Here is a 98,135-nt window from a genome sequence, read left to right on the forward strand (position 1 = left end):
AGTTCATCGTCGCCATCGGCGCCGCGCCGACCGAGCCGAAGGCCGAGCGCAGCCGGTCGAGCGCGGCCGAGCGCAACGCCGAGCTCTCCTCGACCAGCGCCGTCTTCGCCGAGGCATGGACCTCGCCCGACAGCGAGTTGAGGGCGGTGCCGAGTTGCGCCGCGCTCAGGCCGTAGAGACCGTCCAGGGTTGAGGAGATGGCATTGCCGGCGATGGCCGTGGCGCCGCTATTGAACGCTGCGTCCATCGCGCCGCCCACGGCGGACTGGTTCGATGACAGGCCGGCCTGCTGAGCCATCTGCGAGGTCAGGTTCAGCGTCACATTTGTGCCGGAATAGGCCAGCGCCGCGGCTACAAAAGTGGGCAGGCCCGAGGTGGCCAGCGTGGAGAAGGTGCCGGTCATGCCGCCAGTGGCGGCGAACAGGTCGTAGCTGTTCAGCAGCGTCGAGGTCTGGAAGGGAACCGCCAGCGTGCCGGCGAGCCGGGCCACGCCCGTCACCGCCAGGGCGTCGTTGCCACTGTCGCCCACCCGCAGGGAGAGGGTGCCGGCCGCGGTCTGCACATAGGTGCCGCTGATGAGATGGGTGACCGGGATCCCGGTGCCGGTGACGCCGATCCAGCCGCTGTTCTCGAACCGCTTCTGCGGTCCCGCCGTCGCGGCGATGCGACCATCGATGATGCCGGTGTTGACGATCACCGTGCCAAAGCTGTCAGCGCCGGTGCGCAGGGCATCGGCCACCGCGGGCGCCTGCAAGGTGCCGTAATTCAGCAGGGTGCCGTAGAGACCGTGCAATTCCACCGCCGCGCCGACCACACCGGTTGCCGTTACGGAGCCGGTATTGGTCAAGACGCCATAGGTCTCGCCGCGCATGCCGATGCCGCCGGTGCCGGTGACCTGGACGGTGCCGCTGTTGACGATGTCGTCGCCCTTGCGGCCGGACAAAGCGGCCGCATTGGTGGCGCTGGAGGCCAAGGTGCCGGTGTTGCGGATCGGGTTGTAGATGCCCGCAATGGTGGCGACATAGCCATTGGGCACGGTGGAGCCGGGCGTCAGATAGATGCCCACCACCTGATCGCCATAGGCCGAGTTCGAGGACACCAGCGACGCGCCTGGAATGTTGATCTCGTGCCAGGTGGGGATGCCGAGGGCATCCACATGCAGCACGCCGGCATGCACGACGCCGTCCGCCGTCACCCAGTCGGCCACCATGTTGTACTCACCGGAGCGCCCGGCGCCGGTGATGCCTTCCAGATGGGTGACGATGGCGCCGGGATGGTCGTAGGTGGCCCAAGTGCCGGTGGTCTGGTTGTAGAGATAGCCGTGTTCGAAGCCGATGCCGCCACCCGGCCCCACATTGGCATAGCCGCCGGCGATCATGTCGCCATAGACGCCATAGGCGGTGGTGCTGACCGCGCCGGGCTTGTTGTTGGTCGCGTAGGTGCCCGTGGAGATGGTGTAGACCATCGCATTGCCGGTCGCGAGGCGCGTGTCGTAGTCGCCCACCACCTGATCGCCGAACGTGCTGTGAGCGATGGTGAAGAGGGTCGGGTTGCCGGTGGCGCTCGGATAGGCCAGCGGCGTGAGCTGCTGGTTCGGTGCCGCTGCGGCGTCGTAGAGATAGCTGAGATCATAGGGCGTCGAAGCGGGCGTGATGTAGCTGCCGACCGTGCGCAGGACACCGCCCTGGTTGCCGAAGCTCGGCCCATAAGGGGACGAGCCGATGGCGCCGGGATAGTTTACGCCGCTGGCGGTGGCCACCGGCATGGCCGACCACTGGGCCGTGCTCGTGTTGTAGAGCAAGCCGCCGGTGCTGCCGTTCACCACATAATTGCCGACGATGGTGTTTCCGCGAATGCCGGTGAGGAAGGTGCCGGTGGTGCCGAAATTTAACGTCGTGTAGGGCGTCGCTGCCGACGCCAGCGGCGTGCTGCCAGGGAAGACGGCAATTGTGCTCTTGGCGCCGTCGAACCCGATGGTGCCTGCAGTAGCGGCGGTCGGCGCCAGCTTCAGCGCGCCGCTGCTGAGGAACGTGTCGACGGCGTCGAAATTGAACGTCGGGTAGGGCGCCGCCGTCTGCGCCTGCGCCGCAGCGCTAAACACGCAGAGCGCGGTGCCGGCGATGGCAAAATAAGCGCAAGAAGATAGTGGATGCCCGCGAATTTCAACTTTCGTCATCACGATCGCCTCGCCCAGGCCACAATAATGAAAAGGCTAGCAGAACCGTAGATGGAAGATAGACATATGATTTGAATCTACGTCAACTTGCATTACCGATAGTAAAATACAGCATAACGTGATCTTTTTAACACGGAATCGATCGAAAAACCTACGATATGGCCAGTTTTCCGCTGCGTCCAATCTCAGAATATGTGTGATATGGCCTGTTTTACCATTCACGGCCATTCGGCACCTAAGTCAGCCTCCACCGACGCGGCCCACACAACTGGTGATAAGATTACTTTGGGCTGGGCTTTGGTTTCGGCGCTGGTTCTGGTTTGGGCTGATCCGGTACGGGAGCCACGCTCGTCGGCGCAGTCGGCGTTGCTGAGCCAACTCCGACCGAGATCCCGAATAATTTCCATTGCCCGGCCACGGGCGCGAAGACCAGTTCGAAATTGGCTTGCGAGGGCACCGAAGGAAAGAAGCCTGCCATCCGAAGCATGCCACTAGCCTCGATCTGCGGCAGCGTGGTGAGGTGCGGATCGATGACTGCCACGCCGGAAAGGTCGAGCTTGTCGTTGCGTTGCTTGGCGAAGATCTCTGCCAACCTCGCTGCGGTATTTGCCTGGAAGCCCGGGGCACCGAGATCCCGCAGCACGGTGTAGTTGCCAGTCTTGTTGGCTTGATCAAGCGCCAGCAACGCCGAACGGATGAGGATCAGCACGCCGTTCCGGTCAATCTGCGCCGGCGTTGGGACGGCAGCCGGACCAGGGGCGCCCGGTTCCGGCTTGGGCTGTTGCGCGAAGGCTGCACCGCTGCCTTGCCCCGCCCCGAGAACAAGCGCCGTGATGAGAGCAAGGGCTGCAACAGTCGCCCGCATCGGCCATGTCCTCCAGATCAACGGCATCGAATTCGGCGTTGGCTGCAAGAGTCCATGCCCATGCCGGGGCTCGATCGACAATCAGAACTCCCCCTGCAGGCCCACGCGCATACCATGGCTGCTCTCGCCCCCATACGCATAGCCAGCCGTGACGGCGAGCGGGATGCCCGTGTCGAAGCGATGAGCCAGCGACGCGCCAAAGCCGTGCTCGCCTTTGAAGTTGGCGTAGTTGACCGCCCAACTCGTCTTGCCGGCGGTGGAGGGCATCGATGCGGTCGTCATCGCCATTGCTGCGGCGACGCCCTGACGGGCTTCGGCGCGCGATCGGCGGGCGTAAATCTCGACGTTGCTGATGCGCGAATCCATCGTCGCCAGCCGCCCGTCGAGCGCGCCGACATCGAAGGCGCTCGTCGCGAGATTGCCGGAGGCATCGGTCGTGACGAGGCTCACCGGACCCCTCTGGGCGGCAAGGCTCGCGGCCGACGTCACCCCCGCCAGCGTGTAGGTGCTCCGGGCCGTGCCGACGACGGTCTGGCTCGCGCGTGTCGCGACGGCGCCCTGTCCGATGGCTGTGGAGTTGGCGTAGGTCGCCTGCGCGCCCTGTCCGATGGCGGTCGCGTTCTGGCCGGAGGCGACCGCGTTGCCGCCAAACGCGGAGGCATTGGCGCCAGTCGCCTGCGCCTGGAAGCCGACGGCCGTCGTGGGATCGGCGCTGGCGATGGCTCCCGCGCCGATTGCGGTCGCTCCCGCGAATGTCGCCTGCGCCCCTTGTCCGTAGGCGGCCGCACCTGAGCCCGAAGCGATGGCCCCAGAGCCGTTGGCGGTCGCATTGTCGCCCGACGCCGAGGCGCCGAAGCCGGTCGCGGTGGCGTTCGCGCCGGTGGCTGTAGGGGCTGCGAGCCCGGATGTGTTGTTGCTCGCGAGCGGAAAGCTTGCGACGCCAGCGTTGACGCCTGCGATCGCGGCGTCGAGCTGGCCTACCGTGCTGGCATCGTTCGCGGCGATGCCATTGGCGAGGCCGGTGAGCAGGCGATTGCCGCCGGTGCCGGCGATGCTCACGAGAGAGCCGCCGGTGGCCGCCCCCACCGTGATCGCGCTGCTGGCCGGGTCCTGCTGCACGAGGCCGACCGTCCCAGAGTTGATGCCGTCGCGTAGCGAGGTCAAATCGCTTGTCGTCGTCGCAATGTCGGTCGTGTTGGTGGCGACCTGTCCTTGCAGAGTCGAGATGTTGCCGGTGTTGGCCGTGGTCTGGCCCTGTAGCGTGGTGATGTTCTGCGTGTTCACCGCAATGTTGCTGGTGTTCGAGCTGGTCTGGCTATCGAGCGCGCTCAGCGCCGAGCCAACCGTGCTGAAGGGCGCGCCCTGGATCGTGTAGGTCGGAGCGGTGAAGGCGCCCGTCGCGACGTCGTAGGCCGCCGAGCCGCCGAGACTTGCAGCCAATGCGCTGCCGAGATTGGTCGATACGCCTTGCAGCTGGTTCAGGTTGACGGCATCCGTCCCCTGCGAGCCCGGAGCCAGTCCGGTGATCTGCCGAGTGCCTGACGAGGCGCCGATCGCCACCTCTCCGATCGAGCTCTGGGTTCCCGGCAGCCCGAAGGCGGCGTAGTTCGTCAGCGAACCGCGTTCGGCAATCGAGAACCCACCGAGGGCAACGTTGGTACCCGGTGCCGTTGGCGAAATCGCCGCGCCCTGACCCACGACCACCGAATTGGCCACGCCATTGTCGGTCGCCCCCTGGCCGAGGACGAGCGAATTCTCCCCGGCGGCGGTGGCGGCCTGGCCGAGGACGGTCGCGTTCGCCGCATTGGCCAGCGCGCCCTGTCCAAGCGCGGTTGCATTCGTCTGCCCTGCCGCCGTCGCACCCGCTTGCGCGCCCTGGCCCAGCGACGTGGTGTTGCCGTTGGTGAAGCCGTTTCCCGACGTCCCTCCGGCCGTGGCGCTTTCGCCTATCGCAACGCTGTTGCTGCCCGAGGCCGTGCTACCGGAACCCATCGCGGCGCTGCCGCCACCCGAGGCGGTGCTGAACGAGCCGGTCGCGGTGCTGAAATCTCCCGAGGCGGCGCTATCGGCCCCCGTTCCGGTGCTTCGGAACCCTGACGCTGTGCTGGTGACGCCTGTCGCAGTGCTGAAATCGCCGGACGCCGTGCTGCTAACGCCGGTCGCGGTGCTCAGAAAGCCCGAGGCGGTGCTGATCGAGCCCGTTGCAGTGCTGGAGCTCCCCGAGGCGATGCTGCCCACGCCGGTCGCAGTGTCCCTGAAACCCGAAGCCGTAGCGCCAAAGCCCATGGCGGTGCTGAAATCGCCCAAGGCAGTACTGGCATTGCCCGTCGCGCTGCTCTGGAGGCCGAAGGCTAAGGCGCCTGTACCACAGGCGAAGCTGGCAGGCCCGGTCGCCGTGCCCGTTCCGGATCCGCTGGTTTCTTGGCACACGAACTGCGCAGTCGCTGGGGAAGGTCCCGTTGCGAGCCCGATGCCAATCAAAGCTGCGAGGATAGAGTGCGAGCCCAAACGGCTGAGCATGAGGCTATGTGATGTGGTGCGCGAGGTCATGCGGGGGCACCGCACGCGCCTGTGCCGCATGGATTCCTTCAATTTTTGCATATGAGCTTTCGACCCTGAACGCGAAAGCGGAGACACATGTCTCACGCTTGGTATCATCAGGGCGATGACGCAACGTAGCATTCAAATGAGCGGCGTGGATACGAAGATTACGCAAAAATCATCGTTTTGTCTGCAGTGTGTCATTTCGACAGAGCGAGCCACTTAATATTTATCGGTCGGCACGTGGGCTTTATTTAAGACGAAACGCTGAAAAGCTCGGTCAACCGCTTGATAGCTCAAAGCAATATTTGCAATCGGCCGAGATTGGTCGGCAGCCAAGAAGCATGCTATACTTCCTTGCTACAAAATCAATAAATTATGTAAAATTGTGTCGTGAGAGGGGTATTTAGCGCATTTATCCTCACCATTACGTTAAGGAATAAAAGTCTTGATATATAATCAGGCACTTAAACCCGGAAACAATATCCGCCTCGCATATGGCTTTTCTGATCGAACGGGCTCTGGAATCTACGAGATTATCAGAATCATGCCAACGCTCGAAGATGGCGAGCGTCAATACCGTGTCAGGGGAACGGATGGGTTCGAAAGAGCAATTGGCGCGGGCCAGATTTTGGAAGGATCTCGGGAAGAGGGCGTAGAACCAAGCCGAGCAGGTTCGGAGCCACCGGGGAAAAAGCGCGGTCGTTTGACGCCTCCTTCGCGCTCTCTTCCTGGCCCTCGTCGCGCTTTCAAAACATGACCGTCAGGAATGGCGGGTCTTTCTTAGATCTCGAAGGCTTCGAGGGCTAAGCGCGCACGCTCGGCCGCCAAAGACCCTGCAATCCTCGTTGTGCCGCGTTCCGTGCATTGGGATGGCGCAGGTCGCAGCAGCGTTTCAATTGAATGCACGCCGAGCGAGAGTCCTTAAATTTTCGCGAGCAGGTTGAAATACCGTAGCTTATTACGCTGCGGCGGAGAAAGTCATGATCCAATCAACTCTCTCCATTCGCGCGAAGCTAACGCTGATATCGACGGTTTTCGTCATAATCGTTGTCAGTCTGGCCACGCTCGGTGCGACCCGATTATTGATGATCGGCGAAAGAACCGAAGCGATCGAGCGAAGGTGGCTTGCAGGAACGCTGGTGCTAGGGGAACTGAGCAACCGGATCCCCCGCTTTCGGCTCGTGGGCACATATCGCGCTCTCGCCCCCGATGCCTCCGCGCTCCGCGAAGTCGACGCCGTGCTGAAGGACCGCCGCGTCGAACTTGAAGACCTGCTCAGGGAATATGCCGACCTTCTCGGTGAAAATATTCCGCGTACCGAAGTAGCAGCGCTTCGAAGTGCTCTGGACGCCTATTTCGTTGAACACGACGCCTGGGTAGCAGCCGATACGAAGGGTATGCTCGATGAGCCCGCCCGCCGGAACAGCTCTCTGCACTTGCTCTACAGAACGGCGGACGACGCGCTCGACGCTCTAACCGAGGCGAACAAGGCCGAGTCCTATGCCGAAGTCGATGCAACAGATCGGCTTGTGACCGCCACGACCATCACCATGGTCATCGCGTCGGTCGCCGCCGTTCTGTTCGCCTTGTGGATGATGCTCCGCCTCCGCACGCACATCACGCAGCCGCTGGTCGCCATAACCCGTGCCTTGTCCCAACTCGCTGCCGGTGATCGTAGTGTCCAGGTGCCCGAGGCCAATCGCAACGACGAGATCGGTGAGATGGCAAAGGCCTTCGATACCTTTCGTGCCAACGCGGTGGCCCTCGAGGAAGCGCATGAGGCGACGCGGACAGCCCAGGAACATGCGCAGGCATTGGCACGGCACGATGCCCTGACGGGCTTGCCAAACCGCCGCGTCTTCTCGGCGGCGCTGCAGGCGGCGTTCAGCAGCGCCCATGACGGCACGTCCAGCTACTGGGTGCTGATGATCGATCTCGATCGCTTCAAACCGATCAACGATCTACAGGGCCATCCGATCGGTGACCTGGTCCTGTGCGAGACGGCGCGGCGGCTGACGGAGGTCGTGCGCAAGACCGACACAGTGGCTCGCCTCGGCGGCGACGAGTTCGCCATTATCGCGAAGGCCGATCAAGCGGATCAGCTGGAAGACGCGATGCGTCTGGCCAGTCGGGTCATCAGCGCCATCCGAGAGCCGATATTCATAGGAGCAGCCAGGGCGGAGATCGGCGCCAGCATTGGCATCGCTCGCTGTCCTGCAGACGGGGCCGACCCTGAGGGTATGCTCCGCGCGGCCGACATCGCCATGTACCGGGCCAAGAGGGATGGCCGGGGCACGTATCGATTCTTCGAGCAAAGCATGGATGAGGAGCTGCACGCTCAGGCGGAGCTGGAAGCGGACCTCAGGAAGGCCGTTGCGGACGGCGTGATACGACCTCACTATCAGCCGCTGGTTAACCTGAAAGACGGCCGGGTTTATGGCTTCGAATTGCTGGCTCGCTGGAATCACCCGGAGCGTGGCTCCGTTCCCCCTGACGTCTTCATCCCGTTGCTCGAACACCTTGGCCTCATCGCGGACCTGACCTGGTCGATTCTCCGTCAGGCCTGCCGGGAAGCGGCTGGATGGCCGAAGGACGTTACCCTGGCGCTCAACATCTCGCCCATCCAGCTCAAGGACCCGGCGCTCCCGACTCAACTCCTCACGATCCTGAGGCAGGAGAGAATGTCGCCAAAGCGCCTGGAGATCGAGATTACCGAATCGGCCCTCGTGAGCGACTTGGAGACCGCCAAGCTGACCCTGACGGCGCTCCAGAGTATCGGGGTCAAAGTCTCGCTCGACGATTTCGGCACGGGCTATTCGAGCTTGTACCATCTCCGGGAGATGAAATTCGACAAGGTGAAGATCGATCGATCCTTCGTTCAGTCGATGCGCGAGAACAAGGAGAGCGAGAAGATCGTCGACGCGATCCTGAGCCTTGCGAAAAGCCTCGACTTACCGACGGTCGCCGAGGGTATCGAAAACCTGGGAGTCCAGGAACAATTGGCGGAGCGGGGCTGCGAGTTTGGTCAGGGCTATTATTTCGGAAAAGCTATGACCGCCGTAGAGGCGGGCGCTCTTCTCAAAGGGCGTCAAGAGCGAAGACGCACCGGGTAGACTTCAAGGTGTGGTTTTCCAATTCGCCGATCGGGCGCCGTCGATCTTAAGGCCGTGGTGCCGAGCGAGCCGGCTTCGCAGGGACGCCCAATCCGCCGCCTCGGGGAGGGCGATTGCGACGCCGGAACTCGTTGCGCCCTTCTGGCCGGAAGAGGTCGAGATATGAACGACGGGGCCGTCCGTGATCTTGCCGGAGCGTGCGTACCGACGGCACGCCACAAGGCCGGCGCAGGAGGCGGCCTCTGCCCAGATGCCGGCGCGGGCCAGCGTCTGCCGGGCGTCCAGGATGTCCAGATCCGATACCGTGACCGTAAGTCCGGATGCGTCGCGCAGGGCGGAGACGGCACGATAGCCGTTGCGGTTGGAGCCAATGCCGCGCGCAATCGTGGCGACAGGCTCGACCTCGGCGGACAGCACGTTCGAACGCCAGGCATGACCTCAAGCGCGCCGGCCGTCGTCGCCAGGGCCGCAATGCAGATCGCCAGCTTAGAGTACTCTTCCATGGCGCCTTCGATCTGAATGGCGTGGATCGCGCCGGTGCCGACCACCGTAACCGCCAGAACGCTGTGAAGAATGCGCCAGAGCTCGTAGCCAAGCTTGAAGACCCGCCGGGTCGCCACCAGCACCGCGGTCAACACCAGGCACCACAGGCTGATCACCCCGTAGAGCGAGAACGGCGTCGGCACGACCAATAGCAGGCGTCGGTAATGTCGGGACTGTAGGCAGCCCGAGCGCAAGGCATTGCGGCACGGTCCTGTGCACGGTCTCGACGACGATCTCCGGCCCGAAGGCCCGCAATTCCTCGGTTCCAGCAGTGAGGCAGTTGCCGCACCGAAGGTCCGCTTCCAGGCAGTGACCCAGAGTCTGCTCTTGGCGCGAGGCGGAACTCTTAGTCCCCGCATGCAAGCTGGGGCAGGAAAGCCTATATCCGAGCCAGAAAGTGGCCCTGGAAGACCTCTGCCTTCTCAAACTTCCGTTCAGCGGCGGAATCGCGCCCACTCCTAACTCCCGGAAACTCCGGAGAATCAGGCTCAGCGCGCTGCACATGAGGGAAAGCTATAACTAGCTGGCGGACAGGGCGGGATTCGAACCCGCGATACGGTTTCCCGTATACACACTTTCCAGGCGTGCGCCTTCAACCACTCGGCCACCTGTCCGGCGCGCTGCTTATGACCGCCGAGCCGGCTTCTTTCAAGGGCTGAAACAGCGCTGATTCACATTCATCGACCCGATGTCCACGACCGAGCTCTCCCGGGAGAGCAAAAACCATGCGCCCGCCCCTGCGAATCCAGCGGCATCGGCCGCAAAATACCGGGTTCTGCCGGGCCTCCGGCCAGGATGCGCGGCTGTCGGGGCCCTTTGCGTCAACGGCGCCATTGCTTCGCCGCAGCTTGCGATCGAGCGATGTTGCAATCCAACGTGCGAATGAGCACATCCGGCGCGGGGCGTTCGGGACATTGGCTTGGCGCGGATTCTCCGTTCGGCGGGATTCGGACGGAGCGCGCGGGCGCAGGCGGGGTTGGGATGCTGAGATTTCTGCTGCGGATGCTGGGCTATCTGAGCGTCGCCGGCGGTTTCGTCGTGCTCGTGCTCGACGGCGCCCGCTCGATCGCCAATTCGACGCTGCTGTTCACGCCGCTCTCGGAGACGCTGACCGCCCTGTTGCGCGAGCGCTACGCGCTGATCCAGCCGATGGTCGAGCGCAACATCCACCCGCTGCTCTGGGATCCGGTGCTGCTCAACCTGCTGAAGGCGCCGACGGCGGTGGCCGGCTTCGCGCTCGGCTTTGCGCTGCTCTGGCTCGGCGCCAGGCCGAAGCCGAAGATCGGCGTCGTCACGAGGCGATAGCGCACAGTTTCCGTAGCCCGCCCGGGGCGAGGCATGAAAGGGCGGCCCAGGCCGCCCTTTCCGTCTCAGCCGATCAACCGATCGGGTTGACGTCGTCGACCAGGCGCAACAGGTCGGCCATGGTGAAGTCATTGATCTTGGCCGAGGGCAAGGTCGGCTTCCAGTCCTTCATCTGCCAGATGTAGGATTGCGGATCGCCATGGACGAGGCCGACGAAGACCTCCGAGACGATGGTCGAGCCGACCGGGCCGAGCCGCTCGCCATTGCCGCGGATCTGGGCCTCCTTGAGGATGTAGTACCAAAGCGGAGTCTGCTTATCGAGGCCCTGCTGCTTGGCGACGCCGCCGTCCGGCCCGCTGGCGATCTCGGCCGTGGTCAGCGGCTTCTTGACCTTCATGGCGGCCGCGACGTCCTGGCCCGAGGGCAGGCCGAGCATGACGCCGCGCTTCAGGTTGCGGAAGGCGAGGTTGCCGCCGCCGCCCGGCAGGTCGTGCAGCTCCTTGACCAGGAACGGATCGAGCCGCCGGGCATGGTTGAAGGTGAAGCCCGCCGTCCCGGACGGCGTGGCGAGGTCGTGGAAGCGGCGCCAGTCGATGATCCAGTTGCTCGGCAGCACCGAGACAGGCAGGGGGCCGGTCGGCGGGTTCGGCGCGAGGTTGCCCGTGATCTGCCCGGACAGGCCGGTGAAGCCGAAGAGCAGGTCGAAGCCGATGTCGGGGAAGACGTGGTTATGGCTGTAGGTCTGCCTGACCATGCTGTGGCCGAGCCGATAGGCCGCCACCGAGAACTCGACCGGCATGTAGGGCGTGCGCTTGAAGCGGTAGAACTTGCGCCCGTCATGCAGGATCTTCGCGACGATGCCGGGCTCGGTCAGGCGCTCGACGAAATCGTGCAGCACCAGCCACTGGTAATGCCAGGTGACGATGCGGCGCGCCTCGGTGAAGAGATCGGCCGGCGGCCTGGACCCGCCCGAAAGGATGTCGCAGACCTTGTTGTGGAACTTCAGGAAGGCGAGATGGGTCTGCGCCACCAGGAGGTTCTCGTCGTTGCGGTGGTCGCCGATCAGCGCCATGCCCTCGGGCGAGCGCGGCAGGTCGTTGCTGAAATCGCCGGTGACCCCGCCGAAGCCGACGGTCATGTTCTTGCCGATGACGAATTTCGGGCCGCGGGTTTTGAAGTCCGGCCCGTTGCGCGCGTAGAGCTGCGGCGAGCCGTCCGGCCCGAGCCCGTAGAGGCAGTCGAGGTCGAGGCTCGGCGTGCGGAAATTCTCGACGCCGAGCGGGTCCTTCTGCTTGTCGCCGAGCGAGGTCAGGTCGAGCGTGATGTCGTGGTCGACGAACTGGCCGAGATAGGTGAAGCCGGCCGGGACGTTGGGATTGTCCTTGGTCGCGTCGGCCGGCGTGGCGTCGAGCATCGCCTCGGCGAGCGCCTTGAGCTTGGCGTCGCTGACCTGCAGCGGCGCCAGCTTCGGGAACATCCGCCCGAACATGCCGGGGTCCTTGTGGCCCGAGAGCGCATCGAGCAGCTCGCGGGTCGGATGGCGGCCGGCGACGCCGTGGCCGGGCGTGACCTTGACCGCATTGGCCCTGGCGGTGGTGGCCTTGAGCAGTTCGACCGGCAGGCTGGTGCCAGCCTTGGTCACCGGAGGCAAAGTCATCGTGTCAGGCATGGAAATCTCCTGTCGCTTTGGGCGCCGGAGCGCCTTGGACGTGAAAGATTGTCCCCCAAAATCCCCGTTGCCTTAGGCCGTGAGCCACGCCCCGCCACGCTCTGCGTCATGGCGAACACTGTAAAATATCGCTAAATCTTCCGAATATAGTCTCCGGCGTGGCGCCGCCGAATTCCTCTAATATCAATACGCAATCCAGGCAAGTCTCCCTGGAGACGAATTCTGAACGAACACCATCAAGAACTTGCGGCAAGCTGTTTCGAACAAACAGCGATTACAAGATCGCCGAAAGAAGCAGCATCGTCTCCCATCTCGCTGACGAAGAGAAAGCCGGCGACCGAGCGAGGGAGCCGTAGCGACCTTTCCGCGCAAGGCTCCATGACCCCCGTCACAGACGCCGGATGGCGCCGTCTCATCCGGCGCCACAAGTTCCCTATATGTTCTTGCCTTGGCGCCGGGCTTTCGCTAGCTTCCGATTGGGCAGGGGGTGGCGCTGATGGTGACGCGGGTCGCGACGGTTGCGTTCGAGGGCATCGAGGCGCGCAGCGTCGACGTGCAGGTCCAGGTCACGCCCGGCAACGTCAACTTCATCCTGGTCGGCCTGCCGGACAAGGCGGTGGCGGAGAGCCGCGAACGGGTGCGCGCCGCGCTGATCGCGTCAGGGCTGGCGCTCCCGGCCAAGCGCATCACGGTCAATCTCGCGCCGGCCGACCTGCCCAAGGAGGGCAGCCACTACGATCTCCCGATCGCGCTCGGCGTGATGGCCGCGATCGGCGCGATCCCGGCCGATGCGCTGGCGGGCTATACGGTGCTGGGCGAGCTTGCGCTCGACGGCTCGCTGACCGCGGTCGCCGGCGTGCTGCCGGCGGCGATCGCAGCCTATGGGCGCGGCCAGGGGCTGATCTGCCCGGCGGCCTGCGGGCCGGAGGCGGCCTGGGCAGCGGCCGATATCGACATCCTCAGCCCGCGCTCGCTGATCCAGCTCGCCAACCATTTCAAGGGCACGCAGGTGATGGCGCGGCCGGTGCCGGCGATGGCGCGGCAATCGGGACCATTGCCCGACCTTTCCGATATCCGCGGCCAGGAAAGCGCCAGGCGGGTGCTGGAGATCGCGGCCGCCGGCGGCCACAATCTCCTAATATCAGCTGCACTATTGTCTCTGCTCGTTAGGCATTCCTTTTCACGAGCATGGCAATGTCCGCAATCATGGCCCGATCCAAAACACGAGCGCAATCGACACCGGCAAAGCCGTGTGCGTACTCCTATGTGCGCTTCTCGACGCCGGAGCAGGCGCGCGGCGAGAGCTTTCGCCGGCAGATCGAGGCTGCGCGTGCTTATGCCGCCAAGCATGGCCTCGTGCTCGACGAAAGTTTTCGCGACGAGGGCGTTTCGGCGTTCAAGGGCAAACACCGCGACGAGCGGGCGGCGCTGGGCGCCTTCCTAAAGCGCGTCGAGAGCGGCGACGTTGCAAAGGGGTCGTACCTTCTCGTCGAGAGCCTCGACCGATTGTCGCGAGAAGAGGTGGTCGATGCCCTGGAGCTGTTTCTGGGGTTGACCCGCAACGGCATCACCATCGTCACGTTGACCGATCAGCGTGTCTATTCGCGTGCGAGCCTGCGAGCCGACCAGACGCAGCTGATCATCTCCATTGTCGTGATGTCGCGTGCTCATGAAGAAAGCGCCCTGAAGTCCAAGCGCGTCTCCGACGCCTGGGCGGCCAAGCGCCAGCGCGCGGCCGACGACAAGCAGGCGATGACAGCGCGCTGCCCAGGCTGGCTCGAACTCGTCGGCGGCCCGAAGTCGGGCGAGTATCGCGAGATTACGAAGCACGTCGAGATCGTTCAGAAGATGTTTGCGGACACGATCGCCGGCCTTGGCCGTCGCTCAATCCAGGCGAAGCTGAACGCCGACGAAGTCCCGACCTGGGGCACTGGCAAGAAGAAGGGCCAGTACTGGCACGACAGCTACATCGCAAAGATTTTGTCTAACCCGGCGACCTTCGGCCGCTATGTGCCGCGCGGCAAACTTGCCGGCGGATCGGATGCGACCGCTGAGGCAGCGATCGACGGGTATTTCCCGGCAATCATCGACGAGGAGACGTTTTGGGCGGCGCAAGTCGCATCCAAGGCGCGAGGCTTTGGTAAAGGCACGCCCGGTCGTCGCAAGAACCTCCTGTCAGGTCTCGTGCGCTGCGAAGCTTGTGGCAGCAACATGATCTTCATCGACAAGATGGTGCGCGGTGGCGGCCACAAGCTACGCTGTGGCCGCGCTCATGCCAGCGCCGGCTGCGATCATCGCACCATGTACGATTACAAGAAGGTGGAGCTCGCGGTTGTGTTCGGGCTCGGCCAGCGCCGGAAAGCGCTGATCGACGCCGCCACTGATCGCCAAAGCCAAGCGCAAGCGGCACTGTCTGCGGCTCAGGCTCGCCGCGAAGCAATCGAGCGCCAGCTCGATAACCTCATCCAGCTCGTTCAAGCCTCGGGCGGCGGCAGTCGCCTCGGCAAGCAGGTCCAGGCGCTCGAGGCCGAGCTGGAGGCGGCAGAGACGGAAGCTGCAAAGCTCGACCGGGCCTATCGGCAATCTCGGCCCGCCGATATCGACGAAGCCGCCGCCGGGTTGAAGGTCGTCTATGACAGTCTCAATGCCGATCCGGACGACCTCGCCGTTCGCGCTGCTTTCCAGCAGCGGCTCAAGCTGCTGGTTGCTCATGTCGTGCTGGGTCCGACCGGTTTTGTCGCGACCCATAGCGATGGCTCAACGTCGCGGACCAGCTTCGCCGGCCCGCGCCGCTGAGCGGCTCGCCTTCTACTCGCCAAGCCGCCGGGTCGTGGAATCGGTACGGCCTTTGAGCCCGGTCAGCGCCCCGATCCGGCGCCGCACCTTCGACCAATGCCCCGATGGGCGATCGATCTCGACGAGCCGGCCCTGCCGCTCGTCGTCGGCGAGCTGACGCGCATTGTAGTAGGCCGAGGAGCCGTGACGCCCCATCAGCGCCTGCGCGTCACGCTCGACCAGCTCGCCCTGGCGTCTTCGCAGACCACGGTACGCGGCCAACCATCCCGATATCCGACTTAACATGGGAGCCATCGTCTTTCGTAACCTGTCGACCATGATGCCGCTTTGCCCATGAAATGTCGAACAGTCTTCCAATCAGGCACAAGCGCGACTGATCCAGGGCGATAGCCCCGACAGTCTGACCTCAGCATAATTCAATTGATCCGACTGCAGGGGAGTGGGGCTTCGCCCCTCTCCCCTCGCGAGCGCTCGGCGTAGGCGCCGGCGGCCTCGCATGTCGCGCAGATCGGGAAGTTTGATTCCGTCGTTTCATCTCCCTCCCAACCCGATCCGCCCGCCCCGCAAGGCGCCGGGCCCGCTCGCGCTCGCCACCCCTCTCCCCACCGCTCTCGCGGCCCCGGGAGGCATGGCCGGGGACCATGCCTCGGTCGGCAACGGAGAGAGGTTTCCCATGTCGCGTGAGTTGATCGAAGTCCCCCTGAACAAGCTGGTCGTCGCTGAGAGCAATGTTCGCCGTACCGGCGCCAAAGATGGCGTCGAGGAGTTGGCGGCCAGCATTCTGGCGCACGGTCTGTTGCAGCCGCTGCTGGTCGTCGCGTGCGAGGACGGGCGCTATGCCGTCATCGCCGGTTCGCGCCGGCTTGCAGCGATGAAGCTGCTCGCCAAGCGCAAGGCGCTGCCGCGCGGCTTTGCCGTTCCAGTGATGGTGCGTGAGGCCGGCGAGGAGGAGAGTTTGGCCGAGAACGTCGTGCGCATGACGTTGCATCCCGCCGATCAGTACGAAGCGTTTCGTCGGCTCGAACTGTCTGGTTTGGGTGCGGCTGACATCGCAGCGCGCTTTGGCGTCTCGCTAAGGATCGTCCGGCAGCGGCTCGCGCTCGGCGCGGTCGCGCCTCATCTCATGCAGGCCTACCGGGATGGCGAGCTGACGCTTGCTCAGCTTGAGGCCTTTACCGTCACCGACGATCCGGTCCGTCAGGATCAGGTCTATCAGGCGCTCGGCTCGTTCAGGGAGCCGTGGCGGATCAGGGCGGCGCTGACGCAGGCTGATATCTCTGGACGAGACCGGCGCGTTCAGTTCCTTGGGCTGGACGTCTATGAGATGGCCGGCGGCGCGGTGCTGCGCGACCTGTTCTCGACCACCGACGAGGTTTGGTTGACCGATGCCGCGCTGCTCGACCGGCTCTGCCTCGGCAAGCTCGGCGAGATCGCCGATCAGGTCGCGCAGGAGGGTTGGCTGTGGACGGACGTGGCGTTGGAGTTCCCCCACAGCCATGGCTGCCGGCGCGTCTATCCTTTTGCCGTCGAGCTGACCGATGACGTGGTGCAGCAGCGGCTTGCCGCCAATGTGGCCTTGGAGGAACTTTACACCCAGCATCCTCGCGACGAGGTGAGCGAGGAGGTCGCAGCCGAGATGGCGAGGCTGGACGAGGAAATCACGCGACTCTCCCATCAGGCCTACGCTTACGATCCCGCGATCATTCCATGCGCAGGCGTCTTCGTTGTCCTGGGCCATGATGGAGATGCTCGTATCGAGCGCGGATTTGTCAGACCCCAAGACGAGGTCCCGGAGCCGGAAGGTGAGCACGAGGCCAAGGCGGCGCAGGCGAGCAACAACGACAGCGTCAGTGCAGATGTCACCATGCCTGTCGAAGCGGAGAGCGGAGGCATTGGTTTGTCGGATCGGCTGATCGCCGATCTGTCCGCGCAGAGGACCGTCGCGCTTCGCGACGTTCTCGCCCGCCAGCCTGACATCGCCATGCTGGCGCTTGCGCACACATTGATCCTGCAAGGCTTCTATGGCCGGCGCTATGACGCGCCATCTTGCCTGACCATCCGGATCGAGGCGCCCGCGCTGGCACAGCATGCCGAGGGAATCGACGATGGACCCGCCGCGCGCGCCATCACGGAGCGGCACGAGGAGTGGGCCAAGATGATGCCGCAGGAGGCGGCAGAGCTTTGGGATTGGCTGTCCACGCTCGACCGTGACAGCCGTGACGCCTTGCTGGCCCATGTGGTCGCGCAAAGTGTCAATGCGCTTATCCTGCCCCATGAGTGCAGGACGAGTGTGATCCGGGATGCGAATCGGTTGGCGCAGGCAACCGGCTTGGCCATGCGGGATTATTGGAGCCCGACCGTGCCGGCTTATCTTGGACGCGTCACCAAGGCTGCGATCATGCAGGCGGTGGAGGAGGGCGTCTCAAACGAGGCAGCGCAGCGGCTGGGCAGCCTGACCAAGGTCGAGATGGCCAGACAGGCCGAGCGCCTTCTGGTCGAAACGGATTGGCTGCCGGCCGGATTGCGGACTCCTGCCGACGTGGCAGAGGGGGAGCAGGAGGCAGTCGCGTTCGCGCAAGCTGCTGAGTAGGCGGACCTCTTGGTTCAAGGTGTTAGGCGGCCGCTCCGATGGGGCGGCCGTTTTCGTCGTTGTTGAAGCTGCCGGGCGACGTCGGTTGGTCTCCTGTCGGCTTTGTCCGGGCCGTGGCCACCTGCGTCCTCTTTCTGCTGGCTATCTGGCCGAGTCGGGCTTTTCAGGCGCAACGGCGTTGCCGTTCTCCACGGTGTTTCGACCCTGCGGGTGCGCCTCAGCCCGCCTCGACCTTGTCGACGCCATCGAGGACGCGGTGGTCGCGGCCCGGACAAAATCGACAGGAGACGAAAATGGCGACGATCGGCAGCTTCAAGAAGGACGAAAACGGCTTCACTGGCGTGATCAACACGCTGACCCTGACCAGCAAGGTCCGTTTCATCCGCAGCGACAGCGAAAGCGACAAGGGTCCGTCACACCGCCTTTTCGCCGGCAAGACCGAAATCGGCGCGGCCTGGGCCAAAACCTCGAAAGAAGGCAAACCCTATCTCTCGGCGAAACTCGACGATCCCAGTTTCTCGGCAGCGATTTACGCCACCTTGATCGAGGACACCGACACTTCCGGCAACTACGCACTCATCTGGTCGCGTAGGACAGCCGAGTAAGAGCGTCGAACGTCGAGCGCTCCGCCGACAAGGCGGGGCGCTCGGATACAACAAAATGGCCGAGACCGCGCGCACCTTGGAGTTTCACAGCCGCGCGGTCGGGCTAGTTTTGTAACCTAACCGACGGCTTGTAGAGGCCCTTTTGCGCATTGCATCTGCTTCTCGGCCGTCATCCAGGGCCTGATTCATAGACGCAGTCCTTTCAGCCTCGGCTTCGAGGCTCCTATCTACTGGTAGAAGGACCGCGTATCGGCTGTCATATGCTCGATGACAACCTGCTCGCCATCGAACCGACCGGTGACCGTTCCAGGAAAACTGTCAGACTGTCGAATGTCGCCATCGGCGTCCCTGTAGACCAGCTCGACATGCCAGACGATCGGCCCCGAGAAGCTTCGACCGGAGATCGAGATCTCATCGTCGAACACTTCGACCGATTCGAACTGGGTATCGTTGGATAACACCGACAGGTCGTTGCCGCCTTCAGTCTCCCTGGGGTCCAATCCTCGAACGGCGATCGCGATAGCCCGCCGCATATGATCAGTCTTTGAGGTGCTCATCTTGGTCATCTCGTCAGCATACCGATCCCAAGGCCGCTCTCGTATCGCCATTTGAGCATCTGGCAGAGCCCCGCAAGGTCAGCGTAGATGTGAGCATCGTCGATCCCCAGCGTGGACAGTCGGGAACGAAATCGTCGCCGCAGGTCCGGCTCGACCTCAAAGCGATCTTTCAAGAACGATTTCGGCGCCCAGGGCTGGTTGGGTTTGGGGTGGACGGAGAACAGGCCCCGCTGACTGACGATCCGGGCGACGGAACGGTCTGGCAGCAAGAACCCTACCTTGCCAATCTTGAATGGATCTGTATCGGCGTCGGTGTCGATGACATCGTCCTCAGTAATTTGGTGCGCATAGATGAAGGCCGATTTTTCAGCGGGACCAAAAGAGACGGCGAAGAAGGCGGCCACCAATGGATTAGTCGTCCAGTCTAACAGACGGGTTGGTAGACCATAGTGCTGTGCGAGCGCCAGCCAGTCCCAATCATTGGCTGGAAGAATAGGCAAGTGAAGTCCTGCCGACTTCTTGAACGCGTTGAACACGCGGATTTCTTCCGTCAGACGATAGTCCAGTCTCAGCCGCCCGACACTGGGCGTGTAGTCCCACTCTGGAGATCCCATGCCCCGAAAGACCCAGTTCGTGGCTCGACGCTGGTCGATGAAGGTCATGAACTCGTTCCAACGCTTAAGATCGAGCCGGACCAGTTCGATAGGCGGAAGCTTGGAGGGCTTGCCTTGAGTGGTTCGATTGACGACGGCAGGTCCCGCCCCCCTGCCCGACGGTGAGTTGATGTGCTTCATGCCCCCTGGCTCCGAAGCAGATGATATAGAGCGCTTGCATAATCCTCGACGAAATTTGCGTTGGGGAAAAAGGCGTCCAGTCCTGCAATCCCATTGCTAAACACAATTCGTCGCGAGGCTGTGGCCGACGACGCTGCGAGATCTCTCACTTCGTTCAGCATCGTGCGGGCTCCAACCAGCACCAAGGTTGGAACGTCGGCTGGCGCTCTGCTCCCCTCGCCATCTAGCTCCATTACGACCTCGATTTTCTGGCGCTCCAGCCAGTCCAGCGTTGCGACGAGCAGCTGCCCCATCTCAAGTGTTTCGGAACCCAGAATCCGCACTCGGTCGGGAAAAAAGCCCGAGGAGCGTCGCGTTGGCAACGCGTGGTCCATCGGCAGGGGAAGACGGGCGTCTTGTATGAACCAAGCGAGGGACCGGGCGGCGCGATCAGCGGCGGCCTCGAGATCCTGCCCCTCCTCCAGCCAGGCATGGGCGAAGGCGGCCGCTAGCACATCGCCCGACCCGATTTTAAAGTAACTGGCTGACGCGTAAGTTGGCACTTTCACAGCTGAGCTGCGGCGCGGATGAAGTGTGACGTCGCCGAGCTCATTACGGAGCAGAATCGCAAAGTGTCTCAACGCCGAGTAATCGTTGTGCTCGAATAGCTGGGCGATCCTGTCGGAGGCCGTTCTGGCCTCTGGCAACATGCGTTCGAGCTCTCGCTCCGAAATCACCATCACAAGTTCTTTTGCATTCGATCCGTTTTCAAAGAAGCCCTCGGTTTCGTTCTGCAATGAATAGACCACGCGTTCAGCCTGCACCCTGGCGGAGCCTTCGAGCATCCCAAACCGAAGAACCGATGGCGCCACAACATCAATGGTCGGAAGTTGCCCCATCGCCGCGTTTGGAAAGTCGGTCAGCTGAAAAGGGTGTAGCCACTCGAACCGCATGCTCTCTGTCGCAGGGGAGATATGCCCCTTAAGTCCGGCACCCCGGAGCGACGCCATGACATCATCAGCATAATGTGGCGGCGCATAGGTGAAGAGCTCCGTGTCTGGCGACAGGTGCTGAAGAGCAAGCGCTGCCCGAAGTCCTGATCCAAAAAGCCTGCGCCAATAGGGGTACAGGCAGAATTCGACGTATGAGCCACCCGCAACAATCAAAACGCGGCCGCCTGACGGACGATCACCGTGCATCGCGTCGAAGATGACGATAGAACTACTGCGCGGTAGGCCACTCCCATTTTCATGCACGCTATTAGCTTAGTGAGACCAAGAAACGCCGAAAGCGACCCCACGATCTGACCGCTTGGTGCCTTGCATACGACGCTGACTGCTGGCGGCATCGGTACAAAATCAACGGCTAGCAAGTCGCCTTTATTGAGAATCCCGGCAACGGCCGGCTGCAGTCCGACGAGATCGATCTCGATGTCGATCTCGCAAGGGTCACCGGTCCCGCCCTCATTCCGAGATCGACGACGGCTCGGGGCGGGTTTGGGATCCGATGATCCTCCCACTACAGCTCCCCCACGCCTATTGCCGACTTGACCATTCCGTAGACCTCATCGACCGTTACACGATGCTTTGCGCATCCGCCGCATTGCCCGCACGCGTAACGGTGGGTATGGCAGGAGAACGTTAGACCGATCAGATCGTACGGGAAGCCGGAGCGCCGAAGCAATTCAGCTCCCGTCATCTCCAGCGCCGGCGCAACAAGTCGAACCGAGCCCTCTTGAAGTTGCAACAGCCGGTCCATCGCCTTCACGAACTCGACACTTCCATCCGCGTGAAGATCGGTCGAGACGATGCCGATCATCAGTTCCTCAAGGCCACGGCCGACCAGTGCCATCGCCGCCAAAGTAATCAGACACTGGTTTCGATATGGCCAAAACTCGGGAGCCTGGGCATCCTTGTAGGGCGCTGCGTTCGACATATCGCCCGACCCGATGGAAGAGTGGTCAATTGCCAAGACAAGATGTTGGAGCCCCATCTGATCACACAGCGCTTTCGAGGCGACGCATTCGCCTTCGGCCGACCTTTGTCCATAATCCACTGTGACGCACAGATCCGGCCGATGCATCCATGCGAGCGCGGCGGAGTCCAACCCTCCGGACATCAGGAGCGCCTTCATCTCACCGCCGCCCAGACCGAACGATAGACCGCAGCGCCGAAGTCGTCAGTGATCTCGCAGCCGCTTCCAGCGAGCATGGTCAAGCTTTCCGGCCGAGGCGCCTCCGAGAACGCGACCACCGGGATGCCGCGATCACGGGCGTAGCCGAGTTCGAAAAGAGTACCTGCATCCTCCCCGTCAATCAGCGCGAGCACTGCGGAACATTCTCGTAGACCCGCGAGATCTCGGCCGGCAATCCCCGCCGCATCGCCTAATATCCCGACCTCGTGAAGTGGGGAAAATACGGATGCACCGAGTGACAGAAGGGCGTTCCGCGCCTCTTCGACAAGCCACCTTTGGCCCAAAGTGAAGAAGGGACCGGCCAAATAAATCATCCCTGCCGTGCCACTTGGCGCTGGTACGAGCGGATACGCAGGCGTCAGCCGCTGCAGGTCCCGGCTTGCCACATAAGTTGCAACAGCTTGGGAGGCGTGTCGCGCTGCCTCTTCAGGCGAGAAGTGGCGGTCTGCCCACATGTGCGCAAATACCGCGCTGAAGACGTCTCCCGACCCAATTTTGAACAGGGATGGTGATTGGAAGGCTGGAATCTCCGTCTGTCTTGTTCCGCAATAAACGGCGGCGCCCCATGGGCCTCGTTTCACCACGACTAGAGCAGCTCCCGTGTCGTGAATGAGCCACCGCACGGCGTCCATCCCCGCCAAGCCGGTGCTGTGCTCAAGTTCCGATTGGTTCAACACGATAGCGAGCGCGTCAGCCATCGAGCCATTGGCCCGGAACTGAAGCGCTTCCGCCCAATTCTGAGGATCGTAGACTACACGCTCGCCCCGGACGATCGCGCTGCCCTCCAGCATGCCGAACCGCAGGACCGCTGGTCCCGACGCTTTCAGGGGAGAAAAGACGTTCCTATTGTGGCCGTCGATCTCGGGGCGCGACAGGGAATGAAAGTAACGGAAACAGATCTTGTTGGGGATCGGGGTCAGATGAGGCGTGACACCCATGCTGCCGAACGAACACCGAGCGTCCTCCGCCCATTCTTCTGCGACATAGCCATATAGTTCGGTTCCTGCCGCGAGTCCGGCGATCGCCGTTGCCGCGCGACCGCCCGAGCCGAACAGGCGGTCCCAGAATGGAGCGATACATTCCTCTCGATAGATGCCGCCGGCCACGATCATGAGACGCCGCCGACGACGTGGCAACGGCCGGCTCCCATATCCTGAATCGTGACGCTATAGGTCACGTCGCGCTCGAGGCAGCGTATAAGTTTGCTGAGACCCGGAAAGGCTGTTAGTGCGCCTAATATCGCTCCCTCCGCCGTGACGCACACTACCGAACGGTAGGGCTCTCCCAGTTCGAGGCGGAGATGGAGTTGATCGCCCTTTAGAACGCGGTTCAAAGCGTCGGGGTGGATCCCTAAGAGATCGCAGTCGATGACGATGTCGCAGTCGTCGCTTTCGCCGCCTGCGCTATTGCCACCTCCTGTAGTTCCAAGCTTTTTTCCGGCCACGAATCGCTCCCCAGAACAACCATAGCGTATCTTGGCGAACCTTAGGAATTCACTCAGGTTGTAAGAGCGCGCATCTCCCGCCACATCAGCGCGTCCAGGTAGGAAGCTGGAACACGAAGGGCTGTCGCGAAGTCCAGGAACCGCGCTTCCAATGTCGCATAATCCCGTGGCAGTCGAACCCTCTCCGGAAACAGGCCCATCATCTGACCCGCACGGATGACGTGCACATCGAGGATCGCGACCGCATCCGTGCCTGTCCAATTCCGTACGATCCAAGACGCCGTCTTGGGTCCGATACCGGGAAGGGTGATAAGTTCTTTACGGAGATCCAGCGGAGACAATTGGTCGACTGGAAGCTCGTCAAGCCGCCGTAGTGCTTCAAAGAGGCGCGAAGCACGTTGTCTTGGGAAGCGATACCGAACGAAACGGCCCCCAACGTCGAGCGGTTCGACTAAGAGCGTCTCGATTCTTGCCACATCGAGAGGAGGGTTCAGCGCACCGGCAGTTTTAAGTCGCTGCCAGGCGGCCTGATTGACCTCCATCCGGATCCCGTAGCCGCCGAGAATGCAGAAGGCTATGTCGTCGGCTAGGAGAGACCCCGGCGGGCTCACATAGCGGTCATCGTCCGTCCACCCTGCAGAGGCGAGGCTGAACCAAAAGGCTGGACTAGGCACCCACTCCGGACGCCCAAAGATCACGCCCGGCACGATCTCCGTAGAAGGTGAGAAAGTAAGGGGGTTGTCAGCAGCGTCAGGCATATGCATAATTATGCATATGCCTGAACAGTCCGCCGCGCAAGTCGGCTCTGCGATCGAAGCCCTAGAAGCTGCGCGCCGTCAGTCGGGAGCGAGCCAAACCGAGTGGGCTCGTCAGCTAGGGATTAGCCAGGGGCATTATTCCAAGGTTTTGCGAGGAAAGACGCGGCTTAGCCGAAGTTTATCCTTACGAGCTCGGGCGCTGATCAATGAGCCCGACCGGTCGGCATTCGAATCTGAGTTACTGCGCGCCGCACGCTCAGCGCCCCAGTTCCGGCAGCTACTTCAACTTCTGCTGGATATGCATTTTTATGGATTCCGCCCCTAAGCTGATCGCCCCAAGAGTCCGCGGTGAGGCAGCAACGGCCATCTCGGCCAGCGTCGCGGAAAGACGTCGATCAGTTCAACTATGAAAATCCGGCTGAATCGCCTATTAAAATTGTGCTCGATCTCTCCGACGACGTTACCGAGATGGGGGCAGCCCTGCGTCACGATCGGTATGACGACGACGTCGCATGAATGCCCCGTCACTATGCCTGAAGAGTTGCAAGGTAGGCGGCGTTCAGGTGATGGAGAACGTCCGGACTCCCGCCTTCTCCAGCAGGCTATAGAGAGTGGCTATTTTGCTTCGTGCCCCTCTGCGTGCGCAATATGTGAAGATGACACGTTGTTTCGCGCGGGTGAACGCGACAAAGAACCCGGCAGTGGCTTCGATCTGATCGTTGGAAAAACTCCACCATGCGCCATCGTCCAACCCCACGAAGATGACGCTGTGATATTCTAATCCTTTGCTCTTATGGATCGTCATCAGCGGAATCGCGTGAACGCCTTCATAGGCATCGAGAGTTGACGACCAGTCGATACCGCCGGCGGACGACGCCAGCAGATGCACTGCGGCTGCATCAAGCACCTTGTCGAGCCAACCACCCTGGCCGTAGGCCGGATGGACCGCGATCAGCCGTTCTCGGTCGATGAACGCCAGGATGTCGTCCACAATGGATCGCGCGACTGCCTTCGACTTTGGTGGACGGGGATGCGCGGCGGTCAGTTTAATCGCGTAAGCGTCCAGTTCGCAGGCCAGTTTCGCCTGTGCATCCTCTTCGTCCGGCGCGACACCACGAAGTGCCGCCAGCACCCCCTGACAATCCGTCCAGTATCGACCCGCCCGCTTAGTCATCGCTAGGCGCAGAATGGCGATGACCAGTTCCGATGCTTCTTCAGCCAGCAGTTCTTGCAGCATGACCGCTCCGGCGGTCCCGGCCTCGTTGCGCAGCGGAATACCGGCAGCCGCGAAGGCCGGTTCAAGGACGGCCGCGTAGTCGATGGTCTTCTGACGGACAAGCAGAACGAAGTCGCGCGGGCCGAGCTTGTGTGTCTTCATTTCACCAGCAACGAACGCCGCTAGGCGATCCGCCTCGACCTCCGGGGTGGAGAAATCCCAGATCGCGCAACTGTCCCCGGCGATTGTACCCGCCGTTTTCGATACCGGCGCCACGGCGCGGGCGTCCAACGCCTGCGCAAGGACATGCTGGATGCGCACCAGCTCAGGTGACGAGCGATAGTTGTTATAGAGCGGCGTTCGTTTTCCGCCGAAGTCGGCGTCGAAGGCGGTAAAGGGATCATCCATCGCCATCGCCCAGCGCATGATCTGCTGTTTGTTGTCGCCAACGGCCGTGACCACCGTGTCGGTGTCGAGGTAGATCGTGCGGACCAGATCATATTGGATCTGCGTCGTATCCTGGAACTCGTCCATGAACAGGTGCGAATAGGTCAGTCGAAGCGCGTCACGCGCCATCGGATTGACCCGCAACAGGAGTTCGGCGAGCCTCCCGATCATGGGGAACGACAGGATGCTCTTCTTGCCTTCGTGAAGCGTGGTTTGCCAGAAGCGGTCCGCGGCCCATTGGCCCGGCGTCGGCTGTGACCAACCGTCCACCGGGAGTGGCGACCCAACAAGATGACGGCGCTCGAATGTCTTCACCGCTATCGCCTGGAGGTCGGCATAGGTGCCAACTGATGCAGGAGGTGTGCCGACCGTCTGATACAGGAAATCGCGGTAATCACGATCATTGGGGAACATGATGTCGTAATCGGGCCGTGGCCGCCAGCGTTCGGGCAGCGCCTGACCAAAGCGGTCAACAAGCCCTTTCGCAAAGGCGTCGAAGGTCATCGAGTCGAAGCGCCCGGCATGATTGCGATGGCAGCGCTGACGGACGCGCGCAGCGAGGTTGGTCGCGGCGTCACGCTTGAAGCTGATCGCGAGAATACGCCTTGGCGCGGGTGCGGCGCCTGTCTGAAGGAGATAGGCGGCGCGTTGCGCCAGCAATTCCGTCTTGCCCGCGCCGGGGCCGGCGATGACGGATCGATTGTCTGTCGAGCGGACGACCTTCAACGCATTCGCTTCAAGCGCTTCCACGCCCACCGGCTTCCAATCATCGGGGCGAACCCGTCGCGACAGCACCGCCATGGCTAATCCCGCCGCAACGACTTGGCGATGTGCTTGAGAACCTCGGCCAGAACCGGAGGCATGTTCTCGGCCAGATCCTTTTTCTTGATGTGGGTCAGAGCTGCGAGATGCGTTGCAGGCTTGCTGTTGGTGAGGAAGTGATAACGGTAGGCTGGCAAAAGCGCCGGATAGTCCTTGAACGGACCGGTGTAGAGCGTGAGTCCCGGTCCCGCTGTCCCGAGCACCACTTCTGCCGCTTTGTCGGCGGCCATCTTCGGACCGCCACCCTTGGGGATGATCGCCTTATAGGCGTCCGGGAAGGCTTCGAGCATAGCCAGATCGAGGTCGAGAGGCGCTGAAAAGTAGACGCCATGCGGCTTCAGGCAACTGATCCAGCCTTGCAGAATCTTGCGATCTTCCGGGTCCTGCCAAGTGTGCATAGCCGCAAATCTTTCGTCGGACAGCACACCCTCATCGAGTTTCAGCAGCGTTGATTTTGGCACGCCGAATTCGATGAGTTTCTCGATCGCCGTCTTCACGCGACCAAAGCCACCGCCGTCGCGACCCAGATCGAGATCGAGAAGGGTCGCGTGCGGGATGCCGAGATGTTTCAGCAATCGCCAGAAATGCTGCACATGCCGCCCGCCCAAGGGCACGATGGCGACGAAGGCAGGATCGATCAGGAGATCGAGCGCATCGGCCAAGGGCGGCAGGACGATCCGTTCCGAGTCGCCTTCGACCAGCAGGACGAACCGGGCGAAGTAGAGTTCAGGATAGGCGAGCATCGCGCCACGGACGAACTTGGACGCCTCGTCAATGCCCGGCGGAATCTTGATTTTCTTGACCGTCGAGACCCGCGTCTTCGGGTCGCACCGGCAGTAGCGGACCTCTCGCGGATTGACGCGGCTCAGCACCGCCGGCGAATGGCTGGTGACGATCGCCTGCGCGCCGCCGGCGTCGGTCAGCGACCGGACCTGACGGATGATGCGCGCAAGGAAGTATGGGGAGAGATGGTTTTCCGGCTCTTCCAGCGCGAATAGCGTGAGCGCCGGGATACGCAGGGTATCGTCACGGAAGCCGTCCACGGTGCCGGCGACAACCTCGCGCTCCAGATCGAACACTGCCGCAGCCAACGCGAAATAGAACAGCGATTGCTGCCCGTCGCTCAGGGCGTCGAGACCGCGTTCCTGGCCGTCCGGTCCCTGCTCGAAAATGACGGCGATCTTGCTGATGACGTCCTCGAACCGGCGACTGACCAGGCTAAGCCGGGGTTTCGTATCGACAACATCGTCGTGAAGCCCGGACCAGCGCGCCTGCAAGGCTTTGCCGATTGCGGCGATGGCCGACTCGCCCTCGAAAGCTGTCGCCAAGCTTTCGGTGGCTTCCTGAACGGCCTCTTCTGTTTCGGACGACCATTCGATAGCGCGCAGCAGGCGCGCAGCGAGCGCACCCGTCGTCGCCTTGATCTGCGCCGCAGCGTCCCGGCTTGCGGGTGTATAGTAGAGTTGGATCAGGCCGCGATCCGCCGCCGACACCGGATGGCGCTTGTCCTCGGCCGGCTCGGCATCGAGTGTATCGACCCAGAACAGCTCTTGCGAAACCTCACCCTCGACCGTCCCGTCATCTTCCCATCGTGCTTCAAGACGCAGGCGGCAGACCGGCGATTTGCCTCCCCGGTCGATCTGCATGTGCCGGAACGAGGGCGCGATCGTCTCCGGCGTCGCGGTGCCATCGGCCAACTCCGGCAAACCGATCAACACGTCGATGAACAGATCCTTGGGTTCACGATCGTCGGGATCATCGTCGGCACCCAGGTGGAAATCCGAACGCTGCACGGCGCGCTGCGTCCGCGACACCCCGAACAGTTTCGACAAGGCATGGAGCAGCGCGGTCTTGCCCGCCGCGTTCGGGCCGACGACCGCCGTGATCTCGGGCGAGATCGGCACCGTGATCGGATCAGGACCGAAACAGCGGAAGCCGGACAGGGTTACGGATTCGATACGCACAGGCTTCCTTCCGCAGGCGTTTTCAATTTGCAAGAATAGGAAAGAACGATGTATTTACCCCACTACCCTGAATTGTGCAGCCTACACTTTAATGAAAGCGGCAACGAAGACACGAAAACGCGGTCAGTTATTCAAGCGGCCTTCGCAGATCGGCAATTTGCGTTCAAAGCACCACTTCATACGTCCTCCGGCGGCTACTTCTTGCCCGCAGGCTGCCTTCCGACCCCGAATATCGATCAGAGGACGCTAGTGGTGCCCGAGATCGGGCCGAATTCCGCTGTCGAGTGATTCGCACTCTGGCTTCCCGAAGCGGACATTCCCAGAGCCCGCAAAGGGCCAGAAGCGGAAGCGCATCATTCCGAGACGAGCTGACTGCCGCCCGCTCTAGGACCTGGCGGCGTGGTCATTGGCATGGGCGAGAACACGGCGCAGGCACGCAAAAACTGTGCGTAGGCGGACCCGCAGGTTCAGAATGATGGATGGCTACATTGGGCTGCGGTTGCCGTTTTCGTCGTCGTTGAAGCTGCTGGGCGGCGTGGGTTGGTCTCCTGTCGGATTTGTCCGGGCCGTGGCCACCTGCGTCCTCGTTCTGCTGGCTGCCTGGCAGAGGCGGGCTTTGCAGGCGCAACGGCGGTGCCGTTCTCCACGATGTTGCGACCCTGCGGGTGCGCCTCAGCCCGCCTCGACCTTGTCGACGCCATCGAGGACGCGGTGGTCGCGGCCCGGACAAAATCGACAGGAGACGAAAATGGCGACGATCGGCAGCTTCAAAAAGGACGAAATCGGCTTTACAGGCGTGATCAACACGCTGACCCTGACCAGCAAGGTCCGCTTCATCCGCAACGACAGCGAAAGCGACAAGGGTCCGTCCCACCGTCTCTTCGCCGGTAAGACTGAGATCGGCGCGGCCTGGGCCAAAACCTCGAAAGAAGGCCGCTCATATCTCTCGGCCAAACTCGACGATCCCAGCTTCTCGGCAGCGATCTACGCCACCTTGATCGAGGACACCGACATTTCCGGCAACTACGCACTCATCTGGTCCCGACGGACAGCCGAGTGAGGTCGGCAAGATCGCCCCGCCCGACAAGGGCGGGGCGTATCCCGTTCTGCGCAGACACCCATCCGGCGATGTGTTGACGACGCCGGGTAAGCCCTACAAGCGAGGCTCCGTGAATTCGGCCGGGTGGATGAATTCATCGTTGAACCAAGGATATTTCCGCGTGTCGTAGATCGATTTGATCCAGTCGATCACGGCGCCGGCGCTACGGGAGGCACGGACCTCCGGCCGGAACGTCAGCCAGATGTCGAGATTGCGGGTGCGCAAGCCAATGTCGATGGGCTCGATCTTGCTGCCGAAGAAGGCAATGCAATAAGTCGGCAGCACGCCGATGCCGAGCCCGGCCTCAACTGCGGCGAGGTTGGCCAAGCTGCTGTTGACGCGCGTGGCGATTCGGCCCGCAGCCTGCGATCCTTGCAGGATGTCCTCGACCTGGACGTTGGACACGACACTGTCGATCTGATCGACGAACCGGTGGCGGCCGACGTCCTCCCAACTCTCGGGTTTGCCGAAGCGCTCGATGTAGCCACTGCTGGCGAACAGTTGGAAGTGCATGCGACCGAGGCGATAGGCGATGACGTCGGCGTTCTCGGGGCGGCGGAGCTGGATGGCTATCTGGCAACCGAAGCGCAGCACGTCGGCGAGATCCGCCGACAGGCGAATGTCCAGCCGAATGTCGGGATGCTCGGCCTGGAACTCGGCGGCGCGCGGGATCACCCAGCCGACGCCCATACCTTGGGTCACATTCATCGAGACGGATGAAGCCCCGACGCGCTCCTCCTCGATCACGGCTTTTAGGTTCTGCAGGGGCGACCGCATTTCCACGACCGCCTCGAAGATCCGCTCGCCCTGGGCCGTGAGCACGATGCCGTCCGGCATGCGGTTGAACAGTTTCAAACCGAGCTGTTCTTCGAGTATCTCGATCCGACGCGCGAAGGTTGACGCGCTGATTTTGGCGTCGAGGCCGGCGCGCCGGAAGCTGCGATGCCTTGCTGCGATCGTGAAGAGACGAAGGTCGTCCCAGGATACGGCGTCTAGGTCGATGGGGTTCGATCCGATCATGCGTACGGGCTACCGAAGATAAGCGCGCCACGCAATTTACCGGCCACCGCCCACAACCTGGGCGCATCATTTTCGCAGCACGGCGTCGCGGCGATGACGCACATCCGTCAAGGACTCGTTAAGGCGACGGGACAGATGATCAGGAGATGAAAACGGCAATTAGCGTTTTCATGTGATAGAAATCTCTCCGACTCTAGCTTGAGAAAGCAGAGACGGATCCCGTATTCTTTCCTGCGAGATCACCAATGCCAACAAATCCTACCGATACACCCCGCGCCGATCGCCCCAACATCGTACTTATAAACCCTGATATTCATGCAGAACACAAACAGCGCGATGTCGTCTCTGCGTTAGAAGAACAGCATGGCGTTAGCAACGCGATGGTGGTCAAAGCCACCAATCCGACCGCGCAGTGGCTTGATGCGAATCACATGTCGGCGCTTTCAGGCCAACAGCGTGCGTCGTTCGACGACGATGGCGTCGTAATGCTTCTTCAGCATCCGATCGATCCCAACTTCACGATACCGGTCGTCGCTGTTGCGAGGGAAGCAGTCGAAGCCGGCGTGAAGCAGGTTGAAAAGGAAGGCGGCGGCGCGGTTGGTTCAACCCAAATCGCGGCGGTGATCAAGCGTCTGGACGGAATGAGCCATCGAGACCGCAGTGACTTTTTCGTCAGTGCGTACATCGACATGCCCAACCACGAGGAAGGCCGCGGAATCATTGCCAGCTTTACTCAAGCCGAGCTTGACGTGGCGCTGAGCAACGCCTGGGCCACCCGCAAGTTCATCCTGCTCAACGGCAAGGCGTAGGCGTTCCGATGTTTCGTCCCGACCTGCCGGCTCGCGGCTTCCGCATTGCCATCCTAGCCATTCTCTCTCTGGTGATCGTCTACCCAGTAAGCTTCGTCGCCACCCATGGCTTCGATCAGGGCGGGTGGCCGAGTACCCGAACACTTCGGGACGAATTTATCCCATTAGCGGCGACACCCGCGACTTATCTTGGCGGCATCCTGAACGGAGAGTTCGGAGCAATTGCCAATCTCTACGGCGCCATGGCGGTTGGCCAGGCGCCGATGCTGCCTGGAGGTGGTTACTGGTGGTTCTTCGGCTGGGGGGCGCTGCTTTGCACTTACGCCGCCGCCACAATTATGGTCGCGCCGCAGTTCCTGCGGCGCGACCCCAACGGCCCGTTCGGGAATGCGAAATGGGCCTCGCCGAGCGTGCTCGCCCAGCTCACTCGCGGTATCGAGATCGGGCTCGATCCGGACACCGGCAACGCCGTGCGCATTGCGATCGAGGGCAATCTCCTGACGATCGCGCCGCCGCGGATGGGCAAGACGAACGGTCTCGTCTTGCCGAACCTGGCCCTGGCGGAGCCGGGCGCCTTCGGCGGCCCCGTCGTCGTGATCGACCCGAAGGGCGATGCCTATTGCGCCGCCAGGGCGCGCCGTGAAGCGCTCGGCCAGACGGTGCGCTGCCTCGACCCCTTCGGGATGGTCGAAGGCGGCGACAGATGGAACCCCCTGCTCCATAAGAAAGCCGGCGACGTGACCTACCTTCTGGCCATGGCCAGAGCGCTGCTGCCCGACACGGCAGGCGGCAGCGCCGCTAGCGAATTTTTTCGCAACCGCGCCAGCGCGATGATCGCGGCGGCTCTCGCGGTCGCCATCATCGACGAACGTCATGATCCAATTGCCGCAGCGCGACTTATGCAAGACGAAGATTCATTCCGCAAAGCGCTTCAGGGGCGCACCGACGCTCTGTCGCGGGATGCGATGTCAACGCTCGACAGCCAGGCTGAGCAAACCCGTGGGGGGATCATCGCCACCGCCCAGCAGGCGTTTCAGTGGGCGCTTGATCCGCAGATGCAGGCGGTGGTCGATCATCATACCTTCGACATCGCCGATCTCAGTTCCGGCCAGACCGATCTGTTCATCGTCCTGCCGGCCGACGAGCGCAGCACGATCCTCGCGCCTTATGTGCGTTGGCTGCTGTCGGACCTGTTCTCCAGCATTCGGCGCCATCGGCCCCGCGAACGGATCCTGATCATGATCGACGAGGCCTTCGTGCTGGGCCGCTTTGAGGCCCTTCTCAAGGGCGCGGGCGAGTTGCCGGGCTATGGCGCCAGCATCTGGACATTCTGGCAAAGCCGGCAGCAGCTCGTCGAGGCTTACGGGCCATCCGGTGCCACGATTTTCACCGACACCGCCGAGGTCGTGACGCTGTTCAACTTACCCCGCGCCAATCCCGAAGAGGCCGAGCACTGGTCGAAGGCTTTGGGGACCTATTCGGGGTTCGTCGATTCAACGACTCGCGACGCCTCGACGGGCAAGCCGGCCACGAACTCGCAGCCGACGGCGATGGAGCTCGTTCCGGCGAGCAGCCTTGCGGGACTGCTGCAGGAAAAGACCATTGCATTCGTCAACAAGCGTGGCGTCACCAGCGATCCGCTGCTGCTGGACAAGACGCTCTCCTACGACGACCCCCGGTTCGAGGGCCTGCTGGACTTCGTCGTGCCCGTCGCGCAGGCGCAAGGGTAACGCGTGCAAAAGCTCGACCTGACCAGGCTCTCGCGCGACGTGGCTTGCCTTCGCAAAAGCCACCCCGCGGGCCTCGGCCCCGGGGGGCGACCTGCCACGGGCGCGATGGCCATCGTGCGAGAAAACCTCGGCAGACTGGAGGCGCTGCATGCAGCAGGCTTCAGTTGGGTCGACATCGCCGTGGGCCTGGCAGCACAAAACGTGCTCCATGGTAGCGGCCGGCCTCTAACCGGGCGCCAGCTCACCGGCCTGATCGCGAGCGTTCGCCGCCAACAGCGCCGGCGCGAGACGAAGGCCACGCGACGTGCGACCCGCACCGACCTGTCGACGGTCACCTCGACCCTGACACTCGCCGCAGAACTCTCCGCGCCTGCGCAACTACCAGCTCTATCGACGATCCCCACCGAAGCCGATCTGCGCCGCGAACGGCTGGCTTCGCTCGGCAGCCTCATGAAAGAGAGCGAACGATGACACGCATTCTACTCGTCGTCCAAGACAAGGGTGGCGTCGGCAAGTCTTTGACGACGCGAGCGCTCGCCGAAGCCGTGCCGGAAGCACCCGTCATCGAGGTCGATGCGAGCCAGCGTCTGATCGAGCTGAAGGAGCGCGTCACCTTCTTTCCGATGCGCGCCGATCGTGCCGCGATCGATCTCTCGGGCGGTAAAGCGGCCCGAGCGGAGTTCGATGGCGTCATCACGGCGATGCAAAAGGCGACGACACCGACCATCATCGACGTCGGCGCCAATACCTCGGCCTCGCTCATGAGCGTGCTGGGTTCTCTCTCGGCCGCCTTGACGTCGTTGAAGATCCAGCTCGGCGTCGTCGTCCTCGTTACGGCCGAACCCGGCGCTCTCGCCGAGGCGCCGCGATTGATGATGCTGGCAAAGCCGCTGACGGCGACACGGTTCCTGATCGAGAACCGACTCCACGGTGAAGTCGACGCCAAGTCGATCGCGAAGATCGCCGATGGCGCGACGGTCACGACCTTGGCCGAGCACGCGATGGAAGATCACGCCGTGGCCGTGCTGCAAGCCGGCGGCCTCGCATCGATTCCCAAGCTCGATATCGCAAAGCTCATCGATCGGCACGGGGTCGCGCTCGGCAGCCGGGTCTACGCCGATCTGACGCGCTTGCGCGCCGATACGATGGAGGCCGTCCTGCCGGCCGCCAAATGGCTGGTGGGTTGAGCCTATGAGCAACTATGAGCACGGGAACGGTCCAGGCGGACGGGTCGCATCAGCGAGGGCAGATGCAGACGCCGCGAAACGACGGCTGGAGCAGGCAAGCCGGTCGCGATTGGAAGAGCTGATGCGTCTCAGCCCTCAGGCACGGTTGGCCCACATCAACGACGTCGACCTCGTGGCAGCCGATCGGGCAACCTTGCGTCGGTCGGTCCAGGTACAGCTCCCGATCAGGAGACTACGTTGGCGCTGGCGTCGGTCGTGGCTGGCGCGGCGATCCTGGCTGGATGATCTCAGCCAGGCGACGTTCGCAACAGGTATCGCCTGCGCGGCCTTGTCGATCCTGTTCGTCACTGCCGGATGGCAGGCAACCGCGACCGCCTACATCCACTCCGAGACCGAGGAGATACCGTTCCGGATGCCGGAAGGTGGTCTCTTACGAATGAAAATTCCAGCGGGGACCAAGTTCGGCATCAAGCAGCGCAACGGTATCGCGACTGAGAGGCTATGGATCCCTGGCCGCGGCTATGCCTGGACGCAGCTCTACGCCCGTAGCTACTGGCGATAGGGGCTGCAAAGGGCAACACGGGGCTGCAAGAGGCAACCCTAGGGCAGGAAGAAGGCAGCAGATTGTAGGGTATCACACCACACGCACTGAGAGTGCTTCTCGGTGACCAGCCGCCCGATTGCCGCCCAAGGCGGCTTGTATTCGCCCCCGGCGGCCTCAGGTCCGTCGCAGGGGCCTTGTCTCAGGATTCGCCCATCATGGCCAGCACGCCCGCCCCCGTCTCCCTCACGATCATCCTGCCGGCGGACGTTGCCACTGCACTGCGAAAGGCCGCCACTGAGCGCGGCTGGACGCTAGAAAGTTTGGCAGCCGACTGCATCGCCCAGCAGATCGAGACCGCGATCCGTCACCGCGTCGTGCTGGAGCGGATCGAACAGGTCGACGGGGCCCTGATCGAAATGGCGACAGCTCTGGGAGCGATCGAGGCGGCCGGTGGCGAGGGCATCGATCTGAGCGCGTTCTGCCGCTACAGGAAAGGCGCCTGATGCTCTCGCCGCATCGTCTCGGCGCAGGGGCGCAGGCTGCCGCGTATTACACCTCCGACAGCAAGCGCGAGGCCAGACCCGATCGCCGGGACGACTACTATGCCCGCGACGGCGGCGGCGTGTGGTGGACGACGTCCGGGACCGTCGTTCGCCACGATGCGCCGATCGACAACGCGTCGTTCCGTGATCTCTGTGCCGGAGTCGATCCGCGCACCGGCCAGCCGCTCGTGCGCGGTGCAGGCCCGACCCATTGGGCGGGCGTGGATCTGACGATGACGCCTGGGAAAAGCGTATCGGTGCTATGGATGGCGGGCACCGCCGAGCAGCGCGCGTTGATCGAGGCGGCCCATCGTCAGGCGATCGACGAGGCGCTTGGATTCATCGTGAGCGAGGGGCTGATCGAGGTCCGCAGCGGTGCCGGCGGCAGCCAGCGCCATGCCCCGACCGATCTGATCGTCGCCAGATACGATCACTACACGACGCGCGAAGGCGACCCCAATCTACACACCCACGCCGTGGTTTTGAACGTCGCCGGGTCTCCGCTTCCGACGCGATCGGGACGATATCGGTTCGACCATCTCACAATCGAGACCACGAAACTGTTCAGCTGGCAGCTTGTCGCAGGCGCTGCTTACAGGGCGGCGTTGTCCCGCGAACTGTCAACGACCTTTGGGTTTGCGTATCGGGAGGCGGGTCGTGGACAATGGGAGATCGCAGGCATAGCCTCCGAGGTGCTTGCCGCGTTTTCGAAACGGTCCGCGCAGATCGAGGCGTACGCTGGCCCCGATGCCAGCGGCGCGCAAAAGGAGATCGCCGCACTCGCCACTCGCAGAGGGAAAGATTTGGTTCCGACCGGCGAGGAGCTCGAGGCGCGCTGGCAGGACGAACTTGCCGCGCTTGCCGCCGATCCCTGGGCGCAGGCTCTGGACCGGGCGCGCGATCGCACGCAGGCGCATGATCTCGACCACGATGCCGAGCGGCCGTTCGATCCGCCTGACGTCAAGGGGGACGGCCCTGTTGCCAGAGCTGCGTCGATTCTGTTTCGGCATGAGAGCGTCATCGACCGCAAAGCGCTGCTCCAGACCAGCCTTGAACTGGCATCGCTCGACGGTCAGGCGTTTGAAACCGTCGAAGCCGAACTTGCAGCATTGGAGCGTGAAGGCGCCATGATCGCGCTGAGTGGCGATGAGCCATCGGCGCGTTGGACGACGCCTGGGATCGCAGCGGCTGAGGCAGCCATGCTTCGTGCCGCCCATCGGCTCAACGAACGCGACTGGCTTACGGCAGAGGCGATGGACCGCGCCCTGGCGCGTGCGCCTCATCTATCTGAGCAGCAGCGGGAGGCCGCGCGACACGTTCTCGGCCGCGATGGTGTGACGATCGTTGAAGCCGGTGCCGGCACGGGCAAGACCACGACGGCACGGGCGATCGTCGATGCCGCAAGGGAATCGGGCATGACCGTGGTCGGACTGGCGCCGGCATGGATCGCTGTCGATGAACTCGGGGCCTCGACCGGGATCGAGGCGCAGGCGATCGCGCGTTGGCGCCACGACCATGATGGCGGAAAAGCAAAGCCACTAGATGCATCGACGCTCATCATCGTCGACGAAGCCGGAATGGTCGGGACCCGCGATATGGAAGCCGTGCTGACGGCTGCGCAGCATTCCGGCGCAAAGGTCCTGCTGCTCGGCGACCGTCGCCAGCTCGCATCCGTGTCGGGGGCAAGCGCGCTGCGGGTGGTCGCGGACGTCGTCGAACGCTCTGCGGTCATGCACGAGGTTCGGCGCCAGGAGGTCGATTGGCAGCGCGCGGCAACTGTCGTCATGGCGCAAGGCGACTCCGAGGCGGGCTTGCGCGCCTATGCCATGAACGATCGCATCGAGCTGGTGTCGGGGGCGGAGGCCGCCCAGGATCGCGTCATCGCGCTGTGGCAGGAGCAGCGCTCAGAGCATGGTGACGACGTGCTCATCGTCACCAGTCGCAACGCCGATGCAGCGTCGCTCAACCAAAAAGCCCGCCAGATCCTGCGGGAAGAGAACAAGCTTGGTCCGGACCTGATCGAGCTGCGCGCGCTCGATCGATCTGATAAAATTGTGCCGCTGCCCTTGGCCGTCGGTGACCGTCTTCGCTTCGGGGAGACCCTGGTCCACCACGGCATTCGCAACGGCCATCAGGCCATCGTCGAAGCGATCGGTCGGGACGCATCCGGTCAGACGCTGCTGACGCTTGCGCATCAAGACGGGAGCCGGCTCGAGGTCGCCTGGGGTTCGCTCTCGCGCGAGCCGCGCTTTGGGCGCAAACCCGCGCCGCCCAAGATCGTGCATGCTCTCGCTGGTACCGCCTATGCCGCTCAGGGAAGAACCGCGCCAGCCGCGGTTCTTTATGTGGCACGTTCGACGGACGCGCGGGAAGTTTACGTCGGACTCAGCCGCCATCGCCACGACGCGCGGGTCGTGGTCGAGAAGGATCGTCTGGATGCGATGTGCCGGCAGCGTCAGGCCGATCCGCGTCTCCCGGCAACCGCGACAGCGATCCTGGAAAAGCTCTTTGGCGAGGCGGCGAGATATCGCGAAAAATCCAACGTCGTCGATTATGTCGAGGATCAACGCGGCTTCATCCGGGACGGTGTGATCCGGCAAGCTGCGGAGCGCTCGGGCATTGGCGCAGACTATGCTCGAAAGGCAGTGCGCTTGCTCCGCGAGGCAATGTCTCGATTGCGTCTTGATCGTCTGTCGCTGACGTGGCCGATCCTCGCTCTGCAGTCCATGGTGAGCCGTGAAGCGGTTCGGGCGAAGGCGGACGATCTGGTTGCGAGGGTTGGAATGCATTTGGGGCGGGGGGGCGGCTCAGGGAGAATTCACGAGCAGGGAATCAAGAGGTAGAAATGCAGATATCGACGAATCCAGCCACTGATTTGGAAGGTCTCATAGGCCATCGGATCGACAGCCCCGACCTTCGGCGTCGTCATGAAGCCCTCGGCCACGACATTGGCCAGATTTCCAGCCAACCTCGATTGACCATCTCTAAAGCCACATAGAGGACAACTGCTAGACCAATGTAGGCAATCCAGCGGTGCTTCTGCAGTAGATTTGCGATGAAGCTCGCGGCGATCCCCATCAGCGCAATTGACAATCCAAGGCCGAGGACCAACACGAGGGGGTGGTCTCGTGCGGCCCCTGCCACGGCTAAAACGTTATCAAGCGAGATCGACACGTCGGCGACAACGATCTGCCAAGCAGCTTGGCCGAAGGTTTTGTGCGGGGCCCGTTCAGCGATCCGCCCACTTGGGTCGATTTCGCGGCTTTCCAGGACCGCTTCAGGCTTCACGTCGTTCGCCGTATACCAACCCGCAGTTCCCGCCACATTTTCCAGCACACCCAAAGCAAAAGAATACCGCCGGCAAATAGGAGGCCCACGATTTCTAGGAGCTGGGTGGTGAGACCCGCGAAGGTGATGCGAAGGATTGTGGCCGCGATGATCCCCACTAGGATGGCCTTGTTGCGTTGCTCCTTGGGTAAGCCCGCCGCTGACAGCGCGATCACGACAGCGTTGTCGCCGGCCAGCACCAGGTCAATCATAATCACCTGGAGGAAGGCCGACAGGGCCCCGCTAGCTAATAGCTCGCTCATTCCAAATCCCGAGTTCATCGAGTCAGCTGGACAGGTGCCGTTGATCGGGACTCCCGCGCGTGAACGAACCAACACGGTCTTTCTCACGCGAGATGCGTTCCAAGGCATGAGCACTGAGCTGCTATTGTACGGGCATCACCCGACGCCAGAATTCATCAAAAGCGATGCTGTCGAAAAATGCATGCGCACGAGTGATGCGGCCATCCCTAACCTCGAGGAACCAAGCGTAGGTATTGGCATAGGGCTTTCCGTCGCGCGCCGTGCCGCTCGCATCGAAAAGAGCAACTACGGTGTCGCCATCCGCGTACAGTTGTCTGACCGTAGGCGACAGCGGCGTGGACATTCGAGCATTGAACGGCCTGATCACCTCACCGAGGAACGCCTCGCGACTGAGATAGGTACGTGCGGCTAATGAATTGCCGGTGATTGTCCAGCTGACGTCATCGGCTAAGAGGCCATACGGCCCCCCGGTACCGTTACGCCAAGCTTCGAAGCTTTGCGCGATAAGGGCTTTGTTCCGATCTTCAACACTGGCCTGAGCGTACGTCTGGCGTGGGGTCGTCAGTCCGCCCCCTATAATAGCGATCGCCACAAGGCCAATTGCCGTCTTGCGAGCTAGCATGACGTCCTCCATCAATTTTCAGGTTTGAGAACTCCGCAAAGGAGAGGATCAGATCGAGGAGGCAGCAGCGGCCGCCGCCTGCGCCACCTGTAGATCTTGCGAAACGGCGCCGCCGGACACGCCGACCGCGCCGAGAAAGGTGCCATCGGGCGCATGAAACGGAATCCCTCCCGCAAATACGACCAACCCCCCGTTCGTCTGATCCAGTCCCGGCGAGGTACCGCCTGGTTTGCAAAACTCGCCGACGGCCTCAGTAGCCATGCCGAATAGTGCAGCTGTTCGCGCTTTGCCCAAGGCAATGTCAATCGATCCGAGCAACGAACCGTCCATTCGGACAAAGGCCTTGAGATGTGCCGCATTATCCAAGACCGCTACGTTCATAGGCACGCCGATTTGCCGTGCTACTCGGCATGCTGCGTCCAGGGCCGCGTCCACATGTTGTTGGCTGATTGTCATGATCTGAATTCCTACAAGAGGGAGAGATCGCGGCACGCACATCCCTGTGAGCCGCGACCTGCTTGTCCGATTAGATCTGATTGTCCCACGCCGCGACCTGATGCTTTTTGAGCATGTCCTCGATCGCCTTGGGGCAGACGTTCCGGAACTTGCCGGTGTCCGCTGGGATGACTTCGATCATGCGATCGATCATCTCTTTCGGGTCCATCTTGCCCTCAGGCGTCGCGAAGAAATCGTCGAAGCCCTTCCGCAGATCGGCACGCTTGGTGAAATGTTTACAGTCATCGAGCCAACGGAAGGGATTGTCCGCCATCGTCTCGTTGTAGCCGGTGTAGTAGGCTCCCGGATTGATGGTCTGGATCTTGATCCCGTAGGCGCTCAACTCCTGTTGGAGCGCTTCGGCAATCGCTTCCAACGCATGCTTGGTCGACACATAGGTGCCCCAGTTGGCCGGGGTGAACAGGCCGCCCATCGACGAGGTGAAGACTACCTTACCCTTCTTGCCTTCGCGCACCCAGCGCTGAACAATACCCTGGGTCAGGGTTAGTGGCAGGAAGACGTTGATTTCGTAGTTTTTTCGCACGAGTTCGAGCGGAATTTCCCAAACCGGCCCGGCCTCGCCCATGCCCGCATTGTTCCAGAGAACGTCGAAATCCCAACCCTGCGCCTGCTTGATATCATAGGGGTCCATCAGATCGAGGCGCTCGACTCGGAGATTTTGCAAGCCGAGTGCAGCTGCTTCTTCGCGGAGCGGCGTGACCTGAGAAGAAACTTGCGCGGTGGCGATGATGCTGTGGCCATTTTTGGCCATTCCAAGAGCGGCGGCCTTGCCGAAGCCAGAGCCCGCGCCAGTGACGAGGATGGTTTTCTTGGTCATTTCGACTTCCCTGTGTTCGTCGTCGCGTTTGCACGCAAAAGGCGGTGCGGGAGCCGAGCCGGCTCGCGCTTGGGATATTTTTTGGCGCGGAGTATCGCTCGGACAGCCCAGTTATGAGCTCTCCCGGCCCGTCAGAGCCAGTTCAATGACGTAAAGAAACGTTCATTTTCGTCGTGACGTAAGTGGCGTGACGGCTTCTGAGCATGCAGATCAGCGGTGTCCACGATCGGGGCACAAGACCGTCGCTATTTTCCTCCACATGATCGCAAAGGCGCAAAAAATCTTGGATCCCTTGTCGTGTAGCGGCGCGTGCGCTTAACAAAACCGAACAAAATAGAACCTCTTTAAACTTGGGTGGCATGGCGCTGCACGCGATGATCCCTGTGATTGTTGCGAAGCCGGGTCAGGAAGGACTGCGCCGCGAGAGGCTGCCACCGTCCAAGCCTGCGATGCAATTCGACCCTGGTAATTGCGGAGGTTCAGCATGTCTGATGACAAGTACTGGGACGATGCGCGTGGCGACGTTGACATCGCGTCAACACGAGCGCTGTCGCGTCGATCCGTTCTCCAACTCGCGGGCGCCGTCACCGCCTCGACCACGATCCCGGAAGCGTTTGCGAACACGACGCCGGCTGCCGCTCCCACACCGGCTGCAGCCATTGCCGCAAAAGTCAGCTTCAGCGTCAACGGCGTTCGTCACAGTTTGGAGCTCGATCCGCGCCAGTCGCTGCTCGACGTGATGCGCGAGCGTCTTGAACTCACTGGCACCAAGAAGGGCTGTAATCAGGGCGCCTGCGGCGCCTGCACGATTCTCGTCAATGGGAAGCGGATTGTGTCCTGTCTCACCTTGGCCGCCATGCATAGCGGCGCGGAGATCACGACGATCGAGGGCCTCGCTTCGAATGGTGATCTGCATCCAGTCCAGGAAGCCTTCATCAAGCACGAGGGCTTCCAGTGCGGCTATTGCACGCCGGGTCAGATTATCTCAGCCGTCGGCTGCATTGCTGAGGGCCACGCCGGGTCGGCCGAAGAAATTCAGTTTTGGATGAGCGGCAATATCTGTCGATGCGGGGCCTATCCGGGCATCTGCGCGGCTGTTGCTGACGCCGCGGGGAGGAACTGATCATGATTCCTTTCACGATCACTCAAGCCCCTTCTACACATGAGGCGATCCAGGCTGCGGCAGCGGGCGGGCGTTACATCGCCGGCGGCACGACCCTCATCGACCTGATGCGTGAGGAAGTGGAACGGCCGGATCGCCTCATCGACATCAACGCTCTACCGCTGAAGCATATCCGCGCCGAGGGCCCGGATCTGATCATAGGGGCGTTGGCCCGTATGTCAGAAGTGGCAGTCCATCCCGACACCCGTCGTCTTCATCCAGTGATTGGCGAGGCTCTCATCGAAGGCGCGTCGCCACAGCTGCGGAACATGGCCTCAATGGGCGGCAACCTGCTTCAGCGGGTCCGTTGCCCGTATTTTCGGATGCTTGACGCGCCATGCAACAAGCGCATTCCTGGCTCCGGCTGTTCAGCGATCGACGGCCTCAATATCGGCCATGCGATCCTCGGCACGAGCGATCAGTGCGCGGCTACCCATCCGTCTGATGTGGCGGTCGCACTTGTTGCGCTTGAGGCAACGATGCGGGTCCAAGGCCCCCAGGGCGAGCGAACCTTCCCGGTCGAGGAGCTTTATCGCCTGCCAGGCGACACACCGCATCTCGAACATACGCTGTTACCCGGGGAACTCATCGTCGAGATACGCGTCCCCGGCCTCTCCTACAGTCGAAGGGCCCGTTACCTGAAGGTCCGGGACCGCGCCTCCTACGAATTCGCGTTGATCGCAGCGGCAGCCGTCATAGATCTCGATGGCGGGGTCATCCGCGAGGCGCGTCTTGCCGTCGGCGGGGCGGGCACACGGCCCTGGCGCCTCCGGGCAGTCGAACAAGCCCTGAAGGGCAAGCGTCTGGAGCGCGCCACCCTCGAGGCAGCTGCGCGAACCGCTGTGGAGGGCGCGCGTCCGCTGTCGGGAAATCAATACAAGGTCGAGCTCCTACCTCGCACCATCGTCCGGGCTCTTGAATTGGCGGGAGAGATCGCATGACAATGAATGTCATCGGAAAACCGGTCGCTCGCGTCGACGGTCGTGACAAGGTTACCGGCCGGGCGCTGTACGCAGCCGAGTTCAATCAGTCCAACCAAGCCTATGCGGTGATCGTCAACGCGACGGTCGGCCTTGGGCGCATCACGGGGATCGATCAGGCGGCGGTTGCGAAGATGCCCGGCGTGCTTTCGGTGCTCAGTCATCTGAACGCACCCAAGCTGGCTTATCGGCCGCACAAGGGCTCGATTGACCCGAAGACCGGCGAGCGACTCCATGTCTTGCAGGACGAGGCGGTCCGTTTTCACGGCCAACCGGTCGCACTCATCGTGGCGGAGACACTCGACAGCGCGGAACGCGCGGCCGCCGCGCTAAGGATTACCTACGAGGCTCAACGTCCCATCATCGACATCGCCGACCCGGACGCGCGAGCGATTGTTCCGGAATCAGGCAGGGACCATACGCGGGGCGATGCCGAAGCCGCGTTCGCCAACGCTCCGGTGAACCTTAAGGCCAGTTATGACATCGCCCGTGAGAACCATAATCCGATGGAGCCTCACGCCACAGTGGCGGTCTGGAAAGGCGACAAGCTGACCCTGTGGAGTAAGAGTCAGTACGTGGTCAACGAGCAGGCCGAGATCGCTGCGATCTTTGGGATCCCGCTCGAAAATGTCCAAGTCATCTGCCCCTTCATCGGGGGCGCCTTCGGAACCAGTTTGCGCACCTGGTCTCACGTCACTCTTGCGGCAATGGCCGCACGGGTTACACAACGCCCGGTCAAGCTGGCCCTAACCCGCAAGCAAATGTTCTTCACCACCGGCCACCGGCCGCGCACCCTCCAGCATGTCGCGATTGGGGCGACGCAGGACGGCAAGCTCACCAGTCTCATCCACGAGGGCACCGGCGAAACGAGCCGGTACGAGCAATTCTCCGAAGCGCTGGTCGCTAGTTCCAGCTACCTTGTCTCATGTCCAAACGTCACAACGCGCTACCGGCTTGCTGCTTTGGACACGGGCACGCCGGTTTTCATGCGTGGGCCGGGCGAAGCGAGCGGTGTTTTTGCCTTAGAGTCAGCCCTGGACGAGCTCTCATACAAGCTCAACATCGATCCCATTGAGCTGCGTCGCCGCAATGAGCCAAAACTCGACGAGGGTGTGAACAAGCCATTCTCAAGCCGATCGCTGATCAGATGTTATGACGTCGGAGCCGAGCGTTTTCAGTGGTTAAATCGGATGCCACAGCCGCGCTCGATGCTCGATGGCCGCCTTCGGATCGGCATTGGCGTGGCCTCGGCCACCTACCCGGCATACCAGGCGCAGTCGAGTGCGCGTGTTCGGTTGCTTGCTAGTGGTATCGCCGAGGTTGAGGTCGCCGCCAGCGATATGGGTCCCGGAACATATACCTCGATGACCCAGGTGGCGGCTGAAACCCTGGGACTGCCTATCGACAAAGTCAGGTTCAGTCTCGGTCGTTCGGATTTTCCTCCGGCCCCGTCGCACGGCGGATCCTGGACTATGGCATCGGTGGGCTCCGCAATCCGGGCGGCATGCATCTCAGTGCTGGAAGAGGCGAAGAAGCGGCCGTCCACGGATCGACCGCTCGAAGCAACCGCAACGACCCAGCGCGACGCGGGCGTCGCTGGCCGCTTCTCGATGCACGCCTTCGGGGCGGTCTTCGCGGAGGTGGCGATCGATCCTGACGTTGGGACAATCCGGGTTCGAAGAGCGTTGGGCGTCTATGGCGCCGGACGCATCATCAACCCATTGCTCGCAACGAGCCAATGCACCGGCGGCATGATCGGCGGGATCGGCATGGCTCTCATGGAACGGACGGTTCTTGATCGCCGTGATGGCCGGCCGGTCAATGCTCACATGGCCGATTACCTCATGCCTGTAAACCTCGACACACCGAAGATCGAGGTCCAGTTCGTCGATGAGGTTGACCCGCACGTCAATCCGCTAGGCGTAAAAGGGCTCGGCGAGATCGCACTCGTTGGTATGGCCCCCGCAATCGCGAACGCTGTTTTTCATGCGACAGGCAAGCGCATTCGGAGACTGCCCATCCTGCTCGAAGACATGTTGCACGCGTAAGCACAGGGGCTCGGTTCGCTGGCCTCCAATCTCAAAACACCCTCGTCCAGTCGACGAGGGTGTTGGTGATGTACGGGCCGATCAGCGGCGGCGATCAAATCAATGGGGCTCCCCATGGCGACCGAGGCCCACGCTGTCGAACTTATGCCTGTTGTCGCGCTTCTCGGTGCCGCAGTGGTCGCAGCGCCATTGTTTCAACGCTTGGGGCTCGGCTCAGTTCTTGGCTATCTGGCGGCCGGCGTCGTCATCGGGCCATTTGGGCTTGGGCTGCTTCGCGAGCCCGCATCGGTCTTGCAGATTGCCGAGCTCGGTGTCGTCATGTTCCTTTTCCTGATCGGTCTCGAAATGCGGCCGTCACGTCTGTGGGCGATGCGCGGCCAGATCTTTGGGCTCGGGCTTTCCCAGGTGGTGCTTTGTGCCGCGCTGCTGACCGCAATCGGCGTGCTAGCGGGCTTTGCGGTCGCTCCCTCCTTCGTCGCCGGCGCGGGGTTCGTCCTGACTTCGACAGCGGTCGTCATGCGTCTCCTAGAAGAGCGGGGACAGTTGGCGACAGTCGATGGCCAGCGCATCGTCGCTATCCTGGTCCTCGAGGATCTCTTGATCGTGCCGCTGCTGGCCGCAGTGACCTTCCTTGCGCCAGCCACGCTTGATCAACCCGGGAAAGGCATCAATTTTTTTGCTGTCACCGTCGGGACCTTCTCCATCGTCGGTGTCGTTTTTGTTGGCCGCTTCCTGCTGAATCCGCTGTTCCGTCTGCTGGCCAACATTCCCGCCCGAGAAGTCATGACCGCGGCAGCGCTGCTTGTTGTGCTGGGCTCGGCTTACGCCATGCAGCTCGGCGGGCTTTCGATGGCCATGGGGGCATTCCTGGCTGGTGTCTTGCTATCTGAGTCACCTTTCCGGCATCAGCTCGAAGCCGACATAGATCCTTTCCGCGGGATCCTGCTGGGGCTCTTCTTTCTTGCAGTGGGAATGTCGATCGATCTCGGCGTTGTCGCGGCCAGTTGGCGGACCGTAGCCTTCTACGTCGCGTCGTACATGATCGCTAAGGGGGCCGCGATCTACGTCATCGCGCGCTTGTTCGGGACCGGTCCACGCGTCGCGCTGCACCGTGCGGTTATCATGGCCCAAGGCGGTGAGTTCGCTTTCGTCCTCTACTCAGCGGCCTTCCTGGCTGGGATCATCACGGCCGAACAGACTGCTATTCTGACGGCCATCATCATTGTTTCGATGGCGCTCACACCGATCGCGATGGCCGCCCTGCGCTATTGGCAGAGCAAGCTGCCCGCTTCGAGCGAAGAGCGGAATCTCCCTATAGAACTCAGCGCCAGCGCTTTGGTGATCGGGTTTGGCCGTGTCGGACAAATCGCCAGCCAGTTTCTGCTGGCCCGCGGAAATGCCGTCTCGATTATCGACACGGACATCGAGATGATCGATGAGGCCCGCAAGTACGATTTCAAGGTCTATTTTGGCGACGGTACGCGGCTGGACATTTTGCATGCCGCCGGAGCCGGACGAGCAGGTGTTATTCTTGTATGCGTCGATAGCATCGAAGCCTGCACTCGAATCGTAGAACTGCTCAAAACCCATTTCGAAGCGATCCCGGTACTGGCTCGCGTGAACGACCGCCGGCACGCATTGCAACTCGTGCGGCTCGGGGTGGATTTCCACATTCGAGAGACCTTTGAATCCGCGTTCTGTCTCGGCCAACGGGCCCTATTGGCGATGGGGGCAACCTCAGAGGAGGTCGCCGCATTCTCGGTTCGCATCCGAGAACGCGACCAGGCGCGTTTCGACCTCGAAATTGCCGGTACAGAAACCTCTCCATTCGGCCTGTTCACGGGTCGCGCAGACCGCGCAGCAATCGACATCACTGATCGAACAGGGTCCGCAGCGTAGCGCTATCGTTGGCACAGCCCGGCTCGTCATGACGCAGTAAATTCGGGGAGCAAAGTATGCCGTTCGGGCTGCTCAAGCCGCTCGTAGACCGGGCCGGCCGGTACTCTTGGATTTGGCCTTCCACTTTTCTCAGACAGGCCGTGCCAAGGTCGCGCTGTATATCGGTCCTGACCGTGCTTCGCTTCATGGCCGGCTACTGGAGCCGCCGTCGTCCTAGGTTCCTGGCCGGCGCAGCCATCTCATTCGGGGCAACTTGTTTCGATCTCGCTCTGCCATGGGCATCTGCGACGTTGGTCGACGCGATCGCGAGCGAGCGCGATCAAAACACTGTTTGGTCGGCGTGGCTCATGTTCGTGCTCATGTTCGTGGGGTTCACACTCACCCGCAATGTTGCGCACCGCATCTGGATCCCGGTCGCCGCGCGAAACATGGAGGAGCTTACCAACGAGGCCTTTGACCGCGTCCAGAGATTTCCGGCGGCCTGGTATTCGACGGCCTTCACTGGCGGTTCCGTCCGTCAAATCGGCCGAGCGATGTGGGGCTATGACGACGTCACCGATGCGCTGACCGTCCATGTAGGGCCAGCCATAGTCGTTCTGGTCGGACTTTCTGGCATGTTGCTCATGCGGAGCCCGCTGGCTGGAGGCGTCGCAATCCTCTCGGTGGTGCTCTTCACGATCGTCAACCTGGTCGTCACGGCTCGGTATGTTCGACCAGCGAACCTGATTTCCACGGATCTCGATTCAATCGTCAGCGGGAAGATTGCCGACGCCATCACCGCGAACGCATCGGTGAAGAGTTTTGCGGCCGAGCGGCGCGAACTGGCCAGATTGGAGGAGGATACAGCCCGCTGGCGCGAATCCATTGAGCGCACATGGTCGCGGTTTGTTGACCTCGGGCTGCTTCAGAACCTCATCCTGTTATTGATGCAGGCGGGAGTCACCGGCCTGATGGTCCGAGCTTGGATCAATGGCAGCGCGACCCCAGGCGACGTGACCTTCGCCATGACCGCGTTCATCCTGATGAGCGGCTATCTGCGGAACCTGGGCGATAGCGTCCGTGGACTGCAAAAAGGAATCGACGATGCAGCCGACGCAGCAAACTTCGCGTCGGAGCGAACCGAAACGCCGGGCTCCCATCCTGGGTTGATGGTTCGGCGCGGCAAGGTCCAGTTTGACCACGTCTGTTTCGCCTACGGGGACGACCGGGATCCCATATTGAGCGGGTTTGACTTGATCATCGAGCCCGGGACAACTGTTGCCATCACGGGCGAAAGCGGATCCGGCAAGTCGACCCTTATTCGGCTTCTTCATCGGCTCTACGAACCCCAGCAAGGTCGGATTTTGATTGATGGCCAAGATATCGCGGGTGTTTCGCTCGCATCATTGCGCTCGGCTATCGCAATTGCTCCCCAGGAACCGGTCCTGTTTCACCGAACCATCCGGGAGAACATCGCCTACGGCCGACCAGACGCTTCTCTGGACGAGGTCCAACGGGTAGCTCGGCTCGCATGTGCCGAAGCATTGATCGACCGACTGCCCGGCGGCTACGATTGTTTGGTGGGCGAGCGTGGGACGACCCTTTCCGGGGGCGAGCGCCAGCGTGTTGCTCTTGCGCGAGCGCTCCTCGTAGATGCTCCAATTCTCGTGCTCGACGAGGCTACGTCTGCGCTCGATCGGGACACCGAGGAAAAGATACTCCGGAATCTCGCAAATCGGTCGACGGGAGCAACCACACTGGTCATCGCGCATCGACCCGCCCCGATCGCCGCCGCTGGTCGCGTTGTTCGGGTGATCCAAGGTAGAGCGCTCGAGGCGTGACCGGGCTCAGTTGCCTTTAATCAGGCGGAGCGCCAAAAGCTCAGTTTTCCGAGAGCTCGAATGACAAATTCCGAGCAACCTGCAAATCCCGCGTTTGAAATCCCTCGTCAAACCTCCTGATGGTTGACGACAACATCGCCTTCGCCTCCTCGTGGCGATCCGATTTGCGCCACAGCTTCGCTAGGCTGACGGTAGCGCGCAAATTCCATGAAAGGGCGCCTTGGACGCTGGCCACCTCTCTTGCCCTAATGAAGTAGGCTTCTGCTTGTTCGATTAGAGCGTCCTGTGCAAGCAGCTCACCCTTGATTCGAAGCAACTCGGCCAGGCACCAATTCTCATCGTGCTGTTCGGTTAATGTGAGCGCCTTATCAATCGTCTCTAGTGCCTTACCTAGCTGACCGGCGAGACCGTAGCCCACCGCGAGAGTGCCGAGATGGTAGGGATAGCGGATCAAGGATCCAGTCTGCCCAAGTTCGGCGAGCGCAACTGCCAGGCGCGGCGTCCCTGCCGCATCTCCTTGCAGAATACGCAAGACTGCTTCTAAGCACAGACTATGCAAATGGGCCACATTGAGGGCATGGCTACGGAGATTTGCCTCAGTGAGATCAATCCACTTTTCTGCCAGAGACCAAGCTCCGGCAGACAGAGCTACGGGTATAGAGGAGTGCAGTAAAACATCCGCCAAAGAAGGGCCGTCGTAAATGGCGCGCGCCTCCTCGACGGTTTGATTAGCCAACTGGAGTGCGCGGTCCGGGTCCCCCTCAACCCAATGTAACAACGTCAAGGTTCCGAGTGCGCCGACGCGTTGATTATAGGGGAAGTTTGACTTGACCGCCGCTGAAGAAGCCGTTTGTGGCGCGCGTGCCGAATAATCGTCCATAGTCTCGCGGCATTTGCTGAAATCTCCTAAATGGAACTGCGTGATCGCAATGAGGCGAGCCGCGGCATGGGCAGCCGCCGCATCGCCCATCGAGAGAGCGTATGCTCGACACCGCTCCGCAAATATCAATGCCGTGCGGTGGCTCCCGCGCGCTCGATAAAGCGTCGAAAGCCCCCACAATCCCCAGAGACGATGTTCGTGATCATCGACACGCTCAGCGATTTCCACGACCTTTAGCCAAGCGTCGCCTACCTCATTACTCGGCCCTCTAATGATTAGTGCTCGGCAATGGGCCGCGCGAAGTTTCATCTCCTTTGCATCGCTCATACCCGAGGCCAATCGGTCACAACCCAGCGCTCGCTCAACCCCGCTCCGACATTCCTCCATAAGGCCGAGGGTGAGCCACAAGGGAAGTGCCGCCAAAGTCAGCGCTAGCGCAGTCTCCAAATCACCTTTATCTGAGAACGCCCATTTGAGGGCGTTTCTGATATCAGAGATCTGGGCCGAATACGCATTCTCCCACCTAGCGATTGATGTCGCTTTTAATTCAGCAGCGGATATCTTGGAAGTCCGAATGAGAAGATCGGTATAGTGTGACATCGCGGCACGATCTTCTTCGCCCTGGCGAAGCTTTTCAACCGCATAAGCGCGTGTGGTTTCGAGAAGTCGATAATTTACCACCGCCCCGCCGACATCGGCCGAGATAAGTGATTTGGTAACCAGACTCGCTAGGTCATCAATTACTCTCGATCCGGTTTCGTCAGAAATAACTTCAGACGCCGCGGTAAACGTAAAATCACCGGTGAAAACAGAAAGAGTTCTGAGCGTTTTTTGCTCACTGTTAGACAGAAGATTATAACTCCATTCTAGTGTCGCCGCCAACGATTTCTGACGCGACGGCGCCGTCCTCCTCCCGCGGTTTAATATTTGAAAATTTTCACTAATCATGGAGGCGACGCCATGAAGGCCAAAAGCATCGACACGAACCGCGGCAAGCTCAATAGCGAGTGCCACACCCTCCAGGTGTCGGCATATATGAGCAATGACAAAGACGTCGTCGTCCGAGGGATCGAAATCGTCGAGACTGGCCGCTGCGCGCTCAATAAACAATTGGACAGCAGAAAATTGCTTGAGCTCGGCGGCAGTTATACTTGCGTCGACGGGCGGGGTGCTCAGGGGGCGTATGCGCTGCACGTACTCACGCGCATATTGTAGCGGCTCACGGCTTGTCGCCAGGATATATGCGCTTGGCGCACCCTGTATGATCGCCTCTGCAACTAACGCTGCGTTTTCAATTATATGCTCACAATTATCAAGTATAATTAGCAATGTTTTGCGCTTTATGTAAGATAGTATTCCGCTAATGATGTCCTCAGAATAAATTTTTATCCCAATAGTGTTAGCAATCTCGCTCGGAATGTGACTTGAATCGCGCAAAGTTGCGAGATCGACGAACCAAATTCCATCTTCGAATTCTCCGATTAGCTTTTCAGCGGTTGCGGTAGCAACCTTCGTCTTCCCGATGCCTCCCGCACCTACCAGTGTTACGAACCGTTTTTCTAGCAGTCGCGACCTTACGCTTTCGATCGCATCATCCCGCCCGATAGTTCGTGTCGACGTTGGAAGATTGTGCCGTGTTTCGCTTGGGCTCTGAGGAATAATGATCGCGTCCTCCGCACTCTCTATTGTGCCGATGAACCGATAGCCACGCCCCGAGACCGTAGTGATGAACCTGCGACCTGGCTGGCCGTCGCCCAGTGCTTTGCGAAGAGCGGAAACGTGAACCTTGAGGTTGCTTTCCTCAACAAGTACGCCCGGCCAGGCCCGGGCGAGCAACTCAGCCTTCGAAACTAGATCGCCCCGCTTCTCTACTAGGGCAGTCAAGATTTCCAGCGCCCGGCCGCCCAATCGCACCGGAAGGTTCTCGTCTGACAACAACTGCTGCCCGGGGATCAGGCGGAACGGACCAAAGCGGAACGATTGGTCCATTTGCCTATCACCTGCCTGTATCCGCGTTTGCTACAAAATTTAACATGACTGACCACATCCCGCTTAAACCACCTGAGCAACAAGCGCCATTGATTTGGTCACTCGGTTAGTTGCTGCAACAAGCCACCTGAGCAGGCCTGCCAGACCGGCACGCACCGGCGTTACGATCCTGCCGAACCAACCGTCGCCCTTCTTAAGCGTCTGATATTCGCGCGGCTCCTTGTTGGGCGGCATGAATCACTCTCTCTAGGGCGTAGCGCGCGATTGCAGTGTGCAACTCAAGCGGGGCGCGGTCGACTTGTCGAGCGCGCTTTTAGTCTGCGTGACGTGCTCCCCGATTTTGGGCCAGCGGGAGCTGGAATTTTCCGGGGTTAGGGCTCATGCCGGCGGGGGCGCCGGAGAGCCGTTCATCAGCGATATCGGCGGCTTGTTGCCGATGGCGCTGTGTGGCCGGACCTCGTTGTAGTCTCTACGCCAAGCCTCCATTTTTGCCCGGGCGTCGTCAAGGCTCATGAACCAGTGCGTGTTCAGGCACTCGGCCCGGAACTTGCCGTTGAAGGACTCGATGAAGCTGTTGTCGGTCGGCTTGCCTGGCCGGGAAAAGTCCAGCACGACGCCTTTTTGATAGGCCCAGAGATCGAGGTCCCGGCTGATAAACTCCGAGCCCTGATCGACGCGGATGCTTCTCGGATACGGCGTCCGCAGACTGCCGGCCTCGCGACATAGCGAAGCTCTTGGCGGCAGGCCGGCACCGTTGTTGACCGCTAGCTCAGCCGTACGAGTGGAACGTCCAAGATAGTCACCAGTGGGAGAGCCTAAGGCATTTCAACGCCCCGCACGCGCTAAGCGTCAGTCGAACTCCACCGCACATGTCCTTCGCATATGTCCTTTCGACCCGCGATCTAACTCGCCTGCGCGATCTAGTCAATAATAAACTTCTCGTTGACGTATTTTCCAAGATTATCCATGTCAGAGAATACGCTGTAAGCGTCCACTGGGAATATAGTCGATAATTCTGCCGCGCCATATAGGGCCGAAATCCGGCTAAATTCGATTTTTTCCATAATATTATTTCCTTTTCTCGTCTTAGTCTGAGTTTCTAGGTCAACACAGCTAAGTCCGTGGACTGTAAACATGGAGTGCTGAGAGGCCAGCCTTTGTTTGCGCCAAGGAGAGTATATTGGCAATGCCTTCTCATACGGCCATGAGCTTTGGTGAAAAGATCTAAAATAATCATGACCATCTTCTAGGTCTAGGTCAAAAATCCGCTTATGGCCGCTAGATTTTTCCGACAATTTATATGGATTTAAAACCCAAAGGCATGGTATTCTTAGGTGGGCGGATTTCGAGAGCGCGAAGTTGACATTCTCAATTATCGTCGCGCCCTTGACCTTATTTTCATTATACAAATCGATGTAATGTTTTAAGGCAAAATATAATGCAATCGCAGGACTCTCTGTCCAGTCGAGAAGCCTAGTAAAAACACCGTAGTGCTGCATCAATGCCAACAGTTCCCATGAGGTTCCGATCGACTCACGCCATCTAAATCGGAATTCAATAAATGCTTCTCTCTCTCCAGGGACAATGGCAGGAACCATCTCGATCTTTGTGCGTGCGCTGCTCAGTTTTAATCTATCTTTCCTAAGGCGATCCTCACATTGTATAATGGCGCGCTCAAGTTCGCCCATATTGACGGCTCGTAGGTACATCTGAATATTTGAATTGCTATTCCCTGTTGGTATATCGATATTATGCAGCCCGCAGATCGCCAACAATCTATCCGGCGTTATCGATGGAAGCTTGTTATTAGATTTGAGCAGAAACATTTCCGATCGAAGAAATCTTACTTCATCGAGATCTGCTTTGGATTTGTTGATTCTCAATTTCGCCGAATTTATCTCCGATAAAAAATCTCTTATCCTGCTTCTCTGAAACGATGATATATTCATAATATCAGGATATGAGATTCGAGATACATTCTTCAGGTCAGATATATCTGAAGTCATATTTTCCGCTAGCGATTTGCGGTCGTCTTTTAGAGAAGTGTAACCTCTGAATACGGATGGTAGGAGCTTCCAGCTCGCATCAGCGTGGCCTCTATACCAGGCGCTTGACTCGGAGCAGTGAACGTTTATCCGAGCCTCATCCAATTTCCTTAGAAATGCAGCCCACTCCGCTTGAGCTGGGGGAACAGTTGTCCCACTGGAATTGGTGGACTCGGATGGGTTCGAACCATCGCCCCCCGGATTAGATGTCCGGTGCTCTGCCAACTGAGCTACAAGTCCTAAGGGTCCTTCATCTGTCATCATGATCGCCACTGGGTTGTTGCGTCAAGGAAATAAAGAGGAATTAGACAACCTATCAGCCCTAAATGCTACTCGTCCGCTGAGCGAAACCTCGACCTCAAGTAAATTCATTTGCAGCTGCGGCATAAGTCGCCTGCGCATCGCAGCTAGCTAACTATCTCGAAACCATTTCGGAAAGCGCGGGTCCTCGGCCAAGTCTAACTCTAATCGCGTGTTCTCCGTGATCGCGCCGACGGTGAAGGCGCCAACGGCCCTCAATGTCGTTCGGACTTCGCCCTGGGCCGATGGCTCCACTACCTCGGACCGGGGGTCGAATGTCGGATGGTAATGGAAGCGGACGCTCTCTCGAAGGCGACGCTTGCCGCTTCCTTTCACGACAAGATCGAACTCAACATAGTCTCTGCGCCTCCTGACATTGGCGACCCGCAAACTGAGCCCGTCGCTTTCACTGGCCTGGCCAAACCGTCCCTTGTGCGGGTCCAGGTTAAAGAGGTCGGTCTGCTCCGTGATGTCGGGCGCACTCGCAAGAATCGTAGATGGGAGCCTGGACGCTTGCGGCGACGCCACGACCCGGATCGAGATATCTTTCTCTTTTCTCGGAGGCGGCGTCTGCCCCCGATTCCCGAGGGCGGTGAGTAGCGCGAGCAGGTTGTCGTGGGAGTAGCTTTGACCATCGGGTGTAGGTTCTATCCGATAGAAAACCGTATGCAGTCCGTACTTGCCTTGCATCCTTCTCCGAATGAGGTCGCGCTCTGGCGCCGTCCGATAGCCGAAGATCGCGAAGTGGCGGCGCCAATGACGCTTTGCCGCATCTTTCTTTGCCGGCAGCGGTGGGTTCGGTAGGCTGAAAAGTACTTCCCGCATGATTTGCGAGAGGTCCGGATCGTTCATCGAAAACCCGATGAAGACCACCGGTTGGGTCATGAACAGCGCCATGAGCCGTCGCCGGTTCTCTTCCCTCAGATACGTTCGGCTGTAAGCGCTTTCCGTCAGCACGATGTTCTGTGGCGCGAGCGCATGTCCGTGCAGGTAGACGATCGATGAAGGTGCGTTAGGGTCGCTTAGGTCCGCAAAGAAATCATGGACCTGATCTACCTGGCTCCAATCGACGCGCTTCGGCGCGGTACCCATGGCCCGTTCCATGGCGATTTCCGCACAGAACTCGAAGTTGGTCGTCAAAATGTGTCGGAAGCCGAGTTTCGCGATCGTATGGTGGGGCTCGACCACATCGCGACGCTCGCCGAAGGTCGAGCCCATGAACGCGTCGAAACGTTCCGGTCCCAACGAGTTGTAGAGCTCCTCGGCCTGCCAGGCGGGATCCTGCAACTCCTTGAGGACACTCAACAGCTTTGGGGCCGTGGAGCCACCCTTGCCAAGCTCGTCGTTGAGCTGGTGCAGCAATTGGTCCCACGAGGGATACCCTGTCGGTATGCTGGCGCCTGCCCCAACCAGCGCGAGTGGCCGCCCGCGCTTCATCAGATCCACCAAGGATACATATTGCTCGTCATTGTCGAAGGGAGAGAGTTCCATCTCGCGCGCTTGACTGCGGGTAGCCATGCTATGAGCCCTTCTTCAAGCGGAACTCGGGATCGCCATAAAGGATGTAGTCGGCCCAATCTCCTTGCCCTGCTTTGGCGAGACCCCGACGTGAGGCCATCAATGCGTCCCCCAGTGTGTCACCGCGAAGCACGGCGTCGTAGAACGCTGGTGCGAATAACTCCGCTGCGGTGTCGCCGACCGGCCAGTAGGTACCGACGTAATTGGCAACTCCGCCGCGCAGGAACGCCTCCGCAAAACCTACGTTGCGCCGGATCAAATCGGGCGCCGGGCCGGGCGTCGCCTCCGTGCGGCGGATGCGCCCGGCTTCGCAAGCATTGAAGAACACCAGACTCGGCAAGCTTCCCAGACCTGCGAGCTCCGCCCCCGACAGCACTTCCCGACCTGCACAGAGGATCCCGCTTCGCGAGGGGGCGTCCTGGTCGAAGAAGGCATGCCCTGCATAATGGACAACGTCGAAGTCGCCCGATCGGAAGCATCGCAATAACTCGCTGCGGCGAGCGGCTGCCTGAGCCAAACGGTGGACCTCGACCCTGCCTTTTTCCTTGAGTAGCGCTTCTACGCGATCGCCCTCCTCGCGTGCTCCCTCGAGATCTTCGGTGGGATCGACGACGAGAAGGACGCGCAAGGTCGGCCGCATTCGCCTTTCCTCTAGCCATTTGGCGACGGATAGATCGTCCGCCTCGTATCGATGGCTTAGGCCGCCGGCGAGAGCGGGGGCCTTGCCATTCACGTAGATTGCATCCCAAGGAATCCGCGAGGCCTTGGCATCGTGGACTACCACGACGTGTTCGTCGGGGAACTGGCCGAGGATTGTCACGATGGGGTCGGGCAGGACCATGCTCGCGAGCTTCTCGCCGAAGGCCGCCATTTTTTCGGCGGGCGGGGCGCCGTCGACGACCCTAGCGAGGTGCTTGGCCAAGGCATCCTCGTCCAGCGGTTTCCAGCTGCGGTGTATTGCGGCCTTCGATCCCTTGGTGAGGACGGACGCGGTCAGTCCCGGTCGATCGTTCTCGTCCTCCGTCTGCCGCACCAGAAGGTAGACGGGTTCCCTGCCGGCGGCCTTCTGATCGCGGACCGCCGAATGCATCGTGTCCGACGCCGGCAATTCGCGAGTCCTCAACGTGAGTTGTATGCCGTCGAATAACTCGCCGCCCGTCAGATCGTAGAGGTCGCGCGTCAACTGAGCATACCGTCTCGGATCAGTCTCGCAGATCGTGACGCGATGGAAAATCTGGTCACGATCGGCATCGAGAAGGCCGCGCACGAATCCAGTCAGCAATCGCTGGAGGCCGACTTTCGCAATCATGCCCGAGGAGCCGCCCATCAATACCGTGGCGAAGTCCGAAACATGGCTGGAGACGAAAGTACGGATCAGATTCTCGCCAACGATTTCAAGCGTGCTCTCGTTGAAGCTGTCGATGGGCCCCAACCCCGCAAATGCGACGAAGTCGGCGCGAAGCGGGTTGCGCCCTTTGGGAAGGACCGAAACTTCTCCGATATTTCCGTTGAACATCCGGCGCCCAAGCGCTTGGGAAATTCCGCCATTCAGCAATCGGTCGACGGTGAGCGCGGCCCCGCCAGGGGATACGTTCTTGAAAAGACCGAGCACGTAGGCGTCCGCGTCCGCTTCCGTAAGGCTACCGTGCGCGAGGACGATATCGAGATGCCGGTGCCGCTGCCGACTGATGACCAAGCGGTCGGTGAAGGCGATCTCATCCCGCTGGCCACTCGGTGCGCCACCGGCCGTCATCGCTGCCGCACCTCCGTCCGCAGGGGCGGCGAACTCCTCGATGACTTGCCTTTCCTCGCGCGTGCTAAGCCGTCGACCACGATTGCCTTCGTAGATGTCGACGCCAAGCTCACTTTCGGTGACGACCCTGACTTGAGCGCTGCGCCGACGTGTGATCTCGGTAGGAAGTTCGGTCGTCCTTCCGGTGGCAATGAGGCTCTGAACCGCCCTCGCCACCGCGGCGTTGTTCGGAAGGGAACCGTGCTCCTCCTCGACGTAGTAAGTACCCTCGGCATCCGAGAGCGTCGCGCAAACCGTCGGCACGGTGCCGTCGCCTTCGTTGGTCATTGTGTACGCGAACTCGGCGCCGATGATGTTCGCCTCGACAACGGTTTGCTGATTTATGCCGATAATCTGAAAGATACCCTTCGGGCTCGCCTTACCTGTCGGTAGCGCCTTCTGTACCGCTTTAGCGCGCTTCAAAAGGTTCTCGTCGGGTCTCGGGCCACCGCTGGGCCAGTTCCCGAGATCGAAGAGATCGAGCGGGATTATGCCCGGCGACGGGAACATCTCGGAAAGGCCTTGGAATGTCCCGAAGATCTCCGCCAATTCGTTTTGATCGTGCGTAAAATCGATGAATGCAAGCTTTCGCACGACCGAATGCGCACCACGGAAAGCTTGGAGTGGCGAGAACGATCCGTGGTGTGGCGTGCCGAGCGTGATGATCCTGCCAAGCCGCTCGGGTGGAGTTTTCAAGCAGGCGCGTGCGACGAGGCCTCCCATGCTGTGGGCTACGAGGTGGACCTCTTTGCCCTCCGTATCGAGCGACTTAGCCAGCATTTCGCCGGTCTCGGCAACGCTGTGGCGCCAGTCATAGGGCCAAAAATCCGCGTCGAAGCCTCCGATGCGGAGGCGATACTTCAGCTTGAGGTAAGTCGACAGCATAACGCCCAACGCCCCGACCTGAACGCCGGCTTCCGGGGGAAGTCGCAGCTTGGAAAGCTGTCCGACCATGACGTCGAGCAGGTCGAGCCAAATCTCGTCGTTAACGGTACCGAGCGTCGATCCCATGATGCCGGGAAGAATCAGAACACGTGTGCCGCCGCGGGTCGAGCGGGCATCCGCCTCGCGTGCCAGTTGCTTTAGTTCGGCATAGGCGCGCGCTCCGAACTTATCTTCGAGAATGCCGGCATCCGTGTCGGTCACGAGCGCTCGTTCGACGAACTTCTCAGTCAATCGATGCGATAGCGCATCTTCTCGTGCCGCCTGGGCGGCACCTCTTGAACTCGCGTCATCAGCTAGTTCTTTGGGCCTCGTCCTCTTCGACGTGCCTTTTCTGCTGTCGCCGGCCATCTGCGCCCCCCTAGGACGGACCGGCCGCAATGCTCGCACGAGTTGCGGCCAACCAAAAGCGGAAGTTTCGTCCAGAGTTTACTTAGTCGGCGTTGAATGGGAGCGCCCCTTGTTACCATGCCTTTAGGACAGTAACTGCCGGGCTGCACAACGCCCTTGGGAAGACCTATGTATCAGACTTCCGGTTCGTCCCGATCACTACCCTCTGAACCATTGTCTCATAGCCCGATCTCGCGCGAACCGCCTGCTGGTACGAGAAGCGCCAGCGCGTCGCGTCAGCATTTGGATCGCCAGCACAATCTGCGCTCGTCGGCGGCAGGTCCCTGCAGCGAAATGATCTCGCCGTGCTTGTCGTCGGGCAGACGCGCGAAATGCTTTTCCCCATGTGCGAACCGCGGTGAGCCTGCAGGTCCTCGGCGGGGCTGGGAGTCGTCGAGACGAGAGCGAAGAGGGCAGCGGCCATGGCCGCTCCGACGTCCTTTGCGAACCGATGTTGGAGAGGACGGAATCCCTCCGAACCTTGTCTGGTGGACATGGGTTAAGACAGCGACGGCACTCGCAGAGGACGGGACCGCCGCCGGTCAGAGGCCGGCAATGTCCCGCGGTGATGCCAACCTGACCGATAGTTGGCCCGAGAGGGTGTCCGCCTGCAGCAGGGCATCTTCGAACACAAGGCCCGCCTCCTTGGCGATCTCGCTCAACGAGACCTGATACTTGTCGAACCGACCAGGCCCGAACCGCTCGATCCCGAAGCGGTCGACGACCGCGCGTTGGCTCAAGATGAAACCGTACGCCTTCAATTCCGGCTTCGGCGCCGTCCGGTCGACGACGCAGACGACCTTCCAGAACCGAATCGGGTATTGGATCTCCCCTCGACCGAAATCCTTCCTCGGATCGTCGGAAGCCAGGATCGGCCCGGCGAGCAGGCATGCCTTCGTATCTCCATCCCGTCGGCTCTGTTGGATGTGGTTCTCGAATGCGCCCCAGACCCCTTCCATTCCCTTGTAAGTCTTGTCGTTACGCCCGGGAGTGGACTGGTTGAACGCCTCGTGCTGGGGCGTGCAATTCGTCCAGTGGAAGGTATCCGAGTTCGCGAATTCGATCTCCCGCTCGTCGTCGCCCCACTCGTTGTCCTCGCGGCGGACGATGTGCCCCCGATCGATGTTTCCTGCCGGTTTGTAGAAGTCCGCGTCGAAGACCTGGCAGATGGCGGGGATGCGCGGGTCGGGAATCCAGCGATCGCGGCCCCATTCCTCGCGGTCCTTATCCGTCTTCCGAGTGGGATCGTAATCGACGTTCGCGGCCGACCACATCTGCAGTCGCCGGGGTTTGTTCATCATCAGCTCGAAGTGGTGGTACTTGAGGACGAGCGGCTTGCCATCCTCGCCCTTGAGCATCTCCTCGATCCGGTCGGGTTGCACCGACGGGACCGGAACGACGATCTCACCTTCCTCGTCCAGGAAGCTCGGGCTGTATCCCTTACGCAGGTCGTAATCGGGATCGAAGCGAATGGACCGCTCCACGGCGAACGCAACCGTGCGGCTGGTCGAGCTGGTCGAGGCGTCCGCCGCGGGCGTCCCCGCGACGTTCACGTTTATCGTCACCGGTCCGGTGAAGGTCACGGTCATCCCTGCCATGGTTCCCCCCCTTTTGATCGCGTTCCCTAGCGTTTCGAGGCTTTGCGGCTGGATAATCTCCATCGCCTCCGCGACCGGATCCCCGGTCGTCGCGAGGAGGTCTTCGAGGATGTCCTGCTCGGATCGATCCGGAAGCCGGGCCGACCTGAGATGGGACACGATCGCGCTAATCCTGACCCCCTCGTTGGCGATCCAATGAACCCGATCGTCCCCCATCTCCTTGAACCACGGCGTTCCGTCGAGAGCGAGCGCCCGGCCGTCGCGCATTTGGGGTATCGATGCGTGGTGCAGCGCCACTAACTCCCAGCGATCGCTGAACGCCGGCGATCCGGATGAGCCCTCCAACGTATCCGTCTCGTACTGAAGGAAGCCTTCCTCCAGTATGTCGACGAGCCTGTTTTGGGAAATCGCGTACTGCTTCGGCCGACCTTCGGGGTGTTGGATGATGTGGACCGGCTGCCCTTTGAGGATCTTCGGCATGGCCTCAACCAAGGTGTTTTGGCCCATCGACGCCAGATCGCTTCCTTCGTTCGAGCGCGGCGCCACGGCAAGGATCGCGAAATCCAGCCGCTCGTCGCTGACGAAGAAGCGGGAAGGTTCGAGTTCGAAGGTGACGCCGCGTTCGACGCCTCGCTCCGAGCGCTCGTAAAGGAAGTGCGCGGCGCATCCCCTTGCATCGCCGCGCCCCTGGAAAACGTGCCAGTTGGTGATCAACAGATCAGGAGCGACCAGGAAGCCCGTAGCGAACCCCTGCGCTTCCGTGCCGGGGCCACCCTGTTCGACGATCCGGGCGACGGAACGCCCCGCTTTCCTTGCGGCTGCATTCGGGGCCATTTCGTCGAAGTCGAGGGTCGCGCCCATCCGTCGCTCGATGCCGAACGGCAGGTCGCGGCGGGTTCGAATGTTGCGAAGGGCCTTCATGCCCTCGACGCGATTTACGAAAGCGTCGCGTCTCTGAGGGCTGTCCGCCGCACCGGGGCCGGCTTCGGCGATAAGAGCTTTGTTATGTGCCCTCTCAGGCGCACGTTGCTCGTACCGCTCCATAGCGGATCTCTGCACTTCCCGACGAGCTTCTCGCAGACGACGCAGCCGATCCATTTGCCGGCGTTCTCCGTAGGACGCTTACTTGAGGTGTAGTCGATCAACGTTACAGTTCGAAGGCGGCGAAGTTCTTCATCCGCAACGGATCCCGAGCTCACGCAAGCATCGTCGCTCTGTAGGCGCGACGCTGGCCCGCCGAAGTCGAGGTCATTGGATGCGTAGAAAGGCTTCGGCTGGATTTCGTCTATCCGGCCCCGTCCGGATATCCGCGTCGAGCTTGAACCATCGATTTCACGAATGGTGGCCGGCGATCCGACGCAACGTCAAGAGAGATTGGTGCCGCGGGGAAAGTTTTCTCTTTCGGCTAACCCGGCCCGCAGTCGTCGGATGGGGGGTATGAGTCGACGGCTTTTCGCATCGTCCGCGGGCAATGCGGCGGAAAGGTCGAAGGTCGCCGGGCATAGTTGTGGCGCGAGGCGACGTCGTCCTAGGATGCGAGCGAACGATCGGTGGGGGACCGCATTGTTCGGCGTTCTGAACTCGGACATCTTCACGTTATTCTCGGGTACCAATCGACGCCTCTACGAAGAGGTCCTCGTCAAGGTCTACTCGACCTGGTTTAGGGCGGATCTGCTCTTTCCCACGCAATCCGAAGTCGTGGCTTGATCTATGACGGGTTGGCGGCTTGCCCGGAACTATGGCGCGAGGACGAAACTCCGGTGTCGCATGACCAGGTCTTGGGCAGGCGCGGACGCCGCCTCAGGAGGCGCTGGCTTGAAGCCGTCGACGAGGCGGCAACGACCGACGCGATGGCGCGTGCGCGACACATCTACGCCCGCCTCATAGATACCGGATGGCTGGAGGAGAGCCGCTATGGCCTTCGAGTGACCGTGGACATGCCGTCCGGTGCCATGCGGCTACTGGAATTCCTCTGCCTGCTTCGCGAGGGCGTGTCGGAGGAACTCGGCGGGCTGACCGGGGCATGCCGATGTAGTTCGTCAACGACCGCTGCAGCTTCATATTGGCCGAATGGAGTTTGTGATCGAGACCACTGACAGCTGGAGTCGGTGTTATTTGGCAGGCACTTCAATCCTTGTCCCAGTGCCGGTGCCGCGACGTCGTGATGTCAGCAGTGGGTCGCACGCGCTGGTTCAAAGCAGAGTGCCCGGAAGCGGACGTTCCGAACGTCGGCTTCGGGCCATCCTTGCCCGTTCAACGGACGCGGCCGAGTCCCACATGCGGCCACAACGTTCCGGACAATAGTGCCCTTGACATGTTTAGGGCAGAACCACCGGTTTTTTCTGTAGAGCCGGTTCCGCGTTGCGCCAACTCCGGACATTGGCACCGTGACCGAAAGCGGACACACACTTTGCTGGATCACGCTCAATCGCAGCTTGCAACCACGCGATGGAGCACGTGTGGTCGCCGCGATGGACGTCGAGCGCTCCGTGATAACTTTCATCCAGTGCTCCGCTGCTCTGGATGGGAGGCCCTTCCAGAGCTGACGTGGCCATGGGACAACCGAGGGAATTCAGAGCCTCCATCTCTGGGTTGTCCTCAGGATGATAGGCGCTCCAGTTGCTCGATGATGAAGACCTGACTCGGTTCCTGCGCGCTTTCGAGGCCAGGGCTATGCCGGGCGTCGAGCCTCGGCCACCCGGCATAGTTTTGCTGAACGAGAAAGGCTTGTTTCCAACCGAGCTTGGTCGCCTTGTGAGCTCCCTGCAAATTGCAGCCGTTCTTGGAGATGCGCCTCGGCTGGCAGCAGCCGCGGCGCGGCTAATAGTCAATGAGCATGTCGAACAGCGATTTACGCCGCTGTCTGATCTGGATGCTTGGGCACAAGCGATTGCCTGGGCAGTGAAGGAGCCAGCACTCAGCGACCCAGCTGCTCTGGACTCAGCATCATTTCGAGATCGCGAAGAAATTGTTGGTGCGGCCTGTCTACGCCTGCGGAAACGCGGTTTTAGGTTTGATATCGCCGCCTATGGGCCGCGAATTGAGGGCAGCGCTCGACAGCAGATCGTCAGCAGCGTCGAAGGGTACATTCGTCTCCTGGGCGGTCTGGAGACCGTGAACCAACTTCTTCGCGCAATGCGCGATGCAAATAATCTACACGACGGGATGTGGCTGTTTGGAGAGGTCGGACTCGGCCTGTACGCTGCCAAGCATCCGATGATCCCGGTCGGCTGGCTGATGTCGCTGGCTCTACGGAACCTAGACAAGAAAGCGACCGCCCGAAAGCCCGCGGTTGCCTGGGCTTCGCTCATCGCGCTGGCCACTGATTTCGCTGCCGTCCACGATTGCCAGCGATACAGCTCATTCGAGGATATGGACCTTCATCCGAGCCAGCTTCACCGCACGCTGGCTTCGTCGACGTTGTGGCGGGAGTTCTTCACCCTGCCGCAAATGCCGACGCAGGCCATGCGTCAGGTGCTGGATGCGCTAGTCGGGGTTCTGACCGAGGACGATGCTCATCGCCTGGGTTTCGCGCCGTCCGCCCTGGTGAGCGAGATCGCGAAGCTCTCCGAGACGTCGACAGAAGATCGTGCCACTACATTTCCCCGCGTCAATGCCGAACAGGCACTTCCTCTGTTGACACGGCTGACCCAAGGCGCCGCTGAGCGAGTGAACAGCGGCTACAGCGATCCGCTCGCTGCTCAAGGCCGCACTCAAGATAGCGTGCTGCTTTTCGCGTGCGGACGCGACCAGGCCATCACACTGCCCCGCTCATTCCTGGCTGAAGCTGCATGCGAGTTTGTGTTCGGCCTTCTCTGGTCGAAGCTGGGCCCCCGCGCCGGCGACGTGGTCGGGCTGACCATGGAGAGGGCGGTAGCGACTGCGTGCCAGGGCAAGGCACCCACAGTGCTTAGCAGCCATCCATACGAAGTTAGGGGCCAGCGGTTCGAGTTCGATGCAGCGACACGGGATGGGGACCGCATCACTCTGATCGAGACCAAGGGAAAGATGCTGACACGGCAGTCGCGCTCGGGCGACATGTTCGCCTTCTTTCGCGACTACACTGATAGCTTCCTTCGAATGCTCTCCCAGCTCGTGCGCCACGAGATCAATCTGAGGGCTGGCGACACACCGCTGACCAAGCCGGCCGAGCTTGTCGACGATTTCCAGCCGGTGAAGGTCGCCGTATCGCCGCTGAGCTATGGACCCGCAAGTGATAAGGCGCTGTCGAATGCCGTCGTTCGCTCACTGGTTGGCGCGAAGCTGACGGTGGTGGTGCCGGACAAAGAGAATGAACGGATCATCGCCGACTTCAATAGGCGTTCTGCAAAAATCTTGGATGACATTGCCAGCGTAGCACCGAAGGAGGAAGGGCTTGTTCAGCTTTTCCCTTATCTCATCGACGTGTTTTGGTTGGACCTCGGCCAGCTTCTTTATGTTCTCGACCGAGCCAACACCGTCTGGGACGCTTTCCGGCCGCTGAAGCACATCACGTTCGGCTCTCGCGACTTCTGGACAGAGCTGGCCCATGCCGAACGCGGCGGGCTGACCACCGGCAAATGGCGACCGGTTAGGTGATCAGGAGACACAGCCGATTGGAGAGGTGCAGCCTCAGGTTCAGGCCTCTCTCGGAATGGGATTTCACCACGAGCAAGCTTGGCCTCCGGATTTTCCGCATCCAGGATCGAATGGGCGATTTTGCCCCGGAGGATTAGGATACGTGACGGAGCTGCGATGACCGAGGACGAGTGGAAGGACCATTGCCGCAAGGCTGTCACTGCCATGAAGGGTCTTACGGCGCCCTTCGGGTCTGCCATGTCCTACGAAGCCCCCGATGATCTTCCCCGTCTTTCTGGCACCGGCTCTGTCCTCGAGCTGCTGGGGCGCCGCTTCATCCTCACCAACGAGCATGTCCTGCTCGACGAAAAGACTGGGTCTGAGCGTCCGAACCTGGCCTATGGACTAGCTGGCACCGACTCCGTTTTTCGAATGGACCGCGGTTTTCTATCGGCCCCGTTTCCGATCGATTGCGCGATCTGTCCTCTCCCGGAGCCAGTGTGGGAGATGACGAGCACCGCGGCCGCGATCCCGGAGCGTTTGATCACTTGGGCGCACGTCCCCGCGGCCCGGGAGATCCTGTTCTTCCGTGGATATGCGCAGGAGAACTCGCATTTTCATTTCGAGCACCTGCTGAGCGGGTCGACGTCATACGCCACGCAGGCCATGGAAGAGGCGCCGGCAGGGCTGGATGAGCGGTTCTTCTTCGCGCTGCATCACACGCCGGAAAAAGCAGAGATGCTTGACGGCGTCGGCCATCTTCCGCTTCCGCCAGGGTTCAGCGGATCCACCGTCTGGAATACGCGGTATGTCGAATGCCTGCTGGCCGGCAGGCCGTGGACGCCGGAAGAGGCACGAGTCACCGGCGTCGTCTGCCGATGGCGGTCGGGCGACACTGGCATCGTCGTGCTGCGGGTAGAATATCTGCGGAGTTGGTTGCTCAATGCCGCCAACGAGATGGCGCTAAGAGGGCACATCTAGACTGGTCGGCGAGCACTGTTCGGGAGATAGATCAGCTCGTGAGCGAGACCTGGCCGGGCGCGGCGCGTCGGACGAACATGTAGGCAGCGGCCTCGACGAGGAAAAAGCACCGCAACCTGACGATCATGAGCGCTGAAAAATCGATGTCCCGCTCGCCGTTGACGAGGCTCTGCATCGACGAGATGTCCTCTTGGCTCGGCCGAACCGGAAAGCTGGGATGGGAGTGCCACTCGCCGAGATAGTTGAAGCGTTTGAAATCGGAGCCGGTCCTGCAAAAGAAGCCTTCGAGAGCTTCCGCATGATGTTCAGGGCTGCGGACGAAATGAGCAGCCGTTCCGGTCTTGTCGTCGACGGAGAAGTCGACGATTCGAAAATGATCCGGTGCGACTTGCTCACCCATGAGGATGCCGCCGATCTCGCGCCGGCCGGCACGTCTCAGACATTTGCGAAGCCGAGCCCGCTGGTTACTTGGAAGACTGATCGTGACCATCGAACGCCGTAGGCATGAGTTCGCGCAGCAGGGCAAGGCTCTCTGCGACAGAGGCGGGGTCCTGTTCGACCTTCCAGGGATCCGAGCCGGCCAGTTCGATCGGCCACGTCTCGAACGGCTGGGAGAAAATCCAGGCTGCGCGTAGGCCGATCGCATAGGCCGGCGCGGGAAAAGCGCTGTCCTCTGGACGCGTGAGCACGTCGGTCGCTAAGCGTGCCAAATGGCCTGCGATGATGGCCACTTCCGCATCGTCGGCCACAAGTGGGCCGCCGGTCGCCGTCGGCGCCGCGTATGGGGCCGAGAAGCTGGCGAGCGGGGCGGGTACGCCGTGGCCGTTGCACCAGGCGTTGATCTGATTGCGAGCCGCCTGCGGTTCCGGCTCATGGCCTGACCGAACGCGCGCCACGAGGCCGCCGATGCCACCGGCAAAGACCTCGCCCCAGACGAACGGTTTCAGGCTTTCCTTCGCGACCGCGGCGCAGAAGTTGAAGCAATGGGCATCGGCGGTCGCGTCGATGATGACGTCACAGGCGCGCAACGCCGACATCACCGAGTCAATCGAATCGGCGCTTTCCTGGCCGCCCAGCGCGACGCGTCGCACTGTAACGTCGATTGTTCCTGCAATCTCGATGAGGCGGCTGCGGACTGCGTCGACCTTGTGAACGCCGGCGGCCCCGGCGCCGAGCTCGTTTCGCACGAGGTTTGCGGCGAACATGACGTCGTCATCAACGAGCGTAAACTTGCGCACCCCTGCGCGCGCCAGCATCGCGGCGAGTTTGGAGCCAAGCGAGCCGCACCCCACGATGCCGACGCTCTTTTCGGAAAGGACGGCATAATCTTCCGGGAGCCGGCTGCCGGCGGCGACCTTCAGAATCCGAGAGCGACCGAAGTAGCGCTTTTGGCTGCCGTCATAGGCGTAGAAATGTGCGATCTCGGTGTCGGACGCCAGCACCAGGTCCATCTCGCCGCTATCGGCGAGCGCCTGCTCGCGGAGCGTTTCCAATCCGAGACCACCGAGCAGCTCTGCGATGCTCACCTGTGTCGCGGCCGGCATGGCGGCCGCCTGCGGCAGTCGAATGGCATGGCCGCGTTTCGTCGTCTCACGGATGCCCGCTGGCCAGGCGCGCGCATCTGCGACGCCATCGATCTCGGCGATCGTCACGGTGAAGGTTTCCGCGTGATGCTTTTCGGCGATGCCGATCTCGATCGACTGACCGGCTTCGATCGCCTTCACGCGCTCTTCGATCGGTAGCGTCAGCAGGAAGCGGAAGTATGAGCCGCGGACGCTTTGGCCGAGCGAAACAGCGTGCGCAGATGGCAGTTCGGGACCGTCGACATCGCGCTCGCCGGCGATCAGCCGACGGGCGCTTTCGATCATCATCGCCCCGGTGATCGTCGTCTCCCAATTGTCGGCGCGATATTCGAGGCAAAGATTTCCGCCGGCGCCGTACTGGTGGATCGAGAGGCGGCTGCCGTCTCGGGGAACGACGATGGGCGGGGCATTGGGGTGGAATTCCGCATAAGTCATCGTGAGCGGAATGCTGTCACCGTTGTGTTCGATCTCGAAGTCGACGGCGAACGCGGCACCCTCCGAAAGATACCAGCGCACGCCTCTAAGCCAGTTCACGCGCTCGGCGAGATCAGCGACGCTCTGGCGCTCGGCTCGCGCCCTTGCCGGGGTTTCGAGCCACCAGATCATTCCGCGCCGCCGAACCCCTGGGGCTTGGTCGGAACTCGGCTTCTGTCCGGAAAGGAGAGACCTGCGCTGGCCGGCGCCACCGATGCGGTTTTCAGCAGCGGGGATCGCGTCGGCGGCTGGCGGCGGCGTGCCGCGCGATCGGCAAGCGGACCGCCGACGCCGCGACCGACCGTCTCGGTGATCACCGTCCTGTCGCTCGAACGGGCTGCCTCGGCGAATTCCGTCCTGGCCTTCTGCAGCCACTCGGCAAAGGCGGTCGCCCGCTCAGGATGTTCCGCCCATTTGTCGGCGAAGTTTTCGAGTGGATCGGTCGGGTTCGGGATCCAGTACCGGTTGTCGTGCCACAGGATGTGCTTGTCCATGCCTGCGAGAATGACCGCCAGCGCTTCGCCGATCGTCTCTTCGCCATTGTAGGAATGCGCGGCGAGCGTGGTGATGATGACGGAGATCGGCCGGTCTTCTTTGCGACCCTCAAAGGTGTGGTCCCTGTGCCGCTTGAGGATCATGACCGCGGCCTGAAGGGGGGTGCGGACTTTGTAGTCCGGGATATCCTCGACGCTTGCCTTCACGCTTTCGGCAAGCATGCGTTTGCGGCGTTCGAGAGCGGCTGCCATCCGGCTCTTGAACCACTCACAATAACCCTTGGGATTTGAGCGTGGCCAGTCGTCCGTGACGGCGGTGTAGGTCGCACCGTCCTTATCGGTGATGGCGATCGCGGTCGTGGTCCAGCGAGCGTCGAGGCCGCGAGATTCCAGCAGGATGCGGGCGCTTTGGACATTCGGAAGGGCGGGCACCACATCCATGTGGAACTGGGCGCCATCGGCATAGTCGAGGACCCAGCAGCGGCGACCCTCGCGCAGCGGCTTGTTCATGCTCTGCGCCTTGCGATAGGCCTCGATCTCCACGCCGAGCAGGGTCTTGAGCTGCTGCTGCGTCAGCGAGGTCTTGCCGAGCTTCTGAAACTCGCAAACCGAATCGACGTCATACTCCTCCGCGTCGTTTGAGGGCCGGATGGTCGTGCCGAGACGGAATGACCCCTGCACGTAGACCTTCGGGCCGTACTGCCGGACGGTCGATGTGTCGCGGTGCAGCCAGTCCCCCAACGATTTGTAGCTCCGCTCGGCCTGCTCGTACCGGCTGGATGGCACGCTCAGTTCTTCGGCAAGGTCCTCGAGGAATTCCTCGCTCTCGCGGGTACGCGTCTGCTTGTCCACCATCGGCCTCCCAAGTGAAGCCCAGGCGCCGCATGTGGATTGTCGAACTGCGCGGTTGAGCATTGAGGATGAAACGTGAACATTATACTGAACTCGATCGGAACTTCACCATGGCAAAAACACAAATCCCAAACAAAATTCAGGTCGCCCTTTGGGCGAAAGCCGCCGGGCGCTGCGAGTACCGTGGCTGCAATGAGGATCTCATAGGCGACCTGATCGCCGGCCGCGAGGATGGGAAGTTCGGCTTTATTGCCCACATCGTCGCCGACAGCGCTGACGGCCCGCGCGGCGACGTGATTCGCTCACCGCTGCTCGCCAAGGACCTGAGCAATCTCATGCTGCTTTGCGCGAAGCATCATAAGGGCGTGGACGTCGATTATCTCGCAGATCATCCGGAGAATGTCCTCCTTGAGATGAAGGCGGAGCACGAAGACCGGATCGCCATCGTGACGGGCATGGCGCAGGAGCGCGCCGCTCACGTGCTGCGGTTCGCAGCAGACATCGGACAGAGGGACGCCCTCGTTTCGACCCGGTCGATCTTCATGGCGATGCCGCCGGACCGGCATCCCGCAGAGGGGCGCACGATCGACATCGAGCTGGTAGGATGTGACTATGCCGATCACGAAGCGAGTTATTGGACTGTCCAGCAGGACAACCTGCGGCGCGTTTTCGCACGCAAGGTGAAAGAGCGGATTGAGCAGAAGGAAATAAGACAGCTCAGCGTTTTTGCTCTCGCGCCGCAGCCCCTTCTGATCGAGCTTGGACATCTTTTGGGTGACATCGTTCCGGTCACGGTCCACCAGAGATATCGCGAGCCGGCGACGTGGCGTTGGCAAGCTGAGCAGCCAGCTATCACGTTCCAAGTCGGTGAGTATTCCGGCCCACCGGAGGCTGCGGTCGCGCTGAAGCTGGCGCTCAGCGCAACCGTCTCGGACGATAGGATACGGGCGGTGCTTGGAGACAATGTCGCAATCTGGTCGTTGACCGCGGAAAATCCGCACAACGACATTATGCGGCGGCCCGAAGACTTGGTTGAATTCAAGCGCCATCTCCGACGGCTGCTGGACCGTATCAAGGCCGTCCACGGCGAGAAGGCCACGATCAACGTCTTTCCGGCATTGCCGAATTCGGCCGCGGTCGAGGTGGGACGAGTACTGATGCCGAAGGCTGACCTGCCGCTGCGCATCTATGATCAGAACCGCACTGAAGGCGGCTTCATTCCAACGTTGACGGTTGCCGGGTAACCGAACAGCCAGCAAGCCGACCTTCCTAACGTCAGCTATGGGCCAACTTTGCGCGTTCAACGGACGTGGCCAAGGCAAACATGCGGCCATGACGTCACGGACAATAGTGCCCTTGACATGCTCAGGGCGGAACCACCGGCTTTTGCTGTAGCGCCAGTGCCGCGTTGCGCCATAAGCAGACTCTGCGAACCAGACACTCACAGGGCGCGCCTTCGAGGTCTGCTGGCGACCCATGTCGGACGTTTGGAAGGTCCGCTCTCAGGCGGCTCGTCTTGCGCACTCGGCTCGTCAGCTTGGGGCGCGGAGCAGGCGAACAATGTGGCCGATGGCGTCCTCGTCTGCGAGCCCTTCATCGCCGGTGACCGCCAAGGCCGCGCGAATCTCAAGCTGGCTGTCGAGCCAGAACTGTACCAGCGCACCGCCCATAATCGCGGCGAGGCCGGGCGGCAAGTCATTGCGGATAAAGCCAGCGTCTTGGGCGCGTTGCATGAAGGCGACGACTGGCCGCGTCATTTCTTCGGAGCGGGACGCGCGTTCATCCTGCAGGCCGTCCAACCGTCGCCAGAGGTTGAACCGGAACGATAAGGGCCGGGCCTTCCAGAACGCCAAGTAGGCTCTAAGCATCGCCGTGACGCCGTCACCCGGCGGTAGGGCCAAGTCCACGGCGCCGGCCATAAAGGCCATGAAATCGGCGGTGATCTGTTCCCCAATTACCCGCCACAACGCTTCCTTGCCCCCGAAGTGGTGATTGAGCAGCGGCTGGGAGACACCCGCCGCCTGGGCGATCTGACGGGTTCCGGCGCCATGAAACCCCTTGGCCGCGAACACGGCGAGCGCGGCTTCGACGATGGCGTTGCGGGCGTCGCCTTGCGGAAAGGTGGGGTGCAGTTCCGGCATTGGCGGGTCTCCGGTCGATCCATCACGCTGATCGCATGATCAGTGTTGACTGATCAAATGATCAGCAGTAGGTGGCGAGCGCCTTCAGGAGGTATGCGTGACCACTCTGCCCCAACCCGCCAAAACTTTCGTTCTCATCCACGGTGCGAGCCACGGCGGCTGGTGCTACGACCGGGTCGCTGCGATCCTGCGATCACAGGGGCATCAGGTGTTCACGCCGACGCTTGCTGGGTTGGCAGAGCGCGCTTCTATGGATGCTCGCCGGATCAACCTGGCCACCCATGTTGACGAAATCGTCGAGCTGTTCGAACGGGAAAACCTTGGCGACGTGGTCCTGTGTGGTCATTCCTATGGCGGCATGGTCATAGGCGGCGTTGCAGACCGAATCCCGGACCGCATCAGAAATCTCGTATTCCTCGACGCCGTCGTGCCTGAGAACGGCAAATGCATGAACGACTATATCTTTCCCGGTTGGCGGCTGCTGCCGATCCTGATCGCGGTCTGGCTGTTTGGTCGTGGCTATAAACTGACGCCGCCGCCCCCAGCCTGGTATTTCAAGGTAAACAAGGCAGATCAAGCCATGGTAAACCGGCGTCTCACGGCGCATCCCTACGCGACACTCCGCGAGAAGATCCGGATCGGGAACAATGCCGACCGCATAGCAAATCATACCTATATCTACGCTGCGAACTGGGGAAATCCTCAGATCGCCAAGCAGTACGAGCTCGCGAAGAAGCGCGAGGGTTGGAAGGTGTTCGAGGTCGAGTGTGGCCACGACATCATGATTGACGCGCCGAATGAACTGGCGAGGATTCTTGTTTCAGCGAGCTAGTCATCTGAATCTAAAGTTCGCCACATAACGTGCGTTCTGCGGTCTGGCAGAAGCGCTTGACGGAGGCGAGGATCTCGTCGGCGGACTTGGTCCATCGGTAGGGTTTTGGCTTTTCATTGTGCCGCTCGATGAAGGTGCGGATATCGCGTTCAAGCTGGCCGGTTGAGGTGTGGACGCCGCGCCGCAACTGCTTGCGGGTGAGTTCGGCAAACCAGCGTTCGATCTGGTTGATCCACGATGCCGAGGTCGGGGTAAAATGGACATGGTAGCGCGGCCGGCGAGCCAGCCATGCCCGGACGAGCGCCGTTTTGTGGGTCGCGTAATTGTCCATGATGATGTGGATATCGAGGTCGGTCGGCACTTGCGCGTCGATCTGCTTGAGGAAGTCGAGAAACTCGGCGGCGCGGTGCCGCTTGTGGCATTTGCCGATCACGAAGCCGGAGGCGATGTCGAGCGCTGCGAAAAGGGAGGTCGTGCCATGGCGGACGTAGCCAGGAGTTCGACGTTCGGGCACGCCGGGCATCATAGGCAGGACCGGCTGTTCCCGGTCGAGCGCCTGGATCTGGCTCTTCTCGTCGACGCTGAGCACCAATGCCCGATTGGGCGGCGACAGGTAGAGCCCGACGATGTCGCGGACCTTGTCGACGAACAGGGGATCACTCGACAGCTTGAACGTCTCAGAGCGGTGCGGCTGCAACCCGAAAGCGGTCCATATGCGGCGGATCGTAGTATGGGAGAAACCGGTCTCGCCCGCCATCGAGCGGATCGACCAGTGGGTAGCGTCGGCCGGCTTGGAGCGAAGCGTGCGCTCGATCACCGCGGCGACCTGGTTATCCTCGATCGTTCTCGGCCTGCCCGGACGAGCCTCGTCCAGCAGTCCTTCCACACGATCCTTGAGGAAGCGCCGGCGCCACTTGCCGACCGTGTGTTCGTGCACGCCCAACTCGATCGCGACGACCTTGCTCTGGATGCCGTCGGCGCAACGAAGGATGATCCGGCAACGCTCCGACATTGACCGCGCCACTCGCCGCCGGCGGATCTGCCGTTCCAGGTATTCCCGCTCTTCCAGCTCCAGCACCAAAGGTGCCGTAGGCCGCCCGCCCGCGTTCGCCATACCGCGCTCCTCATCACCAGAGCCCAGCATAATGATGCTTACTTCAGTTCCAGATGAGTAGGCTCAGGACTCATTGATCAGAGCCAGAAGATGACGGCTGCTGCGATACAGATGGCCGAGAAGAATGTGTGGGCGCATCGGTCGTCGCGTGTGGCGATGCGCCGCCAGTCCTTGAGCTTGGCGAAGAGGTTCTCGACCTTGTGGCGCTGGCGATAGAGCGCCTTGTCGTAGGGATAAGGGATTTTCCGGCTTCTGCTCGATGGAATGCAGGGTTCGATGCCTTTTGCTGCGAGCGCCTGGCGGAACGGGGTGCTGTCGTAGCCTCTGTCGGCGATCAGGGCCTTGGCTGGCGGCAGGGCGTCGAACACGAGGCTTGCGCCCTTGTGTTCGCTCATCTGGCCCTCCGATAGCAGCATGACGATCGGGCGCCCTTCACCATCGCAGACGGCGTGGAGCTTGGAGTTCAGTCCACCTTTCGTGCGCCCGATACGACGGGGAAGAGGCCCTTTTTGAGCAGGCTCGCTGCTGTGCGATGCGCTTTCAGATGCGTCGCGTCGATCATGATGCGCTCAGGCTTGGGTCCTTCGCCGGCGAGTCCGGCGAAGGTCCGGTCGAATAACCGCCGCGCCGTCTGGCTTTCAGAGATCGGTCCGATCTGAGAGGATCAACGCGTGATCGACTTCGATGCCAAAAGTTCGCGCCGTGCTTTCGAGCCTGAGCGGCCCTGCTGATGTTCGATTGTCACGTCGCATCCCCGCAGGATGCCGCATCCGATAGAGCACTCCGTCCTGTAAATCGCTTTCCGCCGCGCCCGCCCACGGGCCAAGCGCACAATCGTGACGCAGGACGGCCTTGCGCTTGACAGGAGATCGAAGCCAATCCAATAATTCAACAATGAGCATATACATTCAATAATATTGAATAATAGAATGTCCATGAGGACATCAAAAGTACCGGAGGAGACGAAATTGCAATCGCATCAAACGCTAACGGTTGAAGCGTACTTGGACCGTGTTCCTGCAACACGATTCCATTTCGTGGTGTTGGGCCTGTGCTTCATGGCGCTGGCCATCGACGGGTTTGATTCAGCCATCATCGGCTATATGGCTCCTGCCTTGCTAGTTGAGTGGAATATCACTCGGCCGGAGTTGGCGCCCGTGCTCAGTGCGGCCCTCTTCGGCCTTGCCATTGGCGCCATTGTTTCTGGTCCAATCGCTGATCGCATAGGAAGAAAACCCGTAGTGATGTGTGCCAACGGACTCATCGCGTTGGGCTGCCTCGCATCTTCCTACTCGCCAAATTTGGACGTATTGACCGTTCTGCGCTTTGTCACCGGGCTGGGGCTCGGCGCCGCGATGCCCAATCTCGTTACCCTCATTACAGAGTATGCGCCAAAGAAGAACAGAGTTTTGATTACGACCGCCGTCCTATGCGCGTTTCCTCTCGGTGCATCGCTGGGCGGCCTATTGGCGGCATGGCTGATCACGTTGATTGGATGGCGTGGGCTCTTCGTCGTTGGCGGGATCCTTCCACTATTGGTGCTGGCGATAGGGATTTTTTCTCTTCCTGAATCTCTCCACCATTTGGTCTCCGCACGCAAATCACAGCAGGCCATCCGAAGCGTGGTCCGGCGCATCTCAGGTGCCCACAGTGATGTCGAGATCGCGGTCCCCCCTCCAGAAGCAGCGGGGCGACCCAAAGCGATCGGCGTCGTGCTGTCGCGGCGATACATCATTGGGTCAATCGCATTGTGGATCGCCTACTTCATGGGTCTGGTGATTTTCTATCTGTTCACGAGCTGGATGCCAGTGTTGCTTATGGGGGCCGGCTTCTCGCTGGAAAGCTCGGCAGCGATTTCTGCCATGTTCCCATTCGGCGGTGTGGTGGGTATTCTTATCGTCGGTTGGATCATGGAACGAGTTGAGCACCATCTTGTCACGGTGATCGCCTACGCGTTGACGGCAATCCTCGTATTCCTCATTGGTCAGCAGACTCAATCGCCTGCATTGCTCACCATCGTCATCCTCCTCGCCGGCGCAGCCATGAACGCTGGGCAAACGGCGCTCGTGCCGCTAGCAGCCCGATTTTATCCTACGGAAGGACGGGCTACCGGCATTGCTTGGATGCAGGGGATCGGAAGAACTGGAGGCATTGGCGGAGCACTATTCGGTGCGTACCTCTCCGCACGGACCCCTTCTTTGAAGGAATTCTTTGCGGTCGCGTGCCTCCCTGGAGTTGCTGGCGCGCTAGCGATCTTCATCAAGATGCGGGCTAACCCATCAGGCGACCACAGGTGAACTCGGGAGGTTAGCGGTGAAGATATTTATCACTGGAGGAACCGGCTTCATCGGTTCGCATACGGCACGTGCGCTTCTGGACATTGGATGCGATGTAACGGTCACACGGTTCGGCGAATGGGATAGGCCCGATTTTCTATCGAGGGATGTCGATCGATTGAGCATAGTCGACCTCAATCTAAACGATGTCGATGCAACATGTGCGGCGTTGCGCGAGGCGCGTCCCGACAACATCCTTCATCTCGCGGTACCGGCGCGCTTTGGCTTAGCGCCGATCGAAGAAATGGCACTGTCGTTTAACGCGACTATCGGACTTATGAGCGCTGCGCTGCAGGCGCGAGTACCCCACGTAACTATCGCCAGTTCGCTTGTCGTCTACCGTGGTATCGATCCCAACACCGGACCATTCAATGAAACGGCGCTGGTGCCCTTGGCTGCGACGAATCCGCTCGAAGCCGACAAGCGGCTTGACGAGGTCGTGGCGGCCTTCTTGACGCATTCCAAAGCGGTAAAGGTTATTCGTGCCAGACTCGGTGTTACCTGGGGACCACTCTACCAATCAATGCTCAACGCGCCGTCTCGCTTAGCGAGACTGGCGTTGGGTCGCTACGACGTGGACGTATCGGCCAGCACCCCGGATCCGCGTGATGCACATCCCGATGATCACTATGATCTTCTGTATGTTCGGGATTGTGCAAAAGCACTTGCAGCGCTTTTAACCCAGCCGACGTTGCGTCACGAAGTATATAACGTGGGCTCCGGACGGATGACGCGGTACGCGGACCTGGTTACCGCGATTTGCCGCGCCGCAGGGGTTCCCGACATACCTTTGAACGTGGTGCAGCGTCCCGCTATCAACGCGCCGCTCGGTTACATGGATCCTTCGAGGCTGTGCGAGGAGACCGGGTTCCGCCCTGCTTATGATCTCGACGCCGCGGCACACGACTACGTTGACTGGCTAAGAAATCACAAGGCGTAAATGTTCTTCGCCTGATGTGCTTGGTCTCGCACAAGAGAATGACATGACTGATATTTCTACCGGCGATCACGGCACTACACCAAGCCAAGAGCAACTCGCACGCGGTGAAGAGTTAGTGCTCGAACCAGAACTGCCTATCATCGATCCGCATCATCATTTATGGGCCACGCCTGCTCGCTATTTACTGGACGAGCTTCTTGCTGATACGGGAAGCGGCCACAATATCCGTGCCACTGTCTACTTGCAGTGCCGCTCCATGTACCGCCAGGATGGACCGCCCGAATTGGCTAGCCTCGGCGAGACGGAGTTTGTAAACGGAGTGGCGGCCATGAGCGCGAGCGGTCTCTATGGCAATACTCGGCACTGCGCGGGAATTGTCGGCTACGTCGATCTATCACTGGGAGGTCGAGCTTCAACGGTGCTGGAGGCGCATTTGCGCGCGGCAAATGGGCGGCTGCGCGGTATACGAAACTCTTCGGCGTGGCACCGCGATCCTTCTATCCGCCCGATGCCCTATGTCGCTCCGAAAGAAATGCTATTGAACCCGAAATTTAGAGAGGGCTTTGCACACCTTGCGCCTCTCGGCTTGAGTTTCGATGTCTGGACATGGTGGACACAGCTATCGGAGCTAGTGGACTTAGCCGACCAGTTCGAAACCACGAGCATCGTGCTTGACCATTTTGGCGGCATCGTGGGGGTGGGCGAGCATGATGGAAAACTCGCCCACGACTTTCCACTCTGGCGGAGCGCAATTCGGGAGGTGGCGCGCCGGCCCAACATCACAGTGAAGCTCGGGGGGCTGGCTATGCAAACGGCGGGCTTCAAATTGAGCGAGCGATCGACGCCAGCGAGTTCCGAGCAACTGGAAGACCTATGGCGTCCGTATTTTGACGTTTGCATCGAGGCATTCGGCCCGCAACGATGCATGTTCGAAAGCAACTTTCCGGTCGATAAGGCTGGTGGTGTTAGCTACCGCACCTTGTGGAACGCCTTCAAACGGCTCGCTGCGGGAGCAGGGACCGAAGAAAAGGCCGCGCTATTTTTCGACACGGCGGCACGAGTCTATCGCCTAAACGTGAAGCCAATATAGTGATATGCATGGCCAGCACGCGCGTAGACTTCGTTTCGGAGACGCGTTCGGAATAGTCGGAATCGTCCGCCGCGCTTGCAATCCGAGCGATCATCTGGGCAGCACACTCGACCATTCAAGTTACCTCTGGATTGCGCTGCAAGATGCTGCTTCACGCTATAATGCGATGTCCATAGCTAGGGTTCGTGGACCAAGGGCAGCCACAGCAATGCTGAGGCGAAGCTAACGAAGCCGAGATAGATTCTCTGGTCTTGTCGTAGCGGGTGGCGACACGGCGCCAGTTCTTGAGCTTTTGAAGAGCTGTTCGACGCGGCTGCGCTGACGGTATTTGTCGCGATAGTGGACCGCTGGATTACGACGTCCGCGCTTGGCCGGAATCGCCGCCTCAACGCCGTTGAAGGCACGTTGCTCACGGATGGCGTCAGCATCGTAATCACGGTGTCACGGACGACGCAGGGGTCATCGCGCGACTTCGCGGTGACGTGTGTCGTCGTCCCGATCGAGATTATGGCCGTTCTCACGCGCGGGCTGTTATCCTGACAATCGCAGCCCTGCGGAGTTAGGTTTCTAATCGCATATATTGACCAGATAATTTTCTATTTGAAGAAATTTAGAAGATGAGCCGCGGTCTCGCTGGGAGCTTCCTCAGGAAGGAAATGCCCGCTCGGAAGCCCCTCTCCGCGAACATCAGACGCCCATTTCCGCCAAGTCTCCAGAGGAGAGCGCGCAGCCACGGTGTTCGCGCCCCACAATACCAATGTTGGTACTTCGATAGCGCGACTGCCGCGGTCTTCGGCATCGGTGTGACGATCGACCCACCAGGCCGATCGGTAATCCTCACACATCCCATGTATAGTTGCAGGATCACGCATGCAGGAGAGATAGTCCGAAAGGCTGTACTCATCGAAAGCAAATTTTTCATGCGTATGAGCAGCGAACAAGACTTGCATAAAATAGTCCGGGTCGGCGCCGATCATGCGCTCAGGAAGAGGCGCAGGCTGAGATTGGAGCGTCCAGTGCCATAGTGCGTAGCCAGCGCGGCATTCATAATTCTCAAAAGCATCGAGCGTCGGGATGATATCCAGCACCGCCAAACGCCGGACAGCGTCGGGATGGTCGAGCGCCAGGCGATAAGCGACGCGCCCGCCACGGTCATGGCCCGCGACGTCGAACCGATCGAAACCCAGTGCGCGCATTGATGCAATTTGATCGAGTGCCATAGTCCGCTTCGAATAAGCGCTGAAATCGCCGCCGCCTTCTGGCTTGTCGCTGCGGCCATACCCTCTGAGATCAGGAACGACTACTGTGAAATGCTCTGCGAGTGCCGGAGCCACTTGCCGCCAGCAGACGCGCGTCTGGGGTGCGCCGTGCAGCAGAAGTAGAGGCGGACCCGATCCACCGATGAGTGCATCGATCTCGATGCCGTGACCCGGTAGCTTGCGCTGCGCAAACCCGTCAATCATTCCCGATTCCGTTCCCGGAATTCCTTTTAAATTATCAGATGATCTCATCTTAATTACCTTCAACGGCCGCGACGGGGGCGTGTGGTCTGGATTTGTGACTAGACGCACTTATATGACCGACGACGCCTCGCCAAGGACGCACATTTTTAGGACCAAGTCACATGGATATGCCTGCCTCCGAGTGCGTAAGCGCACAGTGCAAGAAGATGAGCGGCGTGCTCAATATTGTCGGTGACAAGTGGACGGTGTTAATCGTCAGGTTACTGGTCAAGCGGCCCCGCCGTTTCAACGACATCAAGCGAACGATCGGCGGCATCTCGCAACAAATGCTCACGCGCACCCTGAAGGCGCTTGAACGCGACGGGATGGTGAGCCGAACCGTCTATCCAACGGTACCCCCGCAAGTTGAATACGCACTGACGGGGCTGGGGCAATCACTCGCGGTGCCGCTTCATGCATTGGGCGCTTGGGCGGGAGACCATCTCGATGAAATCGAGGAAAATCGGTTCCGCTATGATGCGGACAAAGGAACGGATTTCAAAAAGGGAGCCTGACATGGGCTGACGGGAGGAGGGACCGACAGCGTCTACCATTCGTTTTCCTCCCGTCCCCGGGCCCATGTCGTCCCGGGGGGGCGGCAGCTTGTTTGACTACGATTCGTGGACCAAGGGCAGCCACAGCAATGCTGAGGCGAGGCTAACGAAGCCGAGATAGGATTCTATGGTCTTATCGTAGCGGGTGGCGACACGGCGCCAGCTCTTGAGCTTTTGAAGAGCTGTTCGACGCGGCTGCGGACGGTATTTGTCGCGATAGTGGAGCACTATTACGACGTTCGCGCTTGGCGGGAATCACCGCCTGAACGTCGCTGAAGGCCACGATGCTCACGGATGGCGTCAGCATCATATCCGCAGTCCGCCAGAAACGCCTTGGCTTTGTGTTCCATCATGCAGAACAACGGAGTGAAGCCTTTCACGCCGCGAATCTCTCCGGGCGGTCAGGACAGCCCGGCGGACGGCCTTGTCCATCGCGAAAGACGCGGAGCTCGTGGCGTCGAGCGTCGTTGGGAGAGTTCAACTCGCGGCCGTACCACCGAGTGCGATCGTCGCTCGCGTGCAACTCTTCAGCAATGCATTCACATGCGGACCGCTCGGCTTCATGTTCAGCGCGCCGCTCCATCCAACCACGCTAAGCGTGAACTTGACGCCGCCGCTCCAGTCGCGCACCGGCCCCGCAATCGATGCGTAACCCGTTCCGTCAGCGCGCTCGAAGCTCACGTAGCCCTGGCTCGCCAATTGACGTTCGGCTTCTGCACGCAATACCTCCGGATCCAAGCTGAGGGCGAGCGCCTCGTCCTGCAATTGACGGCGCGTCTCCACGGTCGGCAAACTCGCGATGTAGATCTTCCCGGCGGCGGTTCCCAGCAGGCCGATCAAGCCGGTTCGCATCTCAAATGCGCCACGGACCTCTCCTTCCTCCTTGAAGAGGCTGACCGGGCCGTCGGCCGTCCATACCGTGACCGCTGCGCTAAGTCGCGTCGCATCGTGCAGCGCGATCACCTCGCGGCGAACCATTTCAAAGCCGTTGAGCTGCCCGAGCGAAGCCATTCCAAGCCGTAGCGACGCCGGGCCGAGTTTGTAGTGGCCAGGCTTTTCGTCCGCCATTGCGAGCCCGGTGCGTACCAGGCTGACCAAGTAGTTATTCGCGGCGCTACTGGTGAGCTCAGCGCGTACCGCGATCTCCTTCAACGGGAGTGCCTGACGGCTGGACTGTAGCGCAAGCAGCATCCGAAAGGCGATCTCGACCGATTGAATACCTCGCCGCCCGTCTTTTCCGTTCATGGATTCCGTCTCCGCAATAGCCCGCGTGTGCAGCCCAGTTGACAAGTTCCTGCGTCCATCGCCATAATACAACCATATCACATGCATTCAACAATGATGAATGGCTTGACCGGCAATGTACTTCGCATCGAGTAGCTCGCCCGCTCCGGCCACATACGGCCCGAGCCAGCGCATATTCGTCCTCGGTACTCAGCTAGCGATTGCACCGTTTACCGGCGGGACGCAAAGCGAAACGTCGCAGCCAGCGTTTCCGAAGAGGGTAGGGCCGTCAGGTCGAGGCCTTGATCTGATCGCACGCACGCTGGGTAAGGCGTTCGCGGCGCGGTGGGCTCAGGCGGTCCTTATCAAGAACAAGCTGAGCGCAGTCTGGGGCGTTGCGGCGGGATTGGCCGCGCGCGGGAAGGGGCCGGTCACCGGCTACCGTAAGCTATCCCAGTGCTGGCCCCGGCACGGCTGGTTTTGGTGAAAATTCCTTCCATAGGAAGCGACCCATCGCCGACGCCGACGTGAAACCCGAGTGGACCGGCCTGATGCCAATTCATAAGATTCAGAGTGTCTACACAATCGTTCGCGACCTTGATGCACAACAAGCTTTCTACACTCGCGTGTTGGGCATAGCGCCAAAATTTCGCGACGCTGATCGCTGGTCGCAGTTCGGTATCGGCAACACAAATTTCGCCCTGAGCTCGGTGGCCGAAGCGGCCCCGGGCGCTGCCGGTAGCGTCGTCGTGTTCGAAGCCAATCATTTGGACGGTCTGCGTGAGCTTGTTGTGGAGGCCGGCGGCAGCTTTGTCGCTGCACGCGAGATGGGCACGCACGGCAACATCCTCAGCTTCATGGACCCGGAAGGACAGCCTTTTCAGGTTTTCGCAAAAGCATCCCCACCCCCAACTCCCCCATCCCCTGCCAGCGAGGAAAAAGGTTCGACATCATGAAATTCGGCGTTTTCGATCAAAACGATCGCAGTGGTCGTCCGCTCGCACAGCAATACGAAGAACGCGTGCAACTCGTCGAGCTATATGACCGGCTGGGTTTTCATTGCTACCACATGAGTGAACACCACGCGACCTCGCTAAGCACGACGCCATCGCAAAACGTTCTTGCGTCTGCACTCATCCAGCGAACGCAACGACTGCGCTTTTGCCCCCTCGTCTATCTGCTGCCGATCCACCACCCGATGCGGTTGGCTGAAGAGATTTGCATGCTCGATCACATGAGCCGCGGTCGCTTCGAATTCGGCATCGGCAAGGGGGCTTCACCGCACGAACTCGCCGCGCTCGGCGTCGACGCGGCGGATGCACAACCGCGCTACGCCGAGGCGTACGAGATCATCCAACGCTACTTCGCCTCCGACGCGCTCAACTTCGAGGGCCGCTTCTGGCAGTTTGACAACGTGCCCGTCGAGATGAAGCCGCTGCAGACGCCGCATCCGCCGGTCTGGTACGCCCTGGCGTCGCCTGATTCCACGGTATGGCCCGCTCAGCAGGGGATGAATATCGTCTGCGGCGGCCCAGTGGCGCGCGTCGGCGAGATCACCGCCCGCTTCCGTGCCGAACGGGCCAAGGCCCACGGCAACGTCGCTGGTGAGCCGTTGATCGCAGTCAGTCGTTACATCATTGTAGGCGAGTCGGATGAGGCTGCGCTCGAAGTTGGTCGGAGCGCATGGCCGGTTTTCTATGCGAACTTTTTCAAGCTCTGGCGCAAGCACGGGACGGAGCCGGTTAACGCGAAATTGCCGCCCACCTTCGACGAGTTGCTTGCAACCGGCCAAGCCGTGGCCGGCTCGGCTGAGACGGTGCGGGCCGGTCTCGCCAAGCAGATTGAAGACGGCCGCATCAATTACCTGATCGGCAGCTTCGTGTTCGGCAGTATGCCCCATGCCGACGCGGTCTCGTCGGTCGAGCGCTTTGCGGCACACGTGATGCCGGCATTGCGTGAAGCAAACGCCATGGCGGCCTGACATGCAGGACGCTCTCGCAGTTGCCGCGACTGCCGCAAACTTTGACGCGAAGGAACTGCGCCGCGTGCTCGGCGCCTTCGTCACGGGCGTCACCGTCGTGACAACGATCGACGAGACCGGCCGCGCGTGGGGTTTGACCGCGAACTCTTTCAGCTCGGTTTCGCTGGAGCCGCCCTTGGTGCTTTGGAGCCAATCCCGGCGCTCACCCAGCCACGCGGCGTTCGCGGCATCCGCGTGCTTCGCGGTCAACATTCTTGCGGAGGATCAGATCGCGCTCTCAAACCGCTTCGCGACTTCAGGCATCGATAAGTTCAGCGGCGTCGAAACCGATCCGGGGATGGATGGCTTGCCGCTGCTTCGCGGCTGCAGTGCCTGGCTCGAGTGCAAGGTCGTTTCGCAGATGCCGGGCGGTGACCATACGATATTCGTTGGTGAAGTCCGAGCAGTTCGCCGCAGTGAGCGCAGGTCGTTGGTTTTCGGCAGCGGCCAGTATCTGGTCGCCGACGCGCACGACTTGGGCCGGCCGCCCCCAGGACTCGGCACCACGGTGCAATCACAGTTGCACGCGGCTCGAATTGGCGCACGCGCGATGAGCCGCCTGGCGGAGCAATTTGACGAAACGGTGGCACTTGCCGTCTGGGGCAATCACGGTCCGACGATCACAGCGTGGCAACCTTCCAGCACGCCGGTCAGCCGCAGCCTACCACTTGGATTGGCGTTGCGCGTCACGTCGACGGCGACCGGGTTGGCGCTGGCAGCGAACCTGCCGCCTCAGGCAACCAGGCGCTTCATCGACGCAGAATTGGCGGCGAATGCGAGCGGGGAAACCGTCGGCCCTGCTAACGAGGCAGCGCTCAGCGAACTGCTTGCGCAAGTGCGCGCCCGGGGCCTGGCATTTCGCGCGCCAGGTGTCTTTTACGGCAGCGACCGCATGGTCAACGCGATCAGCGCACCAGTATTGGACGCCAGCGGTCACGCGGTGATCGCCTTGACCGCGATCGGCGATGCAGAGCGCTTCGACGGCCTTGCAGACAACCCACTCTCGAGCGCGCTGAGGGCGGCCGCGGAGGACCTGTCCGAACGTCTCGGCCACCGCGGAGATGCGCCGCGGACCGAGCCCGTCGTCAACGCCCCGTTATGAAGGGAGCGTCGAGATGACATTCAGTACCGAGGATGAGCGTCTGCTGGCGCACGCGTTGCCCGAGACCCGCCGTGTTGAGGTCTACTCGACGCATTTCGCTGACGGTCATGGGCAGCTCGAATACCGTGAAGCCGGCGCACCGGACAATCCTGCTATTTTGCTGTTGCACGGCATCGGCTCCAGCTCTGCCGGCTATCGGGCGCAGTTCGCCGGACTACAAGATCGCTATCGACTAATTGCTTGGAACGCACCCGGTTATGGTGCAACGACGCCGCTCGCCGACCTCCGACCGTCTTGCTCTCACTACGTTGAGATCGTGACCGAGTTGCTAGTCGCTCTGGGTGTCAGCCGACTGAGTGGTATAGTCGGCAGCTCATGGGGCAGCGTGATCGCAACCGCTTTTGCCGCGCGCCAAGGCGCTTCGGTCGACGCATTGGTCCTGTCCGCGCCGAACACCGCACGCCGCATCGCTCAGACCGTCGAGCAACGTGAACAGGCACGCGCAGCGGCATTGCAAGCGGCATCGGCCAGCTTTGAGCAAAGCCGGGAGGTTATCGCCGATCGCCTGCTGGCCCCGGCCGCGGCCGCATCGGTGCGCAGCCATGCGCTCCGTTTGCGCGATGGGGTGACGCTGGCCGGTTGGGAGCAGGCGATAAATATGCTGTTCACCGTCTTTACGCCCGAACTGCTGCCGACCATCACGTCGCGCATTGCTTTGATTGTCGGCGCCGATGACCGCGTGGCTCCAGAAGCGCAACACGCGGCGGTCTTACGCGCAGTGCGGCCCGATATGAATTACTATCGACTCGATGGGGTAGGCCATTTGCCGAAGCTCGAAGCCCCAGTTGGATTCAACGCGATAGTGGACGAATGCGTGAGGTCGTCGGGCACGGCGGGTCTTTCGCGGCGCGATTCGCGGCACGTCTAACGAACAAGTAGTGCAATCCTTACTGAGGTAATTCTATGATCTGTCTGGTTACAGGAGGGTGGGGCTATATCGGATCCCGGATCGTCAGGAATTTGCTTGATAAGGGCGTCGAAGTGGTGGTGGCCGACGCTAGCGAGATCAATGCCGCGGCTAGGCAGATCATCGGCGAAGAGGGACTCCAGAAAATCAAGTTTTGGCGAATCGATATCGCGGACCCGCTGCAGGTCTTCGCGATGGTCGGCGATCTAAAAATTACTCATATCATCCATACAGCTTTCGTGATGGGAGCAATCGATTCCGGCAGGAGCGCGAAGGCAGGCAAGGCCTTCAGCTTGCATCCGGGAAAAGTCATGACTGGCGAGTTGGATCTCGGTAAATCGCTGCGGGTCAATTGCTTTGGCATGCTCAACATCCTGGAGGCTGCCAGGATGTTTGAGATCAAGCGCGTGACATACACCAGCGCCTACGCAGCGTTCGGCACGGCCATCGCCGACATCCATCCCGGCCCGATTCCCGATGAGGGGCTGTTCGCCCCGGACACGATGTATGCCGCCACGAAAATAACGAACGAGTTGATGGCTCGGATCATTCGGGACCGCTACGGCATTGAAACGGTCGGGTTACGCTTCGGGCGAACCTATGGAGTCGGAGGTCCGGGCGGCTTTCCCCAACTCATCCGACGTGTTGCACTCGGCGAACCTGTTGAACTTGCAGACCCGACCTATTTCAACAGCTATACCTACGTCGACGATTGCGCCGACGCCCACGTCTACATTGCTATGTCCTCTGCGCCGTGCCAGTCCGTCTACAATGTCAGGGAGCAGGAATATACCAATTTGGACCTGGTCAATGCGATTAAGCGTGTGCATCCGGACGCCAGCATCCGCATCACCGACGCAAAGGGGGACGGCGTCCGGGTACCCCACGTCGAGACGTCGGGCATATTTAGGGACACCGGGTGGAAGGCCAAAGTAAATCTCGAGACCGGACTGCGCCAGATGATGAACCATTGGAGGGCCGAGGCGCGGTTGCCAGAGTTGGCACCGTCATAGTGGGGAGGATGCACGCTACTTCGGAGGCTACGCTACATCGCGTACTATCAGTGTGGACTTACATGGTGCTGCGAGTTGGTGATGTAGATCGTAGGGAAGAGTGATCGTCACGATCACCGGTATCCTCATTGGGTTGGTTTCATAGGTGTGCTCCACAACCAGCGTCGGCGTCGGCACAACCCGATCGACTGGGCCGCGTTCGTCCAGGCCATCGTGGTGTGCCTGCGCTTGCCAGTGAGTGTCAGCGGGATTCATTTCGAGGGAATCGGGACGCGGCATCCGAGCTTCGCTTCTGCCGAAGCCCTTTACGATCTCGGCACGCGGGCGGATGTCGATCTGTTCCGCGCCAGGGACGTGGTGCACGAGGACCCGCTTCAGGCCGTGCTGAGGCCGACCATGGGTCCGCGCCTCATTCCCTTCGTGCCCGACGCTCCCGACTGGCAGGATCGCGATGGTCGCGGGACCGGCGTCTAAGTCGAAGACCGCAGCTACGCAGCCGCTCTGCTGGCCGGAACGCCACAATCGCAACTCGTGGAGGGCGACAAGGTCAAGAAGGTCAAGGGCGTGACGCCCGAGGCCATGGCGAAGATGGAGTGCGAACTGGCCCGGCTTCAGGAATCGATGAGCTCCATCCAAGACACCTACGGCCGCGAGCACCTGCAGCTCACGGTCGTGAAGGGATATCTCGGGAAGCTTCTCGGCAACGCGCGGATCGTGCGATATCTAGTCAAGAACCGGCCGTCGTTTCTCGATGAATTTCAATCAATTGCCGAAGCGAACTCGACACTGGCGCAGGAGGAGTTCGTCTAAGTGCGTTGCGCATGGTCATGCATAATGCGCACCAGACAGATGATCACGATGTGACAATAGTGCCCTTGACATATTCAGGGCGGCACCACCGGTTTTTGCTGTAGCGCCAGTGCCTGGTTGCGCCAGTTCCAGACATTAGGCTGCTGCCCGAAAGCAGACTTCGCCGTAGGGCGAGTGCGTCGTGGCCTCGATCGCCAACCCGCGAAGGGCGCGTGGTCCTGTTGCCGCGAAGGGATTTGGCACGTTCAGCCTCAGTCGTGGGGTCGCGCGCGGATGTCGTGGTTCGCGCGGAGCTCAGTGGCTCTCGTCACATGAGACGCGGCCTAGGACGCGATGGCCGATGTGCGGGCTGCATTGCGCCTGCGGTTCTCGACCATTTTCAGGAGAGCTATTTCCCGGCGAAGCGACACGACGTTGAGGCTTTGGACTGCATTTTAGCGGTTTCGGATCGGCGGGATTCACCCAAGCACGAAGAGGCGTTGAACTTGGTCGATCATGAATCGCACCAATGGCTTGAGAGAGCAATTTGAGATGTTTTCTCATCACAGACTTGAAAGAGATCTGCGATGTTCGACGGCAAGGTGCACAAGGGGATTGAGGCGTGAAGACCAAGAACCAGATCGTGTCGATGCTTGCCGTGTCGTGTGCAGCAATCGCTCTTTCGACGGGCGCCGGCCATGCTCTCGACGAGCAGATCTTTTCTGTCATCACTGGGGATCGCGGGACGCTTCCCGACGGGATAGGGCCCCTGTCGGCGCCGCCTGACGGGGCTGCGGTCGTCCGGGCGTACAAGGACTCGCTGACGAAATCCTGCGCTGGTCTCGGTGGAAAAATCGAATTCCAGGAGCCGTTCGTGACGGCTGTCGATTTGAATGCGGACCAAGTGCCCGATCTCCTGATGAGCTCGGCGAGAACCAATTGTGTCGGAGCTTATAGCTACGATTCCGGCTCCGCGGGGCACGGCGTCAGGTGGGCGGTAAGCCGGACAGACGGTTCTTATACCGTCGGGGACACACACCTTCGGAAAGCCGCGGTCGAGGAGACCTTGAGAAACGGCTATCACGTCATTTTCCATTTTCACGGCAGCGCCTGCGGGAAGGTCGGCGTCGCCGATTGCCGGCAGGTCGGGCGCTTCGATAAGGACGGTCAGTGGCAAAGCGTGGCCTGGCCCGACGGCCGAACGGGACCTGCTCTGGGCTCGGCGCAAGCGGCGTCGGCCGCATCGCAGCCAAAGGCTGCAACGACCACAGACGGCCTCTTTAATTTTGACATGCTGGGCGACCTGTCGTCGTCCCACGGCACTTACGACCACAACGGCAGCATGATGCGCATGGCCTTCGAATATGGCCTCATCGTCTACGAGGATCCGAAGGCGTCCCTCGCGGGGATCGCGCAGAAGGGCACGATCCTGTTCCGCGGAGATCCGTTTACTGAAGGCGGCCGCCTGAGGGGCACCGCCGTCGCCTTCAAGAAGGGGTGTCCGCCGGCGGAATATCCGGTTACGGGGACCTACTCGCGCGACAGGAGGACGGTGACCCTCTCAGGGGCCGGGCCCGTCCGCGAAGGATGCAAGGTGGTCGGCTATTCGACGACAAGCCCCCATGCGAGGCTCATCTTCAAGAGCATGATGAGCGACTAGCGCGCCTGCCGGACCATGTTGTCGCCGGCTGAACGTCATCTCATGAGGTCACTTGGTCCCACCAGACAGTATGGTGGCGAGCGCAGGCACCTTCTTGCAGTGCCCACCGACTGCGGTGCGGGCGTCGCCCAACTGGCTATCGATCGCCGCATGCACCGGCGCGCTCGTCTTCGAATAGACGAAGTTCACGAGTTCACTGCGCGTCGGCGAAGCGATCTGTGCGAGCGCATTGCCCAAGCCCAGCACGTTTGCCTGGTCGATGACGGAGCAGCAGGACGTGATGCTCACGTAGGCGTCGTCGAGGGTGCCGTCCGAACCGTAGTTGGCCTGCAGCTCGGGCACGACGTGGCGCACCATCCGACAGGCGCGGCTGATATCGGTACTGAAGGCCATGGTGGCCTCCACGAGCGTTTTGAGATTTTCGCTGGACTCGTACCTCTTCGCGAGGCTCACACGATCGTCGGCGGCGGCTCCGCCGGCGATCGCCAAAATCCAAAAGACCGTGAAAACGCTCCGCATTTGTGCCCCTTTCCCGTCATCGACGGATAAACCCTGCCTGAGTTAGCCGAGTAGTCAACGCCGGAAGGCCGTATCGAACCTGCAGTCCGATTCCGTAGCGCTGACCGTACGCGCGCCCGGCGCGCTCGCTCCAGCCTTCGTATTCCGACCAGCTTGCGAGCTCGTTCTGACTGCTCCAAGCGTGATCGATGTCGCGCGGCAGGTCGGTCACGGCGACGTCGACGTGTCGCCCGCGCATCTTGCGGTCCTAGAATATACGGTCATGCGGAAGTCGTGTGCGCCGACGTGCCAGCAAGCCCCAAGAAAACTTCCAATCCACGATCCCAATACGGATCAGGTCCTATTCGATCGACCATCCAGTCGATGAACGCCCGCACTTTCGGCGCGAGCTCTCGCGAGCTCGGGTAAAGCGCCCATAGCGTCTGGGTGGAAACGAGCGGAAATCCCGGAAGCACTGGCACAAGGGCGCCGCTCCGAAGCTCGTCGGCGGCGCACCAGGTAGCCATCAACGCGATACCGAGCCCGGCGCAGGCTGCATCCCGCACTGCTCCGCCATCATTAATGCGCAGCGCGGGCGACACCCTTCGTACGATCGGCTTCCGCTCTGCGTCCAGAAATGTCCAGAGATCGAGCGTGCCGACGACCAGACAGGCATGCTCGGCAAGATCGTCGGGCGTGTTCGGCCGTCCGCGCTGCCTCAGGTACTCGGGCGACGCGACAAGGACGCGCCGATCCGGCGCCAGGCGCCGCGCGATGAAAGAGGAGTCGCCGAGTTCGGCGTAACGGACCGCCACGTCGAATGCGCCCTCGACGAGGTCGACCACGCTGTCCGAGATGCGAAGATCGAGCATGAGGTCAGGGTACCGGACGCAGAAGGCCGGCAGGCCGGGCACGATGTGTATGCGCGCGAACGAGGCCGGAGCCGCCACCCGGAGCGTGCCGCGCGGCGTGGCCTGCTCGCGCCCCAGCGCCGCCCGAGCGGCATCGGCCGCGTCGAGGACGTGCTCGGCATGCGGCAAGAACGCAAGGCCGTCGACCGTCAAAGTCGCCTGCCGCGTCGTTCGATGGAGAAGCCGCGCGCCCAATCGCCTCTCAAACGCCGCGAGCCGTGCGCTAGCGCCGGCTGGGGTAAGGCTCAGGTCACGGGCCGCCGCGCTGATGCTTCCCAGCTGAGCGATCCGCATGAACAGCCTCAGGTCGTCGATGTCCATGGCTCACTTTCAGCATTTCGTTGAAGCTGATCCTAGTTTCGCGGCACTACAGGGCGCAATCGCGAAATACCAAATCGAGGCCGGACGAGCGCTCGGCAAGATCGTCGTCGACATCGCGAGCCTCCCGCCGATTGGCTGATTTTCTCTTGAAAAGGACATCTTGAATGAAAGCCGCTTCCATTGCCGGCGATGCCGTGGTGCGCATCGCGCTCCTCGCGACCGTCCTGCTTCTCGCCGCTTGCGCATCTGTATCCGATCCGACCGCAGTCGCCTCGGTCGAGGGCTGCCGCATCGAGACGCGCCTCGAACTCCGTCACATCGGTCCGCCGGGCAAGTTCCCGCCGACGCCAGTCAACCGCGAGGTCCGAGTCTGCCGCCCGACCGGCACCGGTTCCGCCGAGTTCTCGGTGAGCCGCTGAGCCTGTGTGCTCACCGACCTGCAGAAGGAGAAACAAATGACCAAGACCATGAAGGCCGTCGTACTCACCCGCTTCGGGGGACCGGACGTGTTCGAGTTGCGCGAGGTGCCGGTGCCGCCGGTCGGCCCGCGCCAGGTGCGGGTGCGGGTGCACGCCACCGCGGTCAACCCGCTCGACTACCAGATCCGCCGCGGCGACTACGCCGACTACGTCCCGCTGCCCGCCATCATCGGCCATGACATCTCGGGCGTCGTCGAGGAGATCGGGTCGGACGTTCACGAGTTCGCGGTCGGCGACGAGGTGTACTATACGCCGAAGATCTTCGGCGGTGCGGGCTCCTACGCCGAGCAGCACGTCGCCGACGTTGAGCTCGTCGGCCGGAAGCCCCGGAACCTCACACACCTCGAGGCGGCGAGCCTGACGCTCGTCGGCGGCACGGTCTGGGAGGCGTTCGTCCAGCGCGCGCAGCTGAAGGTTGGCGAAACAATCCTCATCCACGGCGGTGCGGGCGGCGTCGGCACGATCGCGATTCAGATCGCCAAGGCGATCGGCGCGCGAGTGATCACGACGGCGCTCGCCCGCGACCACGCGTTCGTGCGCTCGCTTGGCGCCGACGAGGCGATCGACTTCACCGCAGGCGACTATGTGGATGCTGTCGCCCGCCTGACCGATGGCGAGGGCGTGAACGTCATCTTCGACACGATCGGCGGCGACACGCTCACGAGAAGCCCGCTGGCGCTCGCTGCCTTCGGGCGTGTGGTCAGTCTCGTCGACGTCGCGCAGCCGCAGAACCTCATCGAGGCGTGGGGCAAGAACGCCGCCTACCACTTCGTGTTCACCCGTCAGAACCGGGGAAAGCTCGACGCGCTCACGCGCCTTGTCGAGCGTGGTCTCGTCAAGCCCGTGCTCGGCGCGACGCTGCCGCTAGCGCGCATGGCCGAGGCGCACGAGCTGCTCGAGAACGGAGGCGCACGGGAGTTGCGTGGCAAGGTCGTGATCGACGTGTCGGGCGAGGCGGTCGCCTTGCCCCCGGTCCAGCGGGCCGTCTGACGCGTCACGCGGACGGCCGGCAATGCCCTGCCTGGCCGTCCGCCTCCTTCCACTCGGAGAGATCACATGGTGACCGAACTCGCGCTCCTTCGCCTCGAACGGGGCTCCGGCCCCGCCTTCGAAGCCGCCTTCGCCCGCGTCGCTTCGCTTCTAACTGGTGCCGACGGCTACTTGCGGCACCGGCTCGTGCCGACGCTCGACGACGCCGATCTTTACCTGCTGCAGGTCGAGTAGCGGGATCTGGCCGCCCACACTCCGGACTTCGAACAGAGTGACGCGCACGCGCGCTTCATCGCGCCGCTCGAACCGATGCTCGTCGGCGTGCCCATCGTCGTGCACGTCCGAACAGGCGAGCTGTCATGATGCAGCTATCGTGATTGGTGAAGGTGTGAGGCATGCAGACCGGCGCCGTCGAAGGCCGGCCGCGGGAAGTTTAGGGTCGAAATGTTGCGGGACTGGAGATAGCGGCTGCGGCGGGGTCAGGACATAGTTCGCGAGTTTCCCCAGCGTAATGCGAGCTCGCAGCTGTACATCCGCGGTGGCATCCGCAGCCGTCACGCCCGCTAGTCTGCCGCCGGAAACGAGTGACTCGCAGTAGCCGCCAGCGCCTATTCAGCACTCGCCGACGGTAACTCCGCCAGAAACGAAACGAACGTCGGGGACGAGGCGACGGCAGGTCGCGTGATGATGTCGATCGTGCGCCGTAACGCGGGTCCTGCCGGAGTTCGAACGGTGACACCGGTATCCGGATAGAGCGCCAGGGCCACCGCCGGCACGAAGCTCACGCCCAAGCCCGACGACACCATCCGCAGCAAAAGTTCGTAGTCGTCGATTGAATGCGTGATCCTCGGAGCAAAGCCCGCAATAGCGCAAGCCCGACTCGTCAATTCATAGCCGCCCGACCCGCGCGCGCCTCCAATCCAGTCGCAATTGGCGAACTCCGTCAGTTCGACATTCGCCGGCAGGGCGCGGAGACCAGCAGGCAGCGCGAGTACCACGGCTTCGTCGACAAGCGTCCGCGAGACGAAGTTCTTGTCGACTGGCCTCGGCACGAGGCTATGGGTGTAGACAATCGCGGCGTCGCAACGACCGATGCGCACGGCGTCGACCGCATCTTCCGGCTCAAGCTCATGCAGGATGACATCGAAGTTCGGGTGTCTGCTCCGGGCCCGCACGATCGCCGGCACCACATGCGCCTTTGCGAAGGTCCCAAAACATCCAATCTCCAATCCGCCGCTGGGTTCTGCCGAGACGATTCCCATATCGACTCTGGCCGCCTCAACGGCATTCAAGATCGTCTCGGCGTGCGCAACGAGGCGGAGGCCTGCGGCCGTTAGCTTGACCCGCCGGCCGGTGGGCTCAAACAATTTTACACCCGCTTCGACCTCAAGTGTCGCAAGTTGCTGTGAGACGGCGGACGGAGTGAGCCGGCTCGCCGCAGCGACCGCTGTCATCGTTCCTCTATGGGATAGCTCACGAAGGAGCCGAAGCCGGCCGAGGTCAAACATTAAGTGTAGCTTACAGTAGGCAACAGAATTTTGAAATAGACCTAACTGTTTTTCGCGGCGTAAAGATACGTTCACATACGGCGGCGTTTTAAATATCGAGTTGAACAGTTTACGGCAGCATCGCTTGCCCGCCCGACGGACTATTCAAGAGGATATAAGATGAAGGGTGAGCACGATTTTGAATTTCTCCATAGAGACTGGCATGTCCGCCATCGCAAGCTGAAGACCCGTCTCGCCGGCGCCGGCGATTGGCACGAATTCGACGGCACGAGCTCAACTCGGCCAGTATTGGCGGGGCATGGCAACGTCGAAGATAACTGGATCAACGACCCCGATGGCGCGTACCGGGCGGCCGCTCTACGCGCTTTCGAAAGCAACACGGGCCTTTGGCGCATATGGTGGCTTGATTTGCGCTCTCCCTCGGAAATCGGACCTCCGGTCGCCGGCAGGTTCGAAGGCGAACGCGGTGAATTCATCTCCGACGATCATTGGAACCAGCAGCCGATAAAGGTTCGCTTCGTCTGGCTCAAGGATGCTGGCGCTGGACCGCTGTGGCAACAGTCCTTCTCAGCGGATAGCGGGAAAACATGGGAACTGAATTGGTCGATGCAGTTCGTCGACGGCAGCACGAAGTCATCCAGATAGGTGCAGGCTCGACGCCAGATCAATTGTTCGGCGGGCGCGCATTTGGCTCGATCATCATTCGGTCCAAGAGGTTGCAGATGACAGCCGTAATTGAGAAACGCATCAGGACGTTCTTCGATGCATACGCCAGTGCCTCACTGGCGGGCGATGCGAAAACTGTCAGCGACGCATACCACTCAACCTATATCGAAGCGGCCCCCTCGACTGTCGAGGTTTTCAACGTCGACGCGGAGTACAAACGCGCCGTCAGTTCGAAAGCCGAAGCGATGAACAAGCTGGGGTTGGTCGGGTCGAAGATCGTTGTCATCGACACGACTCAACTGGCGCCAAATCATCACTGGGTCGACGCAGAGTGGCGTCTAGGTTTCGGTTCGGAGAACGATAAGACCGCCGAGACCGCGTTCCGGATTGGCTATCTGGTTCGTCGCCAGGGTAACGACCTCAAGATTCTGCTCGCATTATCGCATGAAGATGAAGAGGAGGCGCTGCATCATCTCACAACCAACCTCAAAGCGATGACGTGACGCCGGCATAGGATTACGATGTTGCACGGTTGAAGGCGACCTTGGGGAGCAAAACGATGCATATCGCCGGAATCAACTGGGTAGCAGTTTTGGTCGCGGCGGCGGCGTTTACTGCGATCGGATATGTCATCCATATGCGTTTGGTCGACCTGGAAGCCTGGGATGCCGCCAAGCACAACGACAAAGCAGGCCTGAGCACAGTGCGCATGGCCTCCGGCATCATTCTGCCGCTGGCCACCGCGATCGGGCTTGCCGTGCTGTTCGCTTGGGGCAATGTCGCGGGCGTCGGTAACGGCGTCGTATGGGGTCTCGCCATAGCTTTGGCTTCGGCGCTTCCGACGCTTTGGTATAACTGGTTCTACGGCTCGTCGCCGATCTGGATCTTCTGGGTCGACAGCGCCCACCAACTGATCGGCCATGCGATCGTCGGCGCGATATTGGCCGGCTGGCGCTAAGCTCAGCAGCACACATCCGGGCTTTGCCGCTGTCTGGACCGGCCAGTCAGGAATTGAGCCGCGCCACGAACACATCGGATGCGGGCTTTTGCGAGCTTCGCCCTAATTTCCACTTGCCTCGAGGAGACTGGGATGCCTACCGATCCGACCATCGCCCGCATTTGGCGCGGCCGTACTCGCCGCGAAGGTGCCGACGCGTACGAGCGGTATATTCGTGCCGAGGGTATTCCGCTTCTCGAAAGAACGGCGCTCGGTGTCCAGCTCTTTCGCGAAGACCGCGATGACGAAACTTGGTTCACGGCCATATCCTACTGGGCGGACCTGGAGGGGATGACCGCCTTCACCAAGGGCGAGCCGACCGAGGTTCATCATCTCGTAAACGACCCTGAAATGCTGATCGAGTTGCCCGAACGGATCGAGATCCACCGCATTCTGATCGATCTCCAGGGACTGCGCTGAAGCAACCGACGGCGCGCAGCTCGTATGTTGATTCACGTTGGCGATCGCCCGGCTCGCGATCGGCGGTATCGTATAAACTGATGACGTTATAGCGGCATACCGATTGGCCACGGCGCCTGTTAGCAGCTATGCAAATTGCCCAGCTTCGGTTATCGCGATCTACCGCTAACCAGGACGGAAGAACGGGGATTCTAGCCGAGGCTTCGATAAATTTTTGGATAGAAGGCGGCGCACGAAGGCGCACGACCTGCCGACGCCGACCGGTGTCGGCGGCAATTGGTCGGGAACCCACCGCATTTCGTATTCGAAGGTGACATCGCCATCGTAGCCCTGTGTGGCGAGCGCTCCGAGGATCTTATCCCATGGCACGTCGCCCTCCCCAACGGGCACGGAACGGCGGCTATCCTCGTTGGCGCCACTGCGGAGGTGTCCCTGCAGGAAACTGTAATCCTTGACATGGACAAGACGGATCGCGTCAGCCTGGATTTCGAGGCTCTCCGGAAAACCCTCCTTGCCATCGCGGATCAGGTTGGCGGGGTCGTAGACAATCCCGACATTCGCCTCGCCGATCCGCCGCCAGATCTCGTGTGTCCTCAGCGCCGTATCGGCCATGGTGCCGTCATGGTTCTCGATGTTCAGCCCGATCCCGCGTTCGGCCGCATAGGCCGCTACGCGCCTGATGCTGTCAGCCAACCGCTCGACCGCTACGACCCATTCAGCGTGATCGACCTCGGCGCCGCCGAAGACCCGAACGCTTCTCGCGCCAAGCGCATCAGCCAGATCAATGGCATGGCGCAGGCTGGCCACGGCCTCGTCGCGCTCGCTGTCGCTTGAGCTGTTGAAACGCTTCTCGTAGGGCGTCAGCGCGCCGATCACCAAGCCACGTTTATCGGCCTCCGTCCGGATTGTCCTGGCAGCTTCGATCGGCGCGTCGGGCGCAATGGCGCAGCGATAGCCGGCCTGGCATATCAGATCGAGGCCGTCGAGACCCAGTTCGCGCGTCAGATCGAGCGCTCCGACGGGGTCGAGTTCCGGCGTCGCCATGGTGTGGAGCAGCAAGCGCATGAGCTACGCGATCCGTGCCAGCATCGCGGCCGTCACCTCATGCTGAAGCGGTTTGCCAGCGACGAAACGCTCGATCTCCTCAACCAGCAATTCCGCCATGCGTCTTGTCTCATAGCCGGCCGCGCCCGCGATATGCGGGGTGAGGACGACGTTGGGCAGGTCGAACAACCGCGAGTCGGGCGGTAGCGGCTCCGGCTCGGTGACGTCGAGCACGGCATTGAGCCGTCCCGAGATCAGCTCATCGGCAAGCGCGGCATGGTCGACGAGCGTCCCGCGAGCCGTGTTGATCAGCGTCGCGCCGTCGCGCATCGCGGCGAGCTCGGCGTGGCCGATCATGCCAACGGTTTCCGGCAGCGACGGCGCATGCAGGCTGACGACATCGGCACTCGCCATCAGTGCGAGGAGGTCGCACTTCTCAACGCCGAGCGCGACAGCCTCCTCCTCCAAAAAGAAGGGGTCGGAAACCAGAACCTGGAGGTCGAACGGCTTCAGCAGGGCAAGCAGGCGCCGACCGACTCTGGAGGCGCCGACGATGCCGACGACGGCGCCGTAATTGCCGGGCTCGCCGGGTGTGAGCCATTGCGGCTGCCAGAGCTTGCGTTCCCGGTGGAAGCGCTCGCGCACGCTGAAGGCGCGCTTGTTGGCGAGCAGGATCGCGGCCAGAGCATATTCCGCGACGGGAACGGCATTCGCCGCAGCGGCGCACGTCACCACGATCCCGGCCTGCCAGATATCGGGTGCGGCAATGGGCTTCACCGCGCTGCCGGCGTGAGCGATGAGGCGCAGCCCCGGAGCGGCGGCAAGCGCGGCGGCATCGAGTCTCGGAGCGCCCCAGCCGGTGAAGAGGATTGCTGCCTCGGCGAGCATCGCCCGCGCCGCAGCCGAGGAATAATCACGCAGCGGCGCTTCGCTGAGGATGGTGCAGCTCTCGGCCAAGCGCGTGAGCAGCGCTAGCGTCATCAGGTCCGACGTGACGTCCGGATTCATTGCAAAGACGAGGTTGGGCTTGGCCATGGGCACGGGTCTGGGCTCAGCTCTTGACGGCGCCGGCGGTCAATCCGCCGACCAGACGGCGCTGGATGAACAGAAACAGGATCAGCGTCGGCAGCATGGTCAGGCTCGTTGCCGCCATCATCTCACCCCATTGGGCGAACTCGCCACCGACGAAATTGTAGAGCCCGACCGGCAGCGTGCGCTTCTCGCCGCCGCCGAGGATGACGAGCCCGTAGAGGAACTCGTTCCACGCGTTGATGAAGGAGAAGATCGCAACGGTGACGATGCCCGGCGCCGCCAGCGGCAGCACAAGCTTGCGGAAGATGGTCAGGTTGCTCGCCCCGTCCATGCGCCCGGCCTCCTCGATCTCGATCGGCACCTTGGCGAAATAGGCGGTGAGCATCCAGGTCGAGAACGGGAAGGTGAAGGTGACATAGGCCAGGACCAGGCCGAGATAGCTGTTGGCCAGCCCGAGCTTGGCGATCGCGGTGAAGAGCGGCAGCACGATCAGCGCCTGCGGAAAGAGATAGGCCAGCAGCACCGCGTTCAAGATCAGCGATTGTCCGCGGAAGCGGGCGCGGGCCAGCGACCAGCCCGCCATGGCGGCGAAGAGAACGCTGACCAGCGTCGAGACGACGGAGACGATCAGGCTGTTGGCCAGGAACTGCGGAAAGGGCGAGGAAAGCAGAACCTTCTCGTAATAATGCGGGCCCAGGGTCGACAGGTTGAAGGATGGCGGGAAGCTGTAGAGCTCCTCATAGGGCTTGAGCGACGAGAAGATCATCCAGAGCAGCGGCGCCAGCGCGAAGGCGGCGAAAAGCGCGCAGCAGCTATAGGCGGCGA

Annotated in this window: 80 protein-coding genes, 2 tRNA genes and 6 pseudogenes; 44 read left to right on the plus strand and 44 right to left on the minus strand. The window is 61.3% G+C overall.

Annotation, left to right across the window (positions count from 1 at the left end):
• From DWF00_RS19825 to DWF00_RS30140, 4 genes and pseudogenes are all read right to left on the minus strand, one after another.
• A partial coding sequence (locus tag DWF00_RS19825) for an autotransporter outer membrane beta-barrel domain-containing protein (protein ID WP_181832850.1) occupies positions 1–2,101 on the minus strand: 2,101 nt, incomplete at its 3' end.
• A gap of 355 nt (positions 2,102–2,456) precedes the next feature.
• Positions 2,457–3,041 (minus strand): hypothetical protein, encoded by a 585-nt coding sequence (locus tag DWF00_RS19830; RefSeq protein WP_425453149.1) that lies wholly within the window; start codon positions 3,039–3,041, stop codon positions 2,457–2,459.
• An 81-nt stretch (positions 3,042–3,122) separates the two neighbouring features.
• Positions 3,123–5,033 (minus strand): YadA family autotransporter adhesin, encoded by a 1,911-nt coding sequence (locus DWF00_RS19835; RefSeq protein ID WP_181832851.1) that lies wholly within the window; start codon positions 5,031–5,033, stop codon positions 3,123–3,125.
• Positions 5,034–5,096: 63 nt separating this feature from the next.
• Positions 5,097–5,723, minus strand: a pseudogene (locus DWF00_RS30140) (hypothetical protein); the annotation flags it as partial.
• Between the two features lie 842 nt (positions 5,724–6,565).
• Here DWF00_RS30140 and DWF00_RS19840 point away from each other — a divergent pair.
• Complete coding sequence (locus DWF00_RS19840) at positions 6,566–8,698, plus strand: putative bifunctional diguanylate cyclase/phosphodiesterase (protein ID WP_114832062.1); 2,133 nt, start codon at positions 6,566–6,568, stop codon at positions 8,696–8,698.
• 3 nt (positions 8,699–8,701) lie between these two features.
• On the opposite strand, the gene DWF00_RS19845 is transcribed toward DWF00_RS19840, so the two are convergent.
• Positions 8,702–9,115: a pyridoxal-phosphate dependent enzyme gene (locus DWF00_RS19845; RefSeq protein ID WP_114832063.1), complete on the minus strand. Its 414-nt coding sequence runs from the start codon at positions 9,113–9,115 to the stop codon at positions 8,702–8,704.
• A gap of 650 nt (positions 9,116–9,765) precedes the next feature.
• Positions 9,766–9,855: transfer RNA gene (locus DWF00_RS19850), tRNA-Ser, on the minus strand.
• 367 nt (positions 9,856–10,222) lie between these two features.
• On the opposite strand from DWF00_RS19850, the gene DWF00_RS19855 reads away from it, so the two are divergent.
• On the plus strand, positions 10,223–10,546 hold the full coding sequence (locus DWF00_RS19855) for a hypothetical protein (protein WP_114832064.1): 324 nt from the start codon (positions 10,223–10,225) through the stop codon (positions 10,544–10,546).
• A gap of 73 nt (positions 10,547–10,619) precedes the next feature.
• Here the strand turns inward: DWF00_RS19855 and DWF00_RS19860 are convergent, their stop codons facing one another.
• Positions 10,620–12,215, minus strand: a complete 1,596-nt coding sequence (locus DWF00_RS19860; RefSeq protein ID WP_245974114.1) for a peroxidase family protein — start codon at positions 12,213–12,215, stop codon at positions 10,620–10,622.
• 496 nt (positions 12,216–12,711) lie between these two features.
• Between DWF00_RS19860 and DWF00_RS19865 the strand changes: the two are divergent.
• Both DWF00_RS19865 and DWF00_RS19870 read left to right on the plus strand, forming a co-directional pair.
• Positions 12,712–13,359, plus strand: a pseudogene (locus DWF00_RS19865) (magnesium chelatase domain-containing protein); the annotation flags it as partial.
• Between the two features lie 62 nt (positions 13,360–13,421).
• Complete coding sequence (locus DWF00_RS19870; RefSeq protein WP_245974138.1) at positions 13,422–15,011, plus strand: recombinase family protein; 1,590 nt, start codon at positions 13,422–13,424, stop codon at positions 15,009–15,011.
• A 12-nt stretch (positions 15,012–15,023) separates the two neighbouring features.
• Here the strand turns inward: DWF00_RS19870 and DWF00_RS19875 are convergent, their stop codons facing one another.
• Positions 15,024–15,272: a hypothetical protein gene (locus DWF00_RS19875; RefSeq protein WP_147283808.1), complete on the minus strand. Its 249-nt coding sequence runs from the start codon at positions 15,270–15,272 to the stop codon at positions 15,024–15,026.
• Between the two features lie 412 nt (positions 15,273–15,684).
• Between DWF00_RS19875 and DWF00_RS19880 the strand changes: the two genes are divergently transcribed.
• Together DWF00_RS19880 and DWF00_RS19885 are read left to right on the plus strand one after the other, a co-directional pair.
• The gene (locus tag DWF00_RS19880; RefSeq protein WP_181832854.1) at positions 15,685–17,601 is read left to right on the plus strand and encodes a ParB/RepB/Spo0J family partition protein; all 1,917 of its coding nucleotides are present in this window, start codon (positions 15,685–15,687) and stop codon (positions 17,599–17,601) included.
• A 293-nt stretch (positions 17,602–17,894) separates the two neighbouring features.
• Positions 17,895–18,206, plus strand: coding sequence for a DUF736 domain-containing protein (locus DWF00_RS19885; protein ID WP_114832068.1), 312 nt, complete (start codon positions 17,895–17,897; stop codon positions 18,204–18,206).
• 227 nt (positions 18,207–18,433) lie between these two features.
• Here the strand turns inward: DWF00_RS19885 and DWF00_RS19890 are convergent, their stop codons facing one another.
• The 6 genes from DWF00_RS19890 to DWF00_RS19915 all read right to left on the minus strand — a co-directional run bounded on the left by DWF00_RS19890 (position 18,434) and on the right by DWF00_RS19915 (position 23,715).
• Positions 18,434–18,763, minus strand: coding sequence for a hypothetical protein (locus DWF00_RS19890; protein WP_147283809.1), 330 nt, complete (start codon positions 18,761–18,763; stop codon positions 18,434–18,436).
• 5 nt (positions 18,764–18,768) lie between these two features.
• Positions 18,769–19,557 carry an FRG domain-containing protein gene (locus DWF00_RS19895; RefSeq protein WP_245974115.1) on the minus strand — a complete coding sequence of 263 codons (789 nt, stop codon included), beginning with the start codon at positions 19,555–19,557 and terminating at the stop codon, positions 18,769–18,771.
• Positions 19,554–20,489 (minus strand): hypothetical protein, encoded by a 936-nt coding sequence (locus tag DWF00_RS19900; RefSeq protein WP_147283810.1) that lies wholly within the window; start codon positions 20,487–20,489, stop codon positions 19,554–19,556. Before DWF00_RS19900 ends, DWF00_RS19895 begins: the two co-directional genes overlap by 4 nt.
• 565 nt (positions 20,490–21,054) lie before the next feature.
• Complete coding sequence (locus tag DWF00_RS19905) at positions 21,055–21,669, minus strand: 7-cyano-7-deazaguanine synthase (protein ID WP_114832072.1); 615 nt, start codon at positions 21,667–21,669, stop codon at positions 21,055–21,057.
• The gene (locus DWF00_RS19910) at positions 21,666–22,841 is read right to left on the minus strand and encodes a PfkB family carbohydrate kinase (protein WP_114832073.1); all 1,176 of its coding nucleotides are present in this window, start codon (positions 22,839–22,841) and stop codon (positions 21,666–21,668) included. The genes DWF00_RS19905 and DWF00_RS19910 overlap by 4 nt, the downstream gene beginning before the upstream one ends.
• A gap of 385 nt (positions 22,842–23,226) precedes the next feature.
• Positions 23,227–23,715: an 8-oxoguanine DNA glycosylase gene (locus tag DWF00_RS19915; protein ID WP_245974117.1), complete on the minus strand. Its 489-nt coding sequence runs from the start codon at positions 23,713–23,715 to the stop codon at positions 23,227–23,229.
• A 232-nt stretch (positions 23,716–23,947) separates the two neighbouring features.
• Here DWF00_RS19915 and DWF00_RS30145 point away from each other — a divergent pair, with 232 nt between their 5' ends.
• Positions 23,948–24,256, plus strand: coding sequence for a helix-turn-helix domain-containing protein (locus tag DWF00_RS30145; protein WP_425453148.1), 309 nt, complete (start codon positions 23,948–23,950; stop codon positions 24,254–24,256).
• A gap of 234 nt (positions 24,257–24,490) precedes the next feature.
• On the opposite strand, the gene DWF00_RS19920 is transcribed toward DWF00_RS30145, so the two are convergent.
• Together DWF00_RS19920 and DWF00_RS19925 are read right to left on the minus strand one after the other, a co-directional pair.
• Complete coding sequence (locus DWF00_RS19920) at positions 24,491–26,395, minus strand: UvrD-helicase domain-containing protein (protein WP_114832075.1); 1,905 nt, start codon at positions 26,393–26,395, stop codon at positions 24,491–24,493.
• A gap of 2 nt (positions 26,396–26,397) precedes the next feature.
• Positions 26,398–28,380: an AAA family ATPase gene (locus tag DWF00_RS19925; protein ID WP_114832076.1), complete on the minus strand. Its 1,983-nt coding sequence runs from the start codon at positions 28,378–28,380 to the stop codon at positions 26,398–26,400.
• Positions 28,381–29,128: 748 nt separating this feature from the next.
• Here DWF00_RS19925 and DWF00_RS19930 point away from each other — a divergent pair.
• A complete protein-coding gene (locus DWF00_RS19930) occupies positions 29,129–29,440 on the plus strand; it encodes a DUF736 domain-containing protein (RefSeq protein ID WP_114832077.1) in 312 nt (103 codons plus the stop codon).
• A gap of 93 nt (positions 29,441–29,533) precedes the next feature.
• Here the strand turns inward: DWF00_RS19930 and DWF00_RS19935 are convergent, their stop codons facing one another.
• Positions 29,534–30,499 carry a LysR family transcriptional regulator gene (locus tag DWF00_RS19935; protein ID WP_114832078.1) on the minus strand — a complete coding sequence of 322 codons (966 nt, stop codon included), beginning with the start codon at positions 30,497–30,499 and terminating at the stop codon, positions 29,534–29,536.
• A 245-nt stretch (positions 30,500–30,744) separates the two neighbouring features.
• On the opposite strand from DWF00_RS19935, the gene DWF00_RS19940 reads away from it, so the two are divergent.
• From DWF00_RS19940 to mobF, 7 genes are all read left to right on the plus strand, one after another.
• Positions 30,745–31,308, plus strand: coding sequence for a hypothetical protein (locus DWF00_RS19940; RefSeq protein ID WP_147283811.1), 564 nt, complete (start codon positions 30,745–30,747; stop codon positions 31,306–31,308).
• Between the two features lie 8 nt (positions 31,309–31,316).
• Positions 31,317–33,038, plus strand: coding sequence for a type IV secretory system conjugative DNA transfer family protein (locus tag DWF00_RS19945; RefSeq protein WP_114832080.1), 1,722 nt, complete (start codon positions 31,317–31,319; stop codon positions 33,036–33,038).
• A gap of 3 nt (positions 33,039–33,041) precedes the next feature.
• Positions 33,042–33,509, plus strand: a complete 468-nt coding sequence (locus tag DWF00_RS19950; protein WP_114832081.1) for a hypothetical protein — start codon at positions 33,042–33,044, stop codon at positions 33,507–33,509.
• A 47-nt stretch (positions 33,510–33,556) separates the two neighbouring features.
• On the plus strand, positions 33,557–34,225 hold the full coding sequence (locus tag DWF00_RS19955; protein WP_245974119.1) for a hypothetical protein: 669 nt from the start codon (positions 33,557–33,559) through the stop codon (positions 34,223–34,225).
• Between the two features lie 121 nt (positions 34,226–34,346).
• The gene (locus tag DWF00_RS19960) at positions 34,347–34,787 is read left to right on the plus strand and encodes a hypothetical protein (RefSeq protein WP_114832083.1); all 441 of its coding nucleotides are present in this window, start codon (positions 34,347–34,349) and stop codon (positions 34,785–34,787) included.
• A 197-nt stretch (positions 34,788–34,984) separates the two neighbouring features.
• Positions 34,985–35,272 (plus strand): hypothetical protein, encoded by a 288-nt coding sequence (locus tag DWF00_RS19965; RefSeq protein ID WP_114832084.1) that lies wholly within the window; start codon positions 34,985–34,987, stop codon positions 35,270–35,272.
• Entirely contained in the window at positions 35,272–38,154 is a 2,883-nt protein-coding gene (gene mobF, locus DWF00_RS19970; RefSeq protein ID WP_245974121.1) for a MobF family relaxase, read from the plus strand. Before DWF00_RS19965 ends, mobF begins: the two co-directional genes overlap by 1 nt.
• Positions 38,155–38,236: 82 nt before the next feature.
• Here the strand turns inward: mobF and DWF00_RS19975 are convergent.
• The 4 genes and pseudogenes from DWF00_RS19975 to DWF00_RS19990 form a co-directional block, all read right to left on the minus strand.
• A pseudogene (locus tag DWF00_RS19975) lies at positions 38,237–38,901 on the minus strand (TerC family protein).
• Between the two features lie 121 nt (positions 38,902–39,022).
• On the minus strand, positions 39,023–39,523 hold the full coding sequence (locus DWF00_RS19980; RefSeq protein WP_114832129.1) for a nuclear transport factor 2 family protein: 501 nt from the start codon (positions 39,521–39,523) through the stop codon (positions 39,023–39,025).
• A 48-nt stretch (positions 39,524–39,571) separates the two neighbouring features.
• Positions 39,572–39,979 (minus strand): GlcG/HbpS family heme-binding protein, encoded by a 408-nt coding sequence (locus tag DWF00_RS19985; RefSeq protein WP_114832086.1) that lies wholly within the window; start codon positions 39,977–39,979, stop codon positions 39,572–39,574.
• 70 nt (positions 39,980–40,049) lie between these two features.
• Positions 40,050–40,856, minus strand: a complete 807-nt coding sequence (locus tag DWF00_RS19990; protein ID WP_114832087.1) for an SDR family oxidoreductase — start codon at positions 40,854–40,856, stop codon at positions 40,050–40,052.
• Positions 40,857–41,340: 484 nt separating this feature from the next.
• Between DWF00_RS19990 and DWF00_RS19995 the strand changes: the two genes are divergently transcribed.
• The 5 genes from DWF00_RS19995 (at position 41,341) to DWF00_RS20015 (ending at position 48,765) form a co-directional block, all read left to right on the plus strand.
• Positions 41,341–41,979 (plus strand): (2Fe-2S)-binding protein, encoded by a 639-nt coding sequence (locus DWF00_RS19995; protein ID WP_114832088.1) that lies wholly within the window; start codon positions 41,341–41,343, stop codon positions 41,977–41,979.
• Positions 41,980–41,981: 2 nt separating this feature from the next.
• On the plus strand, positions 41,982–42,959 hold the full coding sequence (locus tag DWF00_RS20000) for an FAD binding domain-containing protein (protein WP_114832089.1): 978 nt from the start codon (positions 41,982–41,984) through the stop codon (positions 42,957–42,959).
• Complete coding sequence (locus tag DWF00_RS20005) at positions 42,956–45,046, plus strand: xanthine dehydrogenase family protein molybdopterin-binding subunit (protein ID WP_114832090.1); 2,091 nt, start codon at positions 42,956–42,958, stop codon at positions 45,044–45,046. Before DWF00_RS20000 ends, DWF00_RS20005 begins: the two co-directional genes overlap by 4 nt.
• Positions 45,047–45,160: 114 nt before the next feature.
• Entirely contained in the window at positions 45,161–46,945 is a 1,785-nt protein-coding gene (locus DWF00_RS20010) for a monovalent cation:proton antiporter-2 (CPA2) family protein (RefSeq protein WP_114832130.1), read from the plus strand.
• A gap of 185 nt (positions 46,946–47,130) precedes the next feature.
• Entirely contained in the window at positions 47,131–48,765 is a 1,635-nt protein-coding gene (locus DWF00_RS20015) for an ABC transporter ATP-binding protein (RefSeq protein ID WP_281270173.1), read from the plus strand.
• A gap of 40 nt (positions 48,766–48,805) precedes the next feature.
• Here the strand turns inward: DWF00_RS20015 and DWF00_RS20020 are convergent, their stop codons facing one another.
• From DWF00_RS20020 to DWF00_RS20050, 8 genes and pseudogenes are all read right to left on the minus strand, one after another.
• Entirely contained in the window at positions 48,806–51,634 is a 2,829-nt protein-coding gene (locus tag DWF00_RS20020; RefSeq protein WP_114832092.1) for an ATP-binding protein, read from the minus strand.
• A 63-nt stretch (positions 51,635–51,697) separates the two neighbouring features.
• On the minus strand, positions 51,698–51,868 hold the full coding sequence (locus DWF00_RS29540; RefSeq protein ID WP_181832855.1) for a hypothetical protein: 171 nt from the start codon (positions 51,866–51,868) through the stop codon (positions 51,698–51,700).
• A gap of 144 nt (positions 51,869–52,012) precedes the next feature.
• Positions 52,013–52,330: pseudogene (locus tag DWF00_RS20025) on the minus strand (integrase core domain-containing protein); the annotation flags it as partial.
• 224 nt (positions 52,331–52,554) lie between these two features.
• Entirely contained in the window at positions 52,555–53,460 is a 906-nt protein-coding gene (locus DWF00_RS20030; RefSeq protein ID WP_245974125.1) for an FRG domain-containing protein, read from the minus strand.
• A 383-nt stretch (positions 53,461–53,843) separates the two neighbouring features.
• Positions 53,844–53,919: transfer RNA gene (locus tag DWF00_RS20035), tRNA-Arg, on the minus strand.
• Between the two features lie 171 nt (positions 53,920–54,090).
• The gene (locus tag DWF00_RS20040) at positions 54,091–55,497 is read right to left on the minus strand and encodes an SIR2 family protein (RefSeq protein WP_114832094.1); all 1,407 of its coding nucleotides are present in this window, start codon (positions 55,495–55,497) and stop codon (positions 54,091–54,093) included.
• 1 nt (position 55,498) lies between these two features.
• Positions 55,499–58,582: a CHAT domain-containing protein gene (locus tag DWF00_RS20045; protein ID WP_114832095.1), complete on the minus strand. Its 3,084-nt coding sequence runs from the start codon at positions 58,580–58,582 to the stop codon at positions 55,499–55,501.
• A gap of 581 nt (positions 58,583–59,163) precedes the next feature.
• Entirely contained in the window at positions 59,164–61,263 is a 2,100-nt protein-coding gene (locus DWF00_RS20050; protein ID WP_181832856.1) for a DNA/RNA non-specific endonuclease, read from the minus strand.
• A gap of 659 nt (positions 61,264–61,922) precedes the next feature.
• Here DWF00_RS20050 and DWF00_RS30150 point away from each other — a divergent pair.
• The 3 genes from DWF00_RS30150 (at position 61,923) to DWF00_RS20060 (ending at position 65,757) form a co-directional block, all read left to right on the plus strand.
• Positions 61,923–62,315, plus strand: coding sequence for a Wadjet anti-phage system protein JetA family protein (locus DWF00_RS30150; RefSeq protein ID WP_465247585.1), 393 nt, complete (start codon positions 61,923–61,925; stop codon positions 62,313–62,315).
• Positions 62,316–62,838: 523 nt separating this feature from the next.
• Positions 62,839–64,797 (plus strand): hypothetical protein, encoded by a 1,959-nt coding sequence (locus DWF00_RS20055; protein ID WP_147283812.1) that lies wholly within the window; start codon positions 62,839–62,841, stop codon positions 64,795–64,797.
• A 156-nt stretch (positions 64,798–64,953) separates the two neighbouring features.
• Positions 64,954–65,757 (plus strand): hypothetical protein, encoded by an 804-nt coding sequence (locus DWF00_RS20060; RefSeq protein ID WP_114832098.1) that lies wholly within the window; start codon positions 64,954–64,956, stop codon positions 65,755–65,757.
• 31 nt (positions 65,758–65,788) lie between these two features.
• Here the strand turns inward: DWF00_RS20060 and DWF00_RS20065 are convergent, their stop codons facing one another.
• From DWF00_RS20065 to DWF00_RS20075, 3 genes are read right to left on the minus strand one after another with little or no spacing between them, the layout of a single operon-like run.
• Positions 65,789–66,247, minus strand: a complete 459-nt coding sequence (locus DWF00_RS20065; protein ID WP_114832099.1) for a M67 family metallopeptidase — start codon at positions 66,245–66,247, stop codon at positions 65,789–65,791.
• Positions 66,222–67,946: a ThiF family adenylyltransferase gene (locus DWF00_RS20070; RefSeq protein WP_114832100.1), complete on the minus strand. Its 1,725-nt coding sequence runs from the start codon at positions 67,944–67,946 to the stop codon at positions 66,222–66,224. The genes DWF00_RS20065 and DWF00_RS20070 overlap by 26 nt, the downstream gene beginning before the upstream one ends.
• A complete protein-coding gene (locus DWF00_RS20075) occupies positions 67,943–69,160 on the minus strand; it encodes a nucleotidyltransferase domain-containing protein (RefSeq protein WP_210207947.1) in 1,218 nt (405 codons plus the stop codon). The genes DWF00_RS20070 and DWF00_RS20075 overlap by 4 nt, the downstream gene beginning before the upstream one ends.
• Positions 69,161–69,228: 68 nt before the next feature.
• Here DWF00_RS20075 and DWF00_RS20080 point away from each other — a divergent pair, with 68 nt between their 5' ends.
• The gene (locus DWF00_RS20080) at positions 69,229–70,404 is read left to right on the plus strand and encodes an SAVED domain-containing protein (protein WP_245974130.1); all 1,176 of its coding nucleotides are present in this window, start codon (positions 69,229–69,231) and stop codon (positions 70,402–70,404) included.
• 288 nt (positions 70,405–70,692) lie between these two features.
• Here DWF00_RS20080 and DWF00_RS20085 read toward each other — a convergent pair whose 3' ends face one another.
• Positions 70,693–71,301 (minus strand): TetR/AcrR family transcriptional regulator, encoded by a 609-nt coding sequence (locus tag DWF00_RS20085; RefSeq protein WP_114832102.1) that lies wholly within the window; start codon positions 71,299–71,301, stop codon positions 70,693–70,695.
• A gap of 97 nt (positions 71,302–71,398) precedes the next feature.
• Here DWF00_RS20085 and DWF00_RS20090 point away from each other — a divergent pair, with 97 nt between their 5' ends.
• On the plus strand, positions 71,399–72,133 hold the full coding sequence (locus tag DWF00_RS20090; RefSeq protein WP_114832103.1) for an alpha/beta hydrolase: 735 nt from the start codon (positions 71,399–71,401) through the stop codon (positions 72,131–72,133).
• A gap of 10 nt (positions 72,134–72,143) precedes the next feature.
• Here DWF00_RS20090 and DWF00_RS20095 read toward each other — a convergent pair whose 3' ends face one another.
• From DWF00_RS20095 to DWF00_RS29145, 3 genes and pseudogenes are all read right to left on the minus strand, one after another.
• The gene (locus DWF00_RS20095) at positions 72,144–73,247 is read right to left on the minus strand and encodes an IS630 family transposase (protein WP_114832132.1); all 1,104 of its coding nucleotides are present in this window, start codon (positions 73,245–73,247) and stop codon (positions 72,144–72,146) included.
• Positions 73,248–73,324: 77 nt separating this feature from the next.
• Positions 73,325–73,866: pseudogene (locus DWF00_RS20100) on the minus strand (IS5 family transposase); the annotation flags it as partial.
• Between the two features lie 19 nt (positions 73,867–73,885).
• Positions 73,886–74,155, minus strand: a complete 270-nt coding sequence (locus DWF00_RS29145; RefSeq protein ID WP_147283813.1) for a hypothetical protein — start codon at positions 74,153–74,155, stop codon at positions 73,886–73,888.
• Between the two features lie 21 nt (positions 74,156–74,176).
• On the opposite strand from DWF00_RS29145, the gene DWF00_RS20105 reads away from it, so the two are divergent.
• The 3 genes from DWF00_RS20105 to DWF00_RS20115 are packed head-to-tail and all read left to right on the plus strand — an operon-like array spanning position 74,177 to position 77,613.
• Positions 74,177–75,544, plus strand: coding sequence for an MFS transporter (locus tag DWF00_RS20105; RefSeq protein ID WP_210207948.1), 1,368 nt, complete (start codon positions 74,177–74,179; stop codon positions 75,542–75,544).
• 16 nt (positions 75,545–75,560) lie between these two features.
• Complete coding sequence (locus DWF00_RS20110) at positions 75,561–76,523, plus strand: NAD-dependent epimerase/dehydratase family protein (protein WP_114832105.1); 963 nt, start codon at positions 75,561–75,563, stop codon at positions 76,521–76,523.
• Between the two features lie 43 nt (positions 76,524–76,566).
• Positions 76,567–77,613, plus strand: a complete 1,047-nt coding sequence (locus DWF00_RS20115; RefSeq protein WP_114832106.1) for an amidohydrolase family protein — start codon at positions 76,567–76,569, stop codon at positions 77,611–77,613.
• Positions 77,614–78,209: 596 nt separating this feature from the next.
• Here DWF00_RS20115 and DWF00_RS20125 read toward each other — a convergent pair.
• Complete coding sequence (locus tag DWF00_RS20125) at positions 78,210–79,124, minus strand: alpha/beta fold hydrolase (protein WP_245974132.1); 915 nt, start codon at positions 79,122–79,124, stop codon at positions 78,210–78,212.
• A gap of 113 nt (positions 79,125–79,237) precedes the next feature.
• Here DWF00_RS20125 and DWF00_RS20130 point away from each other — a divergent pair, with 113 nt between their 5' ends.
• Positions 79,238–79,630, plus strand: coding sequence for a winged helix-turn-helix transcriptional regulator (locus DWF00_RS20130; protein WP_114832108.1), 393 nt, complete (start codon positions 79,238–79,240; stop codon positions 79,628–79,630).
• A gap of 516 nt (positions 79,631–80,146) precedes the next feature.
• Here DWF00_RS20130 and DWF00_RS20135 read toward each other — a convergent pair.
• A complete protein-coding gene (locus DWF00_RS20135) occupies positions 80,147–80,914 on the minus strand; it encodes an IclR family transcriptional regulator (protein WP_181832858.1) in 768 nt (255 codons plus the stop codon).
• A 530-nt stretch (positions 80,915–81,444) separates the two neighbouring features.
• Between DWF00_RS20135 and DWF00_RS20140 the strand changes: the two genes are divergently transcribed.
• The 8 genes and pseudogenes from DWF00_RS20140 (at position 81,445) to DWF00_RS20175 (ending at position 88,444) form a co-directional block, all read left to right on the plus strand.
• Complete coding sequence (locus DWF00_RS20140) at positions 81,445–81,849, plus strand: VOC family protein (protein WP_114832110.1); 405 nt, start codon at positions 81,445–81,447, stop codon at positions 81,847–81,849.
• Positions 81,846–82,874: an LLM class flavin-dependent oxidoreductase gene (locus DWF00_RS20145; RefSeq protein WP_114832111.1), complete on the plus strand. Its 1,029-nt coding sequence runs from the start codon at positions 81,846–81,848 to the stop codon at positions 82,872–82,874. Before DWF00_RS20140 ends, DWF00_RS20145 begins: the two co-directional genes overlap by 4 nt.
• A 1-nt stretch (position 82,875) precedes the next feature.
• The gene (locus DWF00_RS20150) at positions 82,876–84,015 is read left to right on the plus strand and encodes a flavin reductase (protein WP_114832112.1); all 1,140 of its coding nucleotides are present in this window, start codon (positions 82,876–82,878) and stop codon (positions 84,013–84,015) included.
• A gap of 13 nt (positions 84,016–84,028) precedes the next feature.
• Complete coding sequence (locus tag DWF00_RS20155; RefSeq protein ID WP_181832859.1) at positions 84,029–84,943, plus strand: alpha/beta fold hydrolase; 915 nt, start codon at positions 84,029–84,031, stop codon at positions 84,941–84,943.
• Between the two features lie 35 nt (positions 84,944–84,978).
• Positions 84,979–85,995 carry an NAD-dependent epimerase/dehydratase family protein gene (locus DWF00_RS20160; RefSeq protein WP_114832114.1) on the plus strand — a complete coding sequence of 339 codons (1,017 nt, stop codon included), beginning with the start codon at positions 84,979–84,981 and terminating at the stop codon, positions 85,993–85,995.
• A 147-nt stretch (positions 85,996–86,142) separates the two neighbouring features.
• Positions 86,143–86,469, plus strand: coding sequence for a hypothetical protein (locus DWF00_RS20165; protein WP_114832115.1), 327 nt, complete (start codon positions 86,143–86,145; stop codon positions 86,467–86,469).
• A 24-nt stretch (positions 86,470–86,493) separates the two neighbouring features.
• Positions 86,494–86,805 (plus strand): annotated as a pseudogene (locus DWF00_RS20170) (plasmid partitioning protein RepB C-terminal domain-containing protein); the annotation flags it as partial.
• Between the two features lie 601 nt (positions 86,806–87,406).
• A complete protein-coding gene (locus DWF00_RS20175) occupies positions 87,407–88,444 on the plus strand; it encodes a hypothetical protein (protein WP_114832117.1) in 1,038 nt (345 codons plus the stop codon).
• 48 nt (positions 88,445–88,492) lie between these two features.
• On the opposite strand, the gene DWF00_RS20180 is transcribed toward DWF00_RS20175, so the two are convergent.
• Complete coding sequence (locus DWF00_RS20180) at positions 88,493–88,963, minus strand: hypothetical protein (RefSeq protein ID WP_114832118.1); 471 nt, start codon at positions 88,961–88,963, stop codon at positions 88,493–88,495.
• 260 nt (positions 88,964–89,223) lie between these two features.
• Complete coding sequence (locus tag DWF00_RS20185) at positions 89,224–90,174, minus strand: LysR family transcriptional regulator (protein WP_114832119.1); 951 nt, start codon at positions 90,172–90,174, stop codon at positions 89,224–89,226.
• A 164-nt stretch (positions 90,175–90,338) separates the two neighbouring features.
• Between DWF00_RS20185 and DWF00_RS20190 the strand changes: the two genes are divergently transcribed.
• From DWF00_RS20190 to DWF00_RS29545, 3 genes are all read left to right on the plus strand, one after another.
• A complete protein-coding gene (locus tag DWF00_RS20190) occupies positions 90,339–90,593 on the plus strand; it encodes a hypothetical protein (RefSeq protein ID WP_114832120.1) in 255 nt (84 codons plus the stop codon).
• A 36-nt stretch (positions 90,594–90,629) separates the two neighbouring features.
• Complete coding sequence (locus DWF00_RS20195; RefSeq protein WP_114832121.1) at positions 90,630–91,643, plus strand: zinc-dependent alcohol dehydrogenase family protein; 1,014 nt, start codon at positions 90,630–90,632, stop codon at positions 91,641–91,643.
• Positions 91,644–91,709: 66 nt separating this feature from the next.
• Positions 91,710–91,877, plus strand: a complete 168-nt coding sequence (locus DWF00_RS29545; RefSeq protein WP_181832860.1) for an antibiotic biosynthesis monooxygenase family protein — start codon at positions 91,710–91,712, stop codon at positions 91,875–91,877.
• Positions 91,878–92,251: 374 nt separating this feature from the next.
• On the opposite strand, the gene DWF00_RS20200 is transcribed toward DWF00_RS29545, so the two are convergent.
• Positions 92,252–93,151 carry a LysR family transcriptional regulator gene (locus DWF00_RS20200; protein WP_114832122.1) on the minus strand — a complete coding sequence of 300 codons (900 nt, stop codon included), beginning with the start codon at positions 93,149–93,151 and terminating at the stop codon, positions 92,252–92,254.
• A gap of 159 nt (positions 93,152–93,310) precedes the next feature.
• On the opposite strand from DWF00_RS20200, the gene DWF00_RS20205 reads away from it, so the two are divergent.
• From DWF00_RS20205 to DWF00_RS20220, 4 genes are all read left to right on the plus strand, one after another.
• Positions 93,311–93,796 (plus strand): DUF1579 domain-containing protein, encoded by a 486-nt coding sequence (locus tag DWF00_RS20205; protein ID WP_114832123.1) that lies wholly within the window; start codon positions 93,311–93,313, stop codon positions 93,794–93,796.
• Entirely contained in the window at positions 93,739–94,320 is a 582-nt protein-coding gene (locus DWF00_RS20210; RefSeq protein ID WP_147283814.1) for a hypothetical protein, read from the plus strand. Before DWF00_RS20205 ends, DWF00_RS20210 begins: the two co-directional genes overlap by 58 nt.
• A 56-nt stretch (positions 94,321–94,376) precedes the next feature.
• Positions 94,377–94,775, plus strand: a complete 399-nt coding sequence (locus tag DWF00_RS20215; RefSeq protein WP_114832125.1) for a DUF1761 family protein — start codon at positions 94,377–94,379, stop codon at positions 94,773–94,775.
• 132 nt (positions 94,776–94,907) lie between these two features.
• Complete coding sequence (locus DWF00_RS20220; protein WP_114832134.1) at positions 94,908–95,234, plus strand: antibiotic biosynthesis monooxygenase family protein; 327 nt, start codon at positions 94,908–94,910, stop codon at positions 95,232–95,234.
• A gap of 165 nt (positions 95,235–95,399) precedes the next feature.
• Here the strand turns inward: DWF00_RS20220 and DWF00_RS20225 are convergent, their stop codons facing one another.
• The 3 genes from DWF00_RS20225 to DWF00_RS20235 all read right to left on the minus strand — a co-directional run.
• The gene (locus tag DWF00_RS20225; protein WP_114832126.1) at positions 95,400–96,299 is read right to left on the minus strand and encodes a sugar phosphate isomerase/epimerase family protein; all 900 of its coding nucleotides are present in this window, start codon (positions 96,297–96,299) and stop codon (positions 95,400–95,402) included.
• Positions 96,300–96,302: 3 nt separating this feature from the next.
• Positions 96,303–97,313, minus strand: coding sequence for a hydroxyacid dehydrogenase (locus DWF00_RS20230; protein WP_114832127.1), 1,011 nt, complete (start codon positions 97,311–97,313; stop codon positions 96,303–96,305).
• Between the two features lie 16 nt (positions 97,314–97,329).
• Positions 97,330–98,135, minus strand: an 806-nt coding sequence (locus DWF00_RS20235; protein WP_147283815.1) for a carbohydrate ABC transporter permease, incomplete at its 5' end; no start/stop codon positions are given.

It is taken from the genome of Allobosea caraganae (assembly GCF_003351345.1).
Lineage (GTDB): Bacteria > Pseudomonadota > Alphaproteobacteria > Rhizobiales > Beijerinckiaceae > Allobosea > Allobosea caraganae.

What these genes read in the sequence shown, in the direction of transcription:
- DWF00_RS20160 (WP_114832114.1), top strand. Translation starts at nt 84,979, where the DNA reads ATGATCTGTCTGGTTACAGGAGGGTGGGGCTATATCGGATCCCGGATC.
- DWF00_RS19990 (WP_114832087.1), bottom strand. Translation starts at nt 40,856, where the DNA reads ATGACCAAGAAAACCATCCTCGTCACTGGCGCGGGCTCTGGCTTCGGC.
- DWF00_RS20155 (WP_181832859.1), top strand. Translation starts at nt 84,029, where the DNA reads ATGACATTCAGTACCGAGGATGAGCGTCTGCTGGCGCACGCGTTGCCC.
- DWF00_RS19910 (WP_114832073.1), bottom strand. Translation starts at nt 22,841, where the DNA reads ATGATCGTGGCCGGCGGCATCTATCGAGAGGAATGTATCGCTCCATTC.
- DWF00_RS20195 (WP_114832121.1), top strand. Translation starts at nt 90,630, where the DNA reads ATGACCAAGACCATGAAGGCCGTCGTACTCACCCGCTTCGGGGGACCG.
- DWF00_RS20080 (WP_245974130.1), top strand. Translation starts at nt 69,229, where the DNA reads ATGAAACGTGAACATTATACTGAACTCGATCGGAACTTCACCATGGCA.
- DWF00_RS20205 (WP_114832123.1), top strand. Translation starts at nt 93,311, where the DNA reads ATGAAGGGTGAGCACGATTTTGAATTTCTCCATAGAGACTGGCATGTC.
- DWF00_RS19895 (WP_245974115.1), bottom strand. Translation starts at nt 19,557, where the DNA reads ATGAAGCACATCAACTCACCGTCGGGCAGGGGGGCGGGACCTGCCGTC.
- DWF00_RS20140 (WP_114832110.1), top strand. Translation starts at nt 81,445, where the DNA reads ATGCCAATTCATAAGATTCAGAGTGTCTACACAATCGTTCGCGACCTT.
- DWF00_RS19835 (WP_181832851.1), bottom strand. Translation starts at nt 5,033, where the DNA reads ATGGGTTCCGGTAGCACGGCCTCGGGCAGCAACAGCGTTGCGATAGGC.
- DWF00_RS19995 (WP_114832088.1), top strand. Translation starts at nt 41,341, where the DNA reads ATGTCTGATGACAAGTACTGGGACGATGCGCGTGGCGACGTTGACATC.
- DWF00_RS29540 (WP_181832855.1), bottom strand. Translation starts at nt 51,868, where the DNA reads ATGCCGCCCAACAAGGAGCCGCGCGAATATCAGACGCTTAAGAAGGGC.
- DWF00_RS20050 (WP_181832856.1), bottom strand. Translation starts at nt 61,263, where the DNA reads ATGGAGCGGTACGAGCAACGTGCGCCTGAGAGGGCACATAACAAAGCT.
- DWF00_RS19840 (WP_114832062.1), top strand. Translation starts at nt 6,566, where the DNA reads ATGATCCAATCAACTCTCTCCATTCGCGCGAAGCTAACGCTGATATCG.
- DWF00_RS19900 (WP_147283810.1), bottom strand. Translation starts at nt 20,489, where the DNA reads ATGCGGTTCGAGTGGCTACACCCTTTTCAGCTGACCGACTTTCCAAAC.
- DWF00_RS19920 (WP_114832075.1), bottom strand. Translation starts at nt 26,395, where the DNA reads ATGGCGGTGCTGTCGCGACGGGTTCGCCCCGATGATTGGAAGCCGGTG.
- DWF00_RS29545 (WP_181832860.1), top strand. Translation starts at nt 91,710, where the DNA reads ATGGTGACCGAACTCGCGCTCCTTCGCCTCGAACGGGGCTCCGGCCCC.
- DWF00_RS19885 (WP_114832068.1), top strand. Translation starts at nt 17,895, where the DNA reads ATGGCGACGATCGGCAGCTTCAAGAAGGACGAAAACGGCTTCACTGGC.
- DWF00_RS20020 (WP_114832092.1), bottom strand. Translation starts at nt 51,634, where the DNA reads ATGGACCAATCGTTCCGCTTTGGTCCGTTCCGCCTGATCCCCGGGCAG.
- DWF00_RS30145 (WP_425453148.1), top strand. Translation starts at nt 23,948, where the DNA reads ATGCCTGAACAGTCCGCCGCGCAAGTCGGCTCTGCGATCGAAGCCCTA.
- DWF00_RS19905 (WP_114832072.1), bottom strand. Translation starts at nt 21,669, where the DNA reads ATGAAGGCGCTCCTGATGTCCGGAGGGTTGGACTCCGCCGCGCTCGCA.
- DWF00_RS20230 (WP_114832127.1), bottom strand. Translation starts at nt 97,313, where the DNA reads ATGGCCAAGCCCAACCTCGTCTTTGCAATGAATCCGGACGTCACGTCG.
- DWF00_RS19870 (WP_245974138.1), top strand. Translation starts at nt 13,422, where the DNA reads ATGGCCCGATCCAAAACACGAGCGCAATCGACACCGGCAAAGCCGTGT.
- DWF00_RS19965 (WP_114832084.1), top strand. Translation starts at nt 34,985, where the DNA reads ATGGCCAGCACGCCCGCCCCCGTCTCCCTCACGATCATCCTGCCGGCG.
- DWF00_RS20105 (WP_210207948.1), top strand. Translation starts at nt 74,177, where the DNA reads ATGTCCATGAGGACATCAAAAGTACCGGAGGAGACGAAATTGCAATCG.
- DWF00_RS19930 (WP_114832077.1), top strand. Translation starts at nt 29,129, where the DNA reads ATGGCGACGATCGGCAGCTTCAAAAAGGACGAAATCGGCTTTACAGGC.
- DWF00_RS20095 (WP_114832132.1), bottom strand. Translation starts at nt 73,247, where the DNA reads ATGGCGAACGCGGGCGGGCGGCCTACGGCACCTTTGGTGCTGGAGCTG.
- DWF00_RS19890 (WP_147283809.1), bottom strand. Translation starts at nt 18,763, where the DNA reads ATGAGCACCTCAAAGACTGATCATATGCGGCGGGCTATCGCGATCGCC.
- DWF00_RS19945 (WP_114832080.1), top strand. Translation starts at nt 31,317, where the DNA reads ATGTTTCGTCCCGACCTGCCGGCTCGCGGCTTCCGCATTGCCATCCTA.
- DWF00_RS29145 (WP_147283813.1), bottom strand. Translation starts at nt 74,155, where the DNA reads ATGTATATGCTCATTGTTGAATTATTGGATTGGCTTCGATCTCCTGTC.
- DWF00_RS20150 (WP_114832112.1), top strand. Translation starts at nt 82,876, where the DNA reads ATGCAGGACGCTCTCGCAGTTGCCGCGACTGCCGCAAACTTTGACGCG.
- DWF00_RS20215 (WP_114832125.1), top strand. Translation starts at nt 94,377, where the DNA reads ATGCATATCGCCGGAATCAACTGGGTAGCAGTTTTGGTCGCGGCGGCG.
- DWF00_RS20015 (WP_281270173.1), top strand. Translation starts at nt 47,131, where the DNA reads ATGGCCGGCTACTGGAGCCGCCGTCGTCCTAGGTTCCTGGCCGGCGCA.
- DWF00_RS19985 (WP_114832086.1), bottom strand. Translation starts at nt 39,979, where the DNA reads ATGACAATCAGCCAACAACATGTGGACGCGGCCCTGGACGCAGCATGC.
- DWF00_RS20000 (WP_114832089.1), top strand. Translation starts at nt 41,982, where the DNA reads ATGATTCCTTTCACGATCACTCAAGCCCCTTCTACACATGAGGCGATC.
- DWF00_RS20200 (WP_114832122.1), bottom strand. Translation starts at nt 93,151, where the DNA reads ATGTTTGACCTCGGCCGGCTTCGGCTCCTTCGTGAGCTATCCCATAGA.
- DWF00_RS19960 (WP_114832083.1), top strand. Translation starts at nt 34,347, where the DNA reads ATGCGTCTCAGCCCTCAGGCACGGTTGGCCCACATCAACGACGTCGAC.
- DWF00_RS19880 (WP_181832854.1), top strand. Translation starts at nt 15,685, where the DNA reads ATGTCGCGTGAGTTGATCGAAGTCCCCCTGAACAAGCTGGTCGTCGCT.
- DWF00_RS20005 (WP_114832090.1), top strand. Translation starts at nt 42,956, where the DNA reads ATGACAATGAATGTCATCGGAAAACCGGTCGCTCGCGTCGACGGTCGT.
- DWF00_RS20135 (WP_181832858.1), bottom strand. Translation starts at nt 80,914, where the DNA reads ATGAACGGAAAAGACGGGCGGCGAGGTATTCAATCGGTCGAGATCGCC.
- DWF00_RS19980 (WP_114832129.1), bottom strand. Translation starts at nt 39,523, where the DNA reads ATGCTAGCTCGCAAGACGGCAATTGGCCTTGTGGCGATCGCTATTATA.
- DWF00_RS20040 (WP_114832094.1), bottom strand. Translation starts at nt 55,497, where the DNA reads ATGGCTACCCGCAGTCAAGCGCGCGAGATGGAACTCTCTCCCTTCGAC.
- DWF00_RS19940 (WP_147283811.1), top strand. Translation starts at nt 30,745, where the DNA reads ATGCCAACAAATCCTACCGATACACCCCGCGCCGATCGCCCCAACATC.
- mobF (WP_245974121.1), top strand. Translation starts at nt 35,272, where the DNA reads ATGCTCTCGCCGCATCGTCTCGGCGCAGGGGCGCAGGCTGCCGCGTAT.
- DWF00_RS20130 (WP_114832108.1), top strand. Translation starts at nt 79,238, where the DNA reads ATGGATATGCCTGCCTCCGAGTGCGTAAGCGCACAGTGCAAGAAGATG.
- DWF00_RS19860 (WP_245974114.1), bottom strand. Translation starts at nt 12,215, where the DNA reads ATGCCTGACACGATGACTTTGCCTCCGGTGACCAAGGCTGGCACCAGC.
- DWF00_RS19855 (WP_114832064.1), top strand. Translation starts at nt 10,223, where the DNA reads ATGCTGAGATTTCTGCTGCGGATGCTGGGCTATCTGAGCGTCGCCGGC.
- DWF00_RS19915 (WP_245974117.1), bottom strand. Translation starts at nt 23,715, where the DNA reads ATGGAGGTCAATCAGGCCGCCTGGCAGCGACTTAAAACTGCCGGTGCG.
- DWF00_RS20185 (WP_114832119.1), bottom strand. Translation starts at nt 90,174, where the DNA reads ATGGACATCGACGACCTGAGGCTGTTCATGCGGATCGCTCAGCTGGGA.
- DWF00_RS20115 (WP_114832106.1), top strand. Translation starts at nt 76,567, where the DNA reads ATGACTGATATTTCTACCGGCGATCACGGCACTACACCAAGCCAAGAG.
- DWF00_RS20010 (WP_114832130.1), top strand. Translation starts at nt 45,161, where the DNA reads ATGGCGACCGAGGCCCACGCTGTCGAACTTATGCCTGTTGTCGCGCTT.
- DWF00_RS20190 (WP_114832120.1), top strand. Translation starts at nt 90,339, where the DNA reads ATGAAAGCCGCTTCCATTGCCGGCGATGCCGTGGTGCGCATCGCGCTC.
- DWF00_RS20145 (WP_114832111.1), top strand. Translation starts at nt 81,846, where the DNA reads ATGAAATTCGGCGTTTTCGATCAAAACGATCGCAGTGGTCGTCCGCTC.
- DWF00_RS19935 (WP_114832078.1), bottom strand. Translation starts at nt 30,499, where the DNA reads ATGATCGGATCGAACCCCATCGACCTAGACGCCGTATCCTGGGACGAC.
- DWF00_RS20045 (WP_114832095.1), bottom strand. Translation starts at nt 58,582, where the DNA reads ATGGCCGGCGACAGCAGAAAAGGCACGTCGAAGAGGACGAGGCCCAAA.
- DWF00_RS20225 (WP_114832126.1), bottom strand. Translation starts at nt 96,299, where the DNA reads ATGCGCTTGCTGCTCCACACCATGGCGACGCCGGAACTCGACCCCGTC.
- DWF00_RS19830 (WP_425453149.1), bottom strand. Translation starts at nt 3,041, where the DNA reads ATGCGGGCGACTGTTGCAGCCCTTGCTCTCATCACGGCGCTTGTTCTC.
- DWF00_RS20085 (WP_114832102.1), bottom strand. Translation starts at nt 71,301, where the DNA reads ATGCCGGAACTGCACCCCACCTTTCCGCAAGGCGACGCCCGCAACGCC.
- DWF00_RS20180 (WP_114832118.1), bottom strand. Translation starts at nt 88,963, where the DNA reads ATGCGGAGCGTTTTCACGGTCTTTTGGATTTTGGCGATCGCCGGCGGA.
- DWF00_RS20070 (WP_114832100.1), bottom strand. Translation starts at nt 67,946, where the DNA reads ATGATCTGGTGGCTCGAAACCCCGGCAAGGGCGCGAGCCGAGCGCCAG.
- DWF00_RS20030 (WP_245974125.1), bottom strand. Translation starts at nt 53,460, where the DNA reads ATGTTTCTGCTCAAATCTAATAACAAGCTTCCATCGATAACGCCGGAT.
- DWF00_RS20060 (WP_114832098.1), top strand. Translation starts at nt 64,954, where the DNA reads ATGACCGAGGACGAGTGGAAGGACCATTGCCGCAAGGCTGTCACTGCC.
- DWF00_RS20210 (WP_147283814.1), top strand. Translation starts at nt 93,739, where the DNA reads ATGGGAACTGAATTGGTCGATGCAGTTCGTCGACGGCAGCACGAAGTC.
- DWF00_RS20220 (WP_114832134.1), top strand. Translation starts at nt 94,908, where the DNA reads ATGCCTACCGATCCGACCATCGCCCGCATTTGGCGCGGCCGTACTCGC.
- DWF00_RS20065 (WP_114832099.1), bottom strand. Translation starts at nt 66,247, where the DNA reads ATGGTCACGATCAGTCTTCCAAGTAACCAGCGGGCTCGGCTTCGCAAA.
- DWF00_RS20125 (WP_245974132.1), bottom strand. Translation starts at nt 79,124, where the DNA reads ATGAGATCATCTGATAATTTAAAAGGAATTCCGGGAACGGAATCGGGA.